Origin of the sequence: Bacteroides sp. LFL-34, assembly GCF_027257075.1 — a bacterium.
Lineage (GTDB): Bacteria > Bacteroidota > Bacteroidia > Bacteroidales > Bacteroidaceae > Bacteroides > Bacteroides ovatus.
The window spans coordinates 1-106,136 of record NZ_JAPQKZ010000023.1 but is presented as its reverse complement, the minus strand read 5'-3'; the positions used below and the strand labels follow the sequence as shown (position 1 = coordinate 106,136).

The window sequence follows — 106,136 nt, the reverse complement described above, 5'->3', positions numbered from 1 at the left end:
ATAATTGGAATATAGCAACTTGTTGCCAAATGCATGAGGAAAAAGCAGCATAGCCAAAAGAAAATATAGCAGAACTGTAAAATATAAAAGAGGTTGTGCCAACGTTTTGACACAACCTCATTCGAGTGAGATGGTGACGGTATACCAATGTGATACCGTCACTATTTTTAGATATGTATTTTACCAGTTTCTTTTCACTGTGCGGTAACCGTAGCCGATAATTACAAGAAAACAGATGAACGGAAGAATAAATGAAACATTGACAGCCGGTAACCACGCTATTTGTTCCAAATCAATGATGCTTGCCTGTAGCGGTGGAAGAACAGAACCTCCCAGGATAGCCATAATAAGGCCGGCAGCTCCGAACTTCGCATCATCTCCCATACCTTTCAAGGCAATACCGTAGATGGTAGGGAACATCAATGACATACAAGCCGATACTGCTACCAGACAATACATTCCGAAGATATTTTGAAGGAAGATTACACCTAAAGTGAAAATACCTCCAAAGATAGCAAGAATCATCAGCAATTTACCCGCATTGAGATAGCGCAGAATGAACGTACAGATAAAACGGCTAATACAGAATATCACCATTGCTATGATATTATATTGTTGAGATAGTACTTCCGCACTTTTCTCGTCCATACCTTGTGACATGAACAAGCGTGTTCCATACTGAATGATGAAAGTCCAGCACATAATTTGTGCACCTACATAGAAAAATTGGGCAATCACACCTTCACGATAACGCGTTTGGGTGAAAATACGTTTCAGTGTAGGGAAGAAGTCTATTCTATGATTCTGATCTCCATTCTTAGGCATCTTGACGAATCGTATCAGAAGCAACATGGCTACGATAATCAGTCCGATAATGAGATAAGGAGCAATCAGGACGCTAAGGTCGCTTTCTTTGATTGCTTGAAATTCGCTGTCGTTAAGCAATGCGCGGTCTTCGGTACACATCGGATGCAATTTCGCTTGAATGAACTGCATGGCTACATACATTCCGAGAAGTGACCCCATCGGGTTGAAAGACTGTGCAAGGTTCAATCGCCGGGTAGCTGTTTCTTCCGTTCCCATGGAAAGAATATACGGATTACAGCTTGTTTCGAGGAAAGATAATCCGCAGGTCAGAATAAAATAAGCAATCAGAAACGGATAGTACTCACCCGTCATTTTGGCGGGGAAGAATAAGAAGGCTCCGAAAGCATACATACCCAGTCCTAACAAAACACCTGCTTTGTAGGAATATTTGCGGATGAAGATGGCAGCCGGGAAAGCCATTGCAAAGTAGCCTCCATAGAAGGCAACCTGTACCAATGCCCCGTCGGTGGCACTCATCCGGAAGATTTTAGAGAATGCCTTTACCATCGGATTGGTAATGTCATTGGCAAATCCCCATAACGCAAAACAGGAGGTAATGAGAATAAAAGGTATAAGATAACTGATGCCATCTTTCGAAATGATGGACTGCTTGGTGTGTTTCATGGTTGTTTCTGGTATTTTTTTAAGTATTATACAAATGGAACATTCTTTCCATCGGTTTCCATTTCTCTGCGGAACTCATTCCGGGTGCGGCTTGTTGGAAGATAGCCATATATTCTTCCCACTCTTGTTGGCGGGGAAGGGTGTTCAGGCGTTCCATTGCCGTGTCCCAGTCAAAATCAAGGGGAGTTTCGACGATCATAAACAGTCGGGTTCCCAGGATATAAATTTCCATTTCCAGGATGCCAACTTCCCGGATACCGGCAAGAATTTCCGGCCATGCTTCCGCCTGGCTATGTCTTTTCCGATATTCGGCGATTAGTTCCGGAGAATCGCGTAAATCAAGGGTTTGGCAATATCGTTTGACGGGAACGTCATAAGATTGAACCTGATAACCGGTTTTAGATGTTTCCATATACTTTTATTTTTTAGGATAATATACTTGTGGTGTAACGCTGCGAGTGACAATTTCCCGCAATTCACGAAGATCGGCAATTTCTCCTTTAGCCATTGCCTGCGTCAGGATGTTTCCCATTGCAGTGGCTTCCACCGGACCTGCATAAACAGGAATACCGAGTTCGTCAGCTGTCAGTTGGTTGAGCAACTTATTTTGTGATCCTCCTCCGATGATATTTAACTGACGGATTGGAGCGGGGAGGCAACGGTTGAGCTGTTCCACAGCCAGCCGATATCTGAAAGCTAATGACTGGAGCACACATCGTACAGTCTCTGCCTTGTTTTGGGGAATTTGCAAAGCATGATTCCGGCAATAATGAATAAGCGCGTTCTTCATATTTTCTGGATTCATGAATATGGTGTCGTCTACAGGGATGATTGTATCAATCTCGGCTTCGGCTGCTTGCGGGATGATTATATCATAATCTTGTTCCTCGCCACACGCTTTCCACTCGCTCATCAAGCGTTGCAGAATCCATAATCCTGTTATATTCTGGAGGAAACGGATTTTGCCGTCTACACCTCCTTCATTGGTGAATTGAGCTTTTCTTGCTTCTTCCGTTAATATGGGTTCGTCCACTTCAACTCCCAGTAACGACCAAGTGCCGGAACTAAGGAAAGCGATAGGACTTTCTGCAGCAGGAACAGCAGCTACGGCACTGGCTGTATCATGTGAACCTACGGCAATAACGTCTACGGCACCCAGTCCGGTTTCGCGTGCAATATCCTCTTTCAGAGTGCCTCTGATTGTTCCGGGAAGAATGATTTTACCGAACAGATGTTCGGGAAGACCTAAGCTATGTATGGTATCGAATGACCAGTTGCGTGATTTGGCGTTGAGTAATTCAGAGGTGGAGGCGATACAATATTCATTATTGGCTACCCCTGTCAGGAAATAACTGAAGAGATCGGGCATGAATAAAAGTTGCCGGGCAACTTCCAACTGTGCATCTTGATTTTGCTTCATGCTGTAAAGTTGAAACAGCGTATTGATAGGCATCACCTGAATACCGGTTTCGGCATAATGTCGATGTTCATCCATGCACTTGAATACTTCTGCCGGCATTCCCTCTGTTCTTGCATCCCGGTAACAGACTGGATTTCCTAATAGGTTTCCATGTTTGTCAATCAGTCCGAAATCCACTCCCCAAGTGTCAATACCAATACCTTTTACGGCATATCCTTTTTGTGCAGCCAGTTTTAGTCCGGTTTTCATATCTTCGAACAGAGCCGGGAAGTCCCAGTAAATATGATTGCCTAGTTTGACCTGCCGGTTGGAGAAGCGGTATATCTCTTCCAATTCCAGCCTGCCGTTAAGAAGAAAGCCGACGATGATTCGCCCGCTGCCGCCTCCGAAGTCTGCTGCTAAATAAGTGTGTTTGATGGTATCTTTCATGGTAATATGCCTGGATATTAGTTGGTTTTCTTTCCTAATACGTAGATTTCCAGGTCTTCAATTTCTGCCGGTGTGAGCACTGAATAATCACCGCCGGATTGAACAATGATGCGACAAGCCATTTCGAAAAAAGTAGCCCGTTCATATACTTGGTCGAAGTCTTTTCCGCACACCACTTGTCCGTGGTTGGTCAGTAAAACCGAGTTATGCTTTTGCATGGCTTCTACCACGGCTTTCGCCAGTTCCGGTGAGCCGGGACGATAATACGGAATCACAGGTATTTCTGAACCTACATGGCAAGGAATTTCTGCTGTTACGTTGAAATTTGCCGGCTTGTTCTTCATGCAGGAGACAGCGGTGGCATATTCCGATTGGAAATGGAGAACGACATTGACGTCCGGACGTTCACGGAGAATACCCAAATGGAATGTACTTTCCATAGAGGGTTTTACACCATTGGCAGGAATGCCGCTGGCAATATGGCAGATTGAAACCTTTTCTTTGCCAAGTGTGGGAACCCAGGAACCCGTACCGGAAATCAATGCTTCTTCGCCGATTCTCCAGGAAAGGTTACCGCTGCTGCAAAGCATTAACTTTGCATCCCCGTAACGATGTGCTTGTGCAATGAACTGTTCAATATGTTCGTTAGTAATCATAGTCTTACTTATTTAAGTCGCTGTAGGGGGCGGGGCTATCCCGACATTTGTTATGTGTCGGGTGGGGGACCCCGTCCCTACGAACGGCAAAGTTAAAATATTTATTTATACAGGACGAAAAAAACTTGTTTATTTATAAATAGGACCATAAGTTGCACAAGCTCTGTAATCTGATCCTTCTTTGTCCATGCCGAAAGCATTCCAGGCAGCCGGGCGGAACATCTGATCTTCTTCTACATTGTGCATGCATACCGGGATGCGGAGCATGGAAGCAAGAGTGATTAAGTCCTGGCCGATGTGTCCATAGCTGATGGCGCCATGATTGGCTCCCCAGTTATTCATGACTGAATATACGTCTTTGAAAGCCGGTTTATCACACAAACGGGGCACAAACCAGGTGGTAGGCCATGTCGGGTCTGTACGCATATTGAGTTTCTGATGGATTTCCGGATCAATTTCCACTGTCCAACCTTCTGCGATTTGCAGGACAGGGCCTAAGCCTTTAATCAGGTTGAGGCGCATCATGGTAACAGGCATTCCGCCTTTTGACAGGAAGTTGGACGAGAAGCCACCCCCACGGAAGTAGTCACGGTCTGCCGGATACCAGGTCGTTGCTTTGAGACAGTTCTCTACATCAGCGTCCGTCAGGTTCCATGGTTCTTTCATAACCGGATTGCCTGCTGCGTCTAATGATTGGCCGGAACCGTCGAGAGTCGTTGCACCGGAATTGATAAGATGGATGATACCGTTTGCTGCCAATCCGCTCAACTCTTTGCCGGTTACACGTTTCACGGCTTCAGGACTCCAGTAAGTACGTACGTCGGAGAATATTTGTGCACGGTTGGTCAATAGATGTCCGAACAACATGGCTACACCGTTGCAGGCATCATTTTCGGTAGCTACCACAAATGCTTCACGGATACCATTCCAGTCAAAAGAGGTATTGAGTAAAGCTTCCGGATAGTCACCGTTAGGATAGAAGTCTGTCCATTGGCGTTGTCCTTGGAAACCGGCTGCAATGGCATTATGTCCCAAGGCCTCTTCCTTGAATCCCATTTCTTTCAATTTGGGATTTCCGGTCATCAAGTCGCGCATGATAATCGTCATCTTTACAATGAATTCCCAATCAGCATCTTTCTGTTCACGGGTTTTACGTTTTTCAGGACGGTTCTTGAAGTCTTCACCTTCGTTTGTCTTGCAATTTTTTTCAGTCCAGGCCATGGCTTTGGCGTATTCTTCGTGGTCATAGATGCCTTCGTCCATTCGACGGATGATTTCTGTGAGGTCTATTGACTCATTACGCATTCCCAAATACTCTTGGAAGAAATCAGGATTAACGATAGAACCGGCGATACCCATAGATACACTACCCATTGACAGGTAAGATTTGCCTCTCATCGTAGCTACTGCCTGTGCAGCGCGTGCAAAACGAAGAATCTTTTCCGATACATCTTCAGGGATTGTATTATCGTCCAGATCTTGAACGTCGCGTCCGTAGATACCGAATGCGGGAAGGCCTTTTTGTGCGTGTCCGGCAAGTACGGCAGCAAGGTATACAGCTCCCGGACGTTCTGTGCCGTTGAATCCCCAGACAGCTTTCGGATAATGCGGGTTCATATCCATCGTTTCAGCACCATAGCACCAGCAAGAAGTGACGGTAATGGTAGAGCCGACCCCTTCTCTTTCAAACTTTTCCGCACAAGCGGCACTTTCGGCTACGCGTCCGATCGTGCTATCGGCTATAACACATTCTACCGGACTGCCATCACCGTTTTTCAGGTTGCTGCTGATTAACTCGGCTACTGCTTTTGCTAAATTCATTGTTTTCTCTTCAAGGCTTTCGCGAACGCCACCCTGGCGACCATCGATTGTGGGACGAATCCCGATTTTCGGATACTTTTTCATGGTTTCTATCTATTAAAGGATTAATTAATATCTGTGCTGAACTGTGCTGATGTCTTCGCAAAAAAAAAATTAAAGTGACTTTCGAAGCCTTACTTCCGTTGGTAAGAACTTCTGAACCGGTACATTATTAAGAACGAAATTGGCCGCTTCGTTTCCCATCATTTCCCAATCAATACTCAATGAGGTTATTCCTTCGTCAATCACTTCGTAGGAAGGAATATCATTATACGCTAACAGACCGAAATCTTTTCCGCATTTCAGCCCTTCCAATCTTCCTTGTTTCACCACTTTTACTACATCTTGTTGCTTGATGGCGATATAGGCAACTCCCTTACGTACGATCAGATTCTCAATATCCTCCTGTATTTCACAGAGGAATCCTTGCTCCTGACAGAAACGGGTAAAATACACCTTACTGCTTTGGGGATGTTTCAGGCTTTTGGGAAACAAAAAAACGAGCTGGTGATAGTTCTTCAATCTTTCCTTGAGCAGATTCAATGCCTGATAGAAAAATTCATCAAAATCCTGGCAGATATATGAATACTTTTCTTTTTCGAATTTGCCGAAATCAAGGAGTAGTAATCTTGAAGGATTAATTTTATTGAGAACAGTGCTGAATTTTTCGTTATCGAAATTCATCACGATGTATTTGTTGTATTTCCCGATGGATTCCCGGAGGATCGTATTGAACAACCGTTCGTTGTATTGATGAAATAATAAGTCTACCTTATAGTTGATAGGCAGATGTCTGACGAAACTGTTATATAAGGCTTCTTTGAAAGGAGTATATTGGTCGAGCAGCAATAAGACATTGGTCACCTGGCTCGTCACATAATAACCCTTGCCGGGAGTGGAGTCGATCAAGCCTCGTTCGCGTAAATCAAGGAAAGCCTTGAAAACGGTGTCGCGTGATACTCCGTATTGAGCACTCAACTGATTGATGGAAGGCAAAGAATCTCCTTCAAGAAATTCTTTTCTGGAAATCGCCTGGCTAAGTGCGTCCGCTAGTTGCGTAACCTTGCTTGCCTGTTGTCCGAATGTTGCCTTTTTATCAATTCGTTTCATATTCGAAAAATAAATAACACTATGCTGAACTATGCTGATGCAAAGAAAGGCATTTTATTCTGAACGGAATAAATAATTTGATATGTTTTATAGCAGAAAACAATAAAAAAATCCCCTCCGGCGGACCGGAGAGGATTTATAGCTTTTCCTGATTTCTTGTTCGGAATCTGCTGAAATTTATTCAGCAGCAGCTTCTGTTGCAGGAGCTTCTTCAGCCGGAGCTGCAGCTTCCTCTGCAGGTGCTTCAGCAGCAGCTTTTTCAGCAGCTTCAGCAGCTTTCTTTTCAGCGAGTGCTTTTGCTTTCACTTCGTTGATCTTCTTTTCTGCTTCCAGACGTGCTTTTGCTTCAGCTTTCTTAGCTTCGTCTTGTTTAGCCTTCAAAGTAGCCAAACCTGACTGTTTGTTGTTTTTCCAAGCTTCGAATTTAGCTTCAGCTTCTGCTTCTCCGAATGCGCCTTTTGCTACACCGCCCAGAAGATGTTTCTTCATGTAAACTCCTTCACGAGAAAGAATGTTACGTACAGTGTCACTTGGTTGTGCACCTTTCAGTACCCATGCCAATGCAGCGTCGAAATTCAAATCTACTGTAGCAGGATTGGTGTTAGGGTTGTAAGTACCAATCTTCTCAATAAATTTACCATCACGTGGTGCTCTGCTGTCTGCAATTACAATTGAATAGAACGCGTAACTTTTACGTCCGTGTCTCTGCAATCTGATTCTAGTTGCCATTTTAAATAATTGTTTTTAATGATTGATTTGAATTATACTATTATCTCGTAATAGCGGGCACAAAGATACGGCTTTTCTTTTGATTGACAAACATTTCGCATCTTTTTTACGAATACCGTTTCGGATAGCGGAACAAAATTGCTAGCAGGGCGCATGCTCCCATTGTAAACGGATAGTAGAGATTTCCGATGATACTGATGGGGGAGATACTGGCAAGTCCCGCTGCAATCAGCATCTGCGCTCCGTATGGAATAATCCCTTGTATCAGGCAGGAGAAAGTATCGAGGATACTGGCTGTTTTTCTTCGGTCGAGATGGAATTTCACGGCAATATCTTTGGCAATCGGTCCTGTTGTTATAATGGCAATCGTGTTGTTGGCTGTACATAAGTTGGCGATACTTACCAGGGCGGCAATGCTTAGTTCGGCTCCTCTTTTACCATTGACGTGGCGGGTGAGTTTCCGGATAATGAAATCGATACCACCGTTATAACGGATGGTTTCGAGCATCCCTCCGGCCAATAGAGTGATAATAATCAGTTCTCCCATTCCTGTAATTCCCATTCCCATGGCACCAAACCAGTCGAAAATTCCAAAGCTGCCGGTCGCGATGCCAATGATGCCACTTGTCAATATACCTATTATGAGTACGAGCATCACGTTCATTCCGGCAATGGCTGTTCCTAATACTATTATATAAGGTATAACTTTGATCCATTCAATGGTCTGTGTTTGGGCGGGAGCGGTAATGAATAGTCCCTGAAATATGTAAATTCCCAACACAATGATGGCTGCCGGGACGACAATCATAGAATTTACACGGAATTTATCGCGCATTACACATTCCTGGGTTTTTGTCGAAGCGATGGTGGTGTCGGAGATAAAAGATAAGTTGTCTCCGAAAAAAGAACCGCCTACTACGACGGCTACCATAAAGGGGAGAGCTATTTCTGTCTTTTCTGCCAGTCCTACGGCAACGGGAGTAAGGGCGACGATAGTTCCTACGCTGGTTCCGATGGATAAAGAGATGAAACAGGCGGCAATGAAGATGCCTGCCAGTAACAGGTTATCCGGCAGAATATGCAGTGTCAGATTGACAGTGGCATCGATTGCTCCCATTTGTTTCGCACTATGAGCAAAGGCTCCGGCAAGAATGAATATCCATATCATCAGGAGGATATTTTTATTGGCAGCTCCCACGGAGAACTGATAGATGCGTTGGTCTAGTTTCAATCCTTTGGTAATAGCAATGGCGTAGCAGGAAGAAACAAGGAAAGCCACCGTGATAGGCACTTTATAAAAGTCGTTGACAAGAATGGAAGTTACCAGGTAAAGGCATAAGAATACGAGCAACGGACTTAATGCCCACCAACTTCCGGTGCGGTTTTTATGTATTTTTTCTTCAGTCATAAATGGAATATGTAGATATTCGTTTTTTGCTTTTGGTTCTCTGTCTCTTAAAGTAAAATAATACGCTTCTGCATGATTTCCGTCAGTTGTGCTTTCAACAGGCGGGCATTGATAGGTTTAGGCATATAGCCGTCAAAACCGCTTTCCATCACCCGTTGTTCATCCGAAGCATAGGCAAAAGCCGTAATGGCGATAATAGGTACCTTGGCAGAATATTTGCGTATTTCTTTAGTTGCCTCGTAACCGTCCATGACCGGCATATTGATGTCCATCAATATAATCTGCGGATTATATTGCTTGAACATTTCCACCGCCTCTTGTCCATCCCAGTCATGAATTAATTGATACTCTCCCTTTAGTATGGATGCGAACAGTTTGTAGTTACTTTCATTATCCTCGGCAATCAGAATGGTAAACTTGTTTTTTTCTATACTTATCGGCTGAATTTCCTCTTTTTTTATGCTTTCTTCTACGGCTATTGCGGCTTTATATGGCAGCGTGAACCAGAATGTTGAGCCTTTGCCCTCTTCCGAGTCTACTCCGATGGTACCTCCCATGTGTTCTACCAGAGTCTGGCAGATAGAAAGTCCCAGGCCAGTGCCTTGTTCGAAACTATTTAATTTGACGAAGCGTCCGAAAATGCTCTTTTGCTTGTCTTTGGGAATGCCACAGCCAGTATCGCTGACATAAAAATAGATCTCTTTGCCGCGGAGTTCATAGCCAAAACGAATGTATCCTTCAGTGGTGAATTTGATGGCATTACTTATCAGGTTGATGAGCAATTGTGACAGCCTGTTCTTCTCTGTATGGATAAAGCAATTTTTCTCTGCCAGATGGCAGGTTAGCTGTACTTTTTCAGATTTTATTTTTAATTGTAATGAGCTCGTTAACTCGTTCAGCATTTTGTTCAAGTCTATGTTGGAATATTGAAATTCCAATGTTCCGGCTTCAATCTTTGATAAATCAAGAATGTCGCTGATTAATTGTAATAACAAGGTATTATTGTTTTCAATGATGCTCACATATTCCTGCTTTTCCTCTTCCTCGTCTGTTGAAGCCAATATGCCGGAGAAACCGACAATAGCGTTGAGGGGAGTACGGATTTCATGGCTCATATTGGCGAGGAAGGCAGACTTCAGACGATTGGATTCTTCTGCCCGGTCTCTGGCTGTGGTCAATTCCATTTCCATCTTTTTCCGTGTGGTGATGACTTGTGAAGAACCGACCAGGGTGAGCGGCTTGCCGTTTTCGTCACGGGTCTCTACAGCGGCTTGAGCTTCCACCCATTCGATTCTGTGAATGTTATTCTGTACATTGATAACCCGGTATTCTTCCCTGACTTTATCCGATCGCCCTTCTATCAGGTCATCATAGGCTTTTTCTACCCGTTTACGGTCTTCTTTGAATATCTTTGAGAAATATTGGGAATCGGGCACTGCCAATTGTTCTTCATTCACGTCTTTATCGTTTGTGCTAAGCTCAATAGGCCTATTGATGTCGCAAAGTATGGTTTTGCTTCGCAAATCCCATTTCCAAGGCACGATATTGGCTACGTCCAGTGCCATTGCCAGTTTATTGTTGGTAGCACTTAGTTTTTGTTGTGCTTTGTGTAGTTCGGTGCTGTCCAGGCAGAAAATATCGACAATATTGTTGTGGTGAGTTCCTTTTAGTACTACATCATAGAAGGTGTCTATCTGTTTGAAATAATAGGGGAAAGTGATAGCCTTGTTTTCCGCAAGTGACATTTTGGTGAAATGCAGGAACTCCGGCATGGATTCAGGGAATATTTCACTGGCTTTCTTGCCTACTACATCTTCTTTACGGAAGAAACTTTTCTCGAAATGAGCGTTGACATTCCGGTATACAAGTTCTATCGGAGTGCCTTCTTCATTCATGATTAACTCTTCTTGCATATACAATATAGGCATATTGTTAATCAGGTTTTTGTAAGAAGTCATTGTGTCAATCTCTTTCTGTTGTATTTTCTTGAGCTTATTCAGATGACTGATGCGGTATTGGAAGAATAGGGCAAGCAGTATGAAGCAGACTATGGTTCCTAAAATAAAGTATCCGTACTGTTCCCAAAACGTAGGCGGCTTGTTAAAGAAAATAGTGCCCGGGGGACATAAGTATGGCGACATTCCTTTACGTAGCAAAACATTGTAGTTGATAGTCGGAGCGGCATCTGAAGGCTCGTAAAAAGGTATCTCGGATGCTTGTTTGCCATTCAATATTGATTGGATCGTTTGTATGATTTTCTGGCTGTATGCATGTTGATCGTAGATGTATCCGCCAATTATTCCTCCTGCGTTGTCCTTGATTGTCATCATCCCAAGGCTGAACAGAGGTGCGGAAGTCGTTGAGACTAACAGGTGTGAATTTGTAACTAGCGAGGTGTTGCCGGCAAAGGTGTGTTTGTAAAACCATGAAGAGAAAAGTATTCCTGTTGTTTTAGGATCAACGGTGTAAAGGGTGTCCAGCAAATGATTGGTTTGCATCTTCCGGGGCGATATGAATTGATAATTGATGTCGGGATGGCTCTTTTTCAATTCTTGTTTGATAACCATATTGTAAGTCTGGTTGTTTTGCCGTTCATCACCGATAAATATGAAATTTTTAATATCGGGAGTCATTCGGCAAATCAGGTCTATATTTTCTTTAATATAGAAATTGGAATGTAGGAAAGTGAGATTGTAAGGCTGCGCCATATCTGCAATCGGGGTTCTTGCAGTCAACTCAACAGGCTTCTTTTGGAGATAAAATTCCTTCGGGCCGATGTAATCTTCTTCAGCACATAGTATAATCGGAATATTTCCCCACATCTTTCTGAAGTCGTCCCGTAATATCATGCTGGAGTTTCCGAGTAATATCAACATACGTGGGGAATGCTGCTTGTATTTTTCCAGAACTGTCTGTCTGAATTCATTTAAAGTGGAGTCTGTGTCCATCATTAGCATGTTCATGTGTTCGGTATAGAGTGCTAATTGAGGCGAATTCTGGGCATATTCGGTAATGGCTGAAATCATTCTGAAGCTCCAGGGAGCTGCTTCTGTATATGAATTAATGATTAAAAGATAATTTGACGAGTTCACTGAATTTTTTTGAGCTAGAATCGGTGATATGTAGGAAAAAGCTAATAGACAGAAAGACAAAAATAATTTTATTATATATGAGTTAATTATTTTGGTTTGAAAAAGAGTTGTCATTTTTAATTTAATTTTCTGGTGGCTTATTAAGTTTATGCATTGGCAAAAGTATTAATAATAAATGAATTAAACTTGATTTTGACCATAAAAAATGAATGAAAAAAAGACTTCAGGTCTTTTTCTGATTAACGGGCTTTTTATTCAATTTTATAGGGGTACGCTTTGGTAGGGATGAGTAAACCAAAAACGCGAGCCGGTTCCCATCTCGGATTCCACTCCAATAGTGCCGCCGAGATGTTCGATAATGCTCCTGCAAATAGACAGCCCTAAGCCTGTGCCTTTTGAGAATGAATTGAGTTTCACAAAGCGGTCGAATACCCGGTCTACTTTGTCCGGTTCAATCCCCATTCCTGTATCAGCTACGGAAAATTCAATTTCACAGGTATCTTCTTTCAGATGATATTCAAGAAGAATCTGTCCCTTATTTGTAAATTTGAGGGCATTGTTGATAAAGTTTGTGATAACCTGCATCAGGCGTTTCTTGTCAGTATAGATATAAAAATTGGGTAGGGTGGGGGCTAGTAAAACTGGTACCGGCTTATCTTCTTTTATATCATAATTGCGTATAATATCTTCACAGAAGCTCTTAATGTCCAGATAATCCATGGTGAAGTCGAGTGTTCCGGCTTCTATTTTTGATAAGTCGAGAATGTCGGATATCAGTTGTAAAAGAAGTTCGGTGTTTTCTTGCATGATATCGACATAATCCTGACGTTCCTTTTTGTCATCCGATTCGACCAGTAAACTGGCAAAGCCGACAATCGCATTGAGCGGAGTACGGATTTCATGACTCATATTGGCGAGGAAGGCTGATTTTAAGCGGTCCAGGTTTTCCGCTTTTTCTTTGGCTATCCTTAGTTCTTCTTCTATTGTTTTTTGGTGGTCAATATCAACGCTGGTAATCACGTGTGCCATCTGTCCGTCTATCCAGGCAAATGCTGCACTGAATACCCGGAACCAACATTTGTCGAACGGGCGTTGGTAATCCCAGGAATATACCTTGGTTGGCAGCCCGTTTTCATCTATCAAATGTTTCTTAGGACAAAACTCACATTCTCCGGTTTTATCTTTATATAGAGCCTGCCAGCATTTTTTTCCTTCAAAGTGTTCGATACCTCCATAAGGAGCGGCCATAGATTCATTGGCATATAGCATATCATGGGAATCAAAAGAGTTTACGTAGATGTCAACCCCCATATTATTCATGATGCTGCTTAACGTCTTGCTCGCCCGTACTTCTCTTTCTTTATATTCCCGCACTGCTATTTCCTTGGAGAGGGAGCCTAAAATGAGATGAATCATTTGCAGTTCTTCATCGGTGAAAGATATTGCATGTTCTCTGTCTCCAAATCCGATGAATCCGATAATTTTTCCTTCGGAGTCTTGAATTTGCCGGATTAGTAATGAATCGACTTTATAGAAATCCACGATGTCTACATCATCCCAAGAAGTATTTTGGTTTCTGCAAGCATAAAAAGGTTTGTTCTTTCCATTTGCACGGACAACATGTTGATTGGTCATTTCGCTGATTTCAAAACGTTGTCGCAAAACGTTGTCGTTATTTCCGACAGTTTCCTTTAGATAGAAGTAGCGAAATCCGTCAGTTTGATAAATGAATCCTCTTTTAAAGCCATAGTATTCGCAAATATCCGTAAGTGATTCTGTGATTTTTTTCTCAATAGAGTCACAGCTATTCAGTCTTTCTAAAAAATGAAGTAAAAATGCATTGTAATTCTCTCTTTCTCTAATCATATTGTTTTAGGCATCTTGTTTGGTTATTTAAACTCGGAAGGAGTATGCTGTTTATCTCTTTCAAGTCTTCAAGCTGCTAATATACGGACTTTTAAAAAATGATGAACGCTGTTTCAGATTTTTTGTAATGTTCCGTTTTTCTTTTTTTTGGTACGAAAAGAGAATGTGATATATGATATTTCTCTTGGATTTTAGTTAACTAACAATAATCATTTGAGAAATAAAGGAGTGGACGCTTATACGGATTTATTGAATTGAATAATGATTGGGGAAGTTAGTCGGTCTTTGAATTTTTTGAATCTGTAAGTGATTGATTATTAATGCGCCATAAATGTGCATTTTTCCTTTAAAACCAACGGGGCGTTCCTTTAAAAGAAACGACCCGTTGTACACCGAGAAACACACTGTTGCTTTTAAAGGAACGTGCTTTTTCATCTTCGGATGCGTAGATTAATATAATAATGTTTATATTTATTGTTTTATATCTACGTTGCGAACATTATTTTAATGCTTCGATAACCTGTGGCATCATTGTCCAAATGGTGTTTTCATCTTGAGCAGTAAAAAAGTTGCCATCTATCTCTGATTTCTTATCGGTAGCTGTTCCGTTTTGAATAGCTGGTTTAGCTAATGGGTGAACTGCTACTTTCTTCCCTTTGGTAATTCCGGTAAAGTCAAACATCATTGCACCGGCACAATGTCCGATCATCATTTTCCCTTTATCTCCGAAAGTTTTAATGACTTGCATCAAATCTACGTTATAGGGTTTATCGGCATTCTGCTGAAATACAGGTACTGCATCCCCACAAGAGAAAACGAGTGCATCGAATTCATCTTCGTGTCCCTTCAAATTAGCGATCACATCGTCTGCTGTCAGGCTGATTCCTGAATTTGTTTTAATCTCCTTCGTATCCGATACGGCAAATACTTTATATGAAATGCCATTCTCGAAAAACGCTTCCAAATATTGGAATAATCCACAACCATTTACCGGATTCACTGCTAAAACTGCAACTTTCTTTGCCATAATCATAATTATTTAAATGAAACAATAGTTATTATTAGTAAGTTTATTACTTTTGTGATGCAAATGTATCTTTCTAGTTTGAGAAATGCAATAACGTACTTGAAAATAAGGAGGTTACATAGAGGTAACTATTGTTGGAACTCAATAAAATACAAAACGTTAAAGAATGAAAAACTTTCATCCGATAGGAAATTGTCCGATAAGAGATGTGCTTAGCCGCTTGGGAGACAAGTGGTCGATGCTGGTGCTTATTACGCTGAACGCAAACGGCACCATGCGTTTTAGTGATATTCATAAAACGATAGAAGATGTTTCACAAAGAATGTTGACTGTAACATTGCGTACTCTGGAATCAGATGGATTGGTTGAACGGAAAGTATATGCTGAAGTACCTCCCCGTGTGGAGTATTGTCTGACAGATACGGGTGGCACTTTGATTCCTCATATTGAAGGACTGGTGGGATGGGCTTTGGAGAATATGGATACTATTTTGGACCATAGACAAATGAGTCGGTAACATTTTTATTTTATGATAAAATAGATAATATGGAGATAAAGCTAGTAACTTCAGATAAAAAAGAATTTCTCGAATTATTACTCTTGGCTGATGAACAGGAAAGTATGATTGACCGGTATTTGGAGCGCGGCGATATGTTCGTTCTTTATGATAACGGATTGAAAGCTCTTTGTGTAGTGACTCGTGAAGGGGAAGGTATTTATGAAATCAAGAATATTGCTACTGTTCCTTTCTTCCAACGACAGGGGTACGGAAAACGTTTAATAGAGTTCTTATTTGAATATTATCAGGGGAAGTGCTCTGAAATGTTGGTGGGCACAGGAGATGTACCTTCTTCCAGATCTTTCTATGAACACTGTGGTTTTGTGATTTCTCACCGGATAAAGAATTTCTTTACTGACAACTACGATCATTCGATGTATGAGGATGGTGTGCAGTTGGTGGATATGATATATTTGAAGAAAACATTTTAGTGTGTAGTGAGTGAAGGAAGTTCAATCGTTTGGATGAAATAAAGAATTTTGTTTGTTTATGTTACTGTATGAATGAACCGCTTATTTATAGCCTCCTATTGTATGAAAACGTGTTTCTTATTTTTTACAATTAAAGACTACGTTCTTAATAAGCGTACTTTCGGTTTATAATAAACTTTTTGATAGTTTATTATAAACGGTATCAGAGTTTATTAAAAACTATTTTGAGCATTTTTAGAGATTCTATAGAATGAATTAAGTACAGATATATCATAGGGCAATGATCGTTAGATCATTGCCCTATGATATATCTGTACTAACACTAAAATGTATCAGTTTAAAGGTGCTTTATGTCTCTATTTTTCCTATATTTTTCATTTCTCTTATTGCTTTTATTTTCTCAAAGATACAAAATAAAAAGCCATTTGTCAAGTGTTTCAGAAGAAAAGCCGATTATTCATTAAACCAGTCTATTTTCTTTGAAAAATACATCACTATTGCCAGAATGATAAACAGTCCTAAGCTGCCTGCCAATAATGCGAAAGTCTCCAGCTGAATAAGAACAAAGATGTAAATATAGAGTATAGCCAACAAACCGGACATGATTAATGACGGTTTCTTTTTCTTGGTGATTCCGAACATATATCCACCTACCAGTATAATAGTCAGTGCAGAAGATAACAAATAGGCCGGGTTGAAACCGACGTGCTCGGAGAAGGAGAGGAGCAGGCTGTAGAATAGACAGAGAGCCAGCCCTACCAATAAATACTGCAAAGCATGAATACGGGTCTTGTTCATGATTTCAGTGAAGAAGATCACTCCGAAAGTCAGTAGGATAATCAGAATGGCATACTTTGCGGAGCGCATGGACTGCTGGTACTGTTCCACCGGAATTTTGAAATTCACACCGAAACTGGAGTTTTCAATATCTTTGATGTTCGAGGTGTTGTAGTCAGCCATCACCTGCGAATAATTCCGGTTCAAGTTTAAAACCTGCCATTGCGCGGAAAATTCCTTCTCCGTAATATTCCGGTTGTTAGGCAGATAGTTTCCGGTAAAGCTCGGTGTATTCCAGTTGGCTTTCAGATCTACACGGGTTGTTTTACCCAACGGAATAAAGTTGAGTGACTGTGAACCTTTCAGTTTGATTTTAATTTCATAAGGCAGTTTTTTATTCTGCTTCAACTCCGACAAATTAGCGATCGCATGAACTCCGGTATTATCTATGCCTCTGTTGTCCATACCCGGCTCGAAGATGTAAACTGAATCTCCCAAAGTGATGCTGATTTGTTCGCTGATGCCACGCATGTCGGTCAGATTCAGGCAAATAGCTGCCCTGTCAAACTGCAGCTGTTCCATATCTATTCTGCTCTTTTTCAATTCTTCCGAACTGAATGACCCTTTCAATGTCAGTTCCGATTGATATACGTTGACCTCGTAGATACTTCTTTTCAGGATTTCAGTCTTCAGTTGCCCGTTGATCGTAAGTTCGTCGGGGAAAAGTATCAGGTCTTTGATGGAAACTTTCTTCTCGCCGTTGTTTTCAGTGACAACCGGATACTGTAGATTCAGGTAGGGGCCAGTGATGGTCTGTGCAAGACTCCATTTTTCACTTACCTCGTCGATAGCTTCTTCCTGGGTTCGTCCCCGTTCGGAAATAAGATTCTCAATCATGAACATGGGTATCATCAGGAGAAGGATTAATAATCCGATGATGACAACCTTGATTGTTTTGGAGAAACGGTGGAGGCATCCCATAGGTTGCTGTGCCTGTTGCTCATTTGAATTTTCATTGAAAGCGTCCATAAGCCAGTAGTGTTTTGATGAATTATTTATTTTGATTTTAGAAATTTCTCTAAGGCTTCAATATGCGATTTGAAAGCTTCTCTGCCTTGCAGGGTTGCCTGAAAAACAGTCCGTGGCTTTCGTCCGACAAAACTTTTGTTGCATACGATATATCCCAGTTCTTCCAGGGCACGAGTATGGCTGGCAAGATTACCGTCGGTCAGAGAGAGCTGTTCTTTCAGAAAATTGAAATCAGCTTCCTCATTTACCATCAGAATAGCCATGATGCCTAGTCGGACCTTGCTTTCGAATGCTTTATTAATATATTGGAATGCTTCTATCATTTAGGATCTTTTTCTTTCGTAGTGTAAATAGAACAATATACCATAGAGGATGTGGAAACCGCCGAAACCGATGGTCCAGAACAGTAGTGAATGACCTTCCCAAAAACAGTCTACAACGCCCAGACAAATGAAGGCATAGCCTAGCCATACGATACTGGAATAAGTAAACTTGGAAACATTGACCAATGCCAGCCCGTAAAATAAAAGCATCACGGAAGCCAGGATGTCATAATACTCGTGCATAAGGATGGAAATACATAAAACACCTCCGGTCAGCATCGGAAGAGAGAAATTCCATAATGCCCGGTAAGTGAGGCGGCTGAAAAATTTCTGTCCTGTCTTCTTGGATTTGTAATAGGACAGGATGCAGGCTGTGACCGCCGCGGCTACCAATACGAGCGCGGCTATTATAGCCATTAATTCAAGGGCAACAATTAAATGAGTGCCCGGTGTAATAACTTCTGTGGCGATATATGCCCCAGCTAATGCGTAAATGCCCGCCATGATTGCAGCGAGACCACTTAGAGAGATAAACTTTGAGGACTTTTCCATCAACTCTTTTATCTCATTTACCGATTCTAATGCTTTATCTTTATTCATATAAAAAGTACTTTGTAGTGCAAAGTAAAACAAAAGATTTCAGATGAACAAACTTTTTGCTTGGATATTTTGATAATAAAGAATAGGATTTTATGATAAGATGTTAATATATAGTGATTTAATGAATAAATAAACGAACGTTCAGGAATTATATGAGCAGGACGTCAAAATGAAATTAGTCAAATGTTTGACTAATTCGGCGGAAATATGTACCTTTGCCGCCGAAACGAAACAGGTAAAAAGGTTATAGAAAATGAGAGAAGGAGCAGAGTTTAGAGAACTCATGTTGCAGATTGTTCGTACCCGTATGGCTTTCCGCCGGTCTATGCAACGGACATTGAGAAAAAATAACGCGGGAATTACGTTTGAGATGCTTCAGGTATTGAGTAGTTTATGGCACGAGCAGGGAATTAGTCAGCAGATACTGGCAGAACGTATTGCAAAAGATAAAGCCTGTTTGACCAATTTGATGAATAATCTGGAAAAGAAAGGGTATGTTTACCGTAAAGAAGATCCCGCCGACCGTCGCAATAAACTGGTATTCCTGACTCCCGAAGGGGAGGAGTTTAAAGACCAGATCCGTCCGATTCTCGATCAGGTTTATGTATACGCAGAAAAGATTATTGGTATAGAAAGCATTGAAACGATGTTATCTGAATTAAAAGGTGTATGCGATGTACTTGAAAATGTATAAAAAATATGGGGCAGCTTTGTCCTGCCTGCTTTTGGGCACTTCCTCCATCAACGCACAAACAGATTCTTTGTTTCTTACCGTCGATCAGCTTTTTGAAAGGGGAGTGCAGCATAGCCTGCAACTTCAGGCAGACGCAATGAGAGAGTCCATGGCGCAGGAGCGGACGCGAACCGCACGTTCTGCGCAGTTGCCGGAACTGCAGATTGGACTGAAAGGGGGATTTGTAGGACAACCCGTCGTTTGGGAACGGGGATTATCCGATCCTGTCTATCCGGAAGCACCGGACTGGTCACAAAACTATGCGATTGATTTGGCGCAGCCTCTCTATCAGGGTGGCAAAATCCGAAGTGCTATTCATAAGGCGGATATAGAAAAGCAAGTTGCCAAACTACAGACATTGACCGATCAGGCGGAAATAAAGCTAAGGTTATTGAATCAGTATATGAATCTGTTTAGTCTGTTTAAGCAGCATGAAGTACTGGCGCGGAATATTGAGGAGTCAGAACTTCGGCTGCACGATATACGGCGGATGAAAAAGGAGGGTTTGATAACGAACAATGATGTGTTGCGGAGTGAAATGCAGCTGACTAATGATCGCTTGTCTCTACAGGAAGTGGAAAACAGCATTGCGCTTGTATCGCAGCAGCTCGATATCTTATTGGGACAGGATGAGAATTTATTATTAAAACCCGATACCACTATTCTTTATCAGGCAGTTGCCTTGCAGCCGTATGATGATTATATCGTTCAGGCTTATGCGAACGATCCGGCGATGAAGCTGCTTCGTGCACAAACTGAATTGGCAAGAAATGAGATCCGCTCTGTCAAGTCCTTTTCTCTTCCCAGTGTGTCGCTCTATGCATCGAACACCTTGGCACGCCCCATCTCGCGTACATTGGCGGATATGTATAATAATAACTGGAATGTAGGTGTGTCGGTTTCCTATCCTTTATCATCACTTTACAAGAACAACCATAAAATAAAAGAGAGTAAACTGATGGTATCTTTGCGGAAAAATGAGGAGGAACAGAAGATGCAGGGAATCCGCATGGATGTACGTTCGGCATTTTTACGCCACCGGGAAGCGTTGCAGAGAGTGGAGGCTCTAAAGCTGTCTGTCCGGCAAGCGGAAGAGAATTATCGTATCATGCAGAATCGTTACCTGAATCAGCTGGCTATCCTGACTGATTTGCTCGATGCAAACTCCGTTCGTTTGAATGTAGAATTGCAGCTGGTCACTGCGCGCACTCGTGTGGTTTATACTTATTATCAACTCCGGAAGGCGTGTGGGGATTTATGATTTTAGAATTATGATTTATGGGGGAATTGTTATGGCAAATGAATTGAAAGAGAAACAGCAGAAACTAAAGAAAGTAAGAGTTCGTAATATCGTTTTAAATTTGGTATGTATCTGTTTGGCAGTCTCCGGACTTTGGTGGACTGCTACTTACTTTTGGCGTTACGTTAATTACGAAGTGACGAATGATGCTTTTGTAGATCAATATGTGGCTCCTTTGAATGGCCGGGCTTCGGGCTATATCAAGGAGGTTCGTTTTAAGGAACATCAATATGTCCATCAGGGAGATACTCTGCTGGTGCTTGACAATCGTGAATATCAGATTAAGGTAAAGGAAGCGGAAGCTGCATTGTTGGATGCACATGGCTCGCAGGATGTTCTTCATTCGGGTATTGAAACTTCCCATACGAATATTGCCGTACAGGATGCCAACATCGCTGAAGCGAAAGCGAAACTTTGGCAATTGGAACAGGATTATCATCGTTTTGAACGTTTGTTGAAAGAAGAATCTGTTCCGGAACAGCAGTATGAGCAAGCGAAAGCTGCTTATGAGGCAGCAAAGGCACGTTATCAGGCATTAGTTGCACAGAAACAGGCGGCATTATCACAATATGCGGAGACAAGTAAGAAAACAACCGGTACGGAGGCTGCCATTTTGCGTAAAGAAGCAGACCTGGATTTGGCTAAGCTGAATCTGTCTTATACGGTTCTCACTGCTCCTTATGATGGATATATGGGTAGGCGTACGCTTGAACCCGGTCAATATGTGCAGACCGGACAGACTATTTCTTATTTGGTGCGTAACAAGGACAAGTGGATTACCGCTAATTATAAAGAAACGCAGATTGCTAATATCTATATTGGCCAGCAGGTGCGTATTAAAGTAGACGCAGTGCCCGGAAAGATTTTTCACGGGGAAGTCACTGCAATTTCCGAGGCAACCGGGTCTAAATATTCCTTGGTTCCTACAGATAATTCTGCCGGCAATTTTGTAAAGGTGCAGCAGCGAATCCCTGTGCGTATCGACTTGGAAGATGTTTCTCCGGAAGAAATGGCACAGTTGAGAGCCGGGATGATGGTGGAAACAGAAGCTTTACGCAAATGATTACCATGAAGGAATTGGAGGCACCTGTTCGTCAATGGGTGCCCGATTGGCTTGGACTTATCAGCATTTTCATCGTGATTCTTCCGGTCACTATGCTCAATGGCTCGTATACAGGCAGTATGCTGGAAGTGTCGAACACGCTGGGTACTAATTCGGAAGATATTACGATGGGGTATTACGCTGCTTCGGCAGGTATGGCTATCGCATACCCGATTATTCCTAAGGTGTTGGCAGCCTTTTCCGTGAAATCTCTGTTATTGATTGATTTAGTACTGCAATTCTTCTTGAGTTGGGTTTGTGCACGTACGCAAAACGCAGATATTTTGATTGTCTGTAGTTTTGCTGTCGGTTTCTTGAAAGGGTTTCTTATGTTGTGGTTTATTCGTTATGCCCAGAAGATTTTCAGTCCGAAGAATGTGCGTAGCGAGTTCTATTCTTATTTTTATCCGTTGGTTTACGGTGGGGGACAAGCTTCGATGCTGGTAACGGCTTTACTGGCGTATCATTATAACTGGAAGTATATGTACTACTTTATGATGGTATTGATCTTGATTTCCATTCTGTTTGTTATCATCTGTTTCCGGCATAATCGTCCCATAAAAGCTGTCGCATGGTCTGATCTGCATATCCGTGAGATGTTTGTTATTTCGGCCGGGTTGCTGATGTTGATGTACGTTATCAATTATGGCAAAGTGCTCGATTGGATGGCTTCCGGTAAGATATGTATTTATATTGTAATAGCACCTATGCTGATTGCGCTGTTCATCTGGTATCAGAGCCGTTTGGAGAATCCTTATGTAAGTCTGGCTCCTTTGTTCCAACCCAAAGCAATTGTGGGCTATTTTTATATGATGCTCGTGATGTTTTTCAGTACATCAACCACTTTGCTGACTAACTATCTGACTGTTATTCTGAAAGTAGATACTACGCATACCTATTCTCTTTATATTTATTTGCTTCCGGGATATGTAGTCGGCGCCTTTATTTGTTTTTGGTGGTTTCGCTGGCAACGGTGGCGTTTCCGTTTTCTGATAGCGGGAGGAATGAGTTGCTTTGTGATTTTCTTTGCCATTTTGTATTTTGGCATTTCTCCGGATAGTACATATGAGATGCTCTACCTGCCTATCTTCTTTCGTGGTTTGGGTATGTTGACTTTGATTATTGCTTTTGCCCTGTTTGCCGTGGAAGACTTGAATCCGAAATACTTATTGTCGAATGCTTTCTTCCTGATTATTTTCCGTTCCGTGCTGGCACCTATCATGGCGACTTCTTTTTATAGTAATGTACTGTATCGACTGCAACAAAAATATATGTATTCTTTGTCGGAGACTATAACTGCTACTGATCCATTGTCGTCAGCACGCTATAGCCAGTCGCTGAACAATGCGATGACACAGGGACATCCGTATGATGAGGCTGCGCAGTTGGCAACCAACTCCTTATATAATATGTTACAACAACAAAGCCTGTTGCTGGCACTGAAAGAGATTCTGGGTTATTTGTTGGTTATATCTGTTGTCATAGCTGTGATTTCTCGTTTTATTCCTTTCCATAAAACAATCCGCGTTACGTTTAAGAAAACAGGCGATGATATGGTATAACAAAAAAAGAGTTGCTATCCTTCACTCAATGATAAGTTGAACGGGATAGCAACTCTATTGTTTTAACAATGTATCTTTTATCTTCGATATATTTGTTGTATCAGATAGCGACTTGTTTACAAGGTTACCCCTGTTTTAAAGATAGCAATTTCGCGATAGCCTTTCTTTTCGTTGTTTACGAATTCACCGCTTGCCACTTTGATGATATAATCAATGAAGCGTTCACAAGTCTTTTCCATCGGTTCGTTTTCTACGATCACACCGGCGTTGAAGTCAATCCATCCCGGTTTGTTTTTAGCCAGGGTTGAATTGGTGGAAATCTTCATGGTCGGAACAAAAGTGCCGAAAGGAGTACCGCGTCCGGTGGTGAAAAGCACCATGTGACATCCGCTCGCAGCCAGAGTAGTGGCTGCAACCAGGTCATTGCCCGGAGCAGAAAGCAGGTTGAGTCCTTTTTTCTGTAAACGTTCGCCGTAAGGCATTACGCCGGATACATAACTCTTTCCACATTTCTGGGTACATCCCAGTGCTTTTTCTTCCAGAGTAGAGATACCACCGGCTTTGTTGCCCGGAGAAGGATTTTCACCTACAGGCTCTCCATGTGACAGGAAGTATTCTTTGAAGTCATTAATCAGATGGACAGTCTGTTCAAACAGCTCTTCGTTTTTACAACGGTTCATCAGGATTGTTTCTGCACCGAACATTTCCGGAACTTCAGTCAATACGCTTGTACCTCCCTGTGCAATCAGGAAATCGGAGAACATACCCAATAGCGGGTTTGCCGTAATGCCGGAGAAACCATCGGAACCACCGCATTTCAATCCCACACGCAGTTCGGACAAAGGAACATCGGTACGTTCATCTTTAGAAGCCTTTGCATACAAATCGCGGAGGATTTCCATTCCTTCTTCGTATTCGTCACCTACCTTTTGAGTAACCATGAACTTCACACGGTCTTCATCAAACTCGCCCAGGAACTCACGGAATACATCCGGCTGGTTATTCTCACATCCTAAGCCTACTACCAATACAGCACCTGCATTGGGATGAAGCACCATGTCACGAAGAATCTTTTTTGTATTTTCGTGGTCGTCACCAAGTTGCGAGCAACCGTAGTTGTGTGGGAAAGCAACAATGGCATCCACTCCCTTGCCTTCGGTTTCGCGACGCAGTCCTTCAGCCAGTTGACCGATGATACCGTTTACGCAACCTACCGTCGGGATAATCCATATTTCGTTTCTTACCCCTACATCACCGTTTTTGCGACGATAACCTTTGAATGTAAGATCTTTATGAGGAATATCCAAAGAAACCTGAATCGGGTTGTAAGTGTAATCCAACAATCCGGCGAGGTTGGTTTTGATGTTCGTTTCGTTCATCCAGTCACCCTGTTTCTTAGCCATTCGTGCATGTCCGATAGGATAACCGTACTTGATTACATTTTCGCCTTCAGCAAAATTCTTCAATGCGAATTTATGTCCGGCAGGAATGTCTTCGTTCAATGTAATTTCAATGCCATCTACAGAAAGATGCTCTCCTGCCGGGAGGTTAACAATGGCAACGGCGACGTTGTCGGCAGGATTAATTCTTAAATACTTTGTTTCCATGTAATGTACTTGTAAAGTTGTACTTTGTTGTTATTTGCTATGGTAATAGTCTATTGTCTCTACTGTTAACAGATCAATGGGCATATAGTTGATACGAGTCACTTCTTTCTTGAAAATAAGATGATCGCATAGAGCTTTGATGCCATTGGCTCCTTGCAGTTCCGGCTGCTGGGCGATGAGGAAGGAGATACTTCCTTCTTTCAGGCAGGTGACATTCCGTTCCAGAAGGTCATAGCCTATCAGATTGAAGTCTTTCTTTCCACGGCTTTGCAGGTACTCGCCAACGATGTAGGCTTTAGAGTTGAAAGTGATTCCGTTCTTAACCATCGGATAAGTGCGGAAGAATTCGTCCAGCATCTCGTTATCTTCGTCGTTGCGTTCGGCATGCAAGTCAAGTTCCAGTATAGTACAAGACGGATGATGTTCTTTCATGTACTGCCTAAAACCGATTTCTCTGTTCTCCTGCTGATTAGATCCTACAATTCCTTCATGTATTTTGCGGAAAATCACAATTTCCTTTTCCTCCCGTGCCAGTAACATCATCATTCGAGCAGCGAAATATCCGCTTTGACGTGAGTTCTGACCAAAGAAGGCAAGGGGAGGAACCTCTTTAATATTGGAGTCTATATATATATAAGGTATATCCAGTGCCTGCAACTGATCGGTGAATCCTTTCGTATATTGCGGAGCGGTAGGAGCTACCATCACTCCGTCCGGCTGCAGGGCCAGGATGGCTTCACTGGCGTTGACGAATGAATGATAATCGTATGGATCGTAATAGTTGATTTTCACCGAAGTATTGAAATCCGAATAGGTCGCGATAGCTTCATGAATACCGATTTCTACAGCCGTCCAGTATTCGCCTTCCAGATGCTCCGGCAAAAGGCAGATAAACGTATACTTCTTGTTGGAAGCCAGAGCGCTGGCGTACATATTGGGCTGGTAGTCAAGCTGCTTCAGAATTTCTTCTACGCGTTTCTTACTGGCTTCCGACACTCCGCTACGTCCGTGAATAACGCGGTCTACTGTTCCCACTGATACATCTGCTAGACGGGCGATGTCTTTGATTCTGATCCTTTCGGGCAATTTATTCATACGATAACCTTTATTTATATAGGTTTTTGTGCTCGCACACAATAATAATCTTAATATTTTCGATACAAATATATAACAATTTTTGTAATTACGAAAATTGTTGTATCTTTGTGCCCGCACACGAAAGGTATGTAATATTAGTTGTGTTATAGATTAATGTTCATATAATCAATGTGTTAACCCTTGAAGTGGGGCTGGAATGATAAATTGAAAGTTCATAATATTAATAACTTAGAAATTGAAACATAAGATTATGGGAAAGAAAGTCGTTACATTAGGCGAAATCATGCTTAGATTATCAACTCCGGGTAATACTCGTTTTGTTCAATCTGATTCTTTTGATGTAGTATATGGTGGTGGAGAAGCTAACGTTGCAGTAAGCTGTGCCAACTACGGACATGAGGCCTATTTCGTAACTAAATTGCCGAAACATGAAATTGGACAGTCTGCTGTTAACGCATTGCGTAAATATGGTGTTAAGACAGACTTTATTGCTCGTGGTGGCGACCGTGTAGGTATCTACTACTTGGAAACTGGTGCTTCTATGCGTCCTAGCAAGGTTATTTATGACCGTGCTCACTCTGCTATTGCTGAAGCTGACGCTGCTGATTTCGATTTTGATGCAATCATGGAAGGTGCTGACTGGTTCCACTGGTCTGGTATCACTCCGGCTATCTCTGACAAGGCTGCCGAGTTGACTCGTCTGGCTTGTGAAGCTGCAAAACGTCACGGTGTAACTGTTTCTGTTGACTTGAACTTCCGTAAGAAACTGTGGACTAAAGAAAAAGCACAGTCTATCATGAAACCGTTGATGCAGTTTGTAGACGTATGTATCGGTAACGAAGAAGATGCAGAACTTTGTTTGGGCTTCAAGCCGGATGCTGACGTTGAGGCTGGTCACACAGATGCTGAAGGTTACAAAGGTATCTTTCAGCAGATGATGAAAGAATTCGGATTCAAATATGTAGTTTCTACTTTGCGCGAATCTTTCTCTGCTACTCACAACGGTTGGAAAGCGATGATCTACAACGGAGAAGAATTCTATACTTCAAAGCGTTATGATATCGATCCGATTATCGACCGTGTAGGTGGTGGTGACTCTTTCTCCGGCGGTATTATCCATGGTTTGATGACTAAACCTAATCAGGGTGCTGCTCTTGAATTCGCTGTTGCTGCATCTGCATTGAAACATACTATCAATGGTGACTTCAACCTTGTTTCTGTAGAAGAAGTAGAAGCATTGGCTGGTGGTGACGCAAGCGGTCGCGTACAGAGATAATTTGGAGAGTTGAAAAGTAAAGAAAATCAATTCATTTAAATAGTAAATAATAAGATGGCAAAATTCGATAAAATAGCCGTATTGAATAAGATCGGCTCTACAGGAATGGTTCCTGTATTCTATCACAAAGATGCAGAAGTTGCAAAGAAAGTAGTAAAGGCTTGTTATGACGGTGGTGTTCGTGCTTTCGAATTCACAAACCGTGGTGACTTTGCACAGGAAGTATTTGCTGAAATCGTTAAATTCGCAGCAAAAGAATGCCCTGAAATGGCAATCGGTATCGGTTCTATCGTTGATCCGGCTACTGCTGCTATGTACCTGCAACTGGGTGCTAACTTCGTGGTAGGTCCGTTGTTCAACCCTGAAATTGCTAAGGTATGTAACCGTCGCTCGGTAGCTTATACTCCGGGATGTGGTTCTGTGTCAGAAGTTGGTTTTGCGCAGGAAGTAGGTTGCGATCTTTGCAAAGTATTCCCGGGTGATGTTTACGGAACTAACTTCGTGAAAGGTTTGATGGCTCCGATGCCATGGTCTAAGCTGATGGTAACAGGTGGGGTAGAACCTACTAAGGAAAACCTGACTGCATGGATTAAAGCCGGTGTATTCTGCGTAGGTATGGGCTCTAAACTGTTCCCGAAAGATAAGGTAGCAGCAGAAGACTGGGCTTATGTAACTGCAAAATGTGAAGAAGCTCTCGGCTATATTGCTGAAGCTCGTAAATAAGATTAGAGAGCGAAAGCTATCTATAATAAAAAGAGGTTGATGCGACAGTCTCTTTTAAAATATGCCTCGAGGGTTAGTTAGTTTAGTTAGTATATGAGGCATATTTTCATTTTGTTTAAAGGTGTTTAAAGGGGATAGGCCATCGGAATGAGTGACTCATTTCGGTGGCTTGTTTTTTTATTTCCTTTTTATATGTTGTCGATGTTCGAATATATAAATGGGCAGGAATATTAACAAGAAGCAGAGAACACTGATGAGGAGCAGATAACGGTTGTAGAGATACTCTCCCTCCTGGGGAGGAGCACTTAACAGGCATCTTAAGCAATCGCAGTCCATATCCTGACTGTCGTGCTGGCAAAGCAAAAAGCAGAAAGTAATGAGAACGATACCTAATAACAGGCAGATGATTAGTAGATTTCTGCGATAATGTGTGTGTCTTTTGTCGGGTTTTGATAAAGAAGAAACCATGTTTTGTTCTGATAGTTATCAATGTAAAATGAAAGAAATAAAGGGCAGACAATGCCTGAATAGGATTGTCCTGCCCGATACTATTGATTATTGGTAGGAAATATACTTTTAATGGTTATTCCGGAACATAAATAATCTCACCGTTATCCAGTTCGTAGGCTATCCCTACTTTTCTTCCTCTTTTCCCTGAATCCTCCTCTTTCTGACCGGAAGGCTTGTAAGTGTTGATTTTCTTTCCTTCCTTGGAGATGATTTCCATATTTTCTTTACCAGGATTCTTCACGATGGTGAAATCTTCCTGTCCGAAAACTTCCGTCATATTCATGTGCATCACCATTGCTACCATCAATGCCACGGCAAATACCATCGCTACGTCGAACAAGTTTACTACTACACTTAGCGGGTCGGTATCCTCTTCTTTGAGGAATTTGCTGACTCTTCTATTTCTTTTCATTATTGGACTCTCCGGTTGTTTCGTTTAATACTCTTGATACATAATCGAGGTTGTTGACATCTTTGGCATACCAACGTTGTTTGAACTGCATGGATATCAGTCCCACAGCACTAATAACCAAACCTACAACAGTCGTTGCAAATACTACCTGCATATTATATGCCATTCCGGAGATATCTCCTGTAGAAAGTCCCACAAGTGCCGGACTCATGGAAATCAATGTTCCTATCAATCCGAGAACCGGACCTATCTTAGCCAGCATTTTAGAAAGAGACACATCTTTCTCTGCTTCATTCTCGAATTTTGTTATCAGGAAGTCAGAGTAATCTGCACTGGCCGGATGGTAGAGCAGATCGCGGAGATAACCCATATATAGTGAATTGTCTTTGTCGGGTAAAGCTGCTTTCAGATCGTCTATCCGTGCATCTTTAATGAGTTGGTCCAGTGCTTTGTCATTTTTACGTTTGGTCATGTACATGTTGTAGGTGCCTCCGATCAAAATAAGTGAACGAACGAACAGGCACAGCAAAATAATGATATCGGGTATAAGTAAACTGTTCGCTACCCAGAATAAAAGTTTAGAGATGAGTTCCATATAATATTTTATTGATTGATTTTACTTCTTTTTTTTAATTCTTTACGTTGTAATAAAGGCCATTTCAGCTTGTTCCAGGCAAATCCAATGAGAAACAGGATAACGAACAGACCGATGGACAAGATAATCGCTTTCCAGTTGAGCGCCTCTTCGGTGGCGGCATAGGTCGTTTTCCCATTGACAGTGGTCAGTAGTCCGAGGATACAGATGAATAAGCTGACAAGGAAATGAACTTCCAACCGGAGATCGTCTTCGGGTACAAGATACTTCATCAGCCGGCTTAATAATGGGATGGCGATAACCACTATCCCTGCAAATGACCAGGCTGTCACTGAAAAGTCTACGCCAGGTAACCGGAAGATAGCTTCTGTGAGATAGTAGAATAATACGGGGAAGAGCAACAAGCTGGGATACCAGCGAAGTAATTCCGCCCACCATAAATTCTTCTTACCATAAAGTCCGCGCAGGAAAGCCACGCAATAGCCGAAGCAGAGTGCTGACTCAAGCGTTATGATAATAGCCATGTTTTGCAATGCTTCCGTGTTCTGCAGATAATCAGCAATCTGTGTCTTTGACTGGAGAATAGCATACTGCCAGGTGCCGGCTACAAAAAGACCGGCTATCAGGCTGTATATTACGGTTTGCCAAAGTTTCCAGAAACTGAGTTTGAAACTGCAGTTAATCACGATAAACAGCATTAATATGTGAATAATTAACTCCATATTACATTACTTTTTCCGTTTCTTTTTAAGTATTAGCAACATGACAACAAATGCTACCAGAACAATACCTGCGATAAGGCCTCCATTCAAAGAATTTTGTTCTTCCTGTGCCCCTTGTACGGCATCGCTCGATTGTTTCTTCAATACCATGCCTCCTTTGGTCGCTTCTCCGTCCAGGGTGGCTTGTTTCATTTGTTTCAGTTCCTTGTTGTAGTTGGCTGCGGTTTGCGCATCTACTTGAGAGGCGATGAACTGCTGTAATTTGGCATTGTCTCCGGTAAATCCGCTGCCCGAAGGACCGAATTGTCTGACAAGGTCTGTATGCAGTTTGGCAATATTGGAGAGTTGTTCCGGAGAAGCTTTCCAATATCCTTTGCGGGCAGTTTCCATCATAACGGCAGTCACTTCCTGTAAAGCTGCGGGATTCTGTTTTTCAAAGAAGTCTTTTACATTCAGTTTGTATTCGTCTTTGACATATACATCATATATATTATCCCAAAGTTCCTTGTCGATAGCGGCAGGTTTCATCACGTTCCAGCCATACGTATTGGTTACAGTCTGGGCAACTTCGCTTGCTGCAGAAGCACCGCCTTTCATTTTCTCTTTGATATAGGTAGGATTCAGAATCGTTGTACGGCTTTCTACACCGACTGCTTCTTTAAGTTCCTGCATTTTCATGTTGTTGCGGTTCCGGTAGTCGCTAAGATAAGCGTCCGGGTCTTTACCGGTAACATTGCGTACGGCAAGATTCATACCTCCCATGAATTCATATACGTGGTCGAGGCTCAATGCTCCCCAAGTGTTACTTTGGCGGGGCTGAACGACAACATCAGTACTGTTCAATGCTGCTTCAAAGGCAAATTTCTGAAAGACTTCCCAGTGTTTTTCGTCACCGTAGAAGGCTCCCATATTGTTGAGGTAAGTATCTGCAATTTCCGATTCACTTTCCCAGCGGTCGCCGGATTCCACCATTCCTTGAATTCCTGTACCATACATGCCATTAGCACCTCCGAATACTCGGAAAGAAGCCATTTCGCGGGCATCTTTCGGACTGACACCTTTTTCGGTCAACACTCTTTCAGCTTCTACCACACTGGCAGCTACCTGATTTTCAAACTTGTCGTCTTTCGCTGCCGCAGCCATTTCTACTGCACGGTTAATCAGGAAGAGGCGGGAAGCGGCGATATCACGGAGTTGTCCGGAAGTCTGAACTACTACGTCGATACGTGGACGTCCCAGTTCGGCTGAAGGAATCAGTTTTAGATCACTGACACGACCGAATGCGTCACGAACAGGTTCTACTCCCAGCATATACAGTACTTGAGCAATAGTAGCCCCACCGGTTTCTATAAATTCGGAAGACCAGAGAGTATAACTCACTTTACGTGGGATTGAATCATTGTGACGTTGCTTGTAAGTATCAATCGTTTGTTTGGCTAAAGCGATACCTTTTTCCCAAGCGGATTCTGTAGGAGTTGCTTCGGCATTGATAGCATACATATTACGTCCGGTTGGTAAAGCATTCGGATTAGCAATCGGATCACCTCCGGGAGTAGGAGCGGTGTATCCACCTTTCAATGCATTCATCAGACTGCTTAACTCTTCTTCGGGACTTGTCAGAAGTGCGTTCTTGTAGTTGCCTACATTCTTGATTGTACGCTCTACTTCAGCGATGGCAAGTGCCAGTTCGATTTCTTCTTTACTGTATTCTTTCGGAGCTTTTCCCATAGCGGCCATCATGGCAGCCATACCTTGAGGCTTTTCTTGCTTTCCACTGTTTCCCTGTTTGTCAGAAGATCCGGCAGCTTTTTCTTTATTAGCTTTCATTCCGGCTTCCATTTTCTTCAATGCTTCCGGACTTGCTCCCATAGACTTAGCCATTTCCATTGCTTTTTCAGGATCCATGTTGGCGCCCATTTTCTTCATGGCCTCTTTCATGCTTTCGGGCATTTGACCATGAGGAGAACCCTCTTTGGAGACAGATGCCGGATGTCCTTTACCTGCTTTCTTTTCGTCGGATTGTTCACTCTTTGCCGATGCAGCCATCATCATTGCCATCATACCTTTCGGAGCATTGCGGTCTGCCTCTATTTGACGAGCCTTGGCTAGTTCCTGTGCGGTGATACCGGCTGTACGACAAATTAGTTCATCTGTGGCCAGTGCAGGATTAGCGAGCAACTTTTCTACCAGATGGCGAGCAGGAGTCAAGTACTGTTGTGTAAAGAGGCTGCGGTGCTTGCTAACGGCATCTGTCGCTTTACCACGTTGCTTGTCAAGAGCCAGCAGGCTGTATGCGATAGGTTCTGTAGCCATTGCATAGACGGAAGAAGTGATCCGTTCCGCTTCATAAGGAACTCCCATTGTGTAGAGTTGTCCGGTGATTTTCTCGGTAGCCAGTTCTTCTGCGAAGTTTTCTACACGGGCGATTTCATCTTCCGTATATGGTTTGTTGGCAATGCTGTCCAAACCTAAATCACGGTGAATTCCCATTTTCACAGTCAGCGTTTTGACAGCTAATGATTCCTGATCTTTATTCTCTTTGTGAGAGTTATTGTAAATCTTGATTTTTTCCATCAGCTCCCGATAAATACCACGCACACTGCTTTCAAGGAAAGGAGGAGTGAGGTACGACTGTATGGTGGCATACGAACGGCGTTTAGCCATCATTCCTTCACCAACATTACCAATAGAGTAGATATAGAAGTGCGGAACTGCTCCAACCAGGCGATCCGGCCAGTCGTTGCTGCACAATGCCACTTGTTTTCTGGGAGTAAATTCAAGACTTCCATGTGTACCGAAATGGATCAGTGCGTCAGCCTTGAAACCATGTTGCATCCATAGATAGGAAGCAATATAAGTATGAGGAGGAGCCATATTAGTGCCATGAATCACTTGGAAGGAGTTGTCCCCGCTTCCGGCAGCATTTTGTGGCATTAAGACTACATTCCCGAATTGCAGACGGGCAATACCCAATTTACCGTCGTTAGTCGCCATATAGTTGCCGGGGAATTCGCCGAAAGCATCCACCACTTCCTGATATTTTTCAGGGCGGAGTGACTCTTTCACCCAACTTTCATATTGATCTTTGGTGATAAGTTCGGGATGTCCTTTTTGCATAAAGTCATTAAAGGCTCCCTCTGCGTAAGAGTTGAACACAGCGCCTTGAGCCTGTATCATTTTACCCAGTTTTTCAGCATTTGCAGGCAGACCGGATATGTTGTATCCTTCCTGTTTCATGCGGACCAGAAGATTGTATAGGGAAGGAACCACCTCCATACCGGCAGCGGTCAATGCATTTTGCCCCGGACCTTTATAATAGTAGATAGCTACCTTCTTCTCGCTGTTCGGCTTAGTATTCAGATTCAAATAATTATTGATTGTGGATACGAAAGTCTTCAAGCGTTCGGGTACTGCATACGAATGGCGCAATCCTTCTTCATCCTCATATTGTGCAAAGAGAGCGAAAGGACGGATGGCACCGTCGATTTCCGGAGTCACGATACTTTGTGACATAAATCCTCCTGCCATTCCCATCGGATCTTTCTCCCATTCGTCTACCAGGCTGTTGATGGTGAGCGGAGCAAACAAGAGGATATTCTTAGCTTTCAGATAATCCACCATTTTGTCTCCCATGCGTCCGTGTGCCATGTTGATGATTGCGTCTGGCTGCACTTCGTCAATAAATGACATGAATTTCGTCATTGACTGAACCGGATAAACATTGTAACCTTCTTTTTCAAGAGCCTCAATAAGTCCGGTGGCATCAGCCATTTGTCCGGTTATCATGATTTTACGTGCTCCTTCTTTATAAAGACGGTTGTCCTTCATGAATTTCTCATAATTTGCCACGGTGAGGAACTCCAGTTCATCATCCGGGTTGGTGAGTCCGGCGTGATAGAGCATGTCGCTGGGTCTTTCTGCCGGGTCTTCCACTTCCGGTATGGAAGAGATTTTACCGTCAATAGCTTTACGGATATAATTCAGCATATTCCGGTAGTTGGTCTTTCCTCCGTTGGTCAGATAACCTCGTATCAGATTCTGTTGTACGCTGTCCAGATTACAAATGTTGTTGGCCGGGTTGGTAGCCATGGAAGTATATACAGGAATACCTTTGTCGGCAGCCTGTTGTATTTGTTGACGTTGTTCCTCGACGATACGCAGACCCATTCCGTTGATGAATACCATGTCGTAACCGGTCAGACGGTCGAGGTTGTCGAGCGATACTTCACTGAGTTTGATGGATAAATTGTCGTTGGCTTTCGATATACTTCCCTGCTGTATGGTCTGGAAGTTGATGAAAGCAATCTTTGTAGGACTGAACCAGATATTCCATACGGACATCCCTATCAGAGCTGCAGCAACGGTGCATACACCTAAGATGATTTTACTTTTCTTTTTCATTTCTCTTATTTTTAGCTTTGTATGTAGTTTTATCTTTTCTATTTTCTGAAGAACCTGTCTACGTCTAATGCAAGTCCGATGGAGAAGTTGGTTCCCCGGGTATAAGGAGAGTTTGCATCATAATAGCTTGGAACATAATTAAATATGTTGTTGACGGCCATATTCAGGCTGACTCCTTTCCAGATCCCTTGTGTCAACGTCAGGTTCCACATCGTATATCCCGGATAAGTCACTCCGGTAGTCCCTTCATCCGGATTATTGCCCACATATTTATTGGTTTCTACTTTGGATAACGCACGTCCGTTCAGGGAAAGATTGAATTGATAATTATCCCATGATTTGCCGTATTCGATACGTGCGGTCGCTGAATGTGGGCGGGTACTGGAGAATTTCATTTGTCCGTCGCGCATAAACTCGTGGAGGTATCCGTAAGAAACACGTATTCCCAGACCACAAGGATATTTGGCGGAGGCGTTGATATCCACACCGGCGATGTCTACTTTCTCTGTATTGATATATAGCTGTGCCCATCTTCCGTCAGTGTCGCGGAATGAAGTCAGGTCGATCCGGTCATTGACAAGGTTGTAATATCCTGAAACGGTAAAATTGTAACGGTTCTTGGTATATTCCGCCGAGAGCGAGAAGTTGTGGCTCGTCTCCGATTTCAGGTCGGGATTACCATAAATCATCATGGCATTTGCCATGTCGAAGTTCATATACATTTCTTTGAGGGTAGGAGAGCGGAATCCCTGTGAGTATGAGCCACGGAGGGAGCAGTTGGCTATTTTGTACATCAGTCCGATGTGCGGAGATATATGACGTACGTTAGATTGTGAGAAATAGTCGAAACGTACCCCGCTGATTACGTTGAAATGTTCGGTCGGGTTCCAGTCGAACTGTCCGAATGCATCTGCCGAGTGCATGGTATAACTTCCATTGTTGGTAAATTGATAAGACAATAGATAGTCACGCATATAATCTCCTCCTACGGTCAGAATGTTTTTATCGTTGAAGGTGTAATTGTAGAGTGCGCGTACGCTATGTTGCACATTGCTGTAATCGCGGACATCGTATTTGTATGAGGTCAGATAATCACTTTTATCATATTGGTCGAATGTATAGGCAACTTCCAGATTACTCATGATGTTGAAATCATAGTTGGCTTTCAGACCTCCGCTGAAATCACGATAACGGTCTTTGCTGTCTCCGGTCTTATCCCGTTCGCGGAAATAATAACCTCCGCGTGCAGTCAGTTTCAACTGTTCAATCGGTCTGTAAACAAGACGTTCCTTCACATTCCATGTGCGGTTTCCGAAGATGGTTGTCACATCTCCTTCCGGTACGTCGTAAGAATCGGACATTGTATGTTGCACATTCGTCTGGCTGTTGAATTTACCGGCTTTGAAACTGAAAGTTCCGCCATATCGTTGGTCGTTATGTTCACCGAAGCGGCTGTTTACATTTAAATTCCATGGGTCCTCGGAATCACGGGTGATGATGTTGATTACGCCACCTACTGCACTGGAACCATAGAGAGTAGAGGCAGCCCCTTTTACAATTTCTACCCGTTCCACGTTATCGAGGTTCAATCGGTTGTAGTCGACGTTGTTTAAAGTTTCCCCTGCCAGACGTTCGCCATCTACCAGGAAGAGTACAGAGTTTCCTCCGAATCCCTGCATATTGATAGAAACCTGCTGATCCATTGAATAGGAAAATTCAATGCCCGGCAGTTCCGATTGTAATAATTGTCCTACGTTGGTTGCATCTACCTTCTTAATATCGTCTGCTGTGATTACACGAGTGATGATAGGAGCATCTTTCAGTAATTTGGGAGTACGTGTACCTGTGACAACCACTGTTCCCAGGTCAAACTGATCTTCCGATAAGCGGAAACTTAGTCTTTTCTCTTTCCCTACAGTCAGTCTTTTTTCTTGTGGCTGATAGCCTACATACGAGGCGGTGATGAGGTATGTACCGGTTCCGGGGAGTTGTAATGTATATGTGCCGTCGACGGATGTGACGGCTCCGGTTCCTTTACCTTTGATGGAAATCGTTGCACCGGGGAGAGGTTCCCCTTCTGTATCAGTTACACGTCCGCTGATGTGATAAGTTGAGTGTTGTGCTAATGTGGTGCAAGTTGCTATAAATGAAAAAAGCAATAATGATATTATAAATGTAGGTTTCATTCTTGTTGATTGGTTTCATTGTTGTTGTCCTCGAACTCAAGCGGATACTGGAAATTGAAGTCAATATATCCTTTTATACCTCTGGCATTCATGTAGTTGGTAAAACGGATCGCTGCGTATGTATTGTCTTTCAAACGTATCAAAAAAACTTGGTTTGACATGGTGTATACCGGAGGCATCGTTGCGGTATTAACGTCCAGCCAGCTGGAAAGAACAGCATTACGGTAAGACTCTGTGTAGATAATGTTTCCGTCCATCATGCCCGACATGTCAATGGCTATTTTATCGGTTGTCCATTCATCTTCTACAAAATCTTCCGCTTTAGGCAGTTTACCTGTTGCTTTAAACTCGTCGATACTTGTGTAAGTTGTTTTGTAGGCAGCACCCTCGTTGGTTTTTATATCATAACGATGAATAGCGAAATCCCACTTGTCAGGAATTTGACTCTCATATTCCTCTCCGATTTTAACGGTAGTAACCGTACGTTCCGAGAGGTTAATGTAGGCCCATTCTGTATATTCAACAGTCTTGACTTGTGAAAAGCTATTTTCCTTGATTTCCATCTCCGTTTCGATGGGGGCATCATAAATATTTTCAAATATTCCATTACAAGCAGAGAGCGACATTGCCGCTCCCAGTACTATAGTATATTTGAAAATAGCGTTCCTGCTTCTTTTCATTGCTATTTAATCGTTTATTGTGCGCTACTTTGAGTATTACTTCCCGTAAATTCTGCTGTAATTGGCATTGGCATACTTCCCGGTGAGAAAACGATACTAACAGTGGCTGTTCCGTCTGCATTAATTGTACCGTTCAGACTTGTGCCGTTAATAGCAAGAGCTTCACCTGTAGTTTTTTGGGTATCTGCTTCAAAGGCACCCAGACTGAGCGAGTAACTACCATTGTTTGCTTTAGTAACATTGACTCTGGTAACAGTGAATTTTTCAAAGTTACTCATTGAACCTCCTGCATTATTAAACCCGCTGATTGTAACATTTACGGTACTACCTGTTGGGTTTTCAATCTTTACTTGGCAATCTGTAGTAGAGCCAACTTCTCCTCCTTGTACCTTAAGGCTCAAATTAGTTTGGTATTTATAAGTGTCTTTTATATAATAACCAACAGGAGTTTCTCCTTGTATGAAATCAATCTCCATTTTTCCCATAGGTACAGGAATATCAACATTGGCTTTCAAACTTAACACTTTAGAACCATCTACACTACCTTCTAATGTGTAGTCGTAGCTACCGCCTGTGCTGCCGCCCATAGACATGGCAACTTCACCGGAACCGCTGAAAGACTTATTAGAAGAAAGTTTTAAATTATTCAGAGTGAAATCTCCAGATCCGGATTTATATACCAAATTGATGGTACCATCTTCGTTGGCAGTGATTGTTGCTGTGGATTCATCACCCAACAAATAATCAGAGAACATATTGCATGCGCCGACTGAATAACCTTTATAAGCTCCTGCTATTTCTTTGGCAAGGTTAGGTTCATCGTCGTCGTTGTCGCTACAAGAAACGAAAGTAGAAGAAAGAGATAGTGCCATAAGGGCAACCATCCAAAAGTTTAAGATTTTCATACTTAATTTTGATAGATAATGATTAATTAAATTTCCAGCTGCAAAGTTACGGGGATATATATACGGGGGAAATACCTAAAAGAAATGAAAAAATGAGAGGCTTTAATTATATGTAGGTATTGGGAGGAGTGGATTAACTCGTTATTTTTGCAGTCTTTTACTAAATTGATGATTAAAAAATTAAAATGAGAAGAAAATGAAAGGCGGCTACAGTAGAAAAAGTGTATTGACAGGGATTACTTCTTTCCTGATTGTATTGTTTACTATGCCGTTGGGGCATGCATTAATGATTTTTATGGAGCATGTGCTCTCATCCACAGCTCTTCACTATGCGGCTTTCACGATGGGAGCAGTAGGTCTGGTGATGGTGATTATTGGAGTGTTTGCAAAAGGAGATACACGACAGACATTATGGGGATTATTCGGAGGACTACTCTTCTGGACCGGATGGGTAGAGTTTATCTACGTATATTATGCACATCGTTATGAAGTGCAACCATTGCTGAACGCTGCCGGTGAAGTCGTGACAAAACCGGAATATTTAATCATGCCTTCCTCCTTCGGCTTTTGGGTGATGTTTATGCTGATTTACATTTTCAGTATAAAAAGCGGATGCGACTTCTTTACCTATCTTCAAAAAGTCTTTTTCCGTAAGAGTACCACCACGATTGTAGTACGGCCGATGACACGTCATACCTCGATTGTTACTTTTATGGAGTTAAATCTCATCATGTGGACGAGCTATCTCGTGCTACTCTTCTGTTATGATGAGAATTTTGTCGGCGAGCATAGCCCTGTTACTGCTATAGTTGCTTTCGGCTGTCTGGCAGGTTCATTTTTTATGTTTAAACGCCTGTTGAAAATCACTCAATGGGGATATGCCATGCGCTTTTCTATTGCTACGGTAGTAGTGTTCTGGACTTTTGTAGAAGTATTGGGACGCTGGAATATCTTTCATGAAATATGGGTAGAACCAATGGCATATACAACAGAGATGATTACGATACTTTTGGCTTTTTTAGCTCTGTTGGCATTTCTGTTCTACCAGTCTGCTAAAAAGAAGAATAGTCATAACTAAAATATAGAATCAGAAATTATGTTAGAAAAAGGATTGCAATTTATAAAGGAAGTAGTGGTCAAACCGGAAAATCTGGCAGTGGCAATGGGATCGGGTGATCTCCCTGTTCTTGCTACTCCCGCTATGGTAGCATTCATGGAAAATGCAGCTTTGTCTGCTGTTGAAGATCAACTGCCGGAAGGCAATACAACGGTAGGAGCAATGATTCAGACTACACATCTTAAACCCACTGCATTGGGAGACACGGTTCTTGTAACAGCCACACTTCTTGAGGTAGAGGGACGAAAGTTAACATTTTCCGTAGTAGCCTCTGATTCACAGGGTAAAATTGGTGAAGGAACACATATACGTTATGTGGTAGACCGGAATAAGTTTATGGAAAAACTAACCAGTCGTTAATACTGCCAAAAGTGGAAAAGGATGAACTAATCTCCGGGTAAGATGTTTTTTGTATATTAGATATAATAACAATATATAATATGGAACCTCATCATCACCACGAACATAGTCATCGGTTGACATCGCTCAATAAAGCTTTTATCATAGGCATCGCTCTGAATATAACTTTTGTCATAGTAGAATTCGGAGTAGGATTTTATTATAATTCTTTGGGGTTACTTTCCGATGCCGGGCATAATTTGGGTGATGTAGCCAGTCTGGTACTTGCCATGTTGGCCTTCCGGTTGGAGAAAGTTCACCCTAATAGTCGTTACACGTATGGATATAAGAAGAGTACGATACTTGTTTCTTTATTAAATGCAGTTATACTGTTGATTGCTGTTGGCATTATTATTGCCGAGAGCATAGACAAATTATTTCATCCGGTTTCGGTTGATGGTTCCGCTATCGCATGGACAGCTGGGGTGGGAGTGGTCATCAATGCGCTTACTGCATGGCTTTTCATGAAAGATAAAGATAAGGATCTGAATGTGAAGGGGGCCTACTTGCACATGGCAGCAGATACACTGGTATCTGTCGGTGTAGTTGCTTCCGGTATTATTATTACGTATACAGGATGGAGCATCATTGACCCGATTATCGGACTTGGCATTGCTGTTATTATTATTGTCTCTACCTGGGGATTGCTTCATGACAGTCTCCGGTTGTCTTTGGATGGAGTACCAGTGGGGATAGACGCTCAAAAGATACAGCAACTTATCGTGGAACAACCCGGTGTGGAGAATTGCCATCACTTGCATATTTGGGCGTTAAGCACAACGGAAACCGCTCTGACTGCCCACGTTGTCATTGATAATATCACACAGTTGGAGGAAGTGAAACATCATATAAAGGAAGCACTCGAAGAGGCAGGCATTCATCATGCCACTTTGGAGTTTGAAGACGAAAGAGCTACTTGCAGCAACGAATGTTGTGAGGATTAAATAAAATCCGTACCTTCGCGCCCTTAAACTAACTAACCTTTATTTTTATGTTTACTGACTTATTGCATTCCTCTTATTTTTCCCTTTTCCTGATTGTCGCATTAGGGTTTATGCTGGGAAGAATAAAAATCAGAGGATTATCTCTCGATGTGTCGGCAGTTATTTTCATTGCCCTTCTTTTCGGGCATTTTGGTGTTATCATTCCTAAAGAATTAGGAAACTTCGGTTTGGTGCTCTTCATTTTTACCATCGGTATTCAGGCAGGGCCCGGATTCTTCGATTCTTTCCGCAGTAAAGGAAAGACGCTTATTCTCATTACTATGCTTATAATTTGTTCTGCCTGCCTGACCGCAGTCGGGTTGAAGTACGCATTTGATATTGATACACCGAGTATTGTCGGTCTGATTGCCGGTGCGTTGACCAGTACGCCGGGTCTGGCGGTTGCTATTGACAGTACCAATTCTCCTTTGGCATCCATTGCTTACGGTATCGCATATCCGTTTGGAGTAATCGGCGTGATTCTGTTTGTCAAACTGTTACCTAAAATTATGCGGGTAGATTTGAATAAAGAAGCCCGTCGCCTGGAGATAGAACGTCGCGGACAATTTCCAGAACTGACTACTTGTATCTACCGTGTCACCAATTCGCATGTGTTCAACCGTAACCTGATGCAAATTAATGCACGCGGTATGACGGGCGCTGTTATTTCCCGTCTGAAGCACAATGATGAAATATCTATTCCTACAGCCCATACAGTGCTGCGTGAAGGAGACTACATACAAGCCGTAGGTAGCGAAGAATCATTGAATCAGCTTGCTGTGTTAATCGGTAAGAGAGAAGAAGGCGAACTGCCTTTGGATAAAACGCAGGAAATAGAATCTTTACTGTTGACCAAAAAGGACATGATAAATAAACAACTGGGTGATTTGAACTTTCTTAAAATCTCTGGAAAAGACGAATAAAAAGGGACAAATGTCTTCGTAATGCCTGTCAATAAGGCGTTTGCGAAGACAAATGAGGACAGGCGAAAAATCGAGGTAACGTAAAGGAAAGCGGATTTATGAAGAAGAACGGTCTCCAAATCATTACCCGCCGAATGGTGATTTTTAACACACCGTGTTGTATTTGGCAGCTTGTGGCACAGGTTGGCATATCAAGGTCTAACTCGTTGAGTAATAACTTTGCAAACAAAAAACGAGTATGGCAAGAAGCACATTCAAGGTTCTGTTCTACGTGAACGGCAGCAAGGAGAAAAACGGTATTGTCCCCATCATGGGACGAGTGACAATCAACGGGACTGTGGCGCAGTTCAGTTGTAAGCAGAACATCCCGAAAACGCTTTGGGACGTGAAAGGAAACAAGGCGAAAGGCAAGAGCCGCGAGGCACGAGACATCAACCTTGCCCTTGACAACATCAAGGCGCAAATCATCAAACATTACCAGCGCATTTCAGACCGCGAGGCATTTGTTACGGCTGAGATGGTGCGCAACGCCTATCAGGGAATCGGCAGCGAGTATGAGACGCTGCTAAAAGCATTCGACCGTGAGAACGAAGTGTTCAAGAAACGGGTAGGCAAAGACAGGGTAATGGCTACCTATCGGGCACGTGTACGGGCAAGAAACCATGTAGCCGCCTTTATCAAGTCGTTTTACAGACGCAGCGATATGTCCATGTTGGAACTTACTCCCGATTTCATCAAGGAGTTCGCCGCATACCTCTCGACTGAAGCCGGATTGCGGAACGGTTCGATATGGGCAAACTGTATGTGGCTGAAAGGCGTGGTCATGAAAGCGCATTATAACGGGTTGATACCGCGCAATCCTTTCATCCAGTTTCATATCAGCCCCAATGTGAAAGAACGGGAATATCTGACGGAGGATGAACTGAAAGCGGTCATGACACATGAGTTTGCAGACAGCAAGCTCGCATACATCCGTGACATTTTCATCTTTGCCAGTTTCACCGCCTTGTCATTCGTGGACATTCAGGAACTGACGAATGACAACATCGTGGAGGTGAACGGCGAGAAGTGGATATTGTCCAAACGCCACAAGACAAAAGTCGCCTTCCAAGTGAAGCTGCTGGATATACCCTTGCAGATAGTCGAACGCTACCGACCGATGCAGAAAGACAATCGTATATTCCCCGGCTTGAACTATTGGTCTATCTGCAAACCGTTGAAACGGATGATAAGGGAATGTGGCATAACCAAGTCAATATCATTTCATTGCAGTCGTCATGGCTTCGCAACATTAGCTTTGAGCAAGGGGATGCCCATTGAAAGCGTAAGCCGTGTGTTGGGACATACGAATATAGTCACGACCCAACTCTACGCAAAGATAACCACGCAGAAGCTCGACAACGACCTGACCATGTTCGGCGACAAACTGAGTAAGACGTTTAACGGAATAACGATGTCATGAGTATGAGAAGAAACAGCATAACAGTGAATGAATCCGGCAATATCATCATGCCGGAGAATGTCTCAAACATTTGGATGAGCGAGCCGGAATTGGTGGAACTGTTCGGAGTAATTGCTCCGACACTTCGTTCTGCCATCAGAAACATCTATAACAGTGGAGCATTAAAAGAATACGAGGTACAGAAGTATGTTCGGCAGGAGAACGGGTATCATGCCGATGTGTTCAGCTTTCCGATGATAGTCGCACTTGCTTTCCGCATTGACAGCTTCGGTGCGGAACAGGTGCGCAATGCCATATTTAAAAGGCTGTACTTGCGAAAAGAGAAAACAAATATCTTCTTTTCGCTGGGTATAAATGGTTGGGATATGTCTAATTATCAGGCATAAGTTCTAATGATATGACGACATGAAGTAGTGAGACCTATGCGTATTCCCATTGCCAACAATGTATTTATACGAGTATGTGAATAGGTGTATTGCCATTCATACGTACGATTACGACAAAGAGGGTGTGTCAAAACTCAATTATTAAAAAGATGAACTTATAATTTGAAATTTGAGCATCCTAAAAGATCCCAAAAAGGGTCGTATCATTACTCCATACAGAGCTTGATACGACCCTTTTAAGTGTTATACGTTACAATCTGTAACTTTTAGAAGTTGTCATTTCTGTTTTGACACACCCTCCTTTTGTTGTATGTCATAAAGCCAAATCCAAGAAAATCTTACGTGAGGTATGCGTGAGTTGTTAATCCGTTCTGCGCTAATTGCCGAGTTTTGCACTGATTAAACAAAAAAATGAAGTGCTAATGAAACAAGGCAACTTTGAAAATGAGGAGTTTATCCGTGTGGGTACTACCCTCTACAAGTTAGTGAACCAGCCCCGTCTGAACGGAGGCTATGTGAAGAAGCGCATCGTGTGGAACAACGAAACACTGCGGCAGGACTACGGCAAGGACTATCTCGCCACCGTGCCGAAGTACGACGGCTTCTGCACCGTCCCCGACCATGTGGACTACCGTCCCGTGGTGGACAAGTTCCTGAACCTCTACGAGCCGATAGGACACCGTCCGCAACAAGGCGAGTTTCCCTGTATCCGGTCATTGGTGCGCCATATCTTCGGTGAACAGTATGAATTGGGCATGGACTATCTTCAATTGCTCTACCTGCAACCCGTGCAGAAACTGCCTATCCTGCTGTTGGTATCAGAAGAACGCAACACGGGCAAGAGTACATTCCTGAACTTCCTGAAAGCTGTGTTTCAAAACAATGTCACTTTCAATACCAACGAGGACTTCCGCAGCCAGTTCAATTCCGACTGGGCAGGAAAACTGCTCATCGTGGTGGACGAGGTATTGCTCAACCGCAGGGAGGACAGCGAGCGGTTGAAGAACCTCAGCACCACACTTTCCTACAAGGTGGAAGCCAAAGGCAAAGACCGTGACGAGATAGCGTTCTTTGCCAAGTTCGTGCTATGCTCCAACAACGAGTATCTGCCTGTTATCATTGATGCAGGTGAAACACGCTATTGGGTGCGCAAGATAGACCGTCTGCAATCCGATGACACAGACTTCCTGCAAAAGCTGAAAGCTGAGATACCTGCCTTTCTGTATTACCTGCAATACAGACAACTTTCCACCGAAAAGGAAAGCCGTATGTGGTTTGCGCCCTCTTTGCTGCATACCGAAGCCTTGCAGAAGATTATCCGCAGCAACCGCAACCGATTGGAGATAGAGATGTGCGAACTTATCCTTGACATTATGGAAAGTGTCGGCACGGACACATTCTCGTTCTGCCACAACGACATTCTTCTTTTGCTGGTACATTCGCAGGTAAAGGTGGAGAAGCACCAAGTCAGAAAGGTATTGCAGGAATGTTGGAAACTTACTCCTGCCTCTAACGGGCTTACATATACCACTTACCAATTCAATTACAATCGGGAGTGCCGATATGAGCCGATAAAAAGAGTCGGTCGTTTCTACACCGTCACAAGGGAACAACTTGAATCCCTGTAATACTATTCTTTTTTTGTTGAATTGATGAATAATGATATAACCATACTGATAATAAACAGCATACACTCTCAACAAATTCTCAACAATCGAAAAGAAAAGTTGAGAGGGAAACAGCATCAGTTTGTTGGATTCTCTATTTGTGAGTGGTTTGTTGAGAAGATGTTGAGAATATAAAGCATTAACGTATAGGACAATACATATCTCATTCATCAAATCAACGTTTTTACAGTCATCATCAAATCCATAGAAATTATATCATGAACATCCAAGAAGCAAAACAAATCAAAATTGCGGACTATCTGCAAAGTTTGGGTTATTCGCCCGTAAAGCAACAGGGAAACTGCCTGTGGTATAAATCCCCGTTCCGTCAGGAAACGGAAGCCTCGTTCAAGGTGAACACCGACCGCAACCTGTGGTTCGATTATGGACTGGGAAGAGGTGGTAACATCATCGCACTTGCAGGGGTACTGTACGCATCCGACCATGTGCCTTATCTGCTTGGCAAGATAGCGGAACAGGCACCACACATCCGTCCCATATCTTTCTCTTTTCGCCAGCAGGCATCCGAACCGAGTTTCCAACATTTGGAGGTGGGCGAACTCACCCATCCGGCATTGCTCCGATACTTGCAGGAACGGGGCATAAACATCGCTTTGGCAAAGGCGCAATGTAAAGAGCTCCACTTCACCCATAACGGCAAGCCCTATTTCGCCATCGGTTTTCCGAATGTGGCGGGAGGATTTGAAGTGCGTAACCGTTTTTTCAAAGGCTGTGTCGCACCCAAAGACATCAGCCATATTCGGCAACAGGGAGAAGCGAGAGAGAAATGCCTTGTATTCGAGGGCATGATGGACTATCTTTCATTCCTCACGTTGCGGAAGAGGAACTGCTCGAACTTGCCCGACCTTGACAGGCAGGATTACGTCATCCTCAATTCGACCGCCAATGTTTCCAAAGCTATAGATGTGCTGCACGGGTATGGACGTATCCACTGCATGCTCGACAATGACGAGGCGGGAAGAAAGGCGTATCGGGAATTGGAAAGGAAGTTCGCCGGACGCATCCGCGACTTCTCCGACAACTACAAAGGGCATAAAGACCTGAACGATTACCTGCGTGGAATCCGGCAGAAATTAGCCGTTAGTCCACCGCCAAGAACTATCGTAAAACCCAAGAAGAAAGGGTTGGGATTATGACATCCCGAATGAGAAAAACGGGAGATGCCCGAAACTCATTCCTTAAGGATTGGGAGGTAGCAAGTTTGTGTTTCGGGTGTACCGAAACCGCTTGCCACCCACCATCCAAATTGCAGGAGGTGGCATCCCGTCGGTCTATACAGTTGAATCAGTAACCGAATTAAAAGGAATAAAATATGGAACAGACAAAGGAACACAAGGAACGCAACAAGGGAGGTCGCCCCAAGAAGGAAGCAACCGAGAAACTGAAATACCGTATCGCAGTGAAAATGACGGCAGCCGACTACTTCCGCCTGCTGACACGATCGCATGAGGCGGGCGTATCACCAAGCGAGTACATGAGGGAATGTTTCCGTAACGGTCATGTGAAAGAACGGCTGTCGGAGGAACATGCCGGATACATCCGCCAACTCTGCGGCATGGCTAACAATCTCAACCAGCTTGCGCGTAAGGCAAACGCCGGAGGCTTCCACGATGAACGGTGGGACTGCAAGGTGGCAGTGGCAAGGATTCATGAACTTATAACCAAGATAGGGATATGATGGCGAAAATCGTAAAAGGAAGCGACTTCAAGGGTGCGGTGGATTACATCATCGACAAGAAGAAGGATACGCAGATAGTAGCAAGCGAAGGCTTGTTTATGGAAAATCTGGAAACTATCGCCATGAGTTTCAATGCCCAGTCACGGATGAACGATAAGGTGACAAAACCTGTCGGACATATCGCGTTGAGTTTTTCCAAAGAGGATGAGTTACGGCTGACGAACCGTATCATGGCAGGCATCGCGCTTGAATATATGGAACGGATGGGAATCAAGAATACGCAGTTCTTCATCGCCCAGCATTTCGACAAGGAGCATCCACACGTGCATATTGCTTTCAACCGCATAGACAACAACGGCAATACCATATCGGACAGGCACGAGCGTCTGCGCAGTACCCGCATCTGCAAGGAATTGACCTTGAAATACGGCTTGCATATGGCTGGCGGAAAGGACAATGTCAAACGCAACCGCCTGAAAGAGCCAGACAGGACGAAATATGCGCTTTACGACATCATCAAAATGGAAGTCGGCAGATGCGGCAACTGGAACGTGCTTATCGCCAACCTGAAACGGCAGGGAGTGGAAGTACATTTCAAGCATAAGGGGCAGACCAGCGAGGTGCAGGGTGTTGTATTCTCCATGAATGGCTACCATTTCAACGGCTCCAAAGTGGACAGGCGTTTCAGTTATTCCAAGATTGACGCGGCTTTGCAGCACAACAGATGCAGGGAACGTATGGGAATAACAGCCGGAATATATGAAACGGCTACACCAAGCGCACCGTCCGGCACGGCACAAAGCGAGTTGTTCAACGGCTCTTGGGGATTGCTAAAAAGCAGTGGCTCATCTTATAACGCTGCTGATGCGGAAGCCAATCAGGAAATGGTGGATATACTTCGCAGAAGGAAGAAAGTTAAGCGCAAGAGAGGTGTTGGGTTCTAATATTCTGTACTAATCCAATTCTCACGACACTTGCGCTCTATATTCATTCGGAGTGTAACCTACCTCTTTCTTGAACAGTCGGGTAAAATGTTGCGGGTACTGAAAACCGAGATTATAGGCGATTTCATTAACGGTGTCGTCTGTAGATGCAAGTTCCGTCTTGGCTATTTCAATAGACTTGTCATGAATGAAATGCAGGGCGGTTGAACCTGTTTCTTTTTTCAATAAATCACTGAAATAGTTGGGCGAGAGGCAGAGCTTGTCTGCACAATACTGTACAGTGGGCAAGCCTATCCGTTTAGCAGCCCCATCATGGAAGTATTCGTCAAGCAACCGCTCAAATCTTGCGAGGATGTCTCGGTTTTGGTTGTCGCGTGTGATGAACTGGCGGTCATAGAAACGTGTGCAGTAATCAAGGAACGTCTTGATGCTGTCTGTGATGAGGTTCTTGCTGTGACGGTGTATCGGATGGTTCAATTCATATTGAATCTTGTGGAAGCAATCCATGATGATTTGCCGTTCTTCCACACTAAGGTGCAATGCCTCGTTTGTCTCGTAGGAAAAGAACGAATATTCACGCATTATCCGCCCGAGAGGTGTATTCCGCAGCAGGTCGGGATGGAACATAAGCAGGTAGCCATCTGGTTGGAACTGCATGCCGTCATCTTCCGCACCGAACACCTGTCCGGGCGCGATAAATATCAGTGTGCATAATTATTCCTAAGTCTGTGAAACCGGAACGCATGAAGCAGAATCTCGACATATTAGACTTCACCCTGTCGGCCGACGACATGGCACGGATAAAGACGCTGGATACCGACAAGCCTTTCTTACTCGGCTCGCACGAAGATCCAGAAATCGTAAAATGGTTCATGCAGTACAAAAACGCCTGAACATCAACAACCATATTTCGATAGCCGCTATCGACTATATTAAGAAGTTATTCGTATATGCCTTTATTGTAATCCGTCATGTACTGAGTAAATGTTTTGCCTGTTTGCTGTTTGAAGAAGCGCATGAGATGGCTCGGATCAGAGAAATTGAAATCATCCGCCATTTCACTGACAGTGCGGTTGGAGAATAGCAATTCGTTCTTCAGTTCCTCAAGCAGACGTTGTTTTATCAAATGGGTAGCTGATACTCCGAATTGGGCTTTTACTGAGTTATTGAGTGTGATGCGACTGACATGAAGCATGTCTGCATATTCCTGCACCCGCTGGTGGGTGCGGATATTCTGTTCCAACAAGTCCTTGAACCGAAAAGCGAAATTGTTTTTAGCAATTTCAGCGGGCAAGCAATAGGCGGCAGCGTATGTACGATTGATAATCAGCAAAAGATAATATAGTAAGGAAACAATGATATTGTACGTATCGGACACTGGATTCATCAGCTCATACTTAATCTTTCCGAGCAGCCGCATATATTCCTTCATTTCGTCATGTGTGGCATTGATGTAAGGCGGCGTATCTGTCTGGTAACAATACAAAAGGCGAAAAACGAAGAACTTGTCGGCGATAAAAGTACGCATGAAATCTTCGCGGAATATAAGGAACGTGTAATCCAACGCCGTCTCATCTACATGCCACTCTTGTTGCTGATGGGGTGAAAGCAGGAGAACCATGCCGTCGCGCAGTTCAATCTTGCGGAAGTTCAGTAGCAAATATCCGTTTGCCTTACGGAAAAAGTAGAAGCTGAAGAAGTCTGTCTTAAACCGCTTGTTTTCTGTCAGCACAAGTCCGATGTCCTTGTTTATGGCAGTATTGATGTAAAAATCCACGCCGCAGCGTGTCTTGTTGAACGGTACGCTGACCAGTCGATCAGGGTTGATTATCTCGTCCATATCCTTGTCGTTTTTGCAAAGATAATAATTTCATTTATCAAAATGGCATAATTACCGTTTTTTCAGGCATAGATGTTTCGCCGGATTCTTCCGAACTTTGCACCCGTAATCAATAACAAGACATATAGTCATGAAAAAGACATCCACAGTACAATTGGTGCGCAATGCCACCTTGAAAATCAGGTATGCGGGACACACCATGCTAATTGACCCCGTTTTAGCCGACAAAGGCACTTTGATATCGGCCCTCGGTGTGAATAAAACACCGAGGGTACACCTCACCATTCCTATTCAGGATATTATCGGAGGCGTGGACATGGTGCTCCTGACCCACAATCACATCGACCATTACGAGCCGAGTGTCCCCACACATTTGCCCAAAGAAATTCCTTTCTACGTTCAGCCCCAGGACGCGGACGCCATCAGAAACGACGGATTTACAAATGTGATACCCATCGAAGAAATAAAAACAATAGACGGCATATCCATTTACCGCACGACCGGACATCATGGTTTCGGGCAGATCGGGCAGATGATGGGACCTGTATCAGGTTATGTGCTAAAAGCCGAGGGCTTCCCGACCGTTTATATAATGGGTGACTGCCGATGGGAAGCATGTATCCGAGACACCGTGGAACGGTTCAATCCTGACTATATCGTGGTAAACTCCGGAGGTGCAATCTTTCCCGAATTTTCCAAAACGGACGGTCCTATCATCCCCGACGAGAACGAAGTGATGCAGATACTTGACGAATTGCCTTCGCATATCAAGCTGATAGCCGTACACATGGATGCCATCGACCATTGCCAGACCACCCGTGCAATTCTGCGCAATGAGGCAACGCATCACGAAGCCGACATGAGCCGGCTGATTATCCCGGAGGACGGAGAAACAGTTGTGTTATGAGTGTCTGCATTAAATCCCTGATAAAAAACATGAACATAGTGGTAGGGTGCACTATAGGATGCCCTTACTGCTATGCCCGTAACAACTGCCGCCGTTTCCACATTACCGACGACTTTTCCGTGCCTGAATACATGGAACGAAAACTGCGCATCATCGATACGTCCCGTCCTCATGTGTGGCTCATGACAGGAATGAGCGATTTCTCCGATTGGAAGCCTGAATGGAACGCAGAAATTTTCGAGCGGATCAGCAGCAATCCCCAGCACGCCTATATCTTTCTGACGAAGCGCCCTGACAAAATCAGTTTCTCCTCTGACGACGAGAACGTATGGATGGGCGTGACCGTCACGCGCAGTTCCGAGAAAAGGAGGATTGATGATTTGAAAAAGAATATCAAAGCACGACACTACCATGTCACGTTTGAACCTCTCTTCGATGATATCGGCGAGATTGATTTCGAGGGAATTGACTGGATTGTCATAGGCACAGAGACCGGAAACCGAAAAGGAAAGTCATATTCGCGCCCCGAATGGGTGCTTAGCATTGCAGAACAGGCAAAGGCTCATGGCATACCGGTGTTCATGAAAGAGGATTTGCTGCCGATTATGGGCGACGAAAGAATGATTCAGGAATTGCCGGAACAATTTACCAGACGAATACAATGAATATGGATACAATAAAGGAAATAGATGTAAAGAGTGTAATGACCAAATCCTCTCTGCCGGTGGGAGGATATTCGGTCAACCCTTATGTAGGGTGTCCCCACGCCTGCAGGTATTGCTACGCATCGTTCATGAAACGGTTCACCGGGCACACCGAGCCGTGGGGTACGTTTTTAGATGTAAAAAACTGGAAGCCGATAACGAATCCTCATAAATACGACGGTGAACGTGTTGTAATAGGGTCTGTGACGGACGGTTACAATCCGTATGAAGAAGAATTCCACCGTACCCGAAGGCTGCTCGAAGAGCTGCGAGGAAGCGATGCCGAGATTATGATATGCACAAAGTCCGATCTTGTCCTTCGCGATCTCGACCTGTTGAAGAGTTTTCCCAAAGTGACTGTGTCATGGTCTGTCAATACGCTCGACGAGCAGTTCTGCGCAGATATGGACAACGCCGTAAGCATTGAACGCCGTCTGAAAGCGATGCGTCAGACATACGAGGCAGGTATCCGCACCGTATGCTTCGTCTCGCCCATATTCCCCAGAATAACAGACGTGAAGGCAATAATAGAGGAGGTAAAAGATTATGCTGATTTAATCTGGCTTGAAAACCTGAATTTACGCGGGCAGTTCAAAGGCGGGATAATGACGTATATCCGTGAGAAGTATCCTGACCTCATACCGCTTTACGAGGAAATTTACAATAAAAAAAGGCTTGAATACTGGCAGGCATTGGAGCAGGACATTTCAAATTACGCCAAGGAGCAGGGCTTCCCGTATCGTATAAACGATCTGCCATACGGACGCTCGGAAAAAGGCAAACCTGTCATCGTAAACTACTTCTACCACGAAAAAATACGATTGACAAAATGAGGCTATGCCGGACTGATGCAGAAAAGTTGTAGCGCGGATAAAAGCACCATGTATGTGGATAATATCCGGCAATCTTCCGAGCGTATGCGGGAGATGCTCAACACGCTGCTGGATTTCTTCCGTCTGGACAACGGCAAGGAGCAACCCAACCTTTCCCCTTGCAGGATTTCCGCAATCACGCATATTCTTGAAACGGAGTTCATGCCCATTGCCATGAACAAGGGGCTGACTTTGATAGTGGAGAGCCACACCGATGCGGTGGTTTTGACCGACAAGGAACGTATCCTGCAAATCGGCAACAACTTGTTGTCAAACGCCATCAAGTTCACGGATAACGGTAGTGTATCATTGGCAGCGGATTATGATAACGGTTTGCTGAAACTTATCGTTGAAGATACCGGTACGGGCATGACCGAAGATGAGCAACAACGAGTATTCGGTGCATTTGAACGTCTTTCAAATGCCGCCGCAAAAGACGGCTTCGGATTAGGATTGTCCATCGTGCAGCGTATTGTGGCGATGCTCGGTGGAACTATACACTTGGAAAGCGAGAAAGGCAAAGGGAGCCGCTTCACGGTGGAAATTCCCATGCAGACAGCCGAGGAACTGCCGGAACAGACAATTCAAGCGCAAATGCGCCATAATCATATCTGCCATGATGTGATTGCCATCGACAATGACGAGGTACTTCTCCTTATGTTGAAAGAAATGTATGCCCATGAAGGGATGCACTGCGATACCTGTACCAATGTTTCGGTACTGATGGAGCTGATACGAAAAAAGGAATACAGCCTGCTTCTGACGGATCTGAATATGCCTGAGATAAGCGGTTTTGAACTGCTGGAACTGTTGCGCTCATCCAATGTAGGCAACTCGAAGAGTATTCCCATAGTCGTGACAACCGCTTCGGGCAGTTGCAGCAAGGAGGAACTTATAGGGCGTGGATTTGCCGGATGCCTGTTCAAGCCGTTCTCCATATCCGAACTGATGGAGATTACGGATAAATGCGCATTAAGCAGCATATTGGATGAAAAGCCGGATTTTTCCACTCTGCTATCTTATGGCAATGAATCCGTCATGCTGGACAAACTGATAGCGGAAACCGAAAAGGAAATGCAGGCGGTCAAGGATGCAGAACAGCGTAAAGACCTCCAAGAACTGGACACACTTACACACCATCTGCGAAGTTCATGGCAGATTCTCCGTGCCGACCAGCCATTGAGGGAACTTTACGCCCAACTTCATGGAAGTGCCACTCCAGATGACGAAGCGATATGCAAAGCGGTGACCGGCTGTGCTGGATAAAGGTGCTGAAATTATCCGGCAGGCAAAAGAAGAAAGGAAAAATACGAAAATGGATAAAACAAGAATCATCGTGGTGGAGGACAATATCGTGTATTGCGAGTTTGTCTGCAACCTGCTGGCACGGGAAGGATTCCGTACCGTGCAGGCTTACCACCTCTCGACCGCGAAGAAACTTCTGCAACAAGCCTCAGACGGGGACATCGTGGTTTCTGACCTACGACTACCCGACGGTGACGGCATCGACCTATTACGATGGATGCGCAAGGAAGGCATGACACAACCGTTAATCATCATGACCAACTATGCCGAAGTGCATACGGCAGTCGAAAGTATGAAACTCGGCTCGCTGGACTATATCCCCAAGCAGCTTGTGGAGGATAAACTTATGCCTCTGCTTCATACCATCCTGAAAGAACGGAGTATCGGACGAAATCGTATGCCCGTTTTTGCCCGTGACAGTTCCGCCTTTCAGAAAATCATGCAACAGATAAGATTAGTTGCCCCTACTGATATGAGCGTGCTGATATTCGGAGAGAACGGCACGGGCAAGGAGCATATCGCCCACCATCTGCATGATAAGAGCAAAAGGGCAGGGAAACCGTTTGTGCCTGTGGACTGCGGTTCACTCTCCAAAGACCTTGCGCCCTCGGCATTCTTCGGACATGTCAAAGGCGCGTTTACGGGTGCGGACAGCACAAAGAAAGGATACTTCAATGAGGCAGAGGGTGGCACATTGTTCTTGGATGAGGTAGGCAATCTCGCATTGGAAACCCAGCAGATGTTACTCCGTGCCATACAGGAACGGAGATACCGCCCTATAGGTGACAAGACGGACAAGAGCTTCAATGTCCGCATCATCGCCGCCACCAACGAGGATCTGGAGAAAGCGGTCATTGAAAAACGTTTCCGACAGGATTTGCTGTACCGTTTGCACGACTTCGAGATAACTGTTCCGCCCTTGCGTGACTGTCAGGAGGACATCATGCCGTTGGCGGAGTTCTTCCGTGAGATTGCCAACAATGAATTGGAATGTAGCGTGACTGGGTTCGATGCGGAAGCCCGTAAGACATTGCTGACCCATCCGTGGCCGGGTAATGTCCGTGAGCTTCGGCAGAAGATAATGGGCGCGGTGTTGCAGGCACAGACGGGAGTTGTCATGAAAGAGCATCTGGAACTTGCCGTAACGAAACCGACCTCACCTGTCAGCTTCGCCTTGCGAAACGATGCGGAGGACAAGGAACGCATCTTACGCGCGTTGAAGCAGGCAAACGGAAACCGCAAGGTTGCCGCCGAATTGCTCGGAATCGGACGTACAACGCTGTATAGCAAGTTGGAAGAGTATGGATTAAAGTATAAATTTCAGCAATCATAGCCCGCAACTTGCCGAAAATAGAAGTAACGGTTAAACCGGATTATTCAGCGAAGATAAAAAACGTCCTGTGATAAAAATCATGGGACATTTTGATGTGTATCCGATTTTTATTGCTACTTTTGTACCAAGACGAGAGACATTGACAGCAACTCACAGCAGAACGTAGAAATAGACAGGGTTGCCAAATCATTACCTCATTTTTACCTTATCCTCAGAACTGCTTGCTAATAAAGTGGTTATAAAAATCTTCCAGAATTACAGAAAAATTTTGGTTGTACAGTGACTCGTGTCCGTCGAAGCGGTATTGATTTGTCTCCATCTCCAGATCTCGCTTTGAAGTTTGGTGATAAATTGATGGTTGTCGGTGAGAAAGAAGGACTTAAAGGAGTAGCCCGCCTGCTGGGTAACAATGCGAAGAAACTGTCTGATACGGATTTCTTCCCCATTGCGATGGGTATTGTACTGGGAGTGCTGTTCGGCAAAATAAATATATCTTTCTCTGATAGTCTGTCATTCTCTCCGGGACTGACCGGCGGAGTATTGATGGTAGCCCTTGTGTTGAGTGCGATTGGTAAGACAGGCCCCATCATCTGGTCTATGTCCGGACCTGCCAATCAGTTGTTGCGCCAGTTAGGTCTGCTTCTTTTTCTTGCCGAAGTGGGAACTTCTGCCGGTAAGAATCTGGTAGCCACTTTCCAGGAAAGCGGATTGCTGATGTTCGGAGTAGGAGCTGCCATCACATTGGTACCGATGCTTGTAGCAGCTATTGTCGGACGTCTGGTATTTAAAATCAGTCTGCTCGATTTGCTGGGAACGATAACGGGAGGTATGACGAGTACTCCGGGACTTGCAGCTGCCGATTCAATGGTGGACAGTAACATACCGAGCGTAGCTTACGCAACTGTTTATCCGATTGCCATGGTATTTCTGATTCTGTTTATTCAAATCATAGCTTCGGCAGTATATTAACAGAATTTTGTAGATTCATTGATTGTTAAATAAATAGTTCGTATCTTTGCCGCCTCAAAGAAAAAATGAGGTGAAACGATTGTTATTGAATATTACACGCTACTTCTTACCGATACTGTTTGTGTCGTATCTGGTAAGCTTCACATTCTTTGCCCACGTGCATGTGGTCAATGGCGTGACAATCGTCCATTCACACCCATTTAAGAAAGGGGCGGCACATAAACACTCTACAGTCGAACTGCTACTGATTCATTTTCTGTCTCATTTAACGGCAGACGGTGCAGCCGTAGTTTTTGCTCTTTCCCTTTTTATTCCTTTCTTATTGTATTTGTTGCTCGGCCGTTCGCCGTATGCTCACTATCACTGTCCGTATCATGGGGTAGTGGGACTTAGAGCACCTCCGGCTATTCGTTTCTCCATTCTTTGAATGATGATACCGTACCTTGCATGAGGTAGGGCATTATCTGTCTATCCATGTGAGTACTTATCGAAAACTAATAACAAACGAAAAATGAAGAAATACATCTTTTCGCTTGTCTGCTTGTGCTGCGCATTGTTGCCTGCCCTTGAAGGACAAGCTCATGAATATCCTAATCATCCTGAATTACGTAAGTCAGACGCCAATATCGTTGGCCATATTCTTGATAAAAACACCAAAGAACACTTGCCCTATATAACAGTCGCCTTGAAAGGTACTACCATCGGAACGGTAACCGATGCTACCGGGCATTATTTCTTGAAGAATCTTCCCGAAGGCAATTTTGTGCTCGAAGTTAGTTCGGTGGGGTATAAAACCGTCAGACGGAATGTGACGCTGAAGAAAGGGCGCACATTGGAAGAAGATTTCGAGATAGAAGAAGATGCAGTTGCCTTGGATGGCGTAGTAGTATCTGCCAATCGTAACGAGACTACCCGTCGCCTGGCTCCGACACTGGTGAATGTGGTGGATCTGAAAATCTTTGAGAATACCAATTCTACGACTTTGGCACAAGGATTGAGCTTTCAGCCGGGTGTCCGTGTAGAGTCTAATTGTCAGAATTGCGGCTTCCAGCAAGTGCGTATCAATGGACTGGATGGCCCTTATACGCAAATCCTGCTCGATTCCCGTCCTATTTTTAGTGCACTTTCCGGTGTGTATGGCATCGAGCAGATTCCTGCCAGCATGATAGAACGTGTGGAAGTGATGCGTGGAGGCGGATCTGCTTTGTTCGGCTCGTCTGCTATTGCCGGAACAATCAATATCATTACCAAAGAACCGATGCGCAATTCCGGTATGTTATCGCATACCATTACAGGTATTGGTGATGGCGATGCTTTTGATAACAGTACGGCGCTGAATGCATCACTTGTGACGGACGACCAGCGTGCCGGTTTGTATATCTTCGGTCAGAATCGCCATCGTTCCGCGTATGACCATGATGGTGACGGATATTCTGAAATTCCCAAGATACACGGCCAAACCATCGGTTTCCGTTCATTCCTGAAAACAACGACATATTCGAAACTAACTTTTGAATATCACCACATGGAAGAATTCCGTAGGGGAGGAGACTTGTTGAACCGTCCACCTCACGAAGCGAATGTAGCGGAACAGACCGAACACTCGATCAATGGTGGAGGACTGAGATTTGATTATTTCTCACCTAACGAGAAACATCGTTTCAATGTGTTTGCATCAGCGCAGCATATCAATCGTGACAGCTATTATGGTGGCGGCCAAGATCCGAATGCTTACGGAAACACTACCGACTTAAACTGGATGGCAGGATCGCAATATGTCTATAGTTTCGGAAAATGTATTTTCATGCCTGCTGACCTGACTGCCGGAATAGAATTCAATCAGGATAAACTGGAAGACAATATGTGGGGATACCACCGTACAGTAGACCAAAAAGTGAATATCGGTAGTGCTTTCTTTCAGAATGAATGGAAGAATGAGCATTGGGGATTTCTGATTGGCGGTCGTTTGGATAAACATAACCTGATTGACCATGTGATATTCAGTCCGCGTGCCAATCTGCGTTATAATCCGACGGAAAATATCAATCTTCGTTTCAGCTACTCATCCGGTTTCCGTGCTCCGCAGGCTTTCGACGAGGATTTGCATGTGGAGAATGTAGGCGGTAATGTGGCGATGGTTGAATTGGCCGATAATCTGAAAGAAGAAAGATCACAGAGCTTGAGTGCTTCGGCAGATATTTATCATCGTTTTGGTGCGTTTCAGGTTAACTTTTTGGTAGAAGGATTTTATACAAAGTTATCAGATGTATTTGCCCTTACCGACGGAGAGGTAGTGGATGGAATCCTGACACGTACACGCTACAATGCACCGGGAGCCCGTGTGATGGGACTGACATTGGAAGGAAAGATGGCGTATCTGACTAAATTCCAGGTTCAGGCAGGAGTCACCCTGCAACAGAGCCATTATAGCGAACCGCATGTATGGAACAAAGAAGCTCCGGCTGTAAAGAAAATGATGCGTACACCGAATACTTACGGTTATTTTACAGCAACCTATACCCCGATAAAACCATTATCTATCGCTCTTTCCGGTACATATACCGGTTCGATGCTGGTTCCCCACGAACCAGTTCCGGGATTCCTTGAAAAACCGATAACGGTGAATACGAAGGACTTCTTCGATATCGGTTTGAAGGCTGCCTATGATTTCAAACTTTACAAGTCGATGAACTTGCAGGTAAATGCCGGTGTACAGAATATTTTCAATGCCTACCAGAACGACTTCGACAAAGGGGCTGACCGTGACTCCGGTTATATCTATGGTCCGTCATTGCCGAGAAGTTTCTTTGCCGGAGTGAAGATAAGTTATTAAAATTCGGTTAAGATTTAAAATCGTTATAAATAGGGATTGTTTTGCATGGAGACAATCCTTATCTTTGCAAAAAACAAACTAAACCTTGACTTAGGTGCACAGAATAAATGTGCAAGATGACCGAATGAAACAATTGTACCTACATATAATGAAGTGGTTTCTGCCTGTACTGTTTATCTCGTACATGGCAGGAATCACTTTGTTTACTCACTCCCATGTGGTCAACGGGGTTACAATTGTCCATTCACATCCATTTAAAAAAGGCAGCGAACATAGCCATACGACGGTTGAATTCCAACTAATTCATCTCTTGAGTCATGTGTTGGTGACCGACAGCGGTTTGATACCAACATTCTCTGTTGCTGCTTTATCTCTATTATGCATCCTGTTTGTCCGCCCGCAAATTGAGCAATTTTACCGTTCTTGTCCGGGCGTAATATCTCTTAGAGCACCTCCTATCGCTTAGTCTATCTTTTTGGGGGAACAGTATTAATGTATTAGGATCAACGATTAACGATCGCTGCTTCCCTTTCCCTTTATTATTATTTTTCGAATTAAAACATTAAAAGACTAACGACAATGAAGAAATATCTTTTAGTCCTGGTCGGCCTGTGCTGTGTCTTGTCATACGCATTGGCTGAACGTCCGGACTACCCTGAACTGAAGAAATCCGATGCGAATATAATAGGTCATGTACTGGATAAAAAAACGAAAGAACATCTTCCGTACATCACTATCGCACTGAAAGGAACGACCATAGGAACCGTGACCGATGCTACCGGGCATTATTTTTTGAAGAATTTGCCGGAAGGAAATTTTATACTGGAAGTTAGTTCAGTAGGTTACAAGACAGTGACCCGCAACGTAACTCTGAAAAAAGGAAAGACACTGGAAGAAGATTTTGAAATAGAAGAGGATGCGATTGCTCTCGACGGAGTAGTAGTTTCCGCCAACCGGAGTGAAACGACACGTCGTATGGCTCCTACTTTGGTGAATGTTGTCGACCTGAAACTTTTTGAAACCACCAATTCTTCCACTTTATCACAAGGACTGAACTTCCAGCCCGGAGTGCGTGTGGAGACAAATTGCCAGAATTGTGGCTTCCAGCAAGTCCGCATCAATGGTCTGGACGGACCATATACACAAATTCTGATAGATTCGCGTCCCGTATTCAGCGCCCTTTCCGGAGTGTATGGACTGGAACAGATTCCTGCCAGTATGATTGAACGTGTAGAAGTGATGCGTGGGGGAGGCTCCGCCTTGTTCGGTTCTTCAGCTATTGCAGGAACGATTAATATAATCACCAAAGAGCCTTTACGTAATTCGGGTCAGCTGTCGCACACCATAACTTCTTTAGGAGGAAGCTCCTCATTCGATAACAACACCTCGCTGAATGCTTCATTGGTGACGGACGATCATCGTGCCGGATTGTATATCTTTGGTCAGAACCGTTATCGGTCGGGATATGATTATGACGGAGACGGATTTACCGAACTGCCCAAATTGAAGAATCAGACAGTGGGTTTCCGCTCTTATCTGAAAACAAGTACTTATTCCAAACTGACCTTTGAATATCACCACATGCAGGAATTCCGTCGTGGAGGGGATATGTTGAACCGTCCTCCTCACGAAGCGCATATTGCGGAGCAGTTGCAACATTCTATTGATGGTGGAAGTTTGAAATTCGATTATTTCTCTCCGGATGAAAAGAACCGTCTAAGTGTTTTTGCATCGGCTGCCAATACAGACCGGGACAGTTATTACGGACCGGGTAACGATCCTCTGAAAGCCTATGGAAAGACAACGGATTTAACCGCTATGGGTGGTGCACAATACGTACATACGTTTGACAAGTGCTTTTTTATGCCTTCTGATCTCACGGCAGGGCTTGAATATAACCGTGACCGCCTAAAAGATAACATGTGGGGATATAACCGTCACACGGATCAGACGGTGAATATTTACAGTGCTTTTCTGCAGAACGAATGGAAGAACGACCGTTGGGGGATTCTGATTGGTGGTCGTCTGGATAAGCATAATATGGTGGATAATGTGATCTTTAGTCCCCGTGCCAACTTGCGTTTTAATCCTACCCAGAATATTAACCTGCGTTTAAGCTATTCTTCCGGATTTCGTGCTCCGCAGGCTTTTGATGAGGATATGCATATTGAAAATGTGGGCGGAACGGTGGCTATGATCGAGCGTGCAAAGGATTTGAAAGAAGAGAAATCCCAAAGTTTCAGTGTTTCTGCAGATATGTATCATCGTTTCGGAGCATTCCAGACGAATTTGTTGATTGAGGGTTTTTATACAAGACTGACCGATGTTTTTGTATTGGGCAAACCTTACGACCGTGGTGATGGTATATTAGTGAAAACACGTAGCAATGGCCCCGGTGCTAAAGTGATGGGATTGACACTGGAAGGTAAAGTGGCTTATCTTTCTATCCTGCAAATACAAGCGGGATTAACTTTACAACGTAGCCGGTACGATGAACCGCATAAGTGGCATGACGATGCACCGGCAGAAAAGAAGATTTTCCGTACTCCCGATACATACGGTTATTTCACTGCTACTTGTACCCCCATCAAACCTTTATCTATTGCTTTGTCAGGAACCTATACCGGCAGGATGTTGGTGCAACGTATGGATATCACCGCCGAGAATGCCGAACTGGGTAAAATGCCTGAAAGAAAAGCGGAAGCAATCAGAACACCTCGTTTCTTTGATTTGGGAGTGAAACTGGCTTATGACTTCAAGTTATACAAAACGGTTGATTTGCAATTAAACGGCGGAGTTCAGAATATTTTTGAGTCTTATCAGAAGGACTTTGACAGAGGAGCTAACCGGGATTCCGGTTATATTTACGGTCCTTCTTTGCCGAGAAGTTTCTTTGCCGGAGTAAAGATCAGCTATTAATCGGTCATAAAAATAGTTTCCCGGCACGGTACTTTTTGTTTCCTGCGTTGAAACACTTTGTTTCAAGGCTTAAAAGAGTGTAGTTCGTTTTAATCTTTTATAAATCAGCGATTAAAAGTGTTTTTATAAAGATGCAGGTAACGATATAGTAGTGGAAGTTCAGCTACACATTGCATTGCTCTGCATAATTTCAAATATCTCTGTAACACAAAGGTAAGCAATGTTTTTGATGCTTCCAAGTTAATCATAGCATATTTATAGAAGGGTTGACAATTAATTGTCAGCCCTTTTTTATCCGATATCCTCTGTCATTCTATCAGTCTCTTTTTTAAGAAGGAGAATTGCGTGTATTCCCCTTTCTATCCTGATGAAGAAAAAATATTCTGAAAATTCACATTGATACCAAGTGAGTTACAAGGAAAATGTGGGGCTGGCGGTTACCGTCAGCCCTATTTTTTCATGCCTAATTTTGAAAACTTTGCAACCGAAGAAAGAAAAATAACCCATTAGAACAAAGGAATATTGTATGGAAGAGAACAGAAATGATATTGAGATACTCAAAGCAATGATAAAGGACAACTTTGAGGAACAACGAAAACTGATTGCCAAGCTGGAAACGGCTCTGGAAGCAGTAACCAGTTTCAACGGTAAGCAAATGCTGGACAGCCGGGATATGCGCCTGATGCTGAAAGTATGCGACCGGACACTGATCCGCTGGCGTAATTCCGGGAAACTCCCATTTTTCAAACTCAGCGGCAAGATTTACTTCTGGGCTTCTGACGTATATAAATTCCTGAGAGAAGAATGTCTAAACGAAGATTTCATATCCGATTCTATTAACTCATAAATAAAAATTCACATGGAAAATCAAAGTAAAGTAATCGTCATAGAACGAAACAAATTCGCAGCACTCGTCAAATCACACCGCAAATGCCTCCAGATGCTGAACATCCTGACTTACATCTACACAGTTAAGGAAGTAAGCCTTACCCTGACCTTGCAGGAAATCTGTGAAGTCCTGCACATGACTCCCGAAGAAGTGGAGATACAGCGACAGAAAGGATATATCCGCTTCACGACACAGAAAGGGATGACCGTCTATGAAATCACGGACCTGCTCCGATTGGAAAATATGCTGGAGATGGGGAGCATCTATCGTAAGATCGACAAAAAAGTAATGAACCTCGAACCTCTAAATAATGAATAAACAATGAAAGAAGAAGAGCAAGACAAGAAACAGCGGAAGCGTCTGGTACACGCTTCCCTGTTTAGTGGATTCGGCGCCCCAGACCTGGCTGCCGAATGAATGGGATGGCAGAATGCCTTCCATTGCGAGATAGACGATTTTTGTAATACCATTCTAAATTACTGGTTTAAAGATGCGAAAAGTTATACAGATGTCACAACGACAGATTTCAGGGAATGGAGAGGAAAAATCAATGTCCTTACAGGAGGTTTTCCTTGTCAACCATTCTCCGTCGCAGGCCAAAGAAAGGGAGCGGATGATAACCGCTATCTCTGGCCTCACATGCTCAGGGCCATACATAAGATCAGGCCCGATTGGGTCATTGGTGAGAACGTTGCTGGCATCCTCACGATGGTACAGCCCGGTCAGGAGACTGAAGTGGGAAGTCAATCCACTCTATTCGGAGAGAGTGAGCCTGTATTTAAAAGACGACAGCAATATGTTGTTGAAACCATTTGCCGTGATCTTGAACGCGAAGGATATTCCGTCCAGCCGGTACTTATACCGGCTTGTTCCGTCGGTGCACCTCACAGACGGGATAGAGTTTGGTTTATTGCCCACCGTGACGGCACAGGACTACAAGCGCAGGGGGCCGGGCAGCAGGCAGCAGGGACTACCGGAGATAATCCATGGGATGCTTCTGCCAACGCCAGTGGCAACAGAGATACACCATGCCGAAAGAGTCAGGAAATGGAAATCGATGAATTTATCCTCACCCCATGCCCAGATAGCCGGAGAGAAGAATCCCAACGGCCTGACGGATTTTCTGGACTTTTACGGGATACTACCGGAACCGATACCGGACAATACTGAGCTGGAAAACACGGACGGGAACAATCTGGAAGAATCGATCCTACAATGGCTGGCAGAAGGACAAGTGATGCCGACACCGACAGCGCGGGATTGGAAAGGCGCACCTTCACTGGAGAACCTGAAGAAACGGGGAAAGATACCACAGAAGAACAGCCTTCCGGATTTCTTCGCCCGGACTGGAAAGAGTTTCCAACTCAATCCCCTGTTTGTAGCCGAGATGATGGGCTTTCCACCCGATTGGACGGTATCTCCTTTTCTCGGTGAAGACAGGCATCCATTAAAGGATACGGGAACGCTATCGTCCCCCAGGTAGTCTACGAGATATTTAAAGCAATAGAAGAAACCTATAAATTAAACAGTCATGAATAAAGTTTCGATATTTGAACATCCCGAGTTCGGACGCATCCGGACACTGGAAATTGACGGGAAAATATGGTTCTGCGCCTCGGATGTTGCCGCCGCACTTGGCTACTCCAATCCGAGAGATGCCGTCGTAAGACATTGTAAACCAATGGGTGTCGTGGTTTACGACACCCCTACACGCAGTGCCGTCCAGAAAATCAAGTACATCAGCGAAGGAAACGTATACCGGCTGATTGCCGGTAGCAAGCTGCCTTCCGCTGAGAAATTCGAAAGCTGGATATTTGATGAACTGGTTCCCGAAACACTAAAGAACGGTGGCTATCTTCTTAAGAAGAATGGCGAAACGGATAATGAACTGCTTGCGCGTGCCATATTGCTCGCACAGAACCGTATAAAAGAGCGAGACAGCCGTATTTCAGCATTGGAGAAGGAGAACAACTATGCTATCCTGAAACTCAAGCTACAGGCCCCAAAAGTTCAGTATTACGACAAAGTCCTGCAATCCCAAAGCACCTACACGACCACACAGATAGCGAAAGAATTGGGAATGACTGCCGGAATGTTGAACAAGCGGCTCCGATGGGCAGGCATCCAGTTCCGTCAATCCGGTCAGTGGCTGCTCAAAGCTCCTTACCAGAATCAAGGCTATACAGCAACCCGGACCCATGTATGGGAAAGCCGCACAGGAGAAACAGGCACGGCCATGTTGACGGTCTGGACGGAAAAGGGCCGGTTATTCATACATTATCTTTTTGAGGCTTATCTGGTATAGCCGGAATATAAGACCGGGATAAATAAAAAAGCTACTGAAACAAAAATTCAGTAGCTTTTTTATTGCTTTCAATTGATACTATCTCAACCGTGGTCCCGTTTTCTTCTTTTCTTTCACAGGCACAATTTCTTGTCGGGGTGCTTCTTGCGGCCTTATTCTTTCACTTACAGTCTCACTCTGAAGAAGCCTGTTTAAATACCGGAGGTCCTTCAGTAACTCCTGTTTGCATTCCATCTCCAGGGAATGGGCCATATTCGACATCGGGTTGGTACTTTTCTTGACAAGCGGACCGTTCAGGAGATCTTCTTCTATATACAGGGTACAACGCTTCAAATAGCCTTCAATGTCCTTCGGCGTTTCAGCGATATCAATCGCCTCCTGAATGGCCTTATAATTCTTATCCATATAACAGGCCTTATACAAGTCATCGGCATGCCAGTCAAAGAAATGAAGATAGTTTTTTCCCAGTTGCTGGTTATACTCTTTTATATCGCTTTCCACAACCCCTTTCTTCTTGTCAAGATATTGCTGCAATTGTTCGATCCTTAAATCACTTTTATCCATTGTTGTCCGATTTATAGTTCCATGTCCGTTTCAGTTTCGCTCTGAAAGGATATATCCAGTTCTCTTTCCTGATGGAAATTATCCGCTATCACGAATTTAATTTCCGCATTCTTGCTGCTTCGGTTATGATAGAAGAGCGTGAATACCTGGCGGCAGGGATCGCTGTCATCCAACTCCGCTATCGAATCCAACGGTTGCATCTCCCGGTTCACCAGATAGACCTTCTTCTTGTCGTACACCTCGCCGCTACCCTCCATCTGTATATAACCGATTTGATAGCCGGCTTCCTCATAGTTTCCGCTACGATTGAGTGTCAGACGAATCTCCACGGTCTCATCCGGGGAAATGGTCTTCTGGAGATACCAGGACGTTAGCGAGAAATCATAAGCCTGCTGTACTTCCAATTTATCATCACAGCCACCCAGCAGGCAAAGCAATGTGAGCATGATACCACTTATTATTAATTTCATCTTCATGATTTTACGTATTACTAAATGAATAATTTACTTGATTGAGTCCGTTGTCGGCTAACGCCTGATGCCCGTTTTTATCTTTCTTTCAGGCGGCTCTTCTCTCTTCTTTTCTGTTTTATTAGCCGTCTGTTGCAAATTCTCTTCGGGAGGCGTTTGCGCAAGGATATTCGCGAATTCCCGGTAATCCCTAACTAACTGCTGCATACACTCCAACTTCAGGAAATGGGCAACATTCGTTGTCCGGCTGGAACTGTTACAATCCACCTGACCGTTCAACAGTTTGTTCTCACAGTAAGCAATGTTGTCCTCAACAATATTCCAAACCGTATCCATGCCCTTTGCCCCGTCCACCGCCTGCCGGAGTATCTTATAACACCCGGACATAAAATGAGACTTATACAGGCTCTCCGCATTCCATTCGAAAAAGTGTAGGAAATTCTCATTCATCTTCTTGCTTTGTTCACGTATGTTCCGGTCTTCCCGGTTTATTTTCATATCCAGCCAATGAAGCATCTCATCCACGTTCCAATTGCCTTGTTCCATACTGTTGCTGCTAATTGAAAATGTACTTGACACCGACAGCTGCCACCGTGTGGAAATTCCCCACGGATGATCCGAAGAATATCCTCTGGCGGACATTGAAAAGAAAAACCAGCCTGTCGGAAAGGAACGCCTCCATCTCGAAAGCCGGGGCAAAACCATAAATGAAGCATCCGTCATTCTTTAAAGTCGCCCCGTCATAGAGCAGCTTGCAGTTCCAGTTGGTCGTCTCATAACCCGCCAGAGCGGAAAGACCGGCAGAGAAGAACACGTTCTTACCACGGTCCGAGATGAACGGCACGAAATAACCTACCTCCCCGGTAAACTGCGCTTTGGGGATCGCAACATCCTTATAGGAATAGTGCTTTTTCACATAATCCGCCCCGAACAGCCAGCGGGAATGGTTCCGGTTATACCGACTCAGAGCCAGTCCGACCTGGAAATTACCATGCAGATGCTTCACATTTGAACCGAAGTCGTCTACACCGCCTAACGTAAGCTGGATACCTTTCTGCCCCGGCAGGTAACGCTGGGCAAAAGATTTGCCTGCCACAAAGGGCAGACAAATGCATAACAAAATAAATAAAACTCTTTTCATGATTACTCACCGATTAATTCATTCACAATACGCGCGTCCACCAGGTCACTGTTCTCAATATAGAACCGCTGGTGACGGCCTCCCCCTTTCTCGTAAATTTCCACTTCCAGCAACTTGTCGTCAGGAATGACAATTTTCGGAAAGGCATACACGATCCGTCCCGTGCTCTTTCCTTCGATGCGTGTCAGGGCATTGAGCGTGCGTACCGGTTCAATATAAGTTTCCTGCTGAGCCGTCCTTTTGGCTATCTTCTTATCCACTATCTTAAATCGCACGAAATCCACATCGAAAGGCACATTGGAATTGTTCGTCAGGGAAACATGGAAGAAGATCAGGTCCTTATGCACATAAATGCCCTTTAAAAGAGCCTGCATCCCGAACTGCCTGCATCCGATATGCTTCACGTCCCTACGGTCCAGCCGGTGGATGGTGTACATCACGCTGGCAATGACCGTCGGATCTTCCTCGCCCAGTTCCGTGACACGGATGGAGCTGCCTCCTTTCTTTTCTCCCTCGTCCGGGTTCATCCACTGGTCCATATTGATATTCAGTGTGGAAGGCTCTTCCTTATAAACGACATTGAAGGAAAAGAAAGAGCCGTCTCCTGTAATCACGGAGAAGTTCGTCTCTCCCGGAAACTCCTTCACCGCCGCTTTGACACGTACCACGTTCTCGACTCCGTCAGCCTTGCCTGCGATGATATTGTTACTGCCCAAATCCACGTAGCGCACTTCCGAAGGGAAGAGGATATGCACCGTCTTCCCAAAAGTGACCTCTATTTTATAAGGGATGATATGCTGGCCCGCCGTCAGAATCCTGACGGGATTTACCGGCCTTTCCTCCTGTGAAAAACCGGATACCGAGGCCAGAACAGCCATCAAGAATGCTATAACTATTTTCATTGTCTTGTCTTTTTTATTAAAGTGAATAATCCGTTATTGTCTCTTTGTGACCAGCAGCACCTTATATCCGGCTTTCAGTGTCACCTTGACCGCGCGAACCCGTCCGGCGATCAACCGCGTGCCGCCCTGCATGACTCCGCGCGTCAGGTCCATGACCACCTGCTGTCCGGCAGAACGTGCAAACGAAACGCTGTTTCCCATGCTCTCGCTGACCGTTCCAGCCGCATCCTTTGCCGCATTGCGGGTTTCCGATCCGGGAACGAAAATACCTTTCTGCCCGTCTATATCGTAAGTCGCCAACTGAACAGGAATGATATTCCCGGCATACTCGATGCTGCTGATCAGGATATCCAGACGCTCTCCCTGTATGACCGCCGCACCTGTTACCAGACTGTTCTCCGGAACGGTAATGTTGCCGGCTTGTAGAGGTTGCAGCAACCGGAGTTTTACCCTGCCTCCCTGTTCAATGATCTGGTTCTCCGAAATGCAGGCGGCGATGGTATTCGTCCCCATTTGGTAGCTGTTCCCGACAGCAGTATTAAAACCGTAATTCCTCTCGACAGTAAGCGAAGCGATATAGGCGGAATCCGTAACAGGTTGTGAAAGGCCGGAGGTCGTCTGATACTCCGCCCGCTGAACCGGAACAGTTTCCGTGGGTTCTTTTCCGACAGCTTTCTCCTGGACCGTATCCTTATCCGGGTTCAGATACTTTGCCGCCATCTTGTAGGACCGCTCCATCAGTTCTTCTCGGGTAGCCGCCTTGTTCTTCTCCTTTTCCGCCTCTTCCAGCTTTTTGTTCAGTTCATCTACTTTTCTTTCCAAATCGCTGTTTGCCGTCTCTTTGGGAGTCTCATAGAAGTCATTCAACTGCCCGGAGATTTGCTCGTAGGTATTAACGGACTGTTGCAACCGGTCTCCGTCCTTTTCTTTTTCACCGGTATCGGATGCCCCCTTTCCTTCGTTCATTAATGTCCCGGCAAGCTGCTCCAACGACTTCATCCGGCTTTCTTCCTCCACTTCCGCCTGTTGCTTCTCATAGGCAGCGGTCTTCTTATCCACCAGTTTGGCAGTGGTAGGTTCGGGTACGTTCACATTGAATCCTGAATTTCCGGGGGCTTCCGTCTCGTTTTCCTTGCCGGAGGGGGCAAATATTCAGTACATGACTCCCAGGAAGACCAGCACAAAGGCCGGAATCACAATGAACTTCCTTCTTTTTTCCATCTCTTCCGGTGTGAGCACCTTCTTCTCTTTTTCAGGTTCTTCCTTCAAGGCTCTGCCGTTTTCCGGCTGTACCGCCGTTTCTTCTGCCGCTTCGGGCTTTTCCAAATCTTTATCTTCCATTACTCGTTGGTTTTAGGGTGATACATTATACTGTCTTTATCCGCCCGGTGGAGGGAGTCCACCGGATGGACAAACGGCAACTCCTTTTGTGTGCCGTGAGAGAGAAAACGCCCGAAAGCGCGTGCTACGGTGATACCACATAGAACGGTACTGGTAACCAGCATGCCCACAAGCACTCCCTTACGCTCTTTTTCGGACAGCTCCTCGCAAACGTTCTTCAGTTTTTCGCTGATCTCTGTCTTTATCTTCCTGCTTTTCATTACCTTAATATATTAGCGTTCAACGGTCCTTATATCCCTGTTTTCCAAAATCTCAAAGCGTTCCGCCATGAAGCCTTGCGGATTATTATCCGACCTGACCGTACTCTGCAGGAAGCAACGGGTGACCAGGGAACGCTCGGTGATATTGCTGTTTCGGATAATCATCTGCCGGGCAAAGGTGGTGATCCGGTACGGATAGTTATCGAAATCACACTGCATGCTGTCTACCAGGACAGTCTGGTTAATATTACCGCTGATCAGACGATTATAATAGCCTTTCTCGTTCCAATCCCGGTAATAACTATAAAGACTCTTGTCCGCCAGATACATGGCCCGGTTGATATTGGATTCGATAGCGGCCTTATCGGGAGCCAGCGTAAAGAACAGTTCATGCATGCGGCGCACATGCTCGCGGGCCTCCACCGGACGGTTCAATGCCGCATCTTGGGATAACGCCACTATGAGTGACTTGCCCTGATCCAATACATATACTTTCTCCCGTTGCTGGTTAGCAAAGAGGTAGGACTTTCAGATGGCATACGTAGTCAGTGAGGCACAAATACCCAGAAAGACCAACGTGAACAGGCGGATCTGCCTGAACGAGGATTCGATGTTTTTAAAACTTTTAAATTCCATAATTTTATGTTTTTTCAATTTCTACTTTTTCAATAATACGGCACCGACATTTCCCGTCGAAGCACCCGCCGCAGCACCGGCTACATTGGTCACCTTGGATGTCGTATTGTTGACATTCCGGTTATAGGCACTCATACCTCCCGCTTGGACAATCCAGTTCGAAACAGTGGGCACACAAAAATATCCGATAATGCCGATGACCATGAATATCAGATAGATGGCCGAGGAACCGTCCACGTCAATGACACTCATCGGATCGGCCATCAGGTTCATCTCTTCCTGCAGGATTAGCGTCTGTATCTTGGCAAGCATCGCCCCGAAGAGATCAGCCACCGGTAGCCAGAGATAGACACTGATATAGCGTGCCAGCCATTGGACAAGCGTGTTCTGCAGTCCGTCAAAAACACTCAGGGCAAAGGCTATCGGTCCCAAAATGCTTAGGACTATCAGGAAAAAGGTACGGATCGTGTCGATGACCAGCGAAGCGGACTGGAAGAGAATCTCCAGCAATTTGCGCATGACCATCTGGACAATACCTTGCAGGGAGAAGGCATACGAAACCTCATACATGGTCTGCAAGGCCGTATGCTCCTCCTCACTCCAGCCCATGTTATCCAGTTCCGCATCCAGCTCCTCATTGGAAGCAAAGACACGTCCGGTCATCATCGTCTTAGCCATCATGTCCGCACGGAGCTTGTCCTTCTCCTGCTGGTACTTCTGCAAGTCGAAGGTCTGGTCACGGAGCAGCATTCCGGTTCCCTGAACGATGGGGCTAAAGATACCGTTGAGAGTTCCCAGCACCATCACGTCAAAGAAAAGGATACACATGCCCAGGACAAAAGGCCGTAACATCGAAAAGACATCGATGGGCTCCGCACGGGAGAGCGACTGCCAGACACGGTAAGCGATATAGAACAAAGCTCCTAATGCAGCGAGTGCCATCGCCATGTCCATCATCGGGTGGCAGAGTTTGGTCATCGTATCATAGAGATTCCGAAGAATCTGGTGCATATTTTCAAATGAAATGGATAATAATACCATAATTGATTCTTTTAAAATTGTAGACTACCAATAACGCTCATCCTTGCCGTACAGGTCAAATACCTGTTGCTGCTCGTTCTTCTCCTTGGCACGCAGGTAGGATACATGCAGGTTCTTGCGGGTGTAGTAGTTGGCCAATTCCTTGTAATGTGTCATTTCCCTGTATACCCGGTTCACCAGGTCAATGCGTTCCTTGTCGTTCATGGACATGCCGGTGGGATTGATGATATTCTTCAGCTCGGTAATGCTGCGGCTGCTCTTCTTCATGATGGTGTTATAACCGGCAGCTATCGCATTCAGCTCCCGCTGGCTGAAATTCTTGTCGGTTAGCATCTTGCCGAAATTGTTCACGTAAATCTCGGAGATATCACCGAGCATCAGGACGGACTCCTTGACTTTCTCGCTGCCGCTGATCAGGTCGTTCACTTTGCGCAGCTTGTCGTAATACTCACGCCCCTGCTCGAAAATCTTTGAGGTCTCCTTCCATGTGGAGAGGGCATTCTGCGCCGTTTCCGAGGTCTCCACTATTTCGTTGACACTGTTCACGATACCCTGGACGAGGTTGCCCGGATCGGACACCACCCACTGTGCCTGTACGCTTGCCGGTACTATAAAGGCCGACAGGACAAACAACATGCTTATAATTCTCTTTCTCATTGCTTCTTTATTTTAATCGTTTATTTTTTCTTTTTCTTCTCACTTGCCAACATTCGGATAGCCTGCTCCATATTGCCGCCCAGCTTCTCTGTCATTTGTGTGACTTCCAGTTTTTCGGTTTCTTCCGTGGTATAGGTGAGATACTCCTCGACAGAGGTTTCTGTGGCATAGACAGCGGACCGGACACCTCCCAAGCCTATTCAAACCTCCTTATACTTCCGTGCCGGATCGTTGGACTGATTGATAGACAATATCTGCCCTTTCTCTTTGTCGGTCAATCCGAGCAGGGACTGTACGGAGTCAAACTTGTTAATATACTTTCGCTGATCCAGCAGAATCTTACAATCGGCATTGTTGATAATGGTGTCTTTGATAATGGGACTTGATACAATATCGTCCAGTTCTTGAGTGACGACAACGGCCTCACCAAAATACTTTCTAACCGTTTTGTGTAGGCTAAGCACCCAGCGCCTTATCATATTTCTATGGTAGGTTTCCAAATGCTCGCCCCCGAACCGGACTTACACCTCTCAGCGTATCCGGCTCTCCACTAATTTCAGTCTATCTTTCCGTCATGTATCTTCTTGTGACAACTCCTGCACACGGCAATCGTCTTGCGTTTACGGGCAATCATGTGTCGTTCCCAGCTTTCCTTTCCCTGCAAGTTCTTTAGTTTCCTTACATGGTGCATAACAAGGTCGTCTGTCGCTCCACATAATTCACACTCACGGGCTTTCAGCCTTTCAACAAGGCTTATCCGCCCCGCAGTATAAATTGTTCGTGGCATAATGTCACATTCCGATTTATAGGTGGGCTTCTTTCGTTTGAAGCCACCGTCGTAAAAGTATCTTTCCTTTACACCAGTTTTAGTCATGTGCGTTACGATAAACCTACCGTTCTTACGATATTTCTTGTTTACCTTACGTGTTCGGCACTTATATTTGCCTGCAAACGTTTTGTACATGCTGTATTCCATGATGTACTTGAAATTATTCAAGGCATGGGCGCAGTTGTTGGCTATGGAGTAGTAATTATAGAACCCCACGATTTCCCGATTATAACTATCAAGGATTTCAAGGTCGTCATTGAATATCAGTCCCGATTTACATTTCGGTTTCCATATTTCCTTTCCGTTACGGTTTGTCAGTTCCAATACTCCCCAATCGAAAAGTTTTTTACGGACTGTTTCCGTACTGACATTCAAGCAGACCCTTTTACCATAGGTTCTTCTCAATCTACCCCGTTTATCCCGTCTTTGGTCATTGGACTTTCTTACAGTGATTTCATATCCGAGAAACTTGGCCGGTCTTTCCGTGTGAGTGACAAGTGTCTTTTCATCGGACAGCTCCAATGCCAGTCTGTCAGCAAGGAAGTTTTTAATATCTTCTTTTATCTGTTGCGCATCCTGCTTGCTTCCGATAATTCCCACAAGAAAATCATCTGCATATCTTGCATATTTCATTCTTCTGTAATCGGCATCCATTTCTTCGCCGTTGGGATATTTAGCCCGTCCTTGTTCTATTGCTTTCAGTTCAAGGATTAGCTTTGTCCTTTGCCTTTCGTCTTTTACGAACTTCAATCTTCGCACAATACGTTTTCTTGCATTGCCAAAGTCCATACTTTCTCTACTGAATTTTCGTTTCTTCCCTTTGTCGAATTTGGCTGTGTATTCCTTTATATACTTATCCAGCTTGTCAAGGTATATATTAGCCAATATCGGGCTGATGATACCCCCTTGCGGTGTGCCACTGTAAGTATTGTGGAATTGCCAGTCTTCGATATATCCCGCTTTCATAAACTTGCGTATCAATCGGATGAAGCGTTCATCCGCAATACGCTCCAAGAGAATGTTTATCAATACATCATGGTTTATATTATCAAAGAAGCCTTTTATGTCTCCCTCCACAAACCATTTTGCACCATTAAACTCCTTTTGGATATGAGTTAATGCAGTATGGCAGCTTCGATTGGGACGGAAACCATGCGAGGTGTATTCAAAATTTCCCTCGTATATGGCTTCCAGTACCATTCTTACTACTTCTTGTATCAACTTGTCATTGAAAGTCGGCACGCCAAGAGGTCTTTTCTTACCGTTTTTCTTCGGTATGTACACCCTCTTTGACGGTTGGGGCTGGTACGTTTCATCTTTTAACGTATCAATCAACTTTTCAATTCGTTTCAGGCTCATGTTGTCAATGGTCTGACCGTCTGAACCTTTAGTCATGTTACCCTCTTTAGCGTAGATACGCTGATAGGCAACGTAGAACATTTCCTCATTGAACAAAATTCTGTAAAGACGTTCAAACTTATAGCTTGCATCCTTACTGTGTTCTGATAGACTGTTTAATACTCTTTCTGGACTTCTCATAATGTCTCTCACATTTTCCGTTAATTGTATTAATAATTAGCTGCTTCCCTTCGCCATGTACAAGGCGTTACCTTGCTCAAACTACTATGGAAGCTCCGTTACCACTCCGAATTTTCATAGGTCGAACCTAATAGCCTTTCGGCACTTCGGGATAGGTAATCCCCGTTTATTACATCGTAACTGTTGGCATGATAGATTGTCGGATACGACTTCCGTCCTTTACTCGCTTACTGCGGTTGTGTCGTGATAAGTTCTTGCTACCTTCATTCCTATACACTGAAGTAGTATCACGATATGGCGATTGATAGTTACCTTACGCCATAGCCTCAAGGGGGACCATTCGGACTATCGTTCAATCAATTCGGACTTTATCCTCATATCTATCTTTTCATCTCGCCATTCAGTCGCAGTTTGGTAACTAACTGACTTATGACTTTTCCGACATGCTACACTCCCTGCTCGGTTAAGTTTTCCCGAAACAGATAAGTCGGCTGATGATAGGTCATTTTCAAAGAACACTTTCCTAATCTCTTGCCAAAGAGATATTTACGATGCAACCTTTACGGGCGCACATAAAAACTTTATATAGTCAGCCATGCCTTCACGTGCGATTGCCTTCCAAGCCTCCTCTACAACTATCATCTTTCGCACCCCATGCAAACGTCTCATTTTGTTTATGAAAGCCTCCATAATGATGACAGTGACTACCGGAAAAAGAATTTTATGCTCCTTAATTTCGTCAATTTCAAATACCACAAAACGCTTGTTCAAGAGGTCGAGCTGCTCGTCGGAGTTCAGCAGATAATCGTACTCTCCACCACGATAATAAGGAGCCAATACATTCAGAAAGTTAGTGAGATCGAAATCCTTCTCGCGGTAATGCTTCTCCTCCAGTATTCCACGGAACTCTCCCTGTACGAACTCGTAGAAAGTATTAAAGGAAGGAACCAGCTCATTGTCCTCCTTTATCTTTTCAAGGAACAGGTTAACCGCCATTGAGAGTGCTACTTCCTCGGCACGGGTAATGACTTCCGTATCCCTTTTCCAGAGCGACATGATCAGCGTTTTAATGGACTCTTTCTTTTCCAGGTCAAAGACCTTGTGTAGGCTCGGCACTCGACGCCTTGTCGTATTGCTACGACAGGTTTTCGAGAGCCTGCCCCCGAACCGTACGTACACCTCTCGATGTATACGGCTCTCCGTTGATAAATGCACTTTATTTTTCATGTTCTTGTATCTTTGCGTTGCAACTTGGACATACAGCGAGAGTTTTTCGGTTTCTGTTTAGCATTATTCTGTTCCATTCGTACTCCTTTGATAGAGTTTTGAGTGTACGGACGTGGTGCATAACAGTAGGACTTTCTACTCCGCAGAGTTCACAACGATTAGTTTTGAGCCTCTCCACCAATGTTGGAGGTGGCACAATTACGGTAAATGGTTGTGTGTCGCAATTTGTGTTTGCGTTTGTTGTTTGGCGTTTAAATCCATCATCATACAGTATTCGGTACTGTTGTCGCCCTTTATCATCCTTGTATGGGATTATAAACTGCTTGTTTGTCTCGTACTTTTTCTTCAACTTGCTTATTGTACTTCTTAGCTTTTGAGCAAGTGTTAGATACATACTGTACTCCATGATGTAACCAAACTTAGAACATGTGGCAGATACATTATTAGCAATACTGTAATAGTTATAGAACCCACGTATTTCCCAATTGAATTGGGCTAATATATCGTGTGGTTGCATAGCTGTTAAATGTGACCGGGATTTTGGCTTCCAGATTTCTTTGCCGTTTGCTTGCTCGAAACTTATGGCATCGTACTCTTTTAGCTTCTTCTTTACGGTCTCTATTGGCAGCGTAAGCACAACTCTACCATTAAAATCACGCTGGAGAACTCCTTTACGATTTCGTTTCATCGCATAGGATTTCCTCACAGAGAGTTCATACCCAAGAAATTTTGCAGTGTCTTGTGCATGGGTTATCAACGTTTTCTCTGCTGAGAGTTCAAGATTAAGAACATCGCTCATGTATTTCGTGATGTCAGCTTTAATCTTTTCGCAATCTACTTTAGAACCAATAACTCCAATGATGAAGTCATCTGCATATCTTACATACTTCATTCTTCTGTAATTTTCGTCCATATCATGACTACATGGTATATTACGCATCTCTATTTGTAATTTCTTTGCTTTTTCTGTTAGCTCTGCCTTTACACAAGGGTCAGTTTCTACTTTAAGTTTCTTTCTTAGATTTACCGCTTGGGTATTCTTTTGAAAGTAGACTGCATTACGTCTTTTTTTCTCACCTTTATTGAACCTTTCAATATACTCGTTTATGTACTTATCGAACTTGTCGAGATAGATGTTAGCCAATATTGGGCTAATAATTCCACCTTGAGGTGTTCCTGAGTATGTGCGGTTATATTTCCAATTATCAACATATCCTGCATTGAGAAACTTTCTCACCAACCTTAGGAAACGTTCATCTGATATTCGTTCTCGAAGAGTATCTATCAGTATGTTGTGGTTTATATTATCAAAGAAACCTTTAATGTCTCCTTCTATAAACCAACGTGTTCCTGTGAACTGATGTTGAATATGTGTTAATGCAGTATGGCAACTTTTGTATGGTCTGAAGCCGTGTGAGGTGCTTTCAAAATGCCCCTCATAAATAGCTTCTAATATCATACGTGCTACCTCTTGCACTAACTTATCCTCAAAAGATGGTATTCCCAATGGACGGTTTCCGCCATTCTTTTTGGGAATATATACCCTCTTTGCAGGTTTGGGTTGATAAGTCTCATTTTTAAGACTTTCAATAATATGTTCTATTCTCTGAATGCTCATTTGGTCTATTGTTTTGCCATCTGCACCTGATGTCATGTTACCTTGCTTGGCGTATATACGCTGATAAGCAACATAAAACATATCTTCATTGAATAGGATACGATACAGTCTTTCGTACTTATAGTCCGAAACTTTGCTGTGTAAACATAAAGTGTTTAATACTTTCTCTGGATTTCTCATACGTCTCTCACGTTTTCCTTTGATTTATATTAAAATTATCAACTGCTTCCCTTCGCCATGTACAAGGCTTTCCCCTGTTCGGACTACTATGGAAGCTCCGTTGCCATGCCGAATATTCAAGAGCAAACTCTATAGCCTTACGGCGTTTCGGTTTAGGCAATCCCCATTTAGTTAGCGTAATAACTATTAGCGTGATAGACTGTCGGATGCGACGTTCGCTCTTTTCTCCGTTTATTACGGTTGTGCTGTAATTAGTTCTTGCCTCTTCTCCCGAACGACTGAGAAAAGGTATCACAGTATGGCGTATATAATTGTCTTTCGCCATCGCTTCTTCATTTGCCACTGAGCTATCGTTCAACCAATCAGGCTTCATCCTCGTGTCTATCGTTCCCCCTCGCAATTCAGTCGCAACATGACAATTTGTTGACTTATCGCTTTTCCAACATGCTGCACTCCCCCTCGGGTTTCCCTTTAGGATAAGTTGGCTGGGAGTAGGTTTCCTTTTCATTTTGTTACATTTATGAAATTTGAACTCTAACCTAATCTCTTGCTAAAGAGATATTTACTACGCTTCCATTATGGGCGCACCTTCGGTGAAAAATGGATTAAAAGCTATCGGATGTTTTTCACTATACGTATAATATATGCCATCCTCACCGTTTGTGCGCTGGTGAATCAGGTCACATAATCCCTTGTAACTGTTACCGATGTCGATCAATATAATGTGGGTATTCTGTTCCCAATACTGTCTCACAAGATGGTTCATAAAAAATGACTTGCCCGAACCGGAAGGCCCGATGACCAGCTTGTTACGGTTGGTTGTAATACCACGACGCATCGGTTCGTCCGAAATATCCAGATGCAGGGGCTTCCCGTTTGTCCGGTCTGCCATCTTGATACCGAATGGCGACAGGGAATCCGCATAGTTCGTCTCTTCCGTAAAGAAGCAGACTCCCTGTTCGACGAAAGTGAAAAAGGACTCCTCGGAAGGGAAATCGCCCTCGCCTCCCGGAATACCTGCCCAATACAAGGCAGGTGCGTCAATGGTATTATAACGGGGCTTGCATCCCATCAGGGCCAGAGCAGAACCGGTATCGTTCTTTATCACCTTGAGCTTCTCCCGGCTGTCCGACCATGCCATGACATTGCAATGGCAACGGATGGCGGTCAGCCCGAAGGAATGCGCCTCGTCCAGGTAGGCATCAATCCACTGCTTGTTAAGTTGGTTGGCTCGGCTGTATTTGGAAAGCGAGTGCATGTTGCGTGCCGTCTTCTCAAAGCGTTGCAGGATTTCTGCCGAATCATCGATGAACAGGAACTGGTTGTAAATATGGTTACAGGAGAGCATTAGCCCCACCGGAGCGGCAAAACTTAGACGGCAGTCGCTGCGGTCGGTGGAGTATTTCTCATACCGGGTATCCGTCTGGACGGAACCGGGAAGATCATCCACATCGGAAAGCGTATGTACGCAGAGGATATCATCCCCGATGCGCATCTCCGACGCGCTCATCTGTATATCCTTCAGTGTGGTCGTGTCCTGCTGCGAAAGAGAAAAATACTTTTCAATCAATCCGGCCTGCTGCGGTGTGCCGACTATCTCATCGGTGGTCAACCGCTCCAGACGGATAAAGGCCGAGTCATTCAGGATGCGCTCGAACTGGTCGACACTCTCCAAAAACAGGCTGACCGTTTCTTTGTCCCGGACTTCCTTCGGAATTATATTCCCCCGGCAGAGGATGGAGAAATTGCTCTGGCTGCGGCTGCGTTCCTTAGTCGTCTTGGTGATAAACAGGTAAGAGAAATGATTTAGGAAAGGCCGTTCATTAAAATGAAGTTCGAAAGAACGGTCCAAAAAACTCATCCCGTCTTTCTGCGTGTCGGCCTTGTAATTTTCTTTCAGAAACCAGTCCTGGCGGTGTACTATCGTATAATTCGGCAGTACCTTGACTGCCTTTGTTCATGTGCCGTGCATGGATGCATAATCTGCGGAAGTGACCGTGAACAGCTCCGGAAGAAAGACCTTGAAGCCGATGGTCACGTCCGCGTCTTTGGAGAGAATGCACCCTTCCTCCACGGACAGGATTGGAAACTTACTTTCCAGCGTTGCGGCTTTTAATATATTTCTCATGAATGCGTTTTTTAAATAAGGAAGATATACGTTTGCGATTGATGATATAGGACGGGTGGTACTTGACTGCGGCCAGCTTCATCAAGCCGTTGGGACCATACTTCTTGTTCAGGTGGAACACCCCGAAGATCAGAGAGAAAGCGGAGAGGACACCGAAACCGATACAGAACCACCGGTCAATACCTATCATATAGAAGATGACGAACAGCAGGAAAATGGCCAGCAAGCCCCCGACAAAAAAGTACAGGTATTGTGCCTGCAAGCCGTTGAATTCCACGTTGCGTCCGATTCCCTTGTTGATATTGTATTCCATAGCCTGCTATATTACAGGAAGAAGGAACGAAGGACTGTCGCCGCGACGATGAGGAAGACGCAGGCTCCAAACCAGCTCCCGGCGGTTTTACCGGTGTCGGGGTCGCCGCTACTGAACTTCGAATATACCTTAATGGCACCTATCAGCCCCACAATAGCCCCTGCCGCATATATCAACTTGGTGGCGGGGTCAAAATAACCGGTAAGCATGGATGTGGCCTTTGTTATACCGGCACTTCCGTCCCCTTCGGCATAGGCACTCAGGGTGGAAACAGCTATTCATGCGATAAGAGCAACCGTCTTTTTAAAATGTCTTTTCATATACAATCTAATTTTTTAATGTGAATAAAAACCTTGTTTCAAACAAACCGCAGGAAGTTTCCTGCCTGCGGATTTGTCCTTGCAACCACGATGTCTTTTTAGGATCAACCTGAGTCATAGTAACCAATCATAGATACCTCCGTTTTTAAGGGGTTAATCACTCTTTTAATGTTCGCTCCGGTAAAGGGTAAGGATCAACCGGAATCATAGAAGCCTCTCATATATCTATATCTTCCTTTTAACAGGTTATACACTACGTTTCAAGAACCCGTCCTGCCCGGATCAACCGGAGTCAAAGAAATCTATCATGCTTTTTCGTCTTTTTAGGTTATACATTCTGTTTTAAAACTCGCTGCACCCGGATCAACCGGAATCATAATACTGTCTCATATTCCTTACTTGTTCTATTTTATTGGGGCACATGCTCCGTAATATCAAATTCCCGGAGAATGTCGTCCCTATTCTTTCCAGTCAATAAATGGGGTTCACCCCGGTCTACATACAAACGCATATAGCGTTTCAGTTTATCGCTGCTTCCCAAGACGCTCGCCTGCAGTACCCTTTCCATGTTCGTGCCTTCCAGCTTTTGGAAAGTCTGCCGGGCCTGTTCCTGTTCCGCTTCCGTAAGTTCGTCCGATGCCATTGCTTTCTCAATCATATCCATATTGTCAAAGGTGACACCGGTTGCCCGGTGGGGATTGCTCCGCTGTACGTATCCCGTAATCTCGTAGCGTTCGGGAATCTCCTCTTTTTCTTCACCGGAAGAAGGAGAGGGCTCCTGCATATAATCAATTTCAGGATAATTCAGTTTTTGAAAAAGAGCCGGAACTTCCGGGAATTTCGTATTCTTATCAAGGGGTTCGTGTACTCGGAGAACCGGCTCTGTTTTCTTTTCGGGAGTAAAGGTATCACTCTTTTCTATGCCTGATTCAGGCTGTCCGCTATTGTCATCTATTGTCAGTGAATGTCGCATTTGGTATCGGCTTTTGCCTATTATTCCCGCCTGAGACGGAGCAATTGCCGGATGGATGGCGGCAGGTGCAGTCCGACGTTCCTTCTTGTCCTTTCTGCCTCTCCATGTGAAAATGCTGCCTGTATGCACATACTTTTCAATGCTCAGGTAAGAGGCATAGATGAACAGGATAATAAAAAGGTATTCCATGTCCTTATGATTTTAGTGATTGGTAATACTTCTCCAGCACAGCGTTTATCAATCCGCCGTTCTCTTCGAAATGATGTGCCAGCACCTGGTTTACAAAACCGGCTACGGTCACCTCGCCACGTCCCACCGCCCATACCAAGGAAGAGATGCGGCGATGCAGGTCGGCATCGATATGCAATGATTTACGGGATTTGGTCCTGACCGTATTCAGGAAGGATGCCCTGTAAGCGTCGATTTCCCCGGTGGTAAAGACCGGAGCTTCGCTACTCCCGGCAATCTCCTCTGCCGTATCCTCCGGCTTAGGGGATACACTCGTTGCAGGGGAGTCCGGTCGTATCGTCCCTTTCCTGGCGACAATATCCAATATGGCCTTCTCATCAATGCTCCGAGGGTCAAATTTCTTTTTTCCGCTGTCCATAATTCCTTTTATTATAAGGTATGGGAGGCATCCAGATGTGTTACGGCACATAACTCCTCTATCAGTTCACAGAGACCCGAACCTTTTATCTGGCGGTTGTCGGGAGGGAACAGTGTGGAACGGAAGATACTGTTCTTCAGGGAGCTCAACTCCTTGTTATAGCGTTTGGTATCCGGTATCCGTGACTCCAGCAGGTGTAACTCCGCTTTTTGTATGACACGGTTCCAGGACTCGTAGCTTTCTGTCCGTTCACGCTTGTCGACCATGTTCCAGAAAAGATAGATGCCTTTCAGGTTACAGTTGTGCCTGGCAATCAGTTCTTCCTCCACCACCTCGGCAAACTGGAGGGAACTCTGCATGACGACATTATCGGCCTTTAGGGGGATGAAAATGTAATCTATTGCGGAAATGGTATGGACAACCCCTTCGCTGCGGAGGGTTCCCGGAAGGTCGAACAGTACGACATCAAAGACGGCATCCTGCTCTTCGATGTAGCGGTACAGGTCTTCTATCGCTTTCTCCGGATTGCTTTTGATTACCGGATAGGAACGTTTCCGGATTTGTTCATGCTGCCGGTAGAGGACCACTTTGAGAAAATCACTTTCCTGCACGCTTTCTATGTCCCGGTCACGCATCCGGGAGATGCTGTGCTGGGGGGAGTCGCAATCCACGACACCCACCTTCAAACCTTTCTGGTAGTGAAGGATACTGGCCACCAGAACTGTGAAGGCAGACTTTCCGACTCCTCCTTTCTGGCTGGCAAAGGCAATTAATAACGGTTCTTTTTTCATACGCTTTCTTTATATAATCAGATAAAAATATAATGCTGTAAAACTGTAATGCTTATAATTGTATATCGTTCTACACTGCAAAAGAAAGGAATGCCGGGAAAAGATGAAATACCCTGTCACGGATAGTCATGGATAGTCAGGAATTGACAGGAGGAAACGCCGTCAGGCAGACAGGAAAGGTTGCAATGAAAAAAGAAAAATCCCTGCCTCATCTTTGAAGCAGGGACTAATAATAAAGGAGCGATACCGGTTACCGGACGTAACCGGCGGCTTGCAAGTCCGTCAGGAAATGTTCAGGGGTATCGGTGGCAACTGACACGCCATGCAGCTCCCCGTAACGCCGGGCAAAGTTCTCCATATACTCCTGATCCGTGCAATCATAGTCGAACCGGCTCCCCTCACGGAGCAGCCGGACGAACTCTTCCGGGCTGGCGGCGGTTATCTGACCGCCATCCAGCAAATGATAAGTCTGTATCATACCGCTAACTTTTTAGTTCTAAGTTTAAAAAATAATTTCTGTTTCCCGTCCAGGAAGGGTAACTCCTCCAATGTCATCCGGCTGGGAAGGCTGGATCTTTTCGCAAAGGTAATTAATCCGTTCAAGAACCGGATCCAATTCTCCATCTTTGTGAAATTGGTCGTACCGGAATGCTGGCGGAACTCAACGGTCCGGTGCCTAGAATAAGCCTCAAAATTGACCTTGTGGTATCGGTCATTATTAAAGACCTCCCGCAGGCCGTCTATCGTCCTTACCGATTTGATTCTCTCGTCGGAAACACCGGAGAGGGTTTTGCAGTAGGTATTGTTCCGGCGTGTCCTTGGCATAAAGGCATCAATCAGGTGTTCGAGATGCTTGTAGGTCAAAGTCAGATTCTTCCAGGTGTCCAGATTGAAACCAGCCGCATCCATATGGACATGGAACCCGCAACTGTCATTCACTTTTGCATTACAGATGTCAAGCACCCAGCATACCGTTTCCAGCTCTTTCAGGCCATTCTCACCCACCAGTATCGGGCTGACCAGCTCGAAAGTATTATTTCCCTGCAGGCTGCTGTCCGTCACCAGCTTCCAATGATCCTTGGTCGTGTGGTTATAACCCTCAACGGCAACATGGATACCGGCCTCCCTCAATTCGCGTGCCAGTCTTTCCATATTACAGTTATAGGCTTCAATCTCAATACCGAACTTGTGGGTGAAGGTGTAATCCATCAGGGTGGTTGCTGCCCTGTTCAGCAAGACTCCACCTTCTCTTTCAAGCATTTTCTTCTCAACATTATATACAAAACCATAGTTGCCACGTGTCACCAAATCGGCAATTTCCCTGCGCATCAGGCCCAGACGGAGCAGCTGCTCAATCTTGCTCGTCTTGGTGGTACTCTGTTCTAAGATATTTCTAACTTGTTCGTTCATAGCTTTTTATCCTTTATTATTATACCACTAAGGTAGCATAATAAACCCACATGTCATAGTATTAGAAGCCTTATTGTCAGACTGTTAGCTTAGTTTAGCTAAGGCTAAATACCCTTATTTTATGTATCCGATTATAACATTGCAGCAATCTACAAGGACAGCAATACAGCAATCTACAGTTCAGGGAACCTGTCTTTTTTTCTCATCGTTTCCCCGGTTAGGGAGATTAGATAATTATGCTTATTTTTGTGCATTGAAAACTTAACCCGTAACGAATAGATTATGATGAAATACCTGATTGTGTCCGACATACATGGCTCGTTACCGGCACTGGAACAAGTGCTGGCATTTTACAGGGAGCAGCAATGCGGAATGCTTTGTATTTTGGGAGATATCCTGAATTATGGTCCCCGGAACGGGATACCTCAAGGACTTGACCCGAAAGGGATCGCAGAACGTCTCAATGCGATGGCCGGTGAGATTGTCGCCATCCGTGGAAACTGTGATTCGGAGGTGGACCAGATGCTGCTGGACTTTCCCATCCTGTCCGATTACACCCTGTTGGTGGATAATGGAAAACGTTTCTTTCTCACCCACGGACATATCTACAATGAGGACAGACTGCCGAAGGGAAGGTTCGATTGTCTTTTTTATGGTCACACCCACCGGTGGAAACTTGAACGGACTGAGCATACAGCGGTCTGCAATACCGGCTCCATCACTTTCCCGAAGGACGGGAACATGCCAACATTCGCTATTTACTGTGACGGTACGGTATCCGTTCACCGGCTGGACGGCAGCAGGCTCAAGGAACTTTCTCTCTGATGGGGAATGTATAATAACAGCCTATTATAATTGTAGCCTTTTATAATTGCTTATCCATTATACAAATATAGCAATATCCAAAACGCCAATTATTCAGTTGTCACTGTGTAACATTCCAAGAGACTACAGATATAATAGTATTCGGATTATCCGATTATCAAAATATTCAGTTCTCTGAATATTCAATTATCACGAAAAAGAAGCCATCTGATGTGTCGGATAATCGTAGAATGCTCTACTATTACAGGAAGCTACAGCCTATTCCGCCTCCGGAATATTGGTAAAAAACGCCAACTTTCCTGAAGAAGCAGACCGAAATCGGGAGAGGTTGCCATCGGGAGGGAGGCACCAGTCGGGGCAATCTACAGTTCTACTTAAAAACGTTGTCCCCGTAGAGGGGACAGCAAGTTGTGTTTTCGTTTAACGAAAACCGGACGGTTTAACGGCATATTCCGCCGCCAAACCGTTCCTCAGAATATAGCTCCAGAGTCGCAAATTCAGCCAGAAAGAAACTGCATGTTGCAAGAGTTATTTATTGATATCTTCCTTTAAAGACTTGATTCTTTTATTATTAATCATTCTTCCCGGCTTGATTGAACTAAAAATAAAAAATAACTGTTACCCCAATTCCAATTGCAATGAATTTGGTTTTGGCATTTATCATCTTTAGTAGCTGTAATACATCCTTCTAAACTCTTCCCCTTGGTCTTGTTGGTCTGGTAACATGTTTGGATGGTCCCTACCAGAACTTATAGTTAAAGTAAAAACGGAATTGTTTTTTGTAATATCCCTTACAAAAAATAGGAAGTCCCAAATTAGATTCTGAATAATTAATTTTAAAGGCATTCTTTATGTCATCTAAAGAATTAAAAAATAGATTGCCATCTCCTTTTGTATCATCAGAAATAAGATATAATGTGATAATTGATTTTTGTAATATTTCTGTGTCTTTAGGGGAAAAACTTTGAAGACTTGACTATATCCTGTATTTTACAGGAAAGTATAAATTTGGACTGTGAACTAGAAATAAATTAGGGGATCTTTTTATTGGGGAGAACGTATGAACTGGTATATATTGGTATTGATAATTGACGTACCAGCTGTGCATCTGTCCATTTTCTATCTCGGTAGCGATATACAAGGTTGGAAGATGAATACAGAAGGGGTTGCACAAATGAGAAGAATTTAGTGGCTATACTGTTTTCGCTGTGCTGTATGCTGGCGGGAAGGATACTCCTTTTGGGAAAGTAGAAAGATAAAAGGCAGTCGGGCACTAGAGATAAAAAGTGAGAGGAGCTCCATAGAACGGAAGCTCTCCTCTTTTATTTTTTTATTTTGTACTAAGTTATAAGATTCCGGCTTGTCACAAGCAAGAATAATATAAGCAGATTCCTGTTTCACAACAGATATCTATGCCGCAAAGATACATGAAATATATATTAACACAATGATTTAACGGGTTTTGTTGGGGAAGCTGTCTGTGACGGGGGAATGGACGCTAAGGTGCTTGACATACTGGAGAACTGCTTCGAGTGGAACAGGGACAGGAAACTGATACGGAAAATAAGGAAAGAGGTGGAGGACTTCGAGCGTTGGACGGAAATGAAGGCGGCAGAAATGCTGCGTGCCAAGAGGCAGCAAAAATAAATCTCATTTATATCATATTATGCAATATACAAAGCTGATAAAATATTCAAAAAAAAATATTTTATCAGCTTTCAAATAATGAATTACTACATAACCTACATTAAGAAGTGCATTAGTATATAGAAAGTAGTGAATATACACTAGTTACGATAAGCCGAGTTTTTTTTACTAAAGATGGTGGCGAAGATTCTTGTTTCATTACTTCTCTGTCATCGAAATATGAAGTTAAAAACATAATTGTCAAAATCAACAAACGTGTATACTGTTTTATAATTAATATAATTAAGGTTAATACTGAATACGTTAAAAGTCAAAAGTGCCATGTTTATAAGAGGACCGGGAAGGTTTATAATAATCCTCACCCGGGGTCTGGGGTTGTATAAAATCTTGTCTGAATATTTCTGTAGGATTATCTGTAATTAAATCTGCATCATGGGTATATATGTTAAAATAGCACTCTGGATCTGTTTTTTGGTTATATGGTCCTTCTCCCACAAAAGAAAATTTGTAAAAACCAATTTTTTCTCCGTCTTTTCTGACTGTAAGGAACCAGACATTACCACTACTTATCGTTTTAAATCTCAATCCGTTTAATGATGAATAAGTTTCCTCTATAAACTGGCCATTCAAATATGTCTGTTTTTTACAAGTAAAAGGTGACTCAAATCTACCACCTTCAGCTGGTAGAATAAAAGGATTCTGTTCCGAATGGATTTTATACACAAATGTCAACTTTCCTTTATCTATAATTAGTGGAATTTTTTCTACTTTTATGCCATTAATAGTAGAGTAAGAAATCTGTAAATCAGCATTCAAAATTTTATCTTCTTTATTAATATTTGAGGTTATATTTAATACTACCTGATCGCCCTCCACTTTTGTTTCTATATCAGAAAAAAGAGTTTTATCAAATTCTACCGAAACATCCCTGGGAATAATCGGAACCTCTGAACTTAAAACATCATCTATTAATGTTTTTTTTATAATCGTAATCGTAATAATACGTTTCTCTCCAAGACAGCTAAACGGTTTGGATGCGTCCTTACTTGTTAATACTTGATACTCTGTTTTTCTATTGTTTTCCTCTTTTTGACAGGATAACAATGCTAAAGAAATAAACAAAAGAATAAATACCTTTCTCATATTAATGCAAATTAGTTACTATAAATAAAAGTAATATTTAATATTGTTGAAACCTCAACATCTGATACAAACTCTTTTGCGGAATCAACAAATTCATTTTTACTATTATAAGATAATTGAACAACAAGTATTTTGTTTTGAGAGCTTTATTTTGACCATTATCTTTTTTATCTTATTGGTATGATTATAAAACATATACTACAATTCTGGAAGAAGAATTGAATGTCCTTATAATGCAAAAGCTTTTTTACTAGATAAAATCAATAATATCATATTGTAAATATAAGGCTAAATCTGTATTTTACAGTTATAAAAAAAAACTTTAAATCTAACAAATAAATTTATATATGTATTATAATCAAATTCTTAAGATTAAAGTATCCGGAATTATCTAACATAAAACTAACATTTATATTTTAAAATAGAATCAGCTCACAAGCTATTTCTAGCTAAGCATTTCCGGTACCGTGAATGATGATTTCGGTCTGGTTACCGGTGCGTCAGTCTTCGTAAAAGGTACAAGCAACGGTTGTATCACCGACTGCATTAGCCAATGTATCTTCCGAAGAAACCTTGGTCATTTCATTCATTGGTTATCAAACACAAGAAGTTCCGGTAAACAATTAGCGGAAGTTTTTCATCAACTTAAGAGAGGGCTCACAACAACTGCAAGAAGTAGTGGTAATGGCAATGGGTTATGGTGATGTCCGCTGCAAACACCTAACAGGTTCTATCGTTAAAGCAGACATCAAGTTATTTGGGGATATTCCTAAAAAAATAAAATGTAAGAGGGTGCACTTCATCTTGAACAAGTATATGACATGCTCGATAAAGCATTTGATAAGTGTGATAACCTTGACGGACTCGTACTTCATTCTGATCAAGGTTAGCAATACCAACACTTCGGATATCGGAAAAGGCTTGAAGAGCATCATATAATTCAAAGTATGTCGAGAAAGGGAAACTGTCTGGACAACTCTATGATGGAGAATTTTTTCAGAATTATGAAATCTGAACTTCTATACGCTGAAAAGTTCGAGTCTCCGGAAGACTTCACAAAGGCTTTGGAAGGATATATAGATTATTATAATAATAAAAGAATTAAGTCCCGGTTAAAAGGAAAGAGTCCAGTACAATACCGAACTCTTTCTATAACTGGATAGTGTTTAACCAGTCCAAATTTTTGGGGTCACTTCATCAGTCGGACACCCTCTTTATTTTTGGAAGGAGGCTATCCCGAACTCGCGTTATAAGTTTAGTTGCCGAACCACTCTATAGCCATGGGATTTCCTATGGTGGTTATCATAGGAATAGGATTAATCTTATCTGTCTGAGGATTGAGATAATAGATGCCTTTTGTTGTCGTTGAAGCATTGGCGATTGCCAAACCGTCTTTATATTTAGACACTAACACGCCATAGCCATTGGACAAATCCAATCCTTCTATTTTCTTCATCTTCTGATTGTATAAATCAAAGACTACAGCTCGGCTCGCTATAGCGCCATGTCCCGTTTCTCCTGGTTTGTAATAACCGGGAATATCAATGTATCCGTAGGCTTTGCCATTGGCTGCATAACAAATTGAAGCGGCAAAACCAGCTACTTTCTCTTCTCCTTCGATAGAAGCTCCGGTTATCGTCCAATGGTATGTTGGATCAAAGTCTGTTTCTCCTTTCTTAATCCGAAGTATGCCGGCCTTATGACCTGCCACCATTCCGAAGTTCCCGAGACAAGAAATGTATATATCGCCTTTTTCATCCATGAATAAAGACTTGGGGTCGATCGGACGTGTGGCTTGAGAAAAACCACTGGTTTTCTCTGAAATCATCTTGACCAACTTGTCCGTCTTGGTGTCAATGACGGCTACATCTGCTTGTTTGTAATTCTCAGGGCTTGTCCAACCTCCCACCATCTGGCTTAGACCAGCAAACACATATCCGTCACGCTCAATCATGATTCCGATGTCCGGATTATTATCTTGAATACCCAAAGAGGTCAGGTTGATCTCTCCTGTCTTCTGCATCGTTTCGGGATTAAATATGTAAATCAGTCCTAGTCCGGCAAGCGATAGATAGGCTTTTGTGGAAGATAGTTTGACAAGATTGTTGGCACTGTTATTGGCAGGCAATTGCAAGCTTCCCTCTCTTTGTAAAATTCCATTCGTGCGACGGTATTTAATCAGTTCGTTTTTGTCCATTGTCAAATGATAGCTTGGGAAGACATAGACTTCCTGACCTATTATCATAGGATAAGAACTGCCAAAGGGAACATTTATACCATTGTTGTTATTGGTAGCCATCGTCTTGCCTAATACAGGCTCATCAATGAGTTGCATATAAACCGTTCCATCCATACCTGTTGCATTGGGTAGGGCTGTTGTTAGGAGAATCTTTCCCGAACCTCCTGCAATAGGATTGTCCGGATCATTCTTGTCACATGAGTTAAGGCACAATGCAGCGAATATCGCTGCTACAAAAAATACATTCTTTTTCATTTCTTTTTTTGTTTAATGATTGTTAATTTGTTACTTAAATACGTATCTGAATCTGATAGTGAAGCTACGTCCGGGTAAAGGACGGTTAAACTCGCTGATCATTTTTGTATCGGTCAGGTTGTTTATTTTTCCCATAATGAAGTAGCGCCCATTGCCAAAGCTTTGCTCAAAGCCTATATTGCACGAGAGGGCTCGAGGTATGCGATGCTGCTGGAATTGGCTTTGTTCGAAGTCGTACAGATATTCTTCCACAAATGAAGCATCGGTGAATATGCGCGTATTCATCCCGCTGCCTCCGAACAGATTTTCTTTGTGAAACTCCAATCCTGCGTTTGCCATCAGATAGGGTATATTGGGCATACGGCTACCTTTGGTAGGGTTGGCAACAGTTGTATTTTGTTCATACTTACGCACATCTCGCAGATCTTGGTAAGTGGCGTTCACATAGCCATAGAGCCACCGTGTCATGTCGGCTTTCACCTCTGCTTCCATACCAAGAGTCCGCATCTCGCCGAAGTTCTGATACTGCGACTGCAAGAATCCGCCCGTAAAGCGAATCATGTCTTTGAGATGCATATAGTATCCGTTCAGTTCAATCTGTAAGTTAGAGGAGGCTTTTCCAGTTAAATCGAATAACATTCCTATGTTGACACTTATATTGCGTTCGGGAGTGAGATTGCCGGCAGGAGCTATCACGTATCCATCACCCAACAGTTCCTCTTCCGATGGAAGCCTTACATCATATCCGAACGAAGCTTTTGCCATCAGACTGGGTGTGATGCGGTAGCGAAGTGCATTGCTGATGCCGAAATCATTCTTGTGTGTGTCTATATCCTCTGCTGTCTTTACCAGGACACTTGCCATCCGCGTTTTCATCGAGTAGTAGTAATACTTGACGTTGAAAGAGTTAAGGAACTTATCGTTCGAGGTGCGATAGTCGTAATTCAAGCCTGCCACCCAACTGAACATATTGCTTGGAAAGTCGGTACGATAACCTATGACCTTGTCCTTCATCCCATCACGAGGGTTGGCATGAGCGTATTTCAGCAAAGAGTTGAAGTTTACCGAATGGTTCTCATTGACAAGATAGTTGAGATTCAATTTGTGCTGCAATTGATGCTTTTCATTCGTCAATAATGAAGCCCATTTGCCGATTTCGCCGCCGAATTCGGAAACTGCCGGATAATGCGTTCCATCCCAATGTGTGCGGTGCGAGGCGGTATCGGCAAAATGATAGTCGGTATAGATATACCCCAGCTGCCAGTCCAAGTCCAGGCCGTCTAAGAGGAAGTTTTCTTTCTCCATCTTATTGGCGAAAATAAAGGCGTTGGAATGGCTGTGTGCATGCCGGATGTTCGATTCTATCCCCTGTATATCTTTGTAAGTATGTATGAAAACGGGTTCAAACTCCACCAAGTCAAACCACCACTTCCGTGCCTTAAAGCTACCGCCGATGACTGTTTTTTTAAACTTGTCGTGATCGCGGGTTATAGTAAGCCCCTCTTGAAAAGGAGACTTCATCTTGTAGTCGTTGTCGGCATAGGTATAAAAACCTCCCAGCCCGAACTCGATTCCTTTTGGGGCAATGTTCATCTTGCTCACAACGGATGCATTGTGCGTATTGAAACTGCCGTAAGAATAGTTCACGTCCAAATATTTAGGCGGATACTCTTTGATGACAATATTGACCGCACCACCTACGGCAGAACCTCCGAACTTGGCAGGGACAACTCCTTTGTATATCTCGATGCGGTCGATCATTTCGACCGGAATATCATTGATGTCGATAAAATCGGAATTGTCGTTCATCGGATTCCCGTCAATGAAAAGCCCGATGCGTTTGCCTTCCAGTCCGCGCACCGATATGCGAGAGGTACTGCCCGTTCCACCCGTGGCACGCACGGTGATTCCGGCAGTTTTTGCCAGAATGTCTTGTACATTGTTAACCGTTCCTTGTATCTGGTTCATGCTGATAACGGATATGGGCATGGCCTGCTCCCGTAACTTACGGGCTTCGCTCTTACCCATCACTACCACCTCGTCCAACGATTTTGCTTCGGCTTTCAGGCGGATGATGATTTTTTTCCCTCTCTCTTTACCCACCGTGAGCTTGCGGGTTTGCGTGTGGTAGCCTATAAACCTTACAGTAAGCGTATAAGTGGCTGCGGGAACATCGGAAAGTAAGAACTCGCCATGCCCGTCTGTCACAATGCCCTTTTTCAGCTCTTCGATGAAGATGGTTGCGCCGGGCAGTGGTTCTTCGCCTGCATTGTCGATGACCACGCCTGCAATCCGTCCTCCACCTGTTTGGGCGGACACGCTGATACCTGTGAGCATCAGCGTGAAAAAGAAAAATAATACTTGCTGCTTCATTGTTTCTTGTTATGAATATTAAAGAGCAGAATCGGGTGCTTCGGGCAAATCTCCGGGATTCGGACTCGGTTTAGCCGATCCGGCCTCGCTTTCACGTATCACCACATGCTGTACGTTTTTTGCCTGATTGCGCATTTCGAGTTTGGGAAAAAACTGAATGCGTGGTGTTTTGAGAGTTTCGGCGGTAACGGCTTTTTCCGTTTCCACGCGTTTCCCGTTGGATACAACCTTAAATGACCCGAGGTTGGCCAGGTCAACGGTTCTGCCGCTGAGCATCTCTTCACGTACGATTTTCGCCAAGGCGGTGATGGCTGACCGCACGTCGGCACGGCTCAGGGCTGTGGCATTGACAATCCGATCCTCTAGCTGCTTGGTGGTAATCTTGTCTTGTGCAATGGGAGAGGCGTAATACATGGTTTTGCCCTTGTGTTTACCGATGCGCATCTCTTCTTTTTTTACGTTGTATAGTAACATGACTTTTGATGTTTTTGATGGTTATACTTTGAATAATTTTGCTGTTCTACTTAAACAGCTTCAGTAAACGGCTTTGATCGCTCCATTGGAACGTCTTTCACCGTTTAACTTAAACGATTCCGATTGCTTAAGTCCGCATTCTCTTTAACTGCTGTCGTATGTCTTCTTCATAATCTTTTCAAATTTTGTTTATGGTTATTAAAATGGTGTGGATCTCAAAAGCAGTATTTAGCCTTTGCCCATACTTCCGAATTGTGCTTATACGGGCCGAACATACCCTCGCTTCCTCCGAACCAGTCGTAGCCTGCCAAGAGGTGGATGTGGTCGTTCAGGGCATAGTCAGCCGTGAAACGGCTGAACCAGCCCTTGTGGTTGAGGTCGAAATAGGTGAAGTCGGAAAGCTGTAAGTTGCTGTCCAGTAACTTCTTCGACACGCAGAGCGTAAGGAGCGAATTATGGCGGGGCTGTGCGACGTAGCTTTCGTACTTGAAAATACTCTCGGAAGAGAACTGAGCCATCACTGTCCATTCATGAGGGGCATACCAGTCGGCCCCCACCAACCAATTGATGGTGTTGAATCCTTTTTGAGGGGTGGAGGCGGCTTGCTGTATGTAGCTGAAATGCTTCCCGAGGTTGAAGGCCGCTTCGCCGCGCAGCACGAACTGTCCCAAGGGCTTTGAGACATCGCCTCCGACGAATCCCATGCGGTAGTATCGGGGCGAAACCGTAAGTTGGGAGCCCGATGGTTTGTACTCGATGACGGGCATCTTGTTCCACGTATGCAGCGCGGCAAGCGAGAAGTCTACCCCCGGCAGGGCGAAAGAGAGCCTGCCCCCGTATTCTACGTTGGAGAGGCGTAGCTCGGGGCGGCTTCCCTCCGCGTCCCAGACAAGGGACCGGGGTGTTTCTTTAGGCAACACGCTCCACGGATTGGCGGCATCGGTGGGCAGCTTGTATCCTTCGAAAGTGGGAACGGCAAGCAGTTCGAGCTTTATCTTGTCGTTGAAGACGAAGAACCGCAGGGCATTGACGGGCATGCGGATGTCGTCGTAGTCTTGCGCCAAGAACTCGGTCATATCCATGGGTGAGACGAGGTCGGTGATACGTACGCCGTCGGCCGCACCCCAGATGACAAGTTGTCGCCCGAGACGAAAGCCCCAGTGCTCCTGCCGATGGTCAAGGTATGCTTCCCGCAGTTCAAAGCCGGTGCGCTCTTTCAGCAAGGCGTTGTAGGTAGCGTTGAACGAGACGAAGAGCGAAGAGCCTGCGAAGTTTTTGCCGACCTCGCCCCTGAGTCGGGTACGGGAAGACATCCAATCGTTCGGCTTTTCGGAGCGGAAGGCGTGGTAGGTGTCGACAAGGCCTTTGAGCTGCCACGACGATTCGCCCGCTCCTTGTCCCCAAACTCCATGCACGGGGCAAAACAGAAAGACCGAGAGGCAAAGCCCCGCGGAAAGACGATTGAACGCTTTCATCAGAACCTGCCTTTCTCTAACGTGGTCACGTTAAACTTGCTCTCCTCCATGGGAATGTTGTACGTCGGATTCTTGATTTCGAGAACCGTCTGATGCTCGGTTTGCACGTTGGTCATGTGCATCTTCCGGGCTACCCAGAAGCCCTCTACCTTGGCAATATCCGACATCTCGAGACGACGGTGCAGCTTGCCCATCTTGTCGTAATATTCCACCCTGACAGGTATCAGACAGTCCTGACGTATCAGGGCCGTTTTCCTGGAGTAAATATCACGCTTGTCCTTAGGCAAGGATTCCAGTTTCCAGCACTTCTGTCCGTCGACGGTTTCTTCGCCCAGGAGCGTGTGCGTATCCTCGTCCACGTTGCGGCTGCCCATGTCGTCGTAGGTAAAGTCGCTACCCATAAAGTAGTCTTGCTTGGCAGACGAACCGCTGATACGGCGCGTTTTCTTTATGGCGGGCAGATAGAGCCATTTGTCATCGTCCTTGTTTAGCTCATCATAATCCCACGTCAAGAAGCCCGTCCCCTTTACATCGCCGGGATATTGGAAGAACATGATGCTCTTGCGGTCTTTCTTTTCTTTGCCCACATCGATGGAGTAGGAAATGAGCTTGCGTTCGCGCACCGCTCCGCGTTTGTTGATTAACGTCATAACCATTTCAGACCGACGGGTATCGCCGTCGGGACGGTCTTTTACCTTTTGGGCAATCTCTCTGCCCGTTTGTGCGCATGTTGTGGCAGCGAACCCCACCACAAGCATGGCTACTACTGCGATTGATCTCTTCATTTGTCCTTTTTCTTTATAATTGATTCTGATTGATTCGATTTATATTCCGGTCTCCTTCTGCCGTGCTACCATGCGGGCAAATTCGCCGTTTCGGGCAAGCAGTTCGTCGGGTGCTCCTTGTTCTGCGACGGTTCCGTCTTTCAGCACCACGATATGATGAGCGTTGGCAACGGTGCGCATACGGTGTGCGATGATGACGACGGTCTTGTTCTTGATCAACTCCGATATACCGGCCTGTATCAACGTTTCGTTCTCTACGTCCAGACTTGCCGTTGCTTCGTCCAAGAGGATGACAGGAGCATCTTTGAGAAGCGCACGGGCAATGGATATGCGTTGGCGTTCGCCTCCCGATAGCGATTCTCCGTTTTCGCCTATCAAGGTGTCGTAACCGTTGGGCAGCCGGGCGATGAACTCATCGCAACGGGCAAGACGTGCTACCGCTTTCACCTCTTCCTCGGTAGCGTCTTTCTTCCCGATTTTGATGTTGTCCATGACGGAAGCGTTGAAAAGCAACACGTCCTGAAAGACTACGGCATAGTTTTTCAAGAGCATTTCGGGATCTATTTTTGAGATGTCCCGTCCGCCAAGTGTGATCTTTCCGCCATGAATATCCCAAAAGCGGGCAGCTAATTTTGCCGAAGTGCTTTTGCCTCCCCCCGAAGGTCCCACAAGTGCCGTTACTTTGCCTTGCTTGGCAGTGAAAGAGACGTTGCGCAGCACCTGCTTGCTTGTCTCGTAAGCAAAATCGACCTTGTCAAAACAGATGTCGTAACCCTCTACCGTGCAATCCTCATCGCCTTGCTGTGCGGGCATGTCGTTCATCTCACGTATGCGGTCGATACGCACATCGAGTAGTATCAGTGTCGCCATATGGTTGAACACGTCCATGATGGGGTTGTAGATGCTGGCTACAACGAGCAGGAAGACCAAGTAAGTGAACATGTCGATGCTGCCCAAACCAAGTAAATAAGCTCCCGCAATGATAACGCTTGCCAAACCAAGTTTCAGGATAGACTGTGCACTGCCCACAAGCCCCGCTCCGAGAAATTCGCCTCGCTGCAGAGTGGCTTCATATATCTCGAGCTGTTTGTCTAAACGGTCGCAATAGGCTGCCTCTCCGTTGTACGATTTAATCTCCTGCGCCGCTTCAAGCCCTTCCTGTATCTGCTCGGTCGTATCACGCCTTACGTGATAGTACTCCTTATTAGCTTTATCCATAAGCCTTTTTCCTAAGAAGATGACCGTTGTCGCTACCGGTACGACCCCAAAGAGAGCAAGGGCCAGTTGCCAGTTGTAGAAGAACATCCCGGTGGCAATCAAGATAATGCTGATGACAGAGGCGAAGAGTTGTGGAACTGTGTGAGAGAAGAGGGTTTCCAACATGTTACAATCCTCCATCATCGTAGCGGTGAGATCCGAAAGATTCTTTTCTCCGAAGAAAGCCAAAGGCAATTTACGCAGCTTCTCGGCAATGCCAATACGACGGTTGGCACTCTCGGTATAGATTTTCGTGTAGGTGCTCTTGTACTGTATCATCGCAATCACAAAGAGTACCGTCATAAAACAGAGAGCCGTCAGCACGTAGTACCAGAGCCCGTGCGTCGTGCTGTTCCCGGCTTGGATAACAGGGTGCAGGTAATCGGTGATGAACAGAAAGATGAAGATTACCGGCAGCATCAGTGCCAGGTTGAGAAAAAGAGAAGCTATAACCCCTTTTATAAAGGTCTTTGCCCCGTCTTCCGATAAGGTGAATCTGTGTTGAAAATATTTACTAATATTCATAATGTTGTCTCCTGAGGTTTATACCGTCCATGTCACGGTTCGTTGATATTCATTCCACATGCTGTTATAGATGCCGTTTCGGGCTATCAACTCGCTGTGTGTGCCTTCTTCGGCAATCTTGCCTTGTGCTATCACCAGTATCTTGTCGGCATCCTGTACGCTAGTCAGATGATGGGCGATCATCAACACTGTCTTTCCTTTTCTCAGCTCGTGCAGGGCTTTTTGTATCAGGTGTTCGTTTTCGGGGTCGGCAAAAGCTGTTGCTTCGTCCAGGACAACAATCGGCGCATCTTTCAAGATGGCCCGGGCCAAGACAATGCGTTGCTGTTCCCCTCCCGAAAGGAATGTTCCATCTACTCCTATCTTCGTGTTCAATCCGTTGGGTAGCCGGTCGATGATCTCCCGACTTTGGGAAAGGTCTATGGCACGTTGCACGGCTTCATCACTCGCTGCCGGATTACCGTATTTGATGTTCTCCAGCAAAGAGGTCTTGAAGAGTTTTGTATTCTGGAAGACGAAAGCGATGTGGTTCATCAGGTTGTCTTTGGCAATGTTTTTCACATTTATTCCGCCAATCGTCACACTACCTGCTGATACGTCCCAAAAGCGGGGAATGAGTTGGGCAATGGTGGTCTTCCCTCCTCCCGATTGCCCCACAAGGGCAAAAGTCTTCCCTTCGGGGAGGTGGAAGCTGATACCGTCTACGGCATTTTGACCGGCATTGGGATAGGCAAACGAAACGTTCTCGAATGTCACATCGCAAGCGGTGATTTTCTCCGGATTTTCGGCTATTGGGAGTGGTTCGCTACTCGTCAGGTTTTCCACCCGGCTTATGGCTTGATCTGCCAGAAACATATCTTGTTGCAGATACATCACTTTCATCACATTGGTTGCTATCACCGGAGTAATCAGCACATACAGGAACATATCGGTGATGATGGGGGCAATGTTTTCGCTTTTGTTGCCGATAAGCAATATGACTACGGGGACAAGTAGGAAAGCAAAGCTATTGATGGCCACCGTGTAGAGTGACATCGGCTTTTGCCAACCCAGCGTGTATTTGGTAACTAAATCCCGGTAGGCGATGATGCTGTCGTAAAAACGTTTGAAAGAGAATATCGTTTGCTGGAACACTTTCACCACCGAAATACCACGTACGTATTCCACCGCTTCGCTGCTCATATGCTCTTGTGCTCCGAGGTATTCATTTTGGAACGCCTTCTGAGCAGTTGTATTCATCCGTGTCATGATGAAGACAGCCGCCGTGAGGGGGATCAGGCACGCCAGACCAAGTTGCCAGTTGAAGACGAAGATCAATATTATAACCGACAGCGGGGCTATAAAACTCCCCGCCAGGTCGGGCAAGAGATGTGCGACAAACGTGTGGGTTTCAGAAGCATTTTCATCAATAATCTTACGCATCTGTCCGCTGGTATTCCGGTCGAAGAAGCCAAGCGGCATCTGCATGATTTTTCTCATAGCCGTACGTCGCATATTGGTTTCTACCCGGAACGCCGCTAAGTGCAAAAGCATCAGCCCGGCAAAGTAAATGACAAGGCCGGCAACGGCTGTGCCTACCGCCCACCATGCATAGACGTTGATAGGGATTCCTGAGGCAACGCTGCCAGTCAATAGTAGCGAGCGTACGATAAGCCAAATGAAGATGAACGGCATAAGCGAGAGCAGACCGCTTAATCCCGACAGTGTCAGGGCTATGGGCATAAGCACCTTGCGTTTGCCCATGTAAAATTGAAGTTTCTTTAATGTATTCATATTAATTGATTGTTTCATTGGTTTCTATCTCTTTCCCGAATAACCGGAACTTTTGGAATAACACGGGTGTAACGCAGAGGTCGGCCACGAGTGCCGATACGATACCCGCTACGGAGAGCAGACCCATGTGTATAAAAGAGAGGCCTTCGGAAGTCATGTAAATAGCGAAGTTCGCACATATCACGACACTGGTCAGAATGATTGGTGTCCCGATCGTACGGAACGAGCGGAGAATGGCATCCCGATAATTACCTCGACGGTCGAACTCCAAATGCCCGTGGTTGATGAAGTGAATGGTGTCGTCGACAGCCAAACCGAGGATCATCGGCATAATGGTTGCGGTCATCATATCCAACGGGTAGCCCAGCCATCCCATCAGTCCGCCGACCACCAAAGCCGGAGTGATATTGGGTATCAAACCGATAAGCCCGATGCGTACACTGCCAAAGACCAACATCATTAGGATGCCGATAATAAGGAGAGAGATGGCAAATGAAACCATCTGCCCGCGAGCCACGTACTGCATCATCACGGTAAATTGCGGAATACTACCCACTGTAGTGACAGAAGCTTCGGGGAAGAGCCTGGCGGCATTGGCTGCAATATCGTTCAACTCTCGTTCTACCTCGCCGGAGTCAAAACTGCTGATCTCCACCATCAGGCGCAAACGTCGATAGTCGTAATCGATCCAATATTCCGCTTCGCTACCGCCTGCATTCTCGTAAAGGAGCAGCAGTTGTGCCACCTCTTCCGGATTCGTCGGAATACGATAATAAGCCGCATCTCCTTCGTGCAGGGTTTGATTCAGGTCTTTTAGGATATTCAGCACTGTAGTCGTTCGCTTGGTTAGCTTATAGCCTTCGGCCTTTTGTGCCAGAGAGTCTAAGCGTACAAGCATTGCCGGCGATTTTGTCAAGCCGTCTTCGGGCAGGTCTATCATGACGTCGTAGGTGTAGATGGATCCCAGTTCGCTTTCACCTACTTCCAGCAGATTGTTTACATAGGCTATTTTACGTCCCATGGTGCGTTCTATGTCAAAGGCGGTCTCTATCTTGGTGAATTGATAAATGAGTGCTGCGGTAAGCAGCCCTGCAATCCATAGGATCAATGTGCCATGCCGGAGTACGCTTTCTCCCAAACGCCCCAGTTGATGGTCGAGCCACCGTCCGCCGGTTTCCTGCACTTTGGGATGAGGTTTGCCGTTCTTGCCAAAACTCAACAGCACGGGCATCAGTGTAATGGCAATGAAGAAAGCCAGCATCACGCACGAGGAGGTAGCGATACCAATGAACCGCATGGGCTGCATCGGAATAGCGAGAAACGACAGCAGGGCGGCAAAGGTGGTGAGTGCACTGAACAACACAGGCCAGCCCATTTCACCCACGGTCTCTTCTACGGCTCGTCGACGTTCTCCGTGTAGAAGGAATTGCCGTTTGAAATAGGAAAAGATATGTATGTTATAGGCTATCGAGACGGCAAACGCCAACAGCATAGGTATCATCATCATACCGCTGTCTATCGTCATGCCGACATATCCCAACAGTCCATACACAATCACAATTGAGCCTGCCGCCGTGATAAGTGGAACGACAACGCCCCGTAGGGAGCGTGTTATGAGTAACAAAATAAGAATGGAAACGAGTGCGGCAATGCCCATCACACGGGGCATCTCTTTGCCAATCCATTTCATCTTCATGGCGGTAACGTAGGGCAAGCCTGTGCCTTTGGGATGGAGCTTTTGGTATTTGTCTTTAGTGATGATATGCTCCAGCTCATTCCCCGTTAGCACTTCAGGAGAAACGGCATTCTTACCTTTATTCCACACTGAATCTTTAGGAAAGGTACGCAACTTGAGAATAATCCACGAGAGCGTACCATCTTTGGAGACAAGCCGCTCGGCAATATGTGGCTTCATATAGGCTTTGCGACGTATCGTTTCCAGACTTGCCGCATCAGTGGGAATAAGGTCAGGCACTATCTGCTCGATAGTCATTCCTTCTTCATTCCCTACCATAAATTCGATGTCAGTGAGCGAAGTGATTTTGTCGGCGTATGAAATGCTATCCATCATTTCGTTCGTGAGTTCGCGGATGAGCTCTAAGTTCTCTTTCATAAACGAATTGTCGCATTGGGTCAGTACGGCGGCAAAATTGTCATTGCCGAATATATCCTTGAATTCTTTGGTCTTGACAAGCATCGGGTCGTCTTCGAGGAAGTAGTTTTCCCACGAAGCACTCACCTTGAAATATCTTAACCCTGTAAATCCTATGGCGAAGACGAGGATAAACAAGCTTAGTACAAGCCATCGTTTTTGTACCATCCATCTGCCCTGACGGGCAAACCAGTCATTGATTCTTTCTATTTTCATATCGTTTGTTATTGGTAAGTTCATTCATTTCAACACATTCAGCAGCGTGACGAGAAATAGCTTTCCACTTTGGGGCTACATATGATAATGGTGACAATGTGCGTGGACACAAGAATGCTCTTTGTGGGCATCATGCACGTGACAACGGCAGGAGTGAGAAGTGTTCATATTCTTTCTTTTTTTTACTTATGTTTTTTATATTACTTAGTCTTGCTAACACAACATCAGCAGGTTGAGTGCCATAACCGCCATGCCTGCTACCAAACCATAGATAGTATGATGGTGCTTACCGTATTCTTCGGCAGCGGGTAGTAACTCATCAAGCGAGATAAATACCATGATACCGGCAATCATCCCGAAAATAACGCCGAAAACATGGTCATTGAGGAATGGTGCCAAGATAAGATAGCCGATGACGGCTCCTACCGGCTCGGCCAATCCCGATAGAAATGAAAGCCAAAAGGCCCGTTTACGATTACCTGTAGCATAATAGATCGGAACGGAGACGGAAATGCCTTCGGGTATATTATGTATGGCGATGGCACAGGCAATAGGTATAGCAATGTTTATATCCTTCAATGCTGCAAGAAACGTAACCATACCTTCCGGGAAATTGTGTATTGCCAGCACCAAGGCTGTCACTACATCGACGCGTAATAATTGAGGCTTTATTTCAGTCTTTCGTTCTTCCTTTAAGCTCATTTCTTCCACCCGATGCATTTCGTGTGGATTTTCGTAGTGAGGAATTAGCTTATCAATAAGTAGAATCAATACGATTCCCCCGAAAAAAGAAAGTGTGGAATGAAGAGTTCCGTCGTCCTTGCCATGTATATTGGCAAGAGTCTGCAAAGAAGAGGCAAACAGATTGGCGAAAGACATATAAATCATTACTGCTGTTGAAAATCCCAATGAAAGAGAAAGGAATGAAGTATTGGTGCGCTTAGCAAAAAATGCAATCGCACTGCCTATCCCTGTGGATATACCGGCAAACGATGTTAGGAAAAATGCTATAAGTACTGGTTGAGACATGGCTATGATGGATTGGAAGTTAGTGCGTCAAAAGAGAACAAAAGTTTGTTTTGTTCAGAAGCAAAGCGAGCCGCTCTTTGCAGGCGGCTCGCTCGGTAGGAGAAACAGTTAGATTTAGAAATAAGACGTTTCATGCTTTTGGCAACTAAGTTTAGTTCGGTCAGTCTGCGGATGTACGATGTTGGTACTTTGATCTTTCGTCCCAATAATTTCTTTGGGCAAAACCTTTCCGATACGGGAGACTGCCCTGCTTTGCGTAACCCATGACTCCTCGCAGAAGAAAAGCCCGTTGACTCCTTGTACGAGTGTTAATTCGTCGTTGCTGATGATGTTGATGATACTCATATGCTGATTATTATTTAGTGATTCTTCTGGAATGACTCGGCGTTCCAACTCCTGCATCAAACGAAACGCTGCCTGACAAGATTGCAGCATCTGTCCATGCAGGCTATAGGTGTGGAGTCGAGCAGAAGGTAGCTGATGCCTATTGTCTCGGAATCAAATACAAAAGAGATTCGATTGTTTACAATCGTACAATCATTTCCGCAAGGCTTGCATTGCAGACAAGACGAGAAACGGATGTTTTGATTAGTTATCTCTTGACAGACAGGATGTTTCAATAGTTCTGCCTTCATCTTTCATTCTTTACATTCATGAGTTTCTTCCATCCTCCCGTGCTAAAGCGAATATACTCACTGATGAAACACTCTATCTCTTCGCAGGAAAGTTCCTTATGTTGCACCACCTCTTTCATCATATTAATCCACCAAGAGCAGGTGAAGTGCATGAAGAACGGAGAAATATCGGTATGTAGTTCCGGATGGAGTCTTCTCATCTTTTCCATATATTCCATCCCTATTGTGGCACTCTTCTCAATCCACTCTTCCAAATAATCTTTGAGGCGAGAATGCTGCGTAGAGAAAAACAGCAAATTTAATTCACTTCGGTAACGAGTTATAATGCCCATAAGCTCCTGCAAAGATGCACGATGATATTCATCTGAGATAAATATGTCAAGGGAGAAATTCTCCGGTCGGTTGTGATCTTCCAGCATCCTGTACATAGCAGCCAAAAGAGGACGCAACACATCAACCAGTAAATCGTCCTTACAGGGATAGTAATTGTATATATTGCTCAGACCAATGCCCGACAACTTAGAAATCTCACGCATAGACACCGACTTGAAGCCCTTTTCGAAAAAAGCTTTCTGCGCTGTTTCCAGCAATAGCTTACGTATATAATCCTTCGTTGTTTGCATAGGTCAGAACATAATTCTTTATTTTATAACGCAAAATTAGTCACATATTTTTTCGGTTGCAATACCTTAAAATGATGATTTTTTTACTTACCATTCCCCATTTATGGTAATTCAGCAAATGAAATTTATAACTTTCAATATGCTACTCCTAATCATATCAAAGCTACAAATACTCACTTATTTACAATCTCTAGCACTCACTTTTTTTTGTTTACTTTTGTCTGTAAACCGCTACTGACGTCATTAAATACATAGTAATATGAGCAAAAAAATCAAAGACCAAGAAGTTCTTTTGGTCAAAGATCAGAAGGACGATAGCCTCCGAGCCGTAGTCGGAGCAGATGGGAAAAGCGGACTGAAGTTGCATTCTTTCAAAGTCTCCTTTGAGAGTGTCGTTGCCAGCGTGCATGTATACCAATAGACGATTACTCACTACCAATATAAGGAAAAGTTGCATGCAAATGAAATTTATCATACGCCATGCAACTTTGGAGCCAATTCATAAGAAGAGGAGCTAACGGAGAAAAAGAACTTTTTCAGTGCCCTCAGATTTCGGGCTTCCTTTTTTATTTACCTTCAACAACTCCAAATATTCTTATTACATCAATCTTCGATAGTACATACACTTACACGGTTCCAATCCGGTTCGGTAAACATGTCACCTACTCCCTGATCTTCGGCAGTAATACGAGACGTATTAATCTTGTATTTATTAACAAGGATTGTTTTTACAGCTTCTGCACGTGCGGTAGCAATTTTTGCGTTGATCTCAACATTGCCTTCTGGAGAAGCGTACCCTTTAATAATGACTTTTGAATCGGGATATTTCTTCATGTAGGAGGCTACACGTTCCACATTCGGTAGCTGTGATGCATCCACTGATGAGCGACCTTGTCTGAAAGTAATGATAGATTCCGGAACGCGGGCAGTCTTGACTACTGTTTCAATGGGAACGACCTTTGTACGACATTCTTCCAACTCTTTATGCAAACCGCTAATTCTTTGGTTAGCATTGTTTAGTTCTCTGTCACGACTGCCCACCTGTTCGCGAAGTGCATTAATAGCAACATTCAAATCATCAATTTCGCTCTGATTGTAGACTTTTACTTTAGTAAAGTAATGATTCCCAGTACTCATCTTGAAGTGATAAGTCAATCCGGCAGTCAGTTCAAATGTTGCATTGTTTGCATTGAAACGACTCTTTGCCTGATTAAAATCACCTTGCATATCATATACGATAGCGGGCTTAATTCCCAATGTCCATGCTTTTGTTTCACCGAGGTTGAAATTAAGATTCAATCCGAGACGGGTAGACCATGAATTGTCATCTCCTTTACCATTTACATAATAATGCAACCACCCCATTCCGGCAATAGCTTCTATCTCAAACAAACGAGGTTTGCCCCGATAGCTTGCAAATAGATTTATTAAGTTAATTTTGCTTAATAAGCTGACATCTAAAACATCAAAAGCTGTTTTACTCGGAGTTGTATTGATATATCCCATTCCCTGAAATTCCAAACCGAAAACTAGGAGTTAATTGTTTGGATATTCCAACTCCGAAACCGGGACGCATCCCTTTAAAGAAAGAGGCGTGAGTGAGAGGGGTAACTGCTCCTGCATTCACTCCTACAGACCAATTGTCCATAAACTTTGTTCCTTCTACAACTGATTGGGCATTTACAATAAATGTTCCCAAAGTAAAAACTAATAAAATAGCAATTTTCTTCATAATCTATTGTTTTATTTTTTTCGAATGCAAAAGTAAAAAGATTGCAGAGCTTTTTAGTTGTAGGACAAAAGAATAAATCTAATACATTGATTTTTATTTTACTTATAATCAGTAGTTTGCAAAAATGGTTCAATTAATAATCTAACACATATCTAACACCCTTGATAAAATTCAAAAAAGCACTTACACTTACACCTTTAGGGTAGTCAAGTTTATTTTTTAACAACAACGAGTGAACTGATACTTTTACTCTGAATAGCAATAACTTACTGCTATTTTGTACTATTACGATTATACATATTATATAATATGCTAATAAGCAATTATATATTGTTAGGCCCAATAAAAAATATATATAAATAGCGAGCGATAATCATATAAGTTAAAGAATAATTTATATTGGTAAAATATTCCTAATCGCCCATGCAAAAAATAAAACACATTATTATATTCGCAATATGAAATGTAAGATTATAATTGGACTATCAGCTATTCTCTATTTTACAGGTTGTTATAACAGGGAACAGACCCCTCGCCTTAGTGAGGCTGAAAAGCTAATGCAGAACAACCCGGATAGTGCATTAGCAATACTACAAAAACTCAAACCAGAAGGCAACCGGGCTGAACAGGCCAGATATGCATTGCTCTATTCCGAAGCTTTGGAAAAAAAACAAATGAAAGTTACTGACGATTCATTGATCCGCCAGGCTTGGCAATATTATAAACATTACCCCAAAGATTTACGTCACCAGTGTAAAACTCTATATTATTGGGGAAGAATTAAATTACGCACAGGTGATAAACCGGGAGCATTACGTCTTTTTCTCAAAATAGAAGAGAAACTGACAGATACCGATGAATCTTATTACAAAGGGCTTTTATACAGACAGATCGGTGAAGTATATTATAAACAAATGAACTACAGCCGGGCATATCATTATTTCCACGAAGCCAGA

91 protein-coding genes and 11 pseudogenes are annotated in these 106,136 nt (G+C 44.1%); 39 read left to right on the top strand and 63 right to left on the bottom strand.

All coding sequences use genetic code 11. The annotated features are described in order from the left end of the window. Positions 1–180: 180 nt before the first annotated feature. The 11 genes from fucP to N5O98_RS15065 form a co-directional block, all read right to left on the bottom strand. Complete coding sequence (fucP, locus tag N5O98_RS15115) at positions 181–1,491, bottom strand: L-fucose:H+ symporter permease (protein ID WP_004300178.1); 1,311 nt, start codon at positions 1,489–1,491, stop codon at positions 181–183. 19 nt (positions 1,492–1,510) lie between these two features. Further along, on the bottom strand, positions 1,511–1,903 hold the full coding sequence (locus N5O98_RS15110; protein ID WP_004300177.1) for an L-rhamnose mutarotase: 393 nt from the start codon (positions 1,901–1,903) through the stop codon (positions 1,511–1,513). 6 nt (positions 1,904–1,909) lie between these two features. Further along, on the bottom strand, positions 1,910–3,340 hold the full coding sequence (locus N5O98_RS15105; protein WP_004308080.1) for a rhamnulokinase: 1,431 nt from the start codon (positions 3,338–3,340) through the stop codon (positions 1,910–1,912). 17 nt (positions 3,341–3,357) lie between these two features. Next, positions 3,358–3,996 carry a class II aldolase/adducin family protein gene (locus N5O98_RS15100; protein ID WP_004308079.1) on the bottom strand — a complete coding sequence of 213 codons (639 nt, stop codon included), beginning with the start codon at positions 3,994–3,996 and terminating at the stop codon, positions 3,358–3,360. 129 nt (positions 3,997–4,125) lie between these two features. Then, complete coding sequence (gene fucI / locus N5O98_RS15095; protein ID WP_004303845.1) at positions 4,126–5,901, bottom strand: L-fucose isomerase; 1,776 nt, start codon at positions 5,899–5,901, stop codon at positions 4,126–4,128. 69 nt (positions 5,902–5,970) lie between these two features. Continuing rightward, positions 5,971–6,966, bottom strand: a complete 996-nt coding sequence (locus N5O98_RS15090; protein WP_004300173.1) for a GntR family transcriptional regulator — start codon at positions 6,964–6,966, stop codon at positions 5,971–5,973. 177 nt (positions 6,967–7,143) lie between these two features. Continuing rightward, positions 7,144–7,695, bottom strand: a complete 552-nt coding sequence (locus tag N5O98_RS15085; RefSeq protein WP_004325681.1) for a 30S ribosomal protein S16 — start codon at positions 7,693–7,695, stop codon at positions 7,144–7,146. Positions 7,696–7,801: 106 nt separating this feature from the next. After that, positions 7,802–9,103, bottom strand: coding sequence for a Na+/H+ antiporter NhaC family protein (locus N5O98_RS15080; protein ID WP_008651787.1), 1,302 nt, complete (start codon positions 9,101–9,103; stop codon positions 7,802–7,804). Positions 9,104–9,150: 47 nt separating this feature from the next. Then, positions 9,151–12,309, bottom strand: coding sequence for an ATP-binding protein (locus N5O98_RS15075; RefSeq protein WP_118161466.1), 3,159 nt, complete (start codon positions 12,307–12,309; stop codon positions 9,151–9,153). 147 nt (positions 12,310–12,456) lie between these two features. Beyond that, positions 12,457–14,061: a GAF domain-containing sensor histidine kinase gene (locus N5O98_RS15070; protein WP_004317811.1), complete on the bottom strand. Its 1,605-nt coding sequence runs from the start codon at positions 14,059–14,061 to the stop codon at positions 12,457–12,459. Between the two features lie 499 nt (positions 14,062–14,560). Beyond that, complete coding sequence (locus N5O98_RS15065; protein ID WP_004317816.1) at positions 14,561–15,088, bottom strand: DJ-1/PfpI family protein; 528 nt, start codon at positions 15,086–15,088, stop codon at positions 14,561–14,563. Between the two features lie 166 nt (positions 15,089–15,254). Here N5O98_RS15065 and N5O98_RS15060 point away from each other — a divergent pair, with 166 nt between their 5' ends. Continuing rightward, positions 15,255–15,605: a winged helix-turn-helix transcriptional regulator gene (locus N5O98_RS15060; protein ID WP_004300166.1), complete on the top strand. Its 351-nt coding sequence runs from the start codon at positions 15,255–15,257 to the stop codon at positions 15,603–15,605. 29 nt (positions 15,606–15,634) lie between these two features. Continuing rightward, complete coding sequence (locus N5O98_RS15055; protein ID WP_022199879.1) at positions 15,635–16,078, top strand: GNAT family N-acetyltransferase; 444 nt, start codon at positions 15,635–15,637, stop codon at positions 16,076–16,078. A 453-nt stretch (positions 16,079–16,531) separates the two neighbouring features. Here the strand turns inward: N5O98_RS15055 and creD are convergent, their stop codons facing one another. From creD to N5O98_RS15040, 3 genes are read right to left on the bottom strand one after another with little or no spacing between them, the layout of a single operon-like run. Further along, positions 16,532–17,884 carry a cell envelope integrity protein CreD gene (gene creD, locus N5O98_RS15050; RefSeq protein ID WP_004308070.1) on the bottom strand — a complete coding sequence of 451 codons (1,353 nt, stop codon included), beginning with the start codon at positions 17,882–17,884 and terminating at the stop codon, positions 16,532–16,534. A 26-nt stretch (positions 17,885–17,910) separates the two neighbouring features. Continuing rightward, positions 17,911–18,207 carry a winged helix-turn-helix domain-containing protein gene (locus N5O98_RS15045; protein ID WP_004308069.1) on the bottom strand — a complete coding sequence of 99 codons (297 nt, stop codon included), beginning with the start codon at positions 18,205–18,207 and terminating at the stop codon, positions 17,911–17,913. Next, complete coding sequence (locus N5O98_RS15040) at positions 18,208–18,807, bottom strand: hypothetical protein (RefSeq protein ID WP_004308068.1); 600 nt, start codon at positions 18,805–18,807, stop codon at positions 18,208–18,210. 253 nt (positions 18,808–19,060) lie between these two features. On the opposite strand from N5O98_RS15040, the gene N5O98_RS15035 reads away from it, so the two are divergent. From N5O98_RS15035 to N5O98_RS15020, 4 genes are read left to right on the top strand one after another with little or no spacing between them, the layout of a single operon-like run. After that, on the top strand, positions 19,061–19,501 hold the full coding sequence (locus N5O98_RS15035; protein ID WP_004308067.1) for a MarR family winged helix-turn-helix transcriptional regulator: 441 nt from the start codon (positions 19,061–19,063) through the stop codon (positions 19,499–19,501). After that, positions 19,482–20,801: a TolC family protein gene (locus N5O98_RS15030; protein ID WP_022199880.1), complete on the top strand. Its 1,320-nt coding sequence runs from the start codon at positions 19,482–19,484 to the stop codon at positions 20,799–20,801. The genes N5O98_RS15035 and N5O98_RS15030 overlap by 20 nt, the downstream gene beginning before the upstream one ends. 31 nt (positions 20,802–20,832) lie before the next feature. Next, positions 20,833–21,903: an HlyD family secretion protein gene (locus tag N5O98_RS15025; RefSeq protein ID WP_022199881.1), complete on the top strand. Its 1,071-nt coding sequence runs from the start codon at positions 20,833–20,835 to the stop codon at positions 21,901–21,903. Then, positions 21,900–23,504: an MFS transporter gene (locus N5O98_RS15020; RefSeq protein ID WP_004308064.1), complete on the top strand. Its 1,605-nt coding sequence runs from the start codon at positions 21,900–21,902 to the stop codon at positions 23,502–23,504. The genes N5O98_RS15025 and N5O98_RS15020 overlap by 4 nt, the downstream gene beginning before the upstream one ends. Positions 23,505–23,620: 116 nt before the next feature. Here the strand turns inward: N5O98_RS15020 and N5O98_RS15015 are convergent, their stop codons facing one another. Both N5O98_RS15015 and N5O98_RS15010 read right to left on the bottom strand, forming a co-directional pair. Continuing rightward, positions 23,621–25,111, bottom strand: a complete 1,491-nt coding sequence (locus N5O98_RS15015) for a UxaA family hydrolase (RefSeq protein ID WP_004303833.1) — start codon at positions 25,109–25,111, stop codon at positions 23,621–23,623. 30 nt (positions 25,112–25,141) lie between these two features. After that, positions 25,142–26,206 carry a LacI family DNA-binding transcriptional regulator gene (locus N5O98_RS15010; protein WP_004308063.1) on the bottom strand — a complete coding sequence of 355 codons (1,065 nt, stop codon included), beginning with the start codon at positions 26,204–26,206 and terminating at the stop codon, positions 25,142–25,144. Between the two features lie 253 nt (positions 26,207–26,459). On the opposite strand from N5O98_RS15010, the gene N5O98_RS15005 reads away from it, so the two are divergent. Next, on the top strand, positions 26,460–27,485 hold the full coding sequence (locus N5O98_RS15005) for a sugar kinase (protein ID WP_004300154.1): 1,026 nt from the start codon (positions 26,460–26,462) through the stop codon (positions 27,483–27,485). Positions 27,486–27,539: 54 nt separating this feature from the next. Further along, positions 27,540–28,208, top strand: a complete 669-nt coding sequence (locus N5O98_RS15000; protein WP_004300153.1) for a bifunctional 4-hydroxy-2-oxoglutarate aldolase/2-dehydro-3-deoxy-phosphogluconate aldolase — start codon at positions 27,540–27,542, stop codon at positions 28,206–28,208. Between the two features lie 583 nt (positions 28,209–28,791). Here N5O98_RS15000 and N5O98_RS14995 read toward each other — a convergent pair. Genes N5O98_RS14995 through N5O98_RS14965 form a run of 7 tightly spaced genes read right to left on the bottom strand, consistent with a single transcriptional unit; the run spans position 28,792 to position 38,619 of the window. Then, the gene (locus N5O98_RS14995) at positions 28,792–29,130 is read right to left on the bottom strand and encodes a DUF2149 domain-containing protein (protein WP_004300151.1); all 339 of its coding nucleotides are present in this window, start codon (positions 29,128–29,130) and stop codon (positions 28,792–28,794) included. Further along, positions 29,117–29,725, bottom strand: a complete 609-nt coding sequence (locus N5O98_RS14990) for a MotA/TolQ/ExbB proton channel family protein (protein ID WP_004300150.1) — start codon at positions 29,723–29,725, stop codon at positions 29,117–29,119. The genes N5O98_RS14995 and N5O98_RS14990 overlap by 14 nt, the downstream gene beginning before the upstream one ends. An 8-nt stretch (positions 29,726–29,733) precedes the next feature. Then, positions 29,734–30,447 carry a hypothetical protein gene (locus tag N5O98_RS14985; RefSeq protein WP_004325695.1) on the bottom strand — a complete coding sequence of 238 codons (714 nt, stop codon included), beginning with the start codon at positions 30,445–30,447 and terminating at the stop codon, positions 29,734–29,736. 6 nt (positions 30,448–30,453) lie between these two features. Beyond that, entirely contained in the window at positions 30,454–34,848 is a 4,395-nt protein-coding gene (locus tag N5O98_RS14980) for a cobaltochelatase subunit CobN (RefSeq protein WP_004308061.1), read from the bottom strand. 38 nt (positions 34,849–34,886) lie between these two features. After that, complete coding sequence (locus N5O98_RS14975) at positions 34,887–37,034, bottom strand: TonB-dependent receptor (protein WP_004308060.1); 2,148 nt, start codon at positions 37,032–37,034, stop codon at positions 34,887–34,889. Then, a complete protein-coding gene (locus N5O98_RS14970) occupies positions 37,031–37,714 on the bottom strand; it encodes an HmuY family protein (protein ID WP_004308059.1) in 684 nt (227 codons plus the stop codon). Before N5O98_RS14970 ends, N5O98_RS14975 begins: the two co-directional genes overlap by 4 nt. Before the next feature lie 14 nt (positions 37,715–37,728). After that, on the bottom strand, positions 37,729–38,619 hold the full coding sequence (locus N5O98_RS14965) for a calycin-like domain-containing protein (RefSeq protein ID WP_004308058.1): 891 nt from the start codon (positions 38,617–38,619) through the stop codon (positions 37,729–37,731). Between the two features lie 196 nt (positions 38,620–38,815). Between N5O98_RS14965 and N5O98_RS14960 the strand changes: the two genes are divergently transcribed. From N5O98_RS14960 to N5O98_RS14915, 10 genes and pseudogenes are all read left to right on the top strand, one after another. Further along, positions 38,816–39,697, top strand: a complete 882-nt coding sequence (locus N5O98_RS14960) for a hypothetical protein (RefSeq protein WP_004308057.1) — start codon at positions 38,816–38,818, stop codon at positions 39,695–39,697. A gap of 18 nt (positions 39,698–39,715) precedes the next feature. Next, positions 39,716–40,096, top strand: coding sequence for a thioesterase family protein (locus N5O98_RS14955; RefSeq protein ID WP_004303823.1), 381 nt, complete (start codon positions 39,716–39,718; stop codon positions 40,094–40,096). Positions 40,097–40,176: 80 nt separating this feature from the next. Further along, entirely contained in the window at positions 40,177–41,079 is a 903-nt protein-coding gene (locus N5O98_RS14950) for a cation diffusion facilitator family transporter (protein WP_004300142.1), read from the top strand. Positions 41,080–41,126: 47 nt separating this feature from the next. After that, a pseudogene (locus N5O98_RS14945) lies at positions 41,127–42,029 on the top strand (TrkA C-terminal domain-containing protein); the annotation flags it as partial. 250 nt (positions 42,030–42,279) lie between these two features. Further along, positions 42,280–43,503, top strand: a complete 1,224-nt coding sequence (locus N5O98_RS14940; protein ID WP_005775881.1) for a site-specific integrase — start codon at positions 42,280–42,282, stop codon at positions 43,501–43,503. Then, positions 43,500–43,889 (top strand): hypothetical protein, encoded by a 390-nt coding sequence (locus tag N5O98_RS14935; protein ID WP_004328110.1) that lies wholly within the window; start codon positions 43,500–43,502, stop codon positions 43,887–43,889. The genes N5O98_RS14940 and N5O98_RS14935 overlap by 4 nt, the downstream gene beginning before the upstream one ends. Before the next feature lie 422 nt (positions 43,890–44,311). Next, a complete protein-coding gene (locus tag N5O98_RS14930; protein WP_004328112.1) occupies positions 44,312–45,517 on the top strand; it encodes a primase-helicase family protein in 1,206 nt (401 codons plus the stop codon). A 257-nt stretch (positions 45,518–45,774) separates the two neighbouring features. Beyond that, complete coding sequence (locus N5O98_RS14925; protein WP_005775883.1) at positions 45,775–46,713, top strand: toprim domain-containing protein; 939 nt, start codon at positions 45,775–45,777, stop codon at positions 46,711–46,713. Positions 46,714–46,889: 176 nt separating this feature from the next. Beyond that, positions 46,890–47,255, top strand: coding sequence for a MobC family plasmid mobilization relaxosome protein (locus tag N5O98_RS14920; RefSeq protein ID WP_004329306.1), 366 nt, complete (start codon positions 46,890–46,892; stop codon positions 47,253–47,255). Next, positions 47,252–48,199 carry a relaxase/mobilization nuclease domain-containing protein gene (locus tag N5O98_RS14915; protein WP_004329305.1) on the top strand — a complete coding sequence of 316 codons (948 nt, stop codon included), beginning with the start codon at positions 47,252–47,254 and terminating at the stop codon, positions 48,197–48,199. Before N5O98_RS14920 ends, N5O98_RS14915 begins: the two co-directional genes overlap by 4 nt. A gap of 21 nt (positions 48,200–48,220) precedes the next feature. On the opposite strand, the gene N5O98_RS14910 is transcribed toward N5O98_RS14915, so the two are convergent. Further along, a complete protein-coding gene (locus N5O98_RS14910) occupies positions 48,221–48,880 on the bottom strand; it encodes a helix-turn-helix domain-containing protein (RefSeq protein ID WP_004329304.1) in 660 nt (219 codons plus the stop codon). Positions 48,881–48,903: 23 nt separating this feature from the next. On the opposite strand from N5O98_RS14910, the gene N5O98_RS14905 reads away from it, so the two are divergent. Beyond that, positions 48,904–49,092 carry a hypothetical protein gene (locus N5O98_RS14905; RefSeq protein ID WP_005775886.1) on the top strand — a complete coding sequence of 63 codons (189 nt, stop codon included), beginning with the start codon at positions 48,904–48,906 and terminating at the stop codon, positions 49,090–49,092. A gap of 47 nt (positions 49,093–49,139) precedes the next feature. Here the strand turns inward: N5O98_RS14905 and N5O98_RS14900 are convergent, their stop codons facing one another. Then, positions 49,140–50,039: a helix-turn-helix domain-containing protein gene (locus N5O98_RS14900; RefSeq protein ID WP_004329302.1), complete on the bottom strand. Its 900-nt coding sequence runs from the start codon at positions 50,037–50,039 to the stop codon at positions 49,140–49,142. A 130-nt stretch (positions 50,040–50,169) separates the two neighbouring features. On the opposite strand from N5O98_RS14900, the gene N5O98_RS14895 reads away from it, so the two are divergent. The 16 genes and pseudogenes from N5O98_RS14895 (at position 50,170) to N5O98_RS14830 (ending at position 65,075) form a co-directional block, all read left to right on the top strand. Continuing rightward, entirely contained in the window at positions 50,170–50,946 is a 777-nt protein-coding gene (locus N5O98_RS14895; protein ID WP_004329300.1) for an MBL fold metallo-hydrolase, read from the top strand. Next, a complete protein-coding gene (locus tag N5O98_RS14890) occupies positions 50,943–51,611 on the top strand; it encodes a radical SAM mobile pair protein A (protein WP_004329299.1) in 669 nt (222 codons plus the stop codon). Before N5O98_RS14895 ends, N5O98_RS14890 begins: the two co-directional genes overlap by 4 nt. Beyond that, complete coding sequence (locus N5O98_RS14885) at positions 51,608–52,483, top strand: radical SAM mobile pair protein B (RefSeq protein ID WP_004329298.1); 876 nt, start codon at positions 51,608–51,610, stop codon at positions 52,481–52,483. The genes N5O98_RS14890 and N5O98_RS14885 overlap by 4 nt, the downstream gene beginning before the upstream one ends. Then, a pseudogene (locus N5O98_RS14880) lies at positions 52,484–53,845 on the top strand (hybrid sensor histidine kinase/response regulator); the annotation flags it as partial. Continuing rightward, positions 53,838–55,160, top strand: coding sequence for a sigma-54-dependent transcriptional regulator (locus N5O98_RS14875; protein ID WP_005775887.1), 1,323 nt, complete (start codon positions 53,838–53,840; stop codon positions 55,158–55,160). The pseudogene N5O98_RS14880 and the gene N5O98_RS14875, both read left to right, overlap by 8 nt. Positions 55,161–55,415: 255 nt before the next feature. Further along, positions 55,416–56,129: pseudogene (locus tag N5O98_RS14870) on the top strand (TrkA C-terminal domain-containing protein); the annotation flags it as partial. Between the two features lie 46 nt (positions 56,130–56,175). Next, positions 56,176–56,556, top strand: coding sequence for a hypothetical protein (locus tag N5O98_RS14865; RefSeq protein WP_004317845.1), 381 nt, complete (start codon positions 56,176–56,178; stop codon positions 56,554–56,556). Positions 56,557–56,640: 84 nt separating this feature from the next. After that, positions 56,641–57,303: pseudogene (locus N5O98_RS27605) on the top strand (TonB-dependent receptor); the annotation flags it as partial. A 336-nt stretch (positions 57,304–57,639) separates the two neighbouring features. Continuing rightward, positions 57,640–58,962 (top strand): annotated as a pseudogene (locus N5O98_RS27600) (TonB-dependent receptor plug domain-containing protein); the annotation flags it as partial. Positions 58,963–59,086: 124 nt separating this feature from the next. Further along, the gene (locus tag N5O98_RS14855) at positions 59,087–59,428 is read left to right on the top strand and encodes a hypothetical protein (protein ID WP_008776571.1); all 342 of its coding nucleotides are present in this window, start codon (positions 59,087–59,089) and stop codon (positions 59,426–59,428) included. Positions 59,429–59,541: 113 nt separating this feature from the next. Continuing rightward, entirely contained in the window at positions 59,542–61,881 is a 2,340-nt protein-coding gene (locus N5O98_RS14850) for a TonB-dependent receptor (RefSeq protein ID WP_004300137.1), read from the top strand. 526 nt (positions 61,882–62,407) lie between these two features. Next, a complete protein-coding gene (locus N5O98_RS14845) occupies positions 62,408–62,728 on the top strand; it encodes a helix-turn-helix domain-containing protein (protein ID WP_004308054.1) in 321 nt (106 codons plus the stop codon). Positions 62,729–62,740: 12 nt separating this feature from the next. Then, positions 62,741–63,088, top strand: coding sequence for a hypothetical protein (locus N5O98_RS14840; RefSeq protein WP_004313787.1), 348 nt, complete (start codon positions 62,741–62,743; stop codon positions 63,086–63,088). 99 nt (positions 63,089–63,187) lie between these two features. Continuing rightward, a complete protein-coding gene (locus N5O98_RS14835) occupies positions 63,188–63,940 on the top strand; it encodes a DNA cytosine methyltransferase (RefSeq protein WP_080558381.1) in 753 nt (250 codons plus the stop codon). Continuing rightward, a complete protein-coding gene (locus N5O98_RS27500; RefSeq protein WP_132061476.1) occupies positions 63,828–64,253 on the top strand; it encodes a hypothetical protein in 426 nt (141 codons plus the stop codon). Before N5O98_RS14835 ends, N5O98_RS27500 begins: the two co-directional genes overlap by 113 nt. 48 nt (positions 64,254–64,301) lie before the next feature. After that, positions 64,302–65,075 (top strand): phage antirepressor KilAC domain-containing protein, encoded by a 774-nt coding sequence (locus tag N5O98_RS14830; RefSeq protein WP_004308051.1) that lies wholly within the window; start codon positions 64,302–64,304, stop codon positions 65,073–65,075. Between the two features lie 78 nt (positions 65,076–65,153). On the opposite strand, the gene N5O98_RS14825 is transcribed toward N5O98_RS14830, so the two are convergent. The 24 genes and pseudogenes from N5O98_RS14825 to N5O98_RS14710 all read right to left on the bottom strand — a co-directional run bounded on the left by N5O98_RS14825 (position 65,154) and on the right by N5O98_RS14710 (position 84,022). Beyond that, positions 65,154–65,639, bottom strand: coding sequence for a hypothetical protein (locus tag N5O98_RS14825; protein ID WP_118161463.1), 486 nt, complete (start codon positions 65,637–65,639; stop codon positions 65,154–65,156). Between the two features lie 11 nt (positions 65,640–65,650). Next, positions 65,651–66,115, bottom strand: a complete 465-nt coding sequence (locus N5O98_RS14820; RefSeq protein ID WP_004308050.1) for a TraQ conjugal transfer family protein — start codon at positions 66,113–66,115, stop codon at positions 65,651–65,653. A 51-nt stretch (positions 66,116–66,166) separates the two neighbouring features. Then, positions 66,167–66,655 carry a hypothetical protein gene (locus N5O98_RS14815; protein WP_004308049.1) on the bottom strand — a complete coding sequence of 163 codons (489 nt, stop codon included), beginning with the start codon at positions 66,653–66,655 and terminating at the stop codon, positions 66,167–66,169. Positions 66,656–66,665: 10 nt separating this feature from the next. Then, positions 66,666–67,250: a conjugal transfer protein TraO gene (locus N5O98_RS14810; RefSeq protein ID WP_004308048.1), complete on the bottom strand. Its 585-nt coding sequence runs from the start codon at positions 67,248–67,250 to the stop codon at positions 66,666–66,668. A gap of 2 nt (positions 67,251–67,252) precedes the next feature. After that, positions 67,253–68,152, bottom strand: coding sequence for a conjugative transposon protein TraN (gene traN, locus N5O98_RS14805; RefSeq protein ID WP_004308047.1), 900 nt, complete (start codon positions 68,150–68,152; stop codon positions 67,253–67,255). Positions 68,153–68,185: 33 nt separating this feature from the next. Next, positions 68,186–69,304 carry a conjugative transposon protein TraM gene (gene traM / locus N5O98_RS14800; protein WP_072067469.1) on the bottom strand — a complete coding sequence of 373 codons (1,119 nt, stop codon included), beginning with the start codon at positions 69,302–69,304 and terminating at the stop codon, positions 68,186–68,188. Then, a complete protein-coding gene (locus N5O98_RS14795) occupies positions 69,305–69,493 on the bottom strand; it encodes a hypothetical protein (RefSeq protein ID WP_004308045.1) in 189 nt (62 codons plus the stop codon). Continuing rightward, a complete protein-coding gene (locus N5O98_RS14790; protein WP_004318726.1) occupies positions 69,493–69,753 on the bottom strand; it encodes a hypothetical protein in 261 nt (86 codons plus the stop codon). The genes N5O98_RS14795 and N5O98_RS14790 overlap by 1 nt, the downstream gene beginning before the upstream one ends. Before the next feature lie 12 nt (positions 69,754–69,765). Further along, positions 69,766–70,389, bottom strand: a pseudogene (gene traK, locus N5O98_RS14785) (conjugative transposon protein TraK). Between the two features lie 21 nt (positions 70,390–70,410). After that, the gene (gene traJ, locus N5O98_RS14780; RefSeq protein WP_004308042.1) at positions 70,411–71,430 is read right to left on the bottom strand and encodes a conjugative transposon protein TraJ; all 1,020 of its coding nucleotides are present in this window, start codon (positions 71,428–71,430) and stop codon (positions 70,411–70,413) included. A gap of 24 nt (positions 71,431–71,454) precedes the next feature. After that, positions 71,455–72,087: a DUF4141 domain-containing protein gene (locus N5O98_RS14775; protein ID WP_004318720.1), complete on the bottom strand. Its 633-nt coding sequence runs from the start codon at positions 72,085–72,087 to the stop codon at positions 71,455–71,457. A gap of 20 nt (positions 72,088–72,107) precedes the next feature. After that, a pseudogene (locus tag N5O98_RS14770) lies at positions 72,108–72,542 on the bottom strand (TraG/VirB4 family ATPase); the annotation flags it as partial. 101 nt (positions 72,543–72,643) lie between these two features. After that, complete coding sequence (locus N5O98_RS14765; protein ID WP_032855781.1) at positions 72,644–74,455, bottom strand: reverse transcriptase/maturase family protein; 1,812 nt, start codon at positions 74,453–74,455, stop codon at positions 72,644–72,646. Between the two features lie 546 nt (positions 74,456–75,001). After that, positions 75,002–75,556: pseudogene (locus N5O98_RS14760) on the bottom strand (TraG family conjugative transposon ATPase); the annotation flags it as partial. 115 nt (positions 75,557–75,671) lie between these two features. Further along, positions 75,672–77,480: a reverse transcriptase/maturase family protein gene (locus N5O98_RS14755; RefSeq protein WP_004310327.1), complete on the bottom strand. Its 1,809-nt coding sequence runs from the start codon at positions 77,478–77,480 to the stop codon at positions 75,672–75,674. A gap of 7 nt (positions 77,481–77,487) precedes the next feature. After that, positions 77,488–77,988 (bottom strand): hypothetical protein, encoded by a 501-nt coding sequence (locus N5O98_RS14750; protein ID WP_007851780.1) that lies wholly within the window; start codon positions 77,986–77,988, stop codon positions 77,488–77,490. An 81-nt stretch (positions 77,989–78,069) separates the two neighbouring features. Then, positions 78,070–79,608 (bottom strand): annotated as a pseudogene (locus N5O98_RS14745) (TraG family conjugative transposon ATPase); the annotation flags it as partial. After that, the gene (locus N5O98_RS14740) at positions 79,571–79,921 is read right to left on the bottom strand and encodes a DUF4133 domain-containing protein (RefSeq protein ID WP_004309896.1); all 351 of its coding nucleotides are present in this window, start codon (positions 79,919–79,921) and stop codon (positions 79,571–79,573) included. The pseudogene N5O98_RS14745 and the gene N5O98_RS14740, both read right to left, overlap by 38 nt. An 11-nt stretch (positions 79,922–79,932) precedes the next feature. Continuing rightward, a complete protein-coding gene (locus tag N5O98_RS14735; RefSeq protein WP_029425492.1) occupies positions 79,933–80,199 on the bottom strand; it encodes a DUF4134 domain-containing protein in 267 nt (88 codons plus the stop codon). A 451-nt stretch (positions 80,200–80,650) separates the two neighbouring features. Then, the gene (locus tag N5O98_RS14730; RefSeq protein WP_118161461.1) at positions 80,651–81,403 is read right to left on the bottom strand and encodes a hypothetical protein; all 753 of its coding nucleotides are present in this window, start codon (positions 81,401–81,403) and stop codon (positions 80,651–80,653) included. Between the two features lie 4 nt (positions 81,404–81,407). Further along, positions 81,408–81,821, bottom strand: coding sequence for a DUF3408 domain-containing protein (locus N5O98_RS14725; RefSeq protein WP_004309899.1), 414 nt, complete (start codon positions 81,819–81,821; stop codon positions 81,408–81,410). Positions 81,822–81,832: 11 nt separating this feature from the next. After that, complete coding sequence (locus N5O98_RS14720) at positions 81,833–82,612, bottom strand: ParA family protein (protein ID WP_004309900.1); 780 nt, start codon at positions 82,610–82,612, stop codon at positions 81,833–81,835. Positions 82,613–82,862: 250 nt separating this feature from the next. Beyond that, positions 82,863–83,090 carry a hypothetical protein gene (locus tag N5O98_RS14715; RefSeq protein WP_004309901.1) on the bottom strand — a complete coding sequence of 76 codons (228 nt, stop codon included), beginning with the start codon at positions 83,088–83,090 and terminating at the stop codon, positions 82,863–82,865. Then, entirely contained in the window at positions 83,087–84,022 is a 936-nt protein-coding gene (locus N5O98_RS14710; RefSeq protein WP_004309902.1) for an amidoligase family protein, read from the bottom strand. The genes N5O98_RS14715 and N5O98_RS14710 overlap by 4 nt, the downstream gene beginning before the upstream one ends. Before the next feature lie 285 nt (positions 84,023–84,307). On the opposite strand from N5O98_RS14710, the gene yfcE reads away from it, so the two are divergent. Next, positions 84,308–84,847, top strand: a complete 540-nt coding sequence (gene yfcE, locus N5O98_RS14705) for a phosphodiesterase (protein WP_004309903.1) — start codon at positions 84,308–84,310, stop codon at positions 84,845–84,847. Positions 84,848–86,338: 1,491 nt separating this feature from the next. Further along, positions 86,339–86,494 carry a hypothetical protein gene (locus N5O98_RS14700; protein ID WP_004309904.1) on the top strand — a complete coding sequence of 52 codons (156 nt, stop codon included), beginning with the start codon at positions 86,339–86,341 and terminating at the stop codon, positions 86,492–86,494. A gap of 303 nt (positions 86,495–86,797) precedes the next feature. Here the strand turns inward: N5O98_RS14700 and N5O98_RS14695 are convergent, their stop codons facing one another. Continuing rightward, the gene (locus N5O98_RS14695) at positions 86,798–87,637 is read right to left on the bottom strand and encodes a hypothetical protein (RefSeq protein WP_004309905.1); all 840 of its coding nucleotides are present in this window, start codon (positions 87,635–87,637) and stop codon (positions 86,798–86,800) included. A 947-nt stretch (positions 87,638–88,584) separates the two neighbouring features. Here N5O98_RS14695 and N5O98_RS14690 point away from each other — a divergent pair. Further along, positions 88,585–88,800 carry an IS3 family transposase gene (locus N5O98_RS14690; protein WP_004312979.1) on the top strand — a complete coding sequence of 72 codons (216 nt, stop codon included), beginning with the start codon at positions 88,585–88,587 and terminating at the stop codon, positions 88,798–88,800. Positions 88,801–88,892: 92 nt separating this feature from the next. Here N5O98_RS14690 and N5O98_RS14685 read toward each other — a convergent pair whose 3' ends face one another. The 13 genes and pseudogenes from N5O98_RS14685 to N5O98_RS14625 form a co-directional block, all read right to left on the bottom strand. Next, complete coding sequence (locus N5O98_RS14685; RefSeq protein ID WP_004309907.1) at positions 88,893–90,131, bottom strand: DUF5074 domain-containing protein; 1,239 nt, start codon at positions 90,129–90,131, stop codon at positions 88,893–88,895. A gap of 30 nt (positions 90,132–90,161) precedes the next feature. Continuing rightward, positions 90,162–92,504 (bottom strand): TonB-dependent receptor, encoded by a 2,343-nt coding sequence (locus tag N5O98_RS14680; protein WP_004309908.1) that lies wholly within the window; start codon positions 92,502–92,504, stop codon positions 90,162–90,164. 18 nt (positions 92,505–92,522) lie between these two features. Beyond that, positions 92,523–92,978 carry an HU family DNA-binding protein gene (locus N5O98_RS14675; RefSeq protein WP_004318713.1) on the bottom strand — a complete coding sequence of 152 codons (456 nt, stop codon included), beginning with the start codon at positions 92,976–92,978 and terminating at the stop codon, positions 92,523–92,525. Positions 92,979–93,193: 215 nt separating this feature from the next. Then, entirely contained in the window at positions 93,194–94,453 is a 1,260-nt protein-coding gene (locus N5O98_RS14670) for a DUF1302 family protein (protein WP_004309910.1), read from the bottom strand. Next, the gene (locus N5O98_RS14665; protein ID WP_004309911.1) at positions 94,453–95,238 is read right to left on the bottom strand and encodes an outer membrane lipoprotein-sorting protein; all 786 of its coding nucleotides are present in this window, start codon (positions 95,236–95,238) and stop codon (positions 94,453–94,455) included. The genes N5O98_RS14670 and N5O98_RS14665 overlap by 1 nt, the downstream gene beginning before the upstream one ends. A gap of 39 nt (positions 95,239–95,277) precedes the next feature. Further along, entirely contained in the window at positions 95,278–97,020 is a 1,743-nt protein-coding gene (locus N5O98_RS14660) for an ABC transporter ATP-binding protein (RefSeq protein ID WP_004309912.1), read from the bottom strand. 18 nt (positions 97,021–97,038) lie between these two features. Next, on the bottom strand, positions 97,039–98,793 hold the full coding sequence (locus N5O98_RS14655) for an ABC transporter ATP-binding protein (protein ID WP_004309913.1): 1,755 nt from the start codon (positions 98,791–98,793) through the stop codon (positions 97,039–97,041). 1 nt (position 98,794) lies between these two features. Then, the gene (locus N5O98_RS14650) at positions 98,795–101,161 is read right to left on the bottom strand and encodes an efflux RND transporter permease subunit (RefSeq protein WP_004309914.1); all 2,367 of its coding nucleotides are present in this window, start codon (positions 101,159–101,161) and stop codon (positions 98,795–98,797) included. A gap of 213 nt (positions 101,162–101,374) precedes the next feature. After that, positions 101,375–102,190 carry a zinc transporter ZupT gene (gene zupT, locus N5O98_RS14645; RefSeq protein WP_004309915.1) on the bottom strand — a complete coding sequence of 272 codons (816 nt, stop codon included), beginning with the start codon at positions 102,188–102,190 and terminating at the stop codon, positions 101,375–101,377. Positions 102,191–102,304: 114 nt separating this feature from the next. Continuing rightward, on the bottom strand, positions 102,305–102,535 hold the full coding sequence (locus tag N5O98_RS14640) for a hypothetical protein (RefSeq protein WP_004309916.1): 231 nt from the start codon (positions 102,533–102,535) through the stop codon (positions 102,305–102,307). Between the two features lie 56 nt (positions 102,536–102,591). Next, the gene (locus tag N5O98_RS14635; protein ID WP_004318707.1) at positions 102,592–102,825 is read right to left on the bottom strand and encodes a hypothetical protein; all 234 of its coding nucleotides are present in this window, start codon (positions 102,823–102,825) and stop codon (positions 102,592–102,594) included. Beyond that, complete coding sequence (locus N5O98_RS14630) at positions 102,822–103,448, bottom strand: TetR/AcrR family transcriptional regulator (protein WP_004309917.1); 627 nt, start codon at positions 103,446–103,448, stop codon at positions 102,822–102,824. The genes N5O98_RS14635 and N5O98_RS14630 overlap by 4 nt, the downstream gene beginning before the upstream one ends. 603 nt (positions 103,449–104,051) lie before the next feature. Then, positions 104,052–105,180, bottom strand: a pseudogene (locus tag N5O98_RS14625) (OmpA family protein). Between the two features lie 458 nt (positions 105,181–105,638). On the opposite strand from N5O98_RS14625, the pseudogene N5O98_RS14615 reads away from it, so the two are divergent. Then, positions 105,639–106,136, top strand: a pseudogene (locus N5O98_RS14615) (hypothetical protein); the annotation flags it as partial.

Coding starts and splice junctions, on each gene's coding strand:
- fucP (WP_004300178.1), bottom strand. CDS start 1,491: ATGAAACACACCAAGCAGTCCATCATTTCGAAAGATGGCATCAGTTAT.
- N5O98_RS15110 (WP_004300177.1), bottom strand. CDS start 1,903: ATGGAAACATCTAAAACCGGTTATCAGGTTCAATCTTATGACGTTCCC.
- N5O98_RS15105 (WP_004308080.1), bottom strand. CDS start 3,340: ATGAAAGATACCATCAAACACACTTATTTAGCAGCAGACTTCGGAGGC.
- N5O98_RS15100 (WP_004308079.1), bottom strand. CDS start 3,996: ATGATTACTAACGAACATATTGAACAGTTCATTGCACAAGCACATCGT.
- fucI (WP_004303845.1), bottom strand. CDS start 5,901: ATGAAAAAGTATCCGAAAATCGGGATTCGTCCCACAATCGATGGTCGC.
- N5O98_RS15090 (WP_004300173.1), bottom strand. CDS start 6,966: ATGAAACGAATTGATAAAAAGGCAACATTCGGACAACAGGCAAGCAAG.
- N5O98_RS15085 (WP_004325681.1), bottom strand. CDS start 7,695: ATGGCAACTAGAATCAGATTGCAGAGACACGGACGTAAAAGTTACGCG.
- N5O98_RS15080 (WP_008651787.1), bottom strand. CDS start 9,103: ATGACTGAAGAAAAAATACATAAAAACCGCACCGGAAGTTGGTGGGCA.
- N5O98_RS15075 (WP_118161466.1), bottom strand. CDS start 12,309: ATGACAACTCTTTTTCAAACCAAAATAATTAACTCATATATAATAAAA.
- N5O98_RS15070 (WP_004317811.1), bottom strand. CDS start 14,061: ATGATTAGAGAAAGAGAGAATTACAATGCATTTTTACTTCATTTTTTA.
- N5O98_RS15065 (WP_004317816.1), bottom strand. CDS start 15,088: ATGGCAAAGAAAGTTGCAGTTTTAGCAGTGAATCCGGTAAATGGTTGT.
- N5O98_RS15060 (WP_004300166.1), top strand. CDS start 15,255: ATGAAAAACTTTCATCCGATAGGAAATTGTCCGATAAGAGATGTGCTT.
- N5O98_RS15055 (WP_022199879.1), top strand. CDS start 15,635: ATGGAGATAAAGCTAGTAACTTCAGATAAAAAAGAATTTCTCGAATTA.
- creD (WP_004308070.1), bottom strand. CDS start 17,884: ATGGACGCTTTCAATGAAAATTCAAATGAGCAACAGGCACAGCAACCT.
- N5O98_RS15045 (WP_004308069.1), bottom strand. CDS start 18,207: ATGATAGAAGCATTCCAATATATTAATAAAGCATTCGAAAGCAAGGTC.
- N5O98_RS15040 (WP_004308068.1), bottom strand. CDS start 18,807: ATGAATAAAGATAAAGCATTAGAATCGGTAAATGAGATAAAAGAGTTG.
- N5O98_RS15035 (WP_004308067.1), top strand. CDS start 19,061: ATGAGAGAAGGAGCAGAGTTTAGAGAACTCATGTTGCAGATTGTTCGT.
- N5O98_RS15030 (WP_022199880.1), top strand. CDS start 19,482: ATGTACTTGAAAATGTATAAAAAATATGGGGCAGCTTTGTCCTGCCTG.
- N5O98_RS15025 (WP_022199881.1), top strand. CDS start 20,833: ATGGCAAATGAATTGAAAGAGAAACAGCAGAAACTAAAGAAAGTAAGA.
- N5O98_RS15020 (WP_004308064.1), top strand. CDS start 21,900: ATGATTACCATGAAGGAATTGGAGGCACCTGTTCGTCAATGGGTGCCC.
- N5O98_RS15015 (WP_004303833.1), bottom strand. CDS start 25,111: ATGGAAACAAAGTATTTAAGAATTAATCCTGCCGACAACGTCGCCGTT.
- N5O98_RS15010 (WP_004308063.1), bottom strand. CDS start 26,206: ATGAATAAATTGCCCGAAAGGATCAGAATCAAAGACATCGCCCGTCTA.
- N5O98_RS15005 (WP_004300154.1), top strand. CDS start 26,460: ATGGGAAAGAAAGTCGTTACATTAGGCGAAATCATGCTTAGATTATCA.
- N5O98_RS15000 (WP_004300153.1), top strand. CDS start 27,540: ATGGCAAAATTCGATAAAATAGCCGTATTGAATAAGATCGGCTCTACA.
- N5O98_RS14995 (WP_004300151.1), bottom strand. CDS start 29,130: ATGAAAAGAAATAGAAGAGTCAGCAAATTCCTCAAAGAAGAGGATACC.
- N5O98_RS14990 (WP_004300150.1), bottom strand. CDS start 29,725: ATGGAACTCATCTCTAAACTTTTATTCTGGGTAGCGAACAGTTTACTT.
- N5O98_RS14985 (WP_004325695.1), bottom strand. CDS start 30,447: ATGGAGTTAATTATTCACATATTAATGCTGTTTATCGTGATTAACTGC.
- N5O98_RS14980 (WP_004308061.1), bottom strand. CDS start 34,848: ATGAAAAAGAAAAGTAAAATCATCTTAGGTGTATGCACCGTTGCTGCA.
- N5O98_RS14975 (WP_004308060.1), bottom strand. CDS start 37,034: ATGAAACCTACATTTATAATATCATTATTGCTTTTTTCATTTATAGCA.
- N5O98_RS14970 (WP_004308059.1), bottom strand. CDS start 37,714: ATGAAAAGAAGCAGGAACGCTATTTTCAAATATACTATAGTACTGGGA.
- N5O98_RS14965 (WP_004308058.1), bottom strand. CDS start 38,619: ATGAAAATCTTAAACTTTTGGATGGTTGCCCTTATGGCACTATCTCTT.
- N5O98_RS14960 (WP_004308057.1), top strand. CDS start 38,816: ATGAAAGGCGGCTACAGTAGAAAAAGTGTATTGACAGGGATTACTTCT.
- N5O98_RS14955 (WP_004303823.1), top strand. CDS start 39,716: ATGTTAGAAAAAGGATTGCAATTTATAAAGGAAGTAGTGGTCAAACCG.
- N5O98_RS14950 (WP_004300142.1), top strand. CDS start 40,177: ATGGAACCTCATCATCACCACGAACATAGTCATCGGTTGACATCGCTC.
- N5O98_RS14940 (WP_005775881.1), top strand. CDS start 42,280: ATGGCAAGAAGCACATTCAAGGTTCTGTTCTACGTGAACGGCAGCAAG.
- N5O98_RS14935 (WP_004328110.1), top strand. CDS start 43,500: ATGAGTATGAGAAGAAACAGCATAACAGTGAATGAATCCGGCAATATC.
- N5O98_RS14930 (WP_004328112.1), top strand. CDS start 44,312: ATGAAACAAGGCAACTTTGAAAATGAGGAGTTTATCCGTGTGGGTACT.
- N5O98_RS14925 (WP_005775883.1), top strand. CDS start 45,775: ATGAACATCCAAGAAGCAAAACAAATCAAAATTGCGGACTATCTGCAA.
- N5O98_RS14920 (WP_004329306.1), top strand. CDS start 46,890: ATGGAACAGACAAAGGAACACAAGGAACGCAACAAGGGAGGTCGCCCC.
- N5O98_RS14915 (WP_004329305.1), top strand. CDS start 47,252: ATGATGGCGAAAATCGTAAAAGGAAGCGACTTCAAGGGTGCGGTGGAT.
- N5O98_RS14900 (WP_004329302.1), bottom strand. CDS start 50,039: ATGGACGAGATAATCAACCCTGATCGACTGGTCAGCGTACCGTTCAAC.
- N5O98_RS14895 (WP_004329300.1), top strand. CDS start 50,170: ATGAAAAAGACATCCACAGTACAATTGGTGCGCAATGCCACCTTGAAA.
- N5O98_RS14890 (WP_004329299.1), top strand. CDS start 50,943: ATGAGTGTCTGCATTAAATCCCTGATAAAAAACATGAACATAGTGGTA.
- N5O98_RS14885 (WP_004329298.1), top strand. CDS start 51,608: ATGAATATGGATACAATAAAGGAAATAGATGTAAAGAGTGTAATGACC.
- N5O98_RS14875 (WP_005775887.1), top strand. CDS start 53,838: ATGGATAAAACAAGAATCATCGTGGTGGAGGACAATATCGTGTATTGC.
- N5O98_RS14855 (WP_008776571.1), top strand. CDS start 59,087: ATGAAACAATTGTACCTACATATAATGAAGTGGTTTCTGCCTGTACTG.
- N5O98_RS14850 (WP_004300137.1), top strand. CDS start 59,542: ATGAAGAAATATCTTTTAGTCCTGGTCGGCCTGTGCTGTGTCTTGTCA.
- N5O98_RS14845 (WP_004308054.1), top strand. CDS start 62,408: ATGGAAGAGAACAGAAATGATATTGAGATACTCAAAGCAATGATAAAG.
- N5O98_RS14840 (WP_004313787.1), top strand. CDS start 62,741: ATGGAAAATCAAAGTAAAGTAATCGTCATAGAACGAAACAAATTCGCA.
- N5O98_RS14835 (WP_080558381.1), top strand. CDS start 63,188: ATGGGATGGCAGAATGCCTTCCATTGCGAGATAGACGATTTTTGTAAT.
- N5O98_RS27500 (WP_132061476.1), top strand. CDS start 63,828: ATGAATTTATCCTCACCCCATGCCCAGATAGCCGGAGAGAAGAATCCC.
- N5O98_RS14830 (WP_004308051.1), top strand. CDS start 64,302: ATGAATAAAGTTTCGATATTTGAACATCCCGAGTTCGGACGCATCCGG.
- N5O98_RS14825 (WP_118161463.1), bottom strand. CDS start 65,639: ATGGATAAAAGTGATTTAAGGATCGAACAATTGCAGCAATATCTTGAC.
- N5O98_RS14820 (WP_004308050.1), bottom strand. CDS start 66,115: ATGAAGATGAAATTAATAATAAGTGGTATCATGCTCACATTGCTTTGC.
- N5O98_RS14815 (WP_004308049.1), bottom strand. CDS start 66,655: ATGGAACAAGGCAATTGGAACGTGGATGAGATGCTTCATTGGCTGGAT.
- N5O98_RS14810 (WP_004308048.1), bottom strand. CDS start 67,250: ATGAAAAGAGTTTTATTTATTTTGTTATGCATTTGTCTGCCCTTTGTG.
- traN (WP_004308047.1), bottom strand. CDS start 68,152: ATGAAAATAGTTATAGCATTCTTGATGGCTGTTCTGGCCTCGGTATCC.
- N5O98_RS14795 (WP_004308045.1), bottom strand. CDS start 69,493: ATGGAAGATAAAGATTTGGAAAAGCCCGAAGCGGCAGAAGAAACGGCG.
- N5O98_RS14790 (WP_004318726.1), bottom strand. CDS start 69,753: ATGAAAAGCAGGAAGATAAAGACAGAGATCAGCGAAAAACTGAAGAAC.
- traJ (WP_004308042.1), bottom strand. CDS start 71,430: ATGGTATTATTATCCATTTCATTTGAAAATATGCACCAGATTCTTCGG.
- N5O98_RS14775 (WP_004318720.1), bottom strand. CDS start 72,087: ATGAGAAAGAGAATTATAAGCATGTTGTTTGTCCTGTCGGCCTTTATA.
- N5O98_RS14765 (WP_032855781.1), bottom strand. CDS start 74,455: ATGAGAAGTCCAGAAAGAGTATTAAACAGTCTATCAGAACACAGTAAG.
- N5O98_RS14755 (WP_004310327.1), bottom strand. CDS start 77,480: ATGAGAAATCCAGAGAAAGTATTAAACACTTTATGTTTACACAGCAAA.
- N5O98_RS14750 (WP_007851780.1), bottom strand. CDS start 77,988: ATGAAAAGGAAACCTACTCCCAGCCAACTTATCCTAAAGGGAAACCCG.
- N5O98_RS14740 (WP_004309896.1), bottom strand. CDS start 79,921: ATGGAATACAATATCAACAAGGGAATCGGACGCAACGTGGAATTCAAC.
- N5O98_RS14730 (WP_118161461.1), bottom strand. CDS start 81,403: ATGGAATACCTTTTTATTATCCTGTTCATCTATGCCTCTTACCTGAGC.
- N5O98_RS14725 (WP_004309899.1), bottom strand. CDS start 81,821: ATGGACAGCGGAAAAAAGAAATTTGACCCTCGGAGCATTGATGAGAAG.
- N5O98_RS14720 (WP_004309900.1), bottom strand. CDS start 82,612: ATGAAAAAAGAACCGTTATTAATTGCCTTTGCCAGCCAGAAAGGAGGA.
- N5O98_RS14715 (WP_004309901.1), bottom strand. CDS start 83,090: ATGATACAGACTTATCATTTGCTGGATGGCGGTCAGATAACCGCCGCC.
- N5O98_RS14710 (WP_004309902.1), bottom strand. CDS start 84,022: ATGAACGAACAAGTTAGAAATATCTTAGAACAGAGTACCACCAAGACG.
- yfcE (WP_004309903.1), top strand. CDS start 84,308: ATGAAATACCTGATTGTGTCCGACATACATGGCTCGTTACCGGCACTG.
- N5O98_RS14700 (WP_004309904.1), top strand. CDS start 86,339: ATGGACGCTAAGGTGCTTGACATACTGGAGAACTGCTTCGAGTGGAAC.
- N5O98_RS14695 (WP_004309905.1), bottom strand. CDS start 87,637: ATGAGAAAGGTATTTATTCTTTTGTTTATTTCTTTAGCATTGTTATCC.
- N5O98_RS14690 (WP_004312979.1), top strand. CDS start 88,585: ATGTCGAGAAAGGGAAACTGTCTGGACAACTCTATGATGGAGAATTTT.
- N5O98_RS14685 (WP_004309907.1), bottom strand. CDS start 90,131: ATGAAAAAGAATGTATTTTTTGTAGCAGCGATATTCGCTGCATTGTGC.
- N5O98_RS14680 (WP_004309908.1), bottom strand. CDS start 92,504: ATGAAGCAGCAAGTATTATTTTTCTTTTTCACGCTGATGCTCACAGGT.
- N5O98_RS14675 (WP_004318713.1), bottom strand. CDS start 92,978: ATGTTACTATACAACGTAAAAAAAGAAGAGATGCGCATCGGTAAACAC.
- N5O98_RS14670 (WP_004309910.1), bottom strand. CDS start 94,453: ATGAAAGCGTTCAATCGTCTTTCCGCGGGGCTTTGCCTCTCGGTCTTT.
- N5O98_RS14665 (WP_004309911.1), bottom strand. CDS start 95,238: ATGAAGAGATCAATCGCAGTAGTAGCCATGCTTGTGGTGGGGTTCGCT.
- N5O98_RS14660 (WP_004309912.1), bottom strand. CDS start 97,020: ATGAATATTAGTAAATATTTTCAACACAGATTCACCTTATCGGAAGAC.
- N5O98_RS14655 (WP_004309913.1), bottom strand. CDS start 98,793: ATGAATACATTAAAGAAACTTCAATTTTACATGGGCAAACGCAAGGTG.
- N5O98_RS14650 (WP_004309914.1), bottom strand. CDS start 101,161: ATGAAAATAGAAAGAATCAATGACTGGTTTGCCCGTCAGGGCAGATGG.
- zupT (WP_004309915.1), bottom strand. CDS start 102,190: ATGTCTCAACCAGTACTTATAGCATTTTTCCTAACATCGTTTGCCGGT.
- N5O98_RS14640 (WP_004309916.1), bottom strand. CDS start 102,535: ATGAGTATCATCAACATCATCAGCAACGACGAATTAACACTCGTACAA.
- N5O98_RS14635 (WP_004318707.1), bottom strand. CDS start 102,825: ATGAAGGCAGAACTATTGAAACATCCTGTCTGTCAAGAGATAACTAAT.
- N5O98_RS14630 (WP_004309917.1), bottom strand. CDS start 103,448: ATGCAAACAACGAAGGATTATATACGTAAGCTATTGCTGGAAACAGCG.